Origin of the sequence: Thalassotalea sp. SU-HH00458, assembly GCF_040362795.1 — a bacterium.
GTDB lineage: Bacteria > Pseudomonadota > Gammaproteobacteria > Enterobacterales > Alteromonadaceae > Thalassotalea_H > Thalassotalea_H castellviae.
Genome location: NZ_BAABWW010000002.1, coordinates 115,343 through 230,685 on the forward strand (window position 1 = coordinate 115,343; position 115,343 = coordinate 230,685).

General features: G+C 37.6%; 107 protein-coding genes and 1 riboswitch (2 of these 108 running past the window's edge). Of the genes, 64 read left to right on the forward strand and 43 right to left on the reverse strand.

The genetic code is table 11. The features are described 5' to 3' along the window. The 3 genes from ABXH06_RS03485 to ABXH06_RS03495 all read left to right on the forward strand — a co-directional run. On the forward strand, positions 1-1,033 hold the 3' end of the coding sequence (locus ABXH06_RS03485; RefSeq protein WP_353517317.1) for an FtsX-like permease family protein. 1,391 nt of this gene lie to the left of the window's left edge; 1,033 of the gene's 2,424 nt are visible here — the last part of the coding sequence; its start codon lies off the left edge, out of view; it ends in the stop codon at positions 1,031-1,033. A 135-nt stretch (positions 1,034-1,168) separates the two neighbouring features. Beyond that, the gene (locus ABXH06_RS03490; protein WP_311584235.1) at positions 1,169-2,542 is read left to right on the forward strand and encodes a sigma-54-dependent transcriptional regulator; all 1,374 of its coding nucleotides are present in this window, start codon (positions 1,169-1,171) and stop codon (positions 2,540-2,542) included. Then, positions 2,529-3,902: a sensor histidine kinase gene (locus ABXH06_RS03495; protein ID WP_353517318.1), complete on the forward strand. Its 1,374-nt coding sequence runs from the start codon at positions 2,529-2,531 to the stop codon at positions 3,900-3,902. Before ABXH06_RS03490 ends, ABXH06_RS03495 begins: the two co-directional genes overlap by 14 nt. A 114-nt stretch (positions 3,903-4,016) precedes the next feature. On the opposite strand, the gene putA is transcribed toward ABXH06_RS03495, so the two are convergent. Continuing rightward, on the reverse strand, positions 4,017-7,844 hold the full coding sequence (putA, locus tag ABXH06_RS03500; RefSeq protein ID WP_353517319.1) for a bifunctional proline dehydrogenase/L-glutamate gamma-semialdehyde dehydrogenase PutA: 3,828 nt from the start codon (positions 7,842-7,844) through the stop codon (positions 4,017-4,019). Between the two features lie 142 nt (positions 7,845-7,986). Here putA and ABXH06_RS03505 point away from each other — a divergent pair, with 142 nt between their 5' ends. From ABXH06_RS03505 to ABXH06_RS03525, 5 genes are all read left to right on the forward strand, one after another. After that, positions 7,987-8,466, forward strand: a complete 480-nt coding sequence (locus tag ABXH06_RS03505; protein WP_311584226.1) for an Lrp/AsnC ligand binding domain-containing protein — start codon at positions 7,987-7,989, stop codon at positions 8,464-8,466. A gap of 148 nt (positions 8,467-8,614) precedes the next feature. Then, on the forward strand, positions 8,615-10,294 hold the full coding sequence (locus ABXH06_RS03510) for a M28 family metallopeptidase (protein WP_353517321.1): 1,680 nt from the start codon (positions 8,615-8,617) through the stop codon (positions 10,292-10,294). Positions 10,295-10,410: 116 nt separating this feature from the next. Continuing rightward, positions 10,411-11,256 (forward strand): HDOD domain-containing protein, encoded by an 846-nt coding sequence (locus tag ABXH06_RS03515; RefSeq protein WP_311584220.1) that lies wholly within the window; start codon positions 10,411-10,413, stop codon positions 11,254-11,256. A gap of 222 nt (positions 11,257-11,478) precedes the next feature. Further along, positions 11,479-12,903: a sodium-dependent transporter gene (locus ABXH06_RS03520; RefSeq protein WP_311584217.1), complete on the forward strand. Its 1,425-nt coding sequence runs from the start codon at positions 11,479-11,481 to the stop codon at positions 12,901-12,903. A gap of 78 nt (positions 12,904-12,981) precedes the next feature. After that, the gene (locus ABXH06_RS03525) at positions 12,982-13,890 is read left to right on the forward strand and encodes a class I SAM-dependent methyltransferase (protein WP_353517322.1); all 909 of its coding nucleotides are present in this window, start codon (positions 12,982-12,984) and stop codon (positions 13,888-13,890) included. 30 nt (positions 13,891-13,920) lie between these two features. Here ABXH06_RS03525 and ABXH06_RS03530 read toward each other — a convergent pair whose 3' ends face one another. Then, complete coding sequence (locus tag ABXH06_RS03530; RefSeq protein WP_311584212.1) at positions 13,921-14,544, reverse strand: LysE family translocator; 624 nt, start codon at positions 14,542-14,544, stop codon at positions 13,921-13,923. Positions 14,545-14,552: 8 nt separating this feature from the next. Next, entirely contained in the window at positions 14,553-15,425 is an 873-nt protein-coding gene (locus ABXH06_RS03535) for a DNA ligase (RefSeq protein WP_353517323.1), read from the reverse strand. Positions 15,426-15,546: 121 nt separating this feature from the next. Here ABXH06_RS03535 and ABXH06_RS03540 point away from each other — a divergent pair, with 121 nt between their 5' ends. Further along, positions 15,547-16,062: a hypothetical protein gene (locus tag ABXH06_RS03540; RefSeq protein ID WP_353517324.1), complete on the forward strand. Its 516-nt coding sequence runs from the start codon at positions 15,547-15,549 to the stop codon at positions 16,060-16,062. Positions 16,063-16,189: 127 nt separating this feature from the next. Then, positions 16,190-16,459 (forward strand): PGPGW domain-containing protein, encoded by a 270-nt coding sequence (locus ABXH06_RS03545; protein ID WP_353517325.1) that lies wholly within the window; start codon positions 16,190-16,192, stop codon positions 16,457-16,459. Positions 16,460-16,569: 110 nt separating this feature from the next. Here ABXH06_RS03545 and ABXH06_RS03550 read toward each other — a convergent pair whose 3' ends face one another. Together ABXH06_RS03550 and ABXH06_RS03555 are read right to left on the reverse strand one after the other, a co-directional pair. Beyond that, the gene (locus tag ABXH06_RS03550) at positions 16,570-17,277 is read right to left on the reverse strand and encodes a DUF3581 family protein (RefSeq protein ID WP_353517326.1); all 708 of its coding nucleotides are present in this window, start codon (positions 17,275-17,277) and stop codon (positions 16,570-16,572) included. A gap of 134 nt (positions 17,278-17,411) precedes the next feature. Then, entirely contained in the window at positions 17,412-17,741 is a 330-nt protein-coding gene (locus ABXH06_RS03555; RefSeq protein ID WP_353517327.1) for a GIY-YIG nuclease family protein, read from the reverse strand. 61 nt (positions 17,742-17,802) lie between these two features. Between ABXH06_RS03555 and ABXH06_RS03560 the strand changes: the two genes are divergently transcribed. From ABXH06_RS03560 to ABXH06_RS03580, 5 genes are all read left to right on the forward strand, one after another. Next, positions 17,803-18,603, forward strand: a complete 801-nt coding sequence (locus ABXH06_RS03560; protein ID WP_503012484.1) for a DUF2797 domain-containing protein — start codon at positions 17,803-17,805, stop codon at positions 18,601-18,603. Between the two features lie 133 nt (positions 18,604-18,736). Next, positions 18,737-19,582, forward strand: a complete 846-nt coding sequence (locus ABXH06_RS03565; protein ID WP_311584194.1) for an HDOD domain-containing protein — start codon at positions 18,737-18,739, stop codon at positions 19,580-19,582. Positions 19,583-19,824: 242 nt separating this feature from the next. Next, positions 19,825-20,163 (forward strand): P-II family nitrogen regulator, encoded by a 339-nt coding sequence (glnK, locus tag ABXH06_RS03570; RefSeq protein WP_311584191.1) that lies wholly within the window; start codon positions 19,825-19,827, stop codon positions 20,161-20,163. 10 nt (positions 20,164-20,173) lie between these two features. Beyond that, on the forward strand, positions 20,174-21,439 hold the full coding sequence (locus ABXH06_RS03575) for an ammonium transporter AmtB (protein ID WP_353517329.1): 1,266 nt from the start codon (positions 20,174-20,176) through the stop codon (positions 21,437-21,439). A gap of 203 nt (positions 21,440-21,642) precedes the next feature. Then, on the forward strand, positions 21,643-22,575 hold the full coding sequence (locus tag ABXH06_RS03580) for a Dyp-type peroxidase (RefSeq protein WP_353517330.1): 933 nt from the start codon (positions 21,643-21,645) through the stop codon (positions 22,573-22,575). A 51-nt stretch (positions 22,576-22,626) separates the two neighbouring features. Here ABXH06_RS03580 and ABXH06_RS03585 read toward each other — a convergent pair whose 3' ends face one another. Beyond that, the gene (locus tag ABXH06_RS03585; protein WP_353517331.1) at positions 22,627-23,580 is read right to left on the reverse strand and encodes a hypothetical protein; all 954 of its coding nucleotides are present in this window, start codon (positions 23,578-23,580) and stop codon (positions 22,627-22,629) included. A gap of 188 nt (positions 23,581-23,768) precedes the next feature. Continuing rightward, positions 23,769-24,245: a transcriptional regulator ArgR gene (gene argR, locus ABXH06_RS03590; RefSeq protein ID WP_353517332.1), complete on the reverse strand. Its 477-nt coding sequence runs from the start codon at positions 24,243-24,245 to the stop codon at positions 23,769-23,771. A gap of 191 nt (positions 24,246-24,436) precedes the next feature. On the opposite strand from argR, the gene mdh reads away from it, so the two are divergent. Beyond that, entirely contained in the window at positions 24,437-25,372 is a 936-nt protein-coding gene (mdh, locus tag ABXH06_RS03595) for a malate dehydrogenase (protein WP_311584178.1), read from the forward strand. Positions 25,373-25,436: 64 nt separating this feature from the next. Here mdh and ABXH06_RS03600 read toward each other — a convergent pair whose 3' ends face one another. Next, positions 25,437-26,054, reverse strand: a complete 618-nt coding sequence (locus tag ABXH06_RS03600; protein WP_311584176.1) for a paraquat-inducible protein A — start codon at positions 26,052-26,054, stop codon at positions 25,437-25,439. A 40-nt stretch (positions 26,055-26,094) separates the two neighbouring features. Then, on the reverse strand, positions 26,095-27,066 hold the full coding sequence (gene ispB / locus ABXH06_RS03605; RefSeq protein ID WP_353517333.1) for an octaprenyl diphosphate synthase: 972 nt from the start codon (positions 27,064-27,066) through the stop codon (positions 26,095-26,097). Positions 27,067-27,297: 231 nt separating this feature from the next. Between ispB and rplU the strand changes: the two genes are divergently transcribed. The 7 genes from rplU (at position 27,298) to ABXH06_RS03640 (ending at position 35,077) form a co-directional block, all read left to right on the forward strand. Next, complete coding sequence (gene rplU / locus ABXH06_RS03610) at positions 27,298-27,609, forward strand: 50S ribosomal protein L21 (protein ID WP_303449419.1); 312 nt, start codon at positions 27,298-27,300, stop codon at positions 27,607-27,609. Between the two features lie 16 nt (positions 27,610-27,625). After that, on the forward strand, positions 27,626-27,883 hold the full coding sequence (gene rpmA / locus ABXH06_RS03615; RefSeq protein WP_303449418.1) for a 50S ribosomal protein L27: 258 nt from the start codon (positions 27,626-27,628) through the stop codon (positions 27,881-27,883). 156 nt (positions 27,884-28,039) lie between these two features. Beyond that, the gene (gene cgtA, locus ABXH06_RS03620; protein ID WP_311584168.1) at positions 28,040-29,191 is read left to right on the forward strand and encodes an Obg family GTPase CgtA; all 1,152 of its coding nucleotides are present in this window, start codon (positions 28,040-28,042) and stop codon (positions 29,189-29,191) included. 138 nt (positions 29,192-29,329) lie between these two features. Further along, positions 29,330-30,817 (forward strand): site-specific integrase, encoded by a 1,488-nt coding sequence (locus ABXH06_RS03625; protein WP_353517334.1) that lies wholly within the window; start codon positions 29,330-29,332, stop codon positions 30,815-30,817. Between the two features lie 4 nt (positions 30,818-30,821). Beyond that, positions 30,822-32,657 carry a hypothetical protein gene (locus tag ABXH06_RS03630; protein ID WP_353517335.1) on the forward strand — a complete coding sequence of 612 codons (1,836 nt, stop codon included), beginning with the start codon at positions 30,822-30,824 and terminating at the stop codon, positions 32,655-32,657. Next, positions 32,654-34,636, forward strand: coding sequence for a site-specific integrase (locus tag ABXH06_RS03635; protein ID WP_353517336.1), 1,983 nt, complete (start codon positions 32,654-32,656; stop codon positions 34,634-34,636). The genes ABXH06_RS03630 and ABXH06_RS03635 overlap by 4 nt, the downstream gene beginning before the upstream one ends. Continuing rightward, positions 34,637-35,077, forward strand: coding sequence for a hypothetical protein (locus ABXH06_RS03640; protein ID WP_353517337.1), 441 nt, complete (start codon positions 34,637-34,639; stop codon positions 35,075-35,077). Positions 35,078-35,174: 97 nt separating this feature from the next. Here the strand turns inward: ABXH06_RS03640 and ABXH06_RS03645 are convergent, their stop codons facing one another. From ABXH06_RS03645 to ABXH06_RS03675, 6 genes are all read right to left on the reverse strand, one after another. Continuing rightward, positions 35,175-37,013: an ATP-binding protein gene (locus ABXH06_RS03645; protein ID WP_353517338.1), complete on the reverse strand. Its 1,839-nt coding sequence runs from the start codon at positions 37,011-37,013 to the stop codon at positions 35,175-35,177. Positions 37,014-37,015: 2 nt separating this feature from the next. Continuing rightward, positions 37,016-38,188: an SIR2 family protein gene (locus ABXH06_RS03650; RefSeq protein ID WP_353517339.1), complete on the reverse strand. Its 1,173-nt coding sequence runs from the start codon at positions 38,186-38,188 to the stop codon at positions 37,016-37,018. A gap of 553 nt (positions 38,189-38,741) precedes the next feature. Further along, positions 38,742-38,897 carry an antitoxin Xre/MbcA/ParS toxin-binding domain-containing protein gene (locus ABXH06_RS03655; protein WP_353517340.1) on the reverse strand — a complete coding sequence of 52 codons (156 nt, stop codon included), beginning with the start codon at positions 38,895-38,897 and terminating at the stop codon, positions 38,742-38,744. A 425-nt stretch (positions 38,898-39,322) separates the two neighbouring features. Beyond that, positions 39,323-39,634, reverse strand: coding sequence for a hypothetical protein (locus tag ABXH06_RS03660; protein WP_353517341.1), 312 nt, complete (start codon positions 39,632-39,634; stop codon positions 39,323-39,325). A gap of 1,044 nt (positions 39,635-40,678) precedes the next feature. Then, entirely contained in the window at positions 40,679-41,638 is a 960-nt protein-coding gene (locus tag ABXH06_RS03670) for a GGDEF domain-containing response regulator (protein WP_353517343.1), read from the reverse strand. Between the two features lie 36 nt (positions 41,639-41,674). Next, positions 41,675-43,780 carry a two-component system response regulator gene (locus ABXH06_RS03675; protein ID WP_353517344.1) on the reverse strand — a complete coding sequence of 702 codons (2,106 nt, stop codon included), beginning with the start codon at positions 43,778-43,780 and terminating at the stop codon, positions 41,675-41,677. A gap of 217 nt (positions 43,781-43,997) precedes the next feature. On the opposite strand from ABXH06_RS03675, the gene ABXH06_RS03680 reads away from it, so the two are divergent. Continuing rightward, positions 43,998-47,450: an ATP-binding protein gene (locus ABXH06_RS03680; protein ID WP_353517345.1), complete on the forward strand. Its 3,453-nt coding sequence runs from the start codon at positions 43,998-44,000 to the stop codon at positions 47,448-47,450. A 148-nt stretch (positions 47,451-47,598) separates the two neighbouring features. Here the strand turns inward: ABXH06_RS03680 and ABXH06_RS03685 are convergent, their stop codons facing one another. Next, complete coding sequence (locus tag ABXH06_RS03685; protein WP_353517346.1) at positions 47,599-48,756, reverse strand: PIN domain-containing protein; 1,158 nt, start codon at positions 48,754-48,756, stop codon at positions 47,599-47,601. A 245-nt stretch (positions 48,757-49,001) separates the two neighbouring features. Next, positions 49,002-49,844 carry a hypothetical protein gene (locus ABXH06_RS03690; protein WP_353517347.1) on the reverse strand — a complete coding sequence of 281 codons (843 nt, stop codon included), beginning with the start codon at positions 49,842-49,844 and terminating at the stop codon, positions 49,002-49,004. Between the two features lie 75 nt (positions 49,845-49,919). Between ABXH06_RS03690 and ABXH06_RS03695 the strand changes: the two genes are divergently transcribed. Beyond that, positions 49,920-50,222 (forward strand): hypothetical protein, encoded by a 303-nt coding sequence (locus tag ABXH06_RS03695; protein WP_353517348.1) that lies wholly within the window; start codon positions 49,920-49,922, stop codon positions 50,220-50,222. A 174-nt stretch (positions 50,223-50,396) separates the two neighbouring features. On the opposite strand, the gene ABXH06_RS03700 is transcribed toward ABXH06_RS03695, so the two are convergent. Next, positions 50,397-50,663 carry a helix-turn-helix domain-containing protein gene (locus ABXH06_RS03700; RefSeq protein ID WP_288988660.1) on the reverse strand — a complete coding sequence of 89 codons (267 nt, stop codon included), beginning with the start codon at positions 50,661-50,663 and terminating at the stop codon, positions 50,397-50,399. Positions 50,664-50,801: 138 nt separating this feature from the next. On the opposite strand from ABXH06_RS03700, the gene ABXH06_RS03705 reads away from it, so the two are divergent. The 4 genes from ABXH06_RS03705 to ABXH06_RS03720 all read left to right on the forward strand — a co-directional run bounded on the left by ABXH06_RS03705 (position 50,802) and on the right by ABXH06_RS03720 (position 54,248). Continuing rightward, a complete protein-coding gene (locus tag ABXH06_RS03705) occupies positions 50,802-51,455 on the forward strand; it encodes a hypothetical protein (protein ID WP_288988657.1) in 654 nt (217 codons plus the stop codon). 472 nt (positions 51,456-51,927) lie between these two features. Continuing rightward, positions 51,928-52,725 (forward strand): substrate-binding periplasmic protein, encoded by a 798-nt coding sequence (locus ABXH06_RS03710; protein ID WP_311579028.1) that lies wholly within the window; start codon positions 51,928-51,930, stop codon positions 52,723-52,725. Positions 52,726-52,841: 116 nt separating this feature from the next. Next, positions 52,842-53,333: a type 3 dihydrofolate reductase gene (gene folA / locus ABXH06_RS03715; RefSeq protein ID WP_353517349.1), complete on the forward strand. Its 492-nt coding sequence runs from the start codon at positions 52,842-52,844 to the stop codon at positions 53,331-53,333. A 12-nt stretch (positions 53,334-53,345) separates the two neighbouring features. Continuing rightward, positions 53,346-54,248 (forward strand): radical SAM protein, encoded by a 903-nt coding sequence (locus tag ABXH06_RS03720; RefSeq protein ID WP_311579032.1) that lies wholly within the window; start codon positions 53,346-53,348, stop codon positions 54,246-54,248. 66 nt (positions 54,249-54,314) lie between these two features. Here the strand turns inward: ABXH06_RS03720 and arcA are convergent, their stop codons facing one another. The 3 genes from arcA to ABXH06_RS03735 all read right to left on the reverse strand — a co-directional run bounded on the left by arcA (position 54,315) and on the right by ABXH06_RS03735 (position 57,970). Then, entirely contained in the window at positions 54,315-55,016 is a 702-nt protein-coding gene (gene arcA / locus ABXH06_RS03725; protein WP_311579035.1) for a two-component system response regulator ArcA, read from the reverse strand. A 185-nt stretch (positions 55,017-55,201) separates the two neighbouring features. Then, positions 55,202-56,833 carry a sensor histidine kinase gene (locus ABXH06_RS03730; protein ID WP_311579038.1) on the reverse strand — a complete coding sequence of 544 codons (1,632 nt, stop codon included), beginning with the start codon at positions 56,831-56,833 and terminating at the stop codon, positions 55,202-55,204. Positions 56,834-56,932: 99 nt separating this feature from the next. Beyond that, positions 56,933-57,970, reverse strand: a complete 1,038-nt coding sequence (locus ABXH06_RS03735) for a methyltransferase (protein ID WP_353517350.1) — start codon at positions 57,968-57,970, stop codon at positions 56,933-56,935. A gap of 191 nt (positions 57,971-58,161) precedes the next feature. On the opposite strand from ABXH06_RS03735, the gene ABXH06_RS03740 reads away from it, so the two are divergent. The 9 genes from ABXH06_RS03740 (at position 58,162) to ABXH06_RS03780 (ending at position 70,826) form a co-directional block, all read left to right on the forward strand. After that, complete coding sequence (locus tag ABXH06_RS03740) at positions 58,162-59,442, forward strand: DsbA family protein (protein WP_353517351.1); 1,281 nt, start codon at positions 58,162-58,164, stop codon at positions 59,440-59,442. A gap of 129 nt (positions 59,443-59,571) precedes the next feature. Beyond that, positions 59,572-59,793, forward strand: a riboswitch (Lysine riboswitch). Positions 59,794-59,869: 76 nt separating this feature from the next. After that, positions 59,870-60,814 (forward strand): 4-hydroxy-tetrahydrodipicolinate synthase, encoded by a 945-nt coding sequence (dapA, locus tag ABXH06_RS03745; RefSeq protein ID WP_353517352.1) that lies wholly within the window; start codon positions 59,870-59,872, stop codon positions 60,812-60,814. 31 nt (positions 60,815-60,845) lie between these two features. Continuing rightward, positions 60,846-61,595, forward strand: coding sequence for a 2,3,4,5-tetrahydropyridine-2,6-dicarboxylate N-succinyltransferase (locus ABXH06_RS03750; RefSeq protein WP_353517353.1), 750 nt, complete (start codon positions 60,846-60,848; stop codon positions 61,593-61,595). A 41-nt stretch (positions 61,596-61,636) separates the two neighbouring features. Then, positions 61,637-62,884, forward strand: a complete 1,248-nt coding sequence (locus tag ABXH06_RS03755; protein ID WP_353517354.1) for a PLP-dependent decarboxylase — start codon at positions 61,637-61,639, stop codon at positions 62,882-62,884. A gap of 56 nt (positions 62,885-62,940) precedes the next feature. After that, the gene (locus ABXH06_RS03760; RefSeq protein ID WP_311579056.1) at positions 62,941-64,089 is read left to right on the forward strand and encodes a succinylglutamate desuccinylase/aspartoacylase family protein; all 1,149 of its coding nucleotides are present in this window, start codon (positions 62,941-62,943) and stop codon (positions 64,087-64,089) included. Between the two features lie 136 nt (positions 64,090-64,225). Further along, positions 64,226-65,728, forward strand: a complete 1,503-nt coding sequence (locus tag ABXH06_RS03765; RefSeq protein ID WP_353517355.1) for a M16 family metallopeptidase — start codon at positions 64,226-64,228, stop codon at positions 65,726-65,728. A gap of 1 nt (position 65,729) precedes the next feature. Continuing rightward, positions 65,730-67,130, forward strand: coding sequence for a M16 family metallopeptidase (locus tag ABXH06_RS03770; RefSeq protein ID WP_353517356.1), 1,401 nt, complete (start codon positions 65,730-65,732; stop codon positions 67,128-67,130). Positions 67,131-67,812: 682 nt separating this feature from the next. Continuing rightward, positions 67,813-70,191, forward strand: coding sequence for a collagenase (locus tag ABXH06_RS03775; RefSeq protein ID WP_353517357.1), 2,379 nt, complete (start codon positions 67,813-67,815; stop codon positions 70,189-70,191). A gap of 77 nt (positions 70,192-70,268) precedes the next feature. Further along, on the forward strand, positions 70,269-70,826 hold the full coding sequence (locus tag ABXH06_RS03780) for a PEP-CTERM sorting domain-containing protein (RefSeq protein ID WP_353517358.1): 558 nt from the start codon (positions 70,269-70,271) through the stop codon (positions 70,824-70,826). Between the two features lie 130 nt (positions 70,827-70,956). On the opposite strand, the gene yjgA is transcribed toward ABXH06_RS03780, so the two are convergent. After that, complete coding sequence (gene yjgA / locus ABXH06_RS03785; protein ID WP_311579072.1) at positions 70,957-71,466, reverse strand: ribosome biogenesis factor YjgA; 510 nt, start codon at positions 71,464-71,466, stop codon at positions 70,957-70,959. Between the two features lie 150 nt (positions 71,467-71,616). Between yjgA and pmbA the strand changes: the two genes are divergently transcribed. Further along, positions 71,617-72,942, forward strand: a complete 1,326-nt coding sequence (gene pmbA / locus ABXH06_RS03790; protein ID WP_311580322.1) for a metalloprotease PmbA — start codon at positions 71,617-71,619, stop codon at positions 72,940-72,942. A 60-nt stretch (positions 72,943-73,002) separates the two neighbouring features. On the opposite strand, the gene mgtE is transcribed toward pmbA, so the two are convergent. The 12 genes from mgtE to ABXH06_RS03850 all read right to left on the reverse strand — a co-directional run bounded on the left by mgtE (position 73,003) and on the right by ABXH06_RS03850 (position 82,432). Next, positions 73,003-74,364: a magnesium transporter gene (mgtE, locus tag ABXH06_RS03795; RefSeq protein ID WP_311579076.1), complete on the reverse strand. Its 1,362-nt coding sequence runs from the start codon at positions 74,362-74,364 to the stop codon at positions 73,003-73,005. Between the two features lie 192 nt (positions 74,365-74,556). Continuing rightward, complete coding sequence (locus tag ABXH06_RS03800; RefSeq protein ID WP_311579080.1) at positions 74,557-74,835, reverse strand: HPr family phosphocarrier protein; 279 nt, start codon at positions 74,833-74,835, stop codon at positions 74,557-74,559. Between the two features lie 4 nt (positions 74,836-74,839). Further along, the gene (gene rapZ / locus ABXH06_RS03805) at positions 74,840-75,694 is read right to left on the reverse strand and encodes an RNase adapter RapZ (RefSeq protein ID WP_311579085.1); all 855 of its coding nucleotides are present in this window, start codon (positions 75,692-75,694) and stop codon (positions 74,840-74,842) included. A gap of 24 nt (positions 75,695-75,718) precedes the next feature. Next, on the reverse strand, positions 75,719-76,171 hold the full coding sequence (ptsN, locus tag ABXH06_RS03810; protein WP_311579088.1) for a PTS IIA-like nitrogen regulatory protein PtsN: 453 nt from the start codon (positions 76,169-76,171) through the stop codon (positions 75,719-75,721). Positions 76,172-76,198: 27 nt separating this feature from the next. Continuing rightward, positions 76,199-76,486 carry a ribosome hibernation promoting factor gene (gene hpf / locus ABXH06_RS03815; protein WP_311579092.1) on the reverse strand — a complete coding sequence of 96 codons (288 nt, stop codon included), beginning with the start codon at positions 76,484-76,486 and terminating at the stop codon, positions 76,199-76,201. A 23-nt stretch (positions 76,487-76,509) separates the two neighbouring features. Then, on the reverse strand, positions 76,510-78,018 hold the full coding sequence (locus ABXH06_RS03820) for an RNA polymerase factor sigma-54 (RefSeq protein ID WP_311579096.1): 1,509 nt from the start codon (positions 78,016-78,018) through the stop codon (positions 76,510-76,512). 67 nt (positions 78,019-78,085) lie between these two features. After that, positions 78,086-78,817, reverse strand: coding sequence for an LPS export ABC transporter ATP-binding protein (gene lptB / locus ABXH06_RS03825; RefSeq protein ID WP_353517359.1), 732 nt, complete (start codon positions 78,815-78,817; stop codon positions 78,086-78,088). Beyond that, the gene (gene lptA / locus ABXH06_RS03830) at positions 78,814-79,368 is read right to left on the reverse strand and encodes a lipopolysaccharide transport periplasmic protein LptA (RefSeq protein WP_311579102.1); all 555 of its coding nucleotides are present in this window, start codon (positions 79,366-79,368) and stop codon (positions 78,814-78,816) included. Before lptA ends, lptB begins: the two co-directional genes overlap by 4 nt. Beyond that, positions 79,334-79,900 carry an LPS export ABC transporter periplasmic protein LptC gene (gene lptC, locus ABXH06_RS03835; RefSeq protein WP_353517360.1) on the reverse strand — a complete coding sequence of 189 codons (567 nt, stop codon included), beginning with the start codon at positions 79,898-79,900 and terminating at the stop codon, positions 79,334-79,336. The genes lptA and lptC overlap by 35 nt, the downstream gene beginning before the upstream one ends. Continuing rightward, entirely contained in the window at positions 79,897-80,475 is a 579-nt protein-coding gene (gene kdsC, locus ABXH06_RS03840) for a 3-deoxy-manno-octulosonate-8-phosphatase KdsC (protein WP_503012481.1), read from the reverse strand. Before kdsC ends, lptC begins: the two co-directional genes overlap by 4 nt. After that, positions 80,475-81,440 (reverse strand): KpsF/GutQ family sugar-phosphate isomerase, encoded by a 966-nt coding sequence (locus ABXH06_RS03845; RefSeq protein WP_311579110.1) that lies wholly within the window; start codon positions 81,438-81,440, stop codon positions 80,475-80,477. Before ABXH06_RS03845 ends, kdsC begins: the two co-directional genes overlap by 1 nt. Positions 81,441-81,448: 8 nt before the next feature. Then, positions 81,449-82,432: a calcium/sodium antiporter gene (locus tag ABXH06_RS03850; protein WP_311579112.1), complete on the reverse strand. Its 984-nt coding sequence runs from the start codon at positions 82,430-82,432 to the stop codon at positions 81,449-81,451. Between the two features lie 358 nt (positions 82,433-82,790). On the opposite strand from ABXH06_RS03850, the gene mlaF reads away from it, so the two are divergent. The 7 genes from mlaF to murA all read left to right on the forward strand — a co-directional run bounded on the left by mlaF (position 82,791) and on the right by murA (position 87,556). Then, positions 82,791-83,600 carry a phospholipid ABC transporter ATP-binding protein MlaF gene (mlaF, locus tag ABXH06_RS03855; RefSeq protein WP_311579114.1) on the forward strand — a complete coding sequence of 270 codons (810 nt, stop codon included), beginning with the start codon at positions 82,791-82,793 and terminating at the stop codon, positions 83,598-83,600. Further along, positions 83,597-84,373: a lipid asymmetry maintenance ABC transporter permease subunit MlaE gene (gene mlaE / locus ABXH06_RS03860; RefSeq protein ID WP_432280222.1), complete on the forward strand. Its 777-nt coding sequence runs from the start codon at positions 83,597-83,599 to the stop codon at positions 84,371-84,373. The genes mlaF and mlaE overlap by 4 nt, the downstream gene beginning before the upstream one ends. A gap of 47 nt (positions 84,374-84,420) precedes the next feature. Then, positions 84,421-84,891 carry an outer membrane lipid asymmetry maintenance protein MlaD gene (gene mlaD / locus ABXH06_RS03865; RefSeq protein WP_353517361.1) on the forward strand — a complete coding sequence of 157 codons (471 nt, stop codon included), beginning with the start codon at positions 84,421-84,423 and terminating at the stop codon, positions 84,889-84,891. Positions 84,892-84,917: 26 nt separating this feature from the next. Continuing rightward, the gene (locus ABXH06_RS03870; protein ID WP_353517362.1) at positions 84,918-85,622 is read left to right on the forward strand and encodes an MlaC/ttg2D family ABC transporter substrate-binding protein; all 705 of its coding nucleotides are present in this window, start codon (positions 84,918-84,920) and stop codon (positions 85,620-85,622) included. Between the two features lie 13 nt (positions 85,623-85,635). Further along, a complete protein-coding gene (locus tag ABXH06_RS03875) occupies positions 85,636-85,926 on the forward strand; it encodes an STAS domain-containing protein (RefSeq protein ID WP_353517515.1) in 291 nt (96 codons plus the stop codon). Between the two features lie 82 nt (positions 85,927-86,008). Continuing rightward, a complete protein-coding gene (locus ABXH06_RS03880; RefSeq protein WP_311579125.1) occupies positions 86,009-86,266 on the forward strand; it encodes a BolA family protein in 258 nt (85 codons plus the stop codon). Between the two features lie 27 nt (positions 86,267-86,293). Next, positions 86,294-87,556 carry a UDP-N-acetylglucosamine 1-carboxyvinyltransferase gene (gene murA, locus ABXH06_RS03885; protein ID WP_353517363.1) on the forward strand — a complete coding sequence of 421 codons (1,263 nt, stop codon included), beginning with the start codon at positions 86,294-86,296 and terminating at the stop codon, positions 87,554-87,556. Positions 87,557-87,748: 192 nt separating this feature from the next. Here the strand turns inward: murA and ABXH06_RS03890 are convergent, their stop codons facing one another. From ABXH06_RS03890 to ABXH06_RS03900, 3 genes are all read right to left on the reverse strand, one after another. After that, positions 87,749-88,744 carry a trypsin-like peptidase domain-containing protein gene (locus tag ABXH06_RS03890; protein ID WP_353517516.1) on the reverse strand — a complete coding sequence of 332 codons (996 nt, stop codon included), beginning with the start codon at positions 88,742-88,744 and terminating at the stop codon, positions 87,749-87,751. 244 nt (positions 88,745-88,988) lie between these two features. Beyond that, on the reverse strand, positions 88,989-90,350 hold the full coding sequence (locus tag ABXH06_RS03895; RefSeq protein WP_311579129.1) for a Do family serine endopeptidase: 1,362 nt from the start codon (positions 90,348-90,350) through the stop codon (positions 88,989-88,991). 80 nt (positions 90,351-90,430) lie between these two features. Next, positions 90,431-90,895, reverse strand: coding sequence for a Z-ring associated ZapG family protein (locus ABXH06_RS03900; RefSeq protein WP_353517364.1), 465 nt, complete (start codon positions 90,893-90,895; stop codon positions 90,431-90,433). A gap of 183 nt (positions 90,896-91,078) precedes the next feature. On the opposite strand from ABXH06_RS03900, the gene zapE reads away from it, so the two are divergent. From zapE to ABXH06_RS03930, 6 genes are all read left to right on the forward strand, one after another. Further along, positions 91,079-92,194, forward strand: coding sequence for a cell division protein ZapE (gene zapE / locus ABXH06_RS03905; RefSeq protein WP_311580331.1), 1,116 nt, complete (start codon positions 91,079-91,081; stop codon positions 92,192-92,194). Positions 92,195-92,394: 200 nt separating this feature from the next. Next, positions 92,395-94,551 (forward strand): adenosylcobalamin-dependent ribonucleoside-diphosphate reductase, encoded by a 2,157-nt coding sequence (locus ABXH06_RS03910; RefSeq protein WP_353517365.1) that lies wholly within the window; start codon positions 92,395-92,397, stop codon positions 94,549-94,551. A 22-nt stretch (positions 94,552-94,573) separates the two neighbouring features. Next, positions 94,574-95,236, forward strand: coding sequence for a TSCPD domain-containing protein (locus ABXH06_RS03915; protein WP_353517366.1), 663 nt, complete (start codon positions 94,574-94,576; stop codon positions 95,234-95,236). A gap of 251 nt (positions 95,237-95,487) precedes the next feature. Next, the gene (gene rplM, locus ABXH06_RS03920) at positions 95,488-95,916 is read left to right on the forward strand and encodes a 50S ribosomal protein L13 (RefSeq protein WP_311579139.1); all 429 of its coding nucleotides are present in this window, start codon (positions 95,488-95,490) and stop codon (positions 95,914-95,916) included. A 3-nt stretch (positions 95,917-95,919) separates the two neighbouring features. Then, complete coding sequence (gene rpsI, locus ABXH06_RS03925; protein ID WP_303449351.1) at positions 95,920-96,312, forward strand: 30S ribosomal protein S9; 393 nt, start codon at positions 95,920-95,922, stop codon at positions 96,310-96,312. Positions 96,313-96,549: 237 nt separating this feature from the next. Then, positions 96,550-96,945, forward strand: a complete 396-nt coding sequence (locus tag ABXH06_RS03930) for a hypothetical protein (protein ID WP_353517367.1) — start codon at positions 96,550-96,552, stop codon at positions 96,943-96,945. An 81-nt stretch (positions 96,946-97,026) separates the two neighbouring features. On the opposite strand, the gene hemL is transcribed toward ABXH06_RS03930, so the two are convergent. The 4 genes from hemL to ABXH06_RS03950 all read right to left on the reverse strand — a co-directional run bounded on the left by hemL (position 97,027) and on the right by ABXH06_RS03950 (position 101,650). Further along, positions 97,027-98,307: a glutamate-1-semialdehyde 2,1-aminomutase gene (gene hemL, locus ABXH06_RS03935; RefSeq protein ID WP_353517368.1), complete on the reverse strand. Its 1,281-nt coding sequence runs from the start codon at positions 98,305-98,307 to the stop codon at positions 97,027-97,029. 61 nt (positions 98,308-98,368) lie between these two features. Further along, positions 98,369-99,382 carry an aspartate carbamoyltransferase gene (locus ABXH06_RS03940; protein ID WP_311579148.1) on the reverse strand — a complete coding sequence of 338 codons (1,014 nt, stop codon included), beginning with the start codon at positions 99,380-99,382 and terminating at the stop codon, positions 98,369-98,371. A gap of 118 nt (positions 99,383-99,500) precedes the next feature. After that, positions 99,501-99,929: a CopD family protein gene (locus ABXH06_RS03945; protein WP_353517369.1), complete on the reverse strand. Its 429-nt coding sequence runs from the start codon at positions 99,927-99,929 to the stop codon at positions 99,501-99,503. Further along, positions 99,926-101,650, reverse strand: a complete 1,725-nt coding sequence (locus ABXH06_RS03950; RefSeq protein WP_353517370.1) for a chloride channel protein — start codon at positions 101,648-101,650, stop codon at positions 99,926-99,928. Before ABXH06_RS03950 ends, ABXH06_RS03945 begins: the two co-directional genes overlap by 4 nt. Positions 101,651-101,722: 72 nt before the next feature. Here ABXH06_RS03950 and ABXH06_RS03955 point away from each other — a divergent pair, with 72 nt between their 5' ends. The 3 genes from ABXH06_RS03955 to ABXH06_RS03965 all read left to right on the forward strand — a co-directional run bounded on the left by ABXH06_RS03955 (position 101,723) and on the right by ABXH06_RS03965 (position 105,008). Continuing rightward, the gene (locus tag ABXH06_RS03955; protein ID WP_353517371.1) at positions 101,723-102,478 is read left to right on the forward strand and encodes a DUF6776 family protein; all 756 of its coding nucleotides are present in this window, start codon (positions 101,723-101,725) and stop codon (positions 102,476-102,478) included. A gap of 52 nt (positions 102,479-102,530) precedes the next feature. Then, a complete protein-coding gene (gene erpA / locus ABXH06_RS03960; RefSeq protein ID WP_311579160.1) occupies positions 102,531-102,872 on the forward strand; it encodes an iron-sulfur cluster insertion protein ErpA in 342 nt (113 codons plus the stop codon). 729 nt (positions 102,873-103,601) lie between these two features. Continuing rightward, complete coding sequence (locus tag ABXH06_RS03965; protein WP_353517372.1) at positions 103,602-105,008, forward strand: M20/M25/M40 family metallo-hydrolase; 1,407 nt, start codon at positions 103,602-103,604, stop codon at positions 105,006-105,008. A gap of 6 nt (positions 105,009-105,014) precedes the next feature. On the opposite strand, the gene ABXH06_RS03970 is transcribed toward ABXH06_RS03965, so the two are convergent. Next, on the reverse strand, positions 105,015-106,226 hold the full coding sequence (locus tag ABXH06_RS03970; protein ID WP_353517373.1) for a cyclic di-GMP phosphodiesterase: 1,212 nt from the start codon (positions 106,224-106,226) through the stop codon (positions 105,015-105,017). Positions 106,227-106,436: 210 nt separating this feature from the next. Between ABXH06_RS03970 and ABXH06_RS03975 the strand changes: the two genes are divergently transcribed. From ABXH06_RS03975 to ABXH06_RS04015, 9 genes are all read left to right on the forward strand, one after another. Continuing rightward, entirely contained in the window at positions 106,437-107,054 is a 618-nt protein-coding gene (locus ABXH06_RS03975; RefSeq protein WP_311579174.1) for a tetratricopeptide repeat protein, read from the forward strand. A gap of 57 nt (positions 107,055-107,111) precedes the next feature. Continuing rightward, entirely contained in the window at positions 107,112-109,547 is a 2,436-nt protein-coding gene (gene rnr, locus ABXH06_RS03980) for a ribonuclease R (RefSeq protein WP_353517517.1), read from the forward strand. A gap of 116 nt (positions 109,548-109,663) precedes the next feature. After that, positions 109,664-110,419 (forward strand): 23S rRNA (guanosine(2251)-2'-O)-methyltransferase RlmB, encoded by a 756-nt coding sequence (gene rlmB / locus ABXH06_RS03985; protein ID WP_311579177.1) that lies wholly within the window; start codon positions 109,664-109,666, stop codon positions 110,417-110,419. A gap of 216 nt (positions 110,420-110,635) precedes the next feature. Next, positions 110,636-111,760, forward strand: coding sequence for an ABC transporter substrate-binding protein (locus ABXH06_RS03990; protein WP_353517374.1), 1,125 nt, complete (start codon positions 110,636-110,638; stop codon positions 111,758-111,760). Positions 111,761-111,905: 145 nt separating this feature from the next. Next, on the forward strand, positions 111,906-112,328 hold the full coding sequence (rpsF, locus tag ABXH06_RS03995) for a 30S ribosomal protein S6 (RefSeq protein WP_311579186.1): 423 nt from the start codon (positions 111,906-111,908) through the stop codon (positions 112,326-112,328). A 39-nt stretch (positions 112,329-112,367) separates the two neighbouring features. Next, positions 112,368-112,688 (forward strand): primosomal replication protein N, encoded by a 321-nt coding sequence (gene priB, locus ABXH06_RS04000; RefSeq protein ID WP_303449327.1) that lies wholly within the window; start codon positions 112,368-112,370, stop codon positions 112,686-112,688. 59 nt (positions 112,689-112,747) lie between these two features. Continuing rightward, complete coding sequence (gene rpsR, locus ABXH06_RS04005; RefSeq protein ID WP_070375547.1) at positions 112,748-112,975, forward strand: 30S ribosomal protein S18; 228 nt, start codon at positions 112,748-112,750, stop codon at positions 112,973-112,975. A gap of 20 nt (positions 112,976-112,995) precedes the next feature. Further along, on the forward strand, positions 112,996-113,448 hold the full coding sequence (gene rplI / locus ABXH06_RS04010; RefSeq protein WP_303449322.1) for a 50S ribosomal protein L9: 453 nt from the start codon (positions 112,996-112,998) through the stop codon (positions 113,446-113,448). A gap of 344 nt (positions 113,449-113,792) precedes the next feature. Next, on the forward strand, positions 113,793-115,310 hold the full coding sequence (locus ABXH06_RS04015) for an EAL domain-containing protein (protein ID WP_353517375.1): 1,518 nt from the start codon (positions 113,793-113,795) through the stop codon (positions 115,308-115,310). Here the strand turns inward: ABXH06_RS04015 and ABXH06_RS04020 are convergent. Then, on the reverse strand, positions 115,264-115,343 hold the 3' end of the coding sequence (locus ABXH06_RS04020; protein WP_353517376.1) for a 1-aminocyclopropane-1-carboxylate deaminase/D-cysteine desulfhydrase. It continues 868 nt past the right edge of the window; 80 of the gene's 948 nt are visible here — the last part of the coding sequence; its start codon lies beyond the right edge, outside the window; it ends in the stop codon at positions 115,264-115,266. The genes ABXH06_RS04015 and ABXH06_RS04020 overlap by 47 nt on opposite strands.

Here is a 115,343-nt window from a genome sequence, read left to right on the forward strand (position 1 = left end):
TTTTACTATACCGGAATTAAAATATACGGATCAGCCACAACAATTAGCGCTATTAAGTGAACTAATTGAACGACTGAAATCTCACCCTCAAGTTGTGGATGTGATCACTCACAATTGGATGGGCTCTTCCGCAATTAGTCTTGATGGGCACGAATACCAATCAGAAGAAGAGAAACCAAAAGTTGATACCATCAGTGTGATTGGTGATAGTGCTACGGTTGGTATTTCACTGAAAGCGGGACGACAATTTACGCATAATGACAAACTAGGCCAGCAAAAAGTTGCCATTATTAGTCAGTCAATGGCTAACCGTTATTGGCCAGGTGAGTCGCCACTAGAGAAAAGTCTTTTGATCACAGTGAACGATAAAGATGAGAAAGTCGTGATTGTTGGTGTGGTAAGTAATCGCATGAATGCCAGTAAAATGTTTGGTAAGCGTGATAGCGCCGATGAAATCTATTTATCAGGGCTTCAGTTTTCCGATGCGTCTCAAATATTGTTTTATCGTGTTCATCCTGATACGAAAGATAGAGGTGAAATTTTTTACCAAGCCATGTTCCAAACCGATAGAAATATTGAATTAGATTATGAAGTTCAACCTTCAGATAAAAATAGAAATATGATGCGTGATTCCATGCGGTTAATGTCGAATATTACCTTTGGAACAGGCTTTTTTGCCTTATTATTGGCAATGGTAGGTATTTACGGCCTAACGGCAAATGCCGTGGCACAACGTACTCATGAAGTAGGGATCAGAAGAGCCGTTGGCGCCAGTGATAAAAGTATTATTCAAATGTTTTTAAAACAAGGTGCTAAACAATTATTAATAGGTCTCGGATTAGCAATGGTATTATTTTATCTTCTTGCCTTTGGTTTCCATAAATTTACTGAAGGAATTTTTCCAATAACTATTTATTTTATGCAGGCGGTTGTTGTGGCGGTGGGCTTATCATTAGTGGTGATGTTTGCGACCTATTTACCGACCAGAAGAGCCGTAAAGATGGAGCCGAGTTTAGCGCTCAGATATGAATAACTTAGCGCGTTAACCATGAGATTGAAACAAGCAGATAACACAGCAAGTTTATCTGCTTTTCATCTTGAACCAATGCTTGTTCCTTGAGTGAATATTACTTAAAGTGAATAAATAACTTCGGAAATGAACCTTATAGTGACTAAAAAAATCCTTATTGCAGATGATGATATCAATATCATTGCCAGTTTAAAATTTGTCCTTGCCGATGAAGGCTTCGACATTTTAGCGGTAACGACACCAGAAGCGGCTTTGGAAAGTATTAAAAATCATGTAGTAGATCTGGTGTTACTTGATATGAACTTTCAACATGATACTACCTCCGGTTCAGAGGGGATTTCGTTAGTATCGGCTATTACGGCACTAGAATTAAATATCCCTATTATTGTGATGACAGGGTGGGCAACCATAGACATTGCCGTGGAAGCAATGCAAGCGGGGGCTAAAGATTTTATTCAAAAGCCTTGGAAAAATGAACGTATGCTCAGTGCAATTGCGAATCAATTGGCATTAGCGCAATCCGATAAAAAAGCGCAACGACTTAGCCAGCAAAACCACTTACTCACTTCGCAAGCTCATCCGAGCAATCGAGAAGGTATTATCGCTCAATCGCCGGTTATGCAAAACCTGTTATCAACCCTTGATGATTTAGCACAAAGTGAAATGAGTATTTTACTGACAGGGGATAATGGTACTGGCAAAAGCATGTTAGCTTCATACGTACATCAAGTATCAAATCGTGCAAAGCATTCTTTTGTGCCGGTAAATATGGGGGCTATTCCTGAATCGTTATTTGAAAGTGAAATGTTTGGGCATGTTAAAGGGGCATTTACCGATGCCAAAGAAAACCGTGTCGGTCGTTTTGAAATGGCTGAGCAAGGAACTTTGTTTTTAGATGAGTTAGCCAATATACCTATCGCCCAGCAAGCAAAACTATTGCGGGTTTTAGAAGAGCAAAAATTTGAAGCTGTTGGCAGTAGCAAATCATTACAAGCGAATGTCAGAATTATCTCTGCAACCAATAGCGACTTATTAGCTGATATTAAAAACAATCAATTTAGAGAAGATTTATATTATCGACTCAATACCATTGAATTGCGTGTACCATCACTCAATGAACGTCTTGAAGATATTCCTGCGCTGGCTGAGCATTTCCTGATACAGTTCAGCTCTAAATATCATCGTACATTACCTCAATTAACTGACCAAGCGGTACTTGCCCTACAACAATATCATTGGCCGGGTAATATTCGCGAGTTAAGTCATTTGATGGAACGGGTATTATTTACCTGTAAAAAATCGTCTATTGATGCGGATGATTTAATGTTAAAAGTAGTGGAAAATAACCACGAATCTCTTGACGATCCTAGCTTGAGTCTTGAAGCTATTGAGCGTAAAGCGCTTATTAAACGATTAGCGTTTTTCCGTGGTAATGCTACGGAAACAGCTAAGTCACTTGGCTTAAGTCGCAGTGGATATTACCGACGTTTGAGTAAATATGAACTTGTTTAAGTCGGCTCGTCAGTGGTTATTGGGTAACGCTAAATATTACCAAGGTGATAATCAGCTCAAGTTAGTGCTCTTGGTTTGTATTCCATGTGTTGCTATGACGATAAGCGCGTTGCTATTAGCTGAAATTTCTATTTACTTAATCGCGTTTATTATCATCATTCTTACCTTGTTATGCAGCTATGTTGTGGTGGCAAGTCAACTTAATTCTGATTATCAAATTCGTACATTGTCCAATTTAATTGAGTCGATGATTGATGGCGATTACACCTTAAGAGGGCGGCTACAAACCAATCAAGCGTTTCAAGAATTGCTCAATTTAATTAATGAGTTGGCTGATACATTATCGCAACATAAAATTGAAGCGAAAGAGTCTCGATTATTGCTAGAGCGCATCATGGAGCAAATGGATGCCATTGTCTTAGCCACCGACGAAACAGGGTTGGTTGTCATGGCCAATGCTTCCGCTAAAAAATTAGTGTTAGGGAATGTGGAGAATATTGAAAAAATTCAGCTTTCCTCCACCTTAATTGGTGGAGAAATTGAACATGCTACGTCTGGCATCGTTGATTTTAGTCACACCCAATTAACCGGCGAACATTTTTTATTGAAAGAGTCTTTTTTAAGTGAAGGCAAAAAGCATCAACTTTATATGCTAACGAATGCAGAACGTTTGCTTATGGAAAAAGAGCGGAAAGCCTGGCAAAGCTTATTGCGGGTATTAAGCCATGAGCTGAATAATTCATTAACCCCTATTGTGGCCATTAGTCAAACCATGCAGTCAAAGCTGCAAAAATTAGCCGATGAACAGCAACAAACATCGTTACTTGATGGCATAGGTATTATTAATGAAAGGGCTGGATCATTAAGTGAATTTATCGCAAGTTATAGCCAGTTAGCACATTTACCTAAACCAAACGTTTCCAACATTTCTCTGAAAACTATGCTTGATAACCTCGCTGCGTTATTCCCAATGTGTGAAGTTAACACGGTTATTGATGAAAAATTAATGATTCACGTTGATAAAAATCAATTTGAGCAAGTATTGATTAATATTTTCAAAAATGCTGTTGAAGCCATGGAGCTTCAAAGTGAAAAAGTCATTCAGGTAAACTCTTATCAAGAAGGTGCTTGGCAGCATATTATTATTGAAGATCAGGGCGCTGGCATTGCCAACTTAGAGAATGTTTTTGTGCCATTTTACACGACAAAAAATAAAGGCAGTGGTATTGGACTGACGTTATGTCGGCAAATAATGTTTAATCATAACGGCTTAATAAAATTGAAAAATGTCGGAGTGAAGAACAAAGGTGTTGCTGTTACGTTATCTTTGCCCGCTATTGAATACGTTAACTTCAGTTAACTGGTGTTAAATAACTGCTTTAAATTTAATTTGTTGAAGCGGTTGTGATTTGTCACTTAGCTTTGAAAGATAAAAAAGGCTCTATGATTGATAGAGCCTTTGTTGTTCAGTTGATTATTCGTCTTCTTCAATCAAGGTCATTAAGGAAGTGTTTCCACCCGACGCCGTTGTATCAATGCTGATGGTTTTTTCGGTCGTTAAGCGCTGAATTAAATTATCTAAATATTCAGAACTGATCACCGGCAATATCGCACCTTGGCGTTCCGCTAATTTTTCACTGAAGAAATGTTTACGGTCACACGAACTGTCTACCACAATGCCGGAAAGAGCAGGGTGTTCTAACATAGTGGATAAATGACGTAATCGAGCCACTTGGAAAACATTTTTATCTTCACCAGTGGCAATAAATTTATCTCTAAACGCTAATGCTTCATCGTAAAATAAGTCCGAAACTACGGTAATAACCGTATTACCTGTTGCTAACGCCGTTACAATCGATAACACCCAAAAGTGGAAAGTTACATTTTTATCGGCAAAACAAATCAGGTTACCGCGGTTTTCCAGGTATAAAACATTAGATTCCCCTGTTGGCCCCGGCAATAACGTTGGTTTTTTCAACCGTTTTTCAATATTGATTAACTGCGAACGAGCCGACATTAAGGTTCTATCTAAATCTTCAGCTAATTCATCAACAATCCCCACATGAGCAATTTTTGCTAACAGCTGACGTACACAAGAAATACGGGTATTTAAATCGGTTAAGCGCCAATTTTTTTCAGCAGAAGCTGCTTTTTCCATCATTAATTTAGCTTCTTTAACTGATTCTTCACCACCATCTAACGCGTCTACTTGCGCTGGTAATAAGTTAAATTGCTCTGGATTTGGTGTCGCTTTTTCTTTCACTAATCGAGTTAAATAATTTGGTCCACCTGCTTTTGGTCCTGTCCCTGAAAGTCCACGTCCACCAAAAGGTTGAACCCCGACAATTGCACCAATCATATTGCGGTTAATATAAATATTACCGGCACGTGAAAGTTTAGCTAAATCAAACGCTCGCTTTTCTATACGGGTATGTATCCCCATAGTTAAACCAAAACCAGTACCATTTACTTTATCAATAACTGCTTCTATTTCATTGCCTTTAAAACGCACAACGTGTACACAAGGACCAAAGACTTCTTGTTGCAATACATCAATATCATTGATTTCATAAAGGCGAGGTGCAAAAAAGAAATGTTCGTTTTCTTTTGATTCAGTCGATACTTCACACTGATATAAAAGCTGCCCCTTTGATTGCATATAATCACTATGAGCATTGAGTGCATCAAGCGCTTTTTGATCTATCACCGGGCCGATATCTGTGCTTAATTGAGCAGGATCTCCCACATGTAATTCTGCTAATGCGCCTTTGAGCATCGTAATGACATTGTCAGCAATATCTTCTTGTAAAAATAACACTCTCAGCGCAGAACAACGTTGACCTGCTGATTGAAAACCGGATGAAATGACGTCATCAACCACTTGCTCTGGTAAGGCGGTAGAGTCAACTATCATACAGTTTTGACCGCCAGTTTCAGCAATCAATGGTACTTGATCGCCACCGCGCTCGGCTAAGGTTTGTGAAATTAACGTTCCTGTTGCGGTTGAGCCAGTAAACATCACAGTTTGAATGCGTTCATCAGGAATGATGACGCTGCCAACTTGGCTGCCTCGGGCAATGACTGCTTGTACAACACCTTCTGGTAAGCCAACTGACTTCATTAACTCTATAGTCCGTAAAGCGATTAAACTGGTTTGTTCTGCCGGTTTAGCTAACACCGTATTACCGGTTGAAATAGCGGCCGCCACTTGGCCTAAGAAAATCGCTAACGGGAAGTTCCATGGACTAATACACAACACCACACCACGCGCTTCTAAACGTTCATCGGCTTCAAGTTCAATAGCTCTTTGCGCGTAATAACGACAAAAATCAACCGCTTCGCGTACTTCATCAATACCATCTTGCGCTACTTTACCGGCTTCTTTTATACACAAAGCAATTAACTCGTCAGTATGACGTTCAAGGATATCTGCTACTCGACATAACAAAGCCGCACGTTCTGAAACAGGTGTGTTTGACCATGAATCGAAGCTTGCTTGCGCGGTATCGATCATCGCCAGCATATCTTCTTTGCTATGAATATGATGAAAACCAATGATTTCGCTGTGATCTGCCGGGTTTTTTACCGCAATCGCATCTGTTGGAATATCATCATGATTGATTAAGTTGTCTTTTAGCCACTGATCTAATGATTCTTTTAGTGGCGTGATGCTATTAATATCGGTTAAATCTAAGCCTTTCGCGTTATCACGTCCTTGACCATTTTTATCATAATATAATGCAATAGGTTTAGTGATTTGATTATTGTATTTATCTTTTAATCGTTGTGTTTTTTCTACTGGATCTTCTAATAGTGATTCAACAGGTTGTGTTTCATCGACAATGGCATTGACAAAAGAAGAGTTGGCGCCGTTTTCTAATAAACGACGAACAAGGTATGCCAGTAAGTCTTCATGCTGACCTACAGGCGCATAAATACGACATTGGATGTGTTCATTGCTAACTATTTGATCATACAACGAATCTCCCATGCCATGTAAACACTGAAATTCAAAGCCTTCTTTATCATCACCGGCAAGTTCAACTATGGTTGCCGCAGTATAAGCATTATGTGTCGCAAATTGCGGATAAATAGTATCTCTGTAGGCTAAAAGTTTGTTCGCACAGGCATGATATGAAACATCGGTAGATGATTTACGGGTGAAAACAGGAAAATGCTGCAAGCCATCTTTTTGGGCGTTTTTAATTTCGCTATCCCAATACGCCCCTTTGACTAAACGCACCATCATTTTACGGCCCGCTTTCTCAGTAAGTTCACGTAACCAATCAACCACGAAAATAGCGCGTTTTTGATAGGCTTGTAGTGCAAGACCAAAACCATTCCAGTCGGCTAAATCATTATCACAAAAAACGGCTTCAATGATATCGAGAGATATTTCTAATCGTTCAGATTCTTCTGCATCTACCGTTAAGCCAATATTGTATTGTTTGGCTTGTAAACAAAGCGCTTTTAATTTTGGCACTATTTCAGCCATGACACGTTCTTTATGGGTAAATTCGTATCTCGGATGAATCGCTGACAACTTAACAGAAATACCCGGTACTTTGCGTGGATCATTCTTACCTGAAGCAACTGCGGCATCACCGATAGTTACAATTGCATCCTGATAAGCTTTTAAATAACGTTCAGCGTCTCGCATTGTGCGGGCACCTTCACCAAGCATATCGTAAGAATAGACATAACCTTGCTGTTCTTTCGTAGCAGCGCGTTCTGTGGCGGCTTTGATGGTTTCGCCCATGACAAACTGTTTACCCATAATTTTCATGGCATAGTTCATTGATTTACGAATAACAGGTTCGCCTAAGCGGCCAATGGTTTTTTTCAATAAACTAAACCGGTCGTGGTTACGTTTGTCGGCGTAATTCACCATAGAGCCGGTGATTAATAATCCCCACGAAGAAGCATTAACAAATAATGAATCACTGCTGCCTAAGTGGCTACTCCATTGACCTTGTGAAATTTTGTCACGAATTAATTCGTCTTGTGTATGCTTATCAGGTACGCGTAATAATGCTTCAGCTAAACACATCAATACTACCCCTTCTTCACTTGAAAGCGAGTATTCTTGTAATAAAGCATCAATAGCACCATTGCCTGCTTGGTCTTGGCGAATTTTCAACACCATTTTACGTGCACGTTCCCATGCACGACTTCTGGCACTAACATTCACTTCTGCTAATGGTAAAATGTGATCTACGGCATCATTTTCATCAATGCGATAAAATTCACGAATTTTTTGACGTATGCTGTTTTGTGTATTTAATGAACCAGTGAATAGCATAATTGTACCTTATTAAAGTTTATTGGTGACAAATTTTGGTGCGAATTTTATAGCTATTGCCGCAGAATGTGTTTGCGTTTTTCGGTAAATAACAAGATAATTTACTGAATATTACGAAAATAACCATAGATAATGCTTAAATATGAGTTCTGCTAAAACACGTACCTTAGATCGGATTGATTTAACTATTTTAGACACTTTGCAAAAAGATGGGCGGATTTCGAACACTGATTTAGCGAAAAAAGTGAATTTAAGTGCGAGTCCTTGTTTAGAGCGCATGAAGCGATTAGAAAAAGAAGGCTTTATTAATCGTTACGGTGCTTTTTTAAATGCGAATAAATTAGGCTTTGGTATGAAAGCTTTTGTGCAAGTGACTCTTGATAGAACAACCGGCGACGTTTTTAACGAGTTTCGAAAAGAAGTGGTGAAAATTGAAGAAGTCGCTGAATGTCATTTAGTGGCGGGCGGTTTTGATTATTTAATTAAGGTTCTGTTTAATAACATTGAAGATTATCGAGAAATTTTATCAGAAATTGTCAATTTGCCAGCAGTTTCACATACCCATACATATATTGTCACCGAAAATGTTAAACAAGATGCTGGCGTACCTATTAATATCTAATATTGATTAACTCGACAGTGCAAATCGTTTAGTGGTGACAAATCTACGATGAGTGGTACTGGAATTCTTTCAGTGCTAACTATATAGTAAAAGCACTTCATAGTTATTGGCTATGAAATCATTTTTAATCATATCTAAAGAGATTTACATGAAATTTAAATTATTAACTTCGGCAAGCTTATTGTCACTTGCTGTATTAACAGGTTGCTCACAGCAAGCCACCACAACTGAATCAACAGTGAGTGCTCAACCAGAAAAGGTTAATGCTGAACGTATTAAAGCGCATGTTGAATTTTTAGCCGATGACATGTTAAAGGGGCGAGATACCGGTAGTGAAGGTCATCAAATTGCCGCCAATTACGTGAAATCAAATTTCAAACAATTAGGGTTATTGCCACAAGGTGATCATGGCACCTATGAACAAGAAGTGACTTTTCGTAAAGCTTATTTAGAAGACGGCAGTGCGAAAATGATCATTGAAAATGCTACTGGAACTGTTGATTTAACTTTCAAAGATGATTTTATTATGTCTGGTTCATCACTGGAACTTGAATCCATGGTGCAAGCCGAGACTGTTTTTGCCGGATACGGCGTTATCGCGCCTGAATTTGGTTACGATGATTACCATAACTTAGATGTTGAAGGTAAAATTGTTGTGGTATTAACGGGTCGTCCGGATGATTTACCTTCTGAAGAAGGTGCACATTTAGGTTCAGGTCGTGAAAAAATCCGTCATGCCGCGGAACGTGGTGCTGTAGGTTTTATTACTGTTCATACGCCAAAACGTGAAAAAGTACGTAGTTTTGAGAAGTCAGCTAAATATGCTGGTACACCACGTTTAAGTTGGGTTGGTAAAGATGGGAAACCATTTGGAAAATATGAAGAAATAAAAGGTGGTGCACATCTACACCACGAAAGTGCTGAAGCTTTATTTGCCGGTGCTGAAAAAAGCTTAGCAGATGTTTTTGCAAGTGATACAGCCAATGAAAGCATTAAAGGTTTCGATTTAGCCGCAAAAGTAACGTTAGCAAGTAAATCTCGTCATGAAGAAATTACTAGCCCTAACGTTGTTGCTACGCTTGAGGGAAGTGATCCAGTATTAAAAAATGAATACGTGGTATTTAGTGCTCATTTAGATCATATCGGTGTGAGTAAACACGGTGATGATCACGAAGAAGGTGAAGCAGTCGATACTATAAATAATGGTGCTTTAGATAACGCTTCTGGTGTGTCAATTTTATTAGAAACGGCACGTTTACTTGCTTCAATGCCAGAAAAACCGAAACGTTCAGTATTATTTGTTGTGGTAACCGGTGAAGAAAAAGGTTTATTAGGCTCAAGTTATTTTGCCAATAATCCTACGGTTCCTGTGATGCAAATGGTAGCGAATGTTAATTTAGATATGCCATTAATTTTATACCCTTTTGCTGATGTAATCGCGTTTGGTTCAACCCACTCTACTTTAGGTAGCATTGTTGAATCTGCGGCGAAGAAAATTGATATTAGTTTGAGCCCTGATCCAATGCCAGAGCAAGCTTTGTTCACCCGTAGTGATCATTACAGCTTTGTTAAAGCGGGTATTCCATCAGTATTTTTAATGACAGGTTTTAAATCGAAAGATCCTGAAATTGATGGTGGTAAAATGTTTGGTGATTTCTTAAAAAATCATTATCACCAACACAGTGATCAAATTGATTTACCGATCCGTTGGGATGCTGCAGCTAGTTTTGCTGAAGTAAACATGATGATTGGTGTTGAAATTGCGAATGGTGAAAATCGTCCAGTATGGAATGAAGGTGACTTTTTTGGGAAAACTTTTGCGCAATAACGTCTTGCTTATTGGGTAACATTTTAAAGGCGCAGCATGAAAATGTCGCGCTTTTTTGTTTTCTTCAACAGTACAACCAGTTACACTCAAATGACTTAAATTATTGGACATTATTAATGATGAATGCTCATGAATATGCGATTCAAGCAAACGGTTCTTTCGCACTGCCAGATGCTTGTTTTAAAGTAAAATCGTTAATGGAAGATGAAAGCTCTACTATTGAAGATTTTGCCAATGTGATCAGCGTAGACCCTTCAATGACCTCGCGATTACTTCAAATTGCCAATAGTGCAATTTATAGTTTTCCTGGAGAAATTAGTACCATATCACGTGCAATTACAATTATTGGTACACAAGCGATTTATAATATGATGTTAGTCGATGTTGCAGCATCAGCTTTTAAGCATTTTTCAAATCAAGCTATCGATCTAAAACGTTTTTGGCGAATGAGTGTTTTTTGCGGGTTAGCCACGAAAAACCTTGCGATAAAATCAGGAATTCGCGATATCGAACGTCTCTTTGTTGCGGGACTGTTACAAAATTTTGGTGAGCTAATTGTGGCTAAAATCAGCCCAGAAATTGCGAAAGAATGTGAAGGTTATTCTCCAGAGAACTTACCTTGGCAATTACAGCATGAACTATTGGGTTTTAGTTATACTGATGTTTCTGCAGAATTATTAAAAATTTGGCAAATTCCAGAAAAAATTATTTTACCAATTCGCCATTACAATGAAGCACATACCATTCAAATCAATAAAGATGTCAAAGTGCTATATTTAGCATCACGGTTAGCATTAGTTGATTCACACCCTGAAACTTTTAATTATGATGATACGATTGATGAGTCATTGTGTAAAAGTTTAGCGATATCTACCGATGATTTGAATGCTGCGGCAGATTTTGCCAGCCAAGAAGCTGCGAATATTTTACAAATTATGGATGCGAAATTATTTACACGCTAATCAGGTAAGAGATATTAATTCATTGGTTTTAATATCATTTTTATTCGAGTAAATGCAATGGGTGAACTTATCTGTACACAACGTTTACGTAAACGATAATGTTAGGCAAGACATTCTCACGAAACCTTGCTAGCATCGAGCATCAAAAATAAAGGCTGTCCAACATATCGAGATAGCTTAATAAAAATTATAACAAGTAAGAATTATCATAAGAAGGACATCATGACTGCATCTAGAGAACATTTTAGCTCACGCATCGGTTTTATTTTGGCGGCTGCAGGCTCCGCTGTTGGTATCGGTAATTTAGTTGGTTTTCCTGTTAACGCAGCTAAAAACGGTGGTGGTGCATTCTTAATTATGTATGCACTTTTTGTATTTTTTATCTGCTTACCGGTTATGATTGCCGAAATGGCGGTCGGTCGTAAAACGCAAAAAGAACCGGTTGGTGCATATAAATCCTTAAGTAATGACAGTAAGTTATGGGGGGCTGCTGGGTTTTTAGGGGTGCTAACACCATTTATGATCGCGGTATTTTATATGGTGCTGACAGTATGGTTATTTGGCTACATTGCGTTAACCCTTTCAGGAAATTTAGATTTTCTCGCGAGCAATGAAGGTTTTGGTACCTTTATCAATAGTCCTTATCTTTTTATCGCCATGGCGGTTGTGGCTGGCATCATTAATTTTATATTAGTGGCGGGTGTGAAAGACGGTATTGAAAAAGCGGCCAAAGTGTTAATGCCGACATTGTTTATTATGCTGATCTTAATGGTTATTTTTGTTTTAACTTTAGAAAACTCGATGGCAGGGGTGAAATTTTTTATTATTCCTGATTTTTCTAAAATCACGCCTTCTGTAATCAATGGTGCGCTTTCGCAAGCGTTTTTCTCATTATCGCTTGGTATGGGGATTTTAATCACTTACGGCTCCTATATTAACAATAAAACGGATATTGCTAATTCTGCTAAGTTAGTAGCGATAACTGATACTGCAGTGGCTTTTACTGCTGGTTTAATGATTTTACCGGCTGTTTTCTCGTTTAACCCAAATGTAAATACAGCGGAACTAAGTGATAGTTCGGTGTCATTAATTTTTACGTTTTTACCTAAAATATTTTTAGCTTTACAGGTTTCAATTGGCTATATCGGTGCGAGTTTAGTGGCGGCATTTTTCTTTATTTTAGTATTCTTTGCTGCTATCACGTCACTTGTTTCTATTTTAGAAGTACCTGTATCTTATTTAGTGACTGAAAAATGTCATAGTCGTAAAAAAGCATTAACTATTTTATTAATGACCGCAGGTACTTTAGCGGTGTTTGCAACGGTGTCATTTGGTATGGTGGCCTTTTTCACTGAGTTCACAAACTATGCCGGTGGTTCACGTTCTTTCTTTGATGTGGTTTACGATATTTTTTATGACACTATTTTGCCGTTAAATGGCTTTTTATTGTGTATTTTTGTGAGTTACCGCTGGAAGAAAAAACAGCTTACCGCTGAACTATCTGAAGGGAGTGACAGCTATGCAGGCTCTTGGGTAGAAAAATATGTCAATTTTTCATTAGGTACCTTTATTCCTGTGATTGTGTTCTTTATTTTTATTAATACCGTAGCGACGAAATTTTTCGCGATAAATCTTTTCGGTTTTTAATCAATCGTTAAACAAACTGTAAAAAAGGCCGTGTAATTTGATATAATTATTCGGCCTTTCTTTTTATATTTCTTGCAAATGATTTCTTATATTACGCAACACCTTGAAACAAGTGATTTAACTCAATGCCAACGAATTTTTCATGGTAGAGGACATGCTTATCAATCGTTTGAGCATATTAATGTTGATTGGTTTTCTCCGGTAATTGTTATCACTTTATATCAAGCTGTTGACCAGCAATGGTTGGCTGAACAAGTTGATGCGTTATCACAGTTAGCAGCTTTTCAAGCAAAATGCTTATCAATTCAGGTGCAGCATCGTTATCAAAAATATGCGCCGATAGAGGTGTTATGGGGTGAGCCTATTACGGCTACCATTGTTGAAGAGCATGGTCTGAATTATCATATTCAATTAGGAAAGTCTCAAAATCTGGGCTTGTTTTTGGACATGGCCAACGGGAGAAAATGGCTCTTAGATAATGGCAAAGATAAGAATATTTTAAATTTATTTGCTTATACCTGCGCGTTTTCAATTGTCGGTATTGCCGGTGGTGCCAAACAAGTTATTAATATTGATATGGCTAAAGCTGCGCTTGCCAAAGGACGTGAAAATCATAAGTTAAATAAACAAGACCTTAGCCGAGTAAAATTTGAAGGCGTTGATATTTTTAAGTCTTACGGTCGGCTGAAAAAACATGGTCCTTATGACATTTTAATCTGCGATCCTCCGTCCTTTCAAAAAGGTAGTGTCGATATTGAGCGAGATTACAAAAAAATCATTCGCCGTATCCCAATATTAGTTAAACCGAAAGCAGACCTTTTGCTGTGTTTAAATTCTCCTGATTTAGATGAATCATTTTTATTAGACGAAGTTGCCCGAGAATGCCCTGATTGTATTTTTCAAGAAAAAATCAGCAATCCAACGGTATTTGTTGAAGCAGAAAGAGGGAAGGGGTTGAAGGTATTACGGTTTAAATATTTACCCTAATACCTTTACATTTATGCGTTGATGAAGACTTTAATTTACGACAATTCTAGCTGCAAGTAGAATTAAAAAGCTGCCAGTAATTTTATCGATAATATAACTATTACGTTTCAGTTTTTCTAATATTGGTCCCCGAGAAAACATAAAGGCGACAATTAAATACCATAAGGTGTCGATGATACCAACGGTTGAAACCATAATGATTTTTTGTTGATAACTTGCTTGGGTATCAACGAACTGGCTAAATAATGCTAAGAAAAATATTGCTAATTTAGGATTTAAAAAAGCAATTAAAAAGCCGTCTTTCCAACCATTAATCACTTGTTGATTCACTTCTGTTGCAAGTTGATCTTCTTGAAGGTCAAAATTTTGCTTTTTACTCATCAATGCCTTAATACCCAAATAGATTAAAAAGGCTGCGCCTGCATATTGGATGATTGAAAATAGCATCGGAGATTGCACAATAACCACACCAATACCTAAAGCGGTTAATGCCGCGTATAAGGCAACACCTGCACCATGACTAATGGCTGTGGCATAACCTTGCTTAGCACCACCAAAAAGAGTGTTTTTAACTACTACAGCAAGACTAGGCCCAGGCGATAATGCGCCCATGACACAGATAAAAGCTAACGATAGCCATAAATGAAATTCCATTAATCGTCCTAATTCATATTTCTAATTCGTTTAAAACTTGCGAATCTTGGCACACCTCGTTTAGTTTTACCAATAAATTGATAGGTTATTATTGCGCCAATAGGGGGTGGATTTTTACGTTGCAGATCAGAAAAGCCGGTGCCTATTTTAAACTGCAGCCCTGATTGAGTTTCTACTAATAAAGAACCAAGCATTTGTTGGTATTTTCCTTTTCCAGGAATATGTTGAATTACCCGTGCTTCCGCGTCTTGATACTTTTTTAGTTTCATTAATTTTTTGCTGCGCCCTTGCTGATATAAAGCATCTTGATGATGTAGCATTAATCCTTCGCCATGCTGTTTTACTACTTGATCTAAACGCTGGTAAAGCTCTGCTTTGTTCGCTATTTTCATTTGTTTGATCATTTTAAGAGATGAAGAGGAAGCTTGGCGAATAAGGGTTTTCATCGCGATAATTCGTTGGGAAAATGTGCCTTTATGCCCAGGTAGATCAAAAATCATAAAGCGTAATGTTTGCCAGCAAGCATTGTTGTCTTTTTGCAAAGAGACACAAGATGCGGTGCTTTCAAAAGCGTTTCTACCACGCCATATTTCGCCATCCATGGCTGTGTTGGGCCAGCCCTTAGTGAACCAAGGAGGCAGATTTATTTCATTTCCTGAGCGACTAAAAAGTTTTGTGCCATTCCAATAACCTCTAATTCCATCTAATTTTTCACTGACCCAGTAATCTTGTATACGGATATTTTCTTGTATGACTACGCCATGTTGAATAGGAGGCTGAAAACTAGGCTTTGTTAAGCTAGCATTAGAAGGTTTTTGTGCATAACCGCTAAAGACAATGAAACTAAGTGACGTAACTAATAAATTACTGATAACTGACATGATGAACATCCTTGTTCTTGTAATTGATGACATCAGTATAGCGATAAATTTAACTTTCACCGAGTAGAGTAAAAATGTACTACACTGAAAAGCTAACAAGGATTGTTAAAAGGAAATAAACATGCGATTTATGTATGTGTTTTGCATTATATTTTATCTCACCTCTTGCTCTGTATGGGCTACTAAAAAAGCGTGTCAGCCATACTTGGATAAGCTTCGCAATATTCAATCGCAACAGCGAGCCGGTTATAGTAATAAAAAAGGACGTTCGCTTGCTGACCGTGAACAAAAAGCACGCGATAAATGGTGGCTTTGCCAACAAGGAAAATTAAAAACAGCTAAGAATAAAAACACCAAGAAAAAAACTAAAAAAACACATAAAGCAATGGCAAGTATCAAGCAACTCCCTACATTACATTCGATTTCAAAATCTGATCCTAAAGCACTAAGTTTTACAAGTTCATTAACGATTAAAGCCAAATTTAAAGGCAGAAAGCAACAAGCTTGGCTGGATTATTATCAGCAGCCTAAAAAATGTCAGCAACCAAAATCAACGAAAATTTTTGCATTTTGTCTAGAAGATGAACAACGCCAACAAGCTGAGTTTGATCGTCAATATCAAACTATGACTTATTAAAAAGCAATTTTTTGGTGTTTTTCACACCTTAAATCATTAATGAATCATACAAGCTCTTGTAATTAAAGTTAATTTTTTTTGGATTGATTGTTGCTTATCTTTATAGACAAAACCAATGTTAGTGATCATGCAACAATCAACTTTAAGGTGGAAAACGATGGGAAGAGCAATTAAAAATACTTTGATATCACTGGTGGGTTTTATCTTTGTTGCGATTGGACTGATTTTTATTCTACTACCAGGTCCGGCAATATTATTTTTGCCACTAGGACTAGCACTGCTAAGTTTACAGCATGAATGGGCGAAAGTATGGTTAAAACGATGCCAACGGCTGATGAGAAAAAGTGCGGTACAGCTTGATAAAATGTGGCTTAGGTTTAAATATCGAAAGCCATAATCGAATCTTTCAATAGTATTTCATTAATAAAGCGTACTGTTTTCGTACGCTTTATTGAAAGTGAGTGTAAGTTAACAAGTTACGTTTAACTAAGCTTTATCACGGGTTGATTACGCCACAAATTTAGCTTTTTTGTCATTGTATTCTTGGACAATCGCATCGATAACAGATTGCTCATAAGGGCGTAAGCCACTTAATAACATATGCTTTTTCCCATGGCCGATTTTTTTACCGTTAGACATTAAGTTAAAAATTAAATCAGCAACACCACGTTTCCCTTCAATCGATAGCGTTGATGTGGCGAGTTCAAGATTTACTTCATGAAAATTAAGTGTATCAAGGTGAATACTCATGCTTTCATACATGACCATAGGGCGTGTAGGGTTGATCATTACTTGCTTTTCAGCCATCAAAGCAACCAGAATATGTGGGAATGTGTGACCTGAAAATTCTACGTAAGCTTTTGTTAAAGCACTGATAGTCGTTACTTCTTTAGTATTTTCTCCGCTGACATCTATGGTTAAATATTCTTTATCATTTTCATCGATAATGGCTGCATGCGATTCAATATGATCAGGGAATATCAATTCAACACCATCGTTGACCATGCCTGAAAAGGTAAACTTCATTTCTTGGGAAAGACCTGACTTTTCTAATGTTAAAGAAAATAGTAAATCGCCGGGCACACAAAACCTTTTTGCGTCTACGTCGTGCAACGGATTAAAATCATCAGCAATTTTTTTGGCAAAATCACTTGCTTGTTGACGAGTGAAATTAATTTTACCCGCAGCGTTATTACAATAACTTTCTAAAAACATAAATACACTATACTCATTAAACACAAAACCGAACTATTCTAACAGTTGTTTCAGTAAAAATCGAAATAATATAAGGATGTCCTTACAAAGCAGACCAGTAAAATCAAGGGGTTGAGCGTACACTTGTACTGTAATTAGCCATTGAATGCAGAGACGAGATTTTCTTTTTCTTTTTTGGTAAGTTGCTTTAATTGGTATTCACGTTGACAGGCTGTTTTTCTATCTAGGGCAGTTTCTTGATAGGCGAGAGAGACAGGTCGGCGTACACGTGTATATTTAGCTCCTGTTTTGTTGCACTGATTGTGTTGAGCAAGGCGTCTGGCGATATCAGTAGTGACACCCGTGTACAGACTATTATCTGCACAACGCAGTATGTATACGTACCAATTTGAAGGTTTTGACATGGCGGAATGTGCGACGATTAAAAATTTTCGATGGAGTAGTGTGCCATTTTTCCTTAACATGTCGATATAATATTTTAGAAATGGTAAATCAATGCAAACAGAAGTAGGCGCATTAAGAAAGATGACAGCTCAATTAGATGAGCAAGGTCATGTTCACTATCAATTACCTATTGGCGAGCAATTATTGCCGCTAAATGAATTAATAGGTAAGCAACTCACCCTCATTTATCATGAGCATATCAGTTGCTCTCATTGCGGAAGGAAAACTAAAAAGAGCTTTTCTCAAGGCTATTGTTATCCATGTATGCAAAAACTTGCTCAATGCGATATGTGTATAATGAAACCGGAAACGTGTCATTTTGAACAAGGAACTTGTCGTGAACCTGAATGGGGTGAGGCGAATTGTTTTATTCCTCATTATGTTTATTTAGCAAATACTTCAGGCTTGAAAGTGGGGATCACTCGTCATACTCAAATTCCAACTCGTTGGATAGATCAAGGGGCTACTCAGGCTTTACCAGTTTTTAAAGTGAATACTCGCTTACAGTCAGGGTTAGTTGAAATAGCACTTGCGGAGTTTATTGCCGATAAAACCAATTGGCGAACTATGCTAAAAGGTAATGCAGAGCCTATGGATTTAATCGCAAAGTCTCAAGAGATAATTCCGTTAATTTCTGAGAAATTAAACGATATTCGATTAAAATTTGGTGAAGATTCAGTTGAACAATTATCCAATGACATGGTTGAACTGAACTTTCCTGTTGAAGAATTCCCAACAAAAATTGTGTCGCATAACTTTGATAAAAACCCTGAAGTGAGTGGGATCTTACAAGGTATTAAAGGGCAATATCTATTCTTTGATACAGGGGTTATCAATATTAGAAAGTTTTCTTCGTATCATATTCATGCGTTGGTCAATTAATTAAAATAACTGGTAAATTGTGTCTATAATAAAAAATATCACGCTAGTGTCGTTGAAAGGAATTAAAAGTGAGTTTTTATATATCACGTGTTAACCGTAACTTTTCAATGATTTTGTTAATAAGGTAAAGCAGATGGATGCTATGGATTATGCCGAAAAGGCGAATGAAATTTTTGTTTTATCAGACTCTTTTATCCGTATTAAAGAACTTATTGATGATGAAGCATCGACCATCGATGATATTTCTGATGTCATTTTAATTGACCCGGCTTTAGCGGCAACCATATTAAAATTGGCGAACAGCTCGTTTTTTAATTATCCCGGTAAGATAGACACCATTTCAAAAGCGGTTTTAGTGCTTGGTATCACAGAAGTTTATAATTTGGTGATAGCTTATTTTACCACTAAAGCTTTCAAGTCTATTTCGGCTTCTGCTGAATTCTTAGAATCTTTTTGGGAGCAAAGTGTCGATTGCGCACTGATGATTAAGTATTTAGGTTTTAAATTAGGAGTACCTAAGGCTGAACGTTTATTTATATTGGGTTTACTGCATAATTTAGGTGAGCTGGTTATGCAGCAATTTCAAGCCGAACAAGTGGAAATGGCCAATCAAATAGGTAGCAAAGAATTACCATGGAACAAACAACAAGAAGTGTTTGGTTTTACCTATGCCGATTGCACCGCAGAGTTATTGAAACTTTGGCAATTACCCTATAATTTAATTGAGCCTATTCGTTTTCAAAATGAAGAAGATTTCCAATACAGCACCATGGAAACGAAATTGTTATATACGGCTAAGCGAATGATGCAACTAAACCGCCAATGTAAATCACATGCGCAAGAAGACGTGTTAACGCGTGAAAAACTAACTGTCTTATCGCTTCAACAAGATGCTATATCAGAAGCAAATGATTATTGCGATATGGAGCGTTTAGGTATTTTAGCGGTATTAAACCCAAGTGCTGCAATGATTTATTAATAACCTATTAACAATTTATTCTACTTATATAAACGGCGATTATTGCTAATAATCGCCGTTTTTTCTTACTTACCGTAAACATGCACCAACTATCAACACTATTTTTAACTCCATGCACCAAAGTGGTGCTTAAGTAAGCATTCAAATCAATATTTTATTTGTAACCTCTTGTTTAGTAATGCTTTATTTCTATTGGTATAACAATTGAATATTCATTGTCAAACTATAAAAAGGGGTAATAAATGAAACTTATTAGCGCAATTATCAAACCGTTTAAATTAGATGATGTTCGAGAGGCCATCTCTGAAATCGGTGTTGAAGGGTTAACAGTAAGTGAAGTAAAAGGGTTCGGTCGACAAAAAGGTCATACCGAACTATATCGTGGTGCCGAATATCAAGTTGACTTTTTACCTAAGGTAAAACTTGAAATTGCCGTAAATGATGATGTTGTTGAACGTTTAGTTGAAACCATCACTAAATCTGCCTACACCGGAAAAATCGGTGACGGAAAGATTTTTGTTTACAACCTTGAGCAAGCCGTACGTATTCGTACTGGTGAAAATGACGTAGAAGCACTTTAAGGGGAATATCATGGAACAAAATATCTTTCATCTTCAATATGCCATGGACACGTTTTACTTTTTAGTGTGTGGCGCATTAGTCATGTGGATGGCTGCTGGCTTCTCAATGCTAGAAGCAGGTTTAGTTAGAGCTAAAAATACCACAGAAATATTAACGAAAAACGTCGCGCTTTATGCGATTTCTTGCATGATGTACTTAGCATGCGGTTATGAAATTATGTATGGCGGCGGTTTCTTTTTGTCGGGCATAGAAACAGTTGACGCAGACGCAGTATTAAAATCTTTCGCTGAACGTGAAGACGGCTTCACTGGCGGAGCAATTTATTCAGCGGCTTCTGACTTTTTCTTCCAAGTAGTCTTTGTTGCTACAGCAATGTCGATTGTTTCAGGTGCGGTTGCCGAGCGTATGAAATTATGGGCTTTCTTAGCCTTTACTGTAGTTTTAACCGCGGTTATTTATCCAGTGGAAGGTAGCTGGACATGGGGTGGTAATGCCGTATTTGGTTTATACACACTCGGTGATTTAGGATTTTCTGACTTTGCCGGTTCTGGTATTGTTCATATGGCAGGTGCTTCAGCGGCATTAGCGGGTGTATTATTGTTAGGTGCTCGTAAAGGGAAATACACAGCTGACGGTCGTGTCAATGCAATCCCAGGTTCTAACTTACCATTAGCTACGTTAGGTACATTCATTTTATGGATGGGTTGGTTTGGTTTCAACGGTGGCTCAGTATTAAAGTTAGGTGATATTGGTAATTCACATTCAGTTGCTATGGTCTTTTTAAATACTAACGCAGCGGCGGCTGGTGGTGCGGTTGCAGCATTAATCTTAGCTAAAATTTTATTTAAGAAAGCTGATTTAACGATGGCATTAAACGGTGCCTTAGCGGGTCTAGTTGCTATTACTGCAGAACCTTCTACGCCAACAGCATTGCAAGCGACATTATTTGGTGCCATTGGTGGTATTATTGTTGTCCTTTCAATTGTTAGCTTAGATAAATTAAAGATTGATGATCCAGTGGGTGCTATCTCTGTTCACGGTGTCGTTGGTTTGTTTGGTTTATTATTAGTGCCAGTAACAAATGACGGTGCATCATTTAGTGGTCAGTTAATTGGTGCTGCTACTATCTTTGCATGGGTATTTGTAACAAGCTTTGTGGTTTGGTATGTACTTAAAATAACTATGGGTATTCGTGTTACTGAAGAAGAAGAATATGAAGGTGTTGATAAAGCTGATTGTGGTATGGAAGCCTATCCAGAATTCACAAACGGTTAATTAACAACGAAAGTATTGAAAAGCAGCTTAATCGCTGCTTTTTTTGTGTGTTAAATTTGAGCCGTTATAACAGTCAGTGGTGATGACGGGATTTACCTTGTCATAAATAACGATGTTTTCTTTTCTTTATTAAAGGTTTATTATCTCTACCAAGTTTTGTGAGCAAGTTAAGCATCACAAAAATCTTATTTATTGAGGGCAGTATGGCAAGAGAACAATTTGGTATTTGCGCAGAGCCGAGCTTACATGGCTATTATTTAATGTTTAATGTATTAGATGATAAAAATGCGCATATTCGCCAAGCATTATCACGTTTACCTGCTTTATTTGATAAATATGCGGATCGCTTTTCTGAGAGTAATTTAACGGGCGTTGTTGCAATTGGTGCAACCTATTGGGATGAACTCCACCCAGAATCTCGCCCTAAATTTTTGAAGTCGTTTACTGAAATTAAGTGTGATGATCGTATTGCTCCTGCGGTAAATTATGATTTATACATTGAGGTCAGAAGCGATCGCGCTGATGTAAATCATATTGTCGCAGGTAAAGTATGTGCCTTGTTGGCTGACAGTGTTGAATTGATTGAGCAAGTGCGAGGTTTTCGCTTCCTTGATGGCCGTGATTTAACCGGTTTTGTTGATGGCACCGAAAACCCTCAAGGTAGACATCGCCGCCAGGTAGCCTTAGTAAATGACGAACAAGACGCAGACTTTGCCAGTGGTAGCTATTTACACATTCAACGCTATCGTCATAACCTAAATTTATGGAATAGAATGAAAGTGAAAGAGCAAGAAGATGTATTTGCTCGCACGAAAATTGATAACGAAGAATATACCAGTGAAAACAAGCCTGAAACGTCCCACATCAAACGTACTAGCATAAAAGATGATGAAGGCAACAGTATTGAAATTGTCCGTCAGAGTATGCCGTACGGTGATATGAAATTACAGGGCTTGTTTTTTGTCTCGTACTGCCGTTCACCAGAACCTTTTGAATTGATGCTAAAAAGCATGATTGTAGGGGACGAGCATGGCAATTTTGATCACATGCTCAAATATACCCAAGCAGAAACGGGAGCCGCGTTTTTCGCCCCCAGTTTGAATATTCTGGCTAAGCTCGGGTCTGTTGCCCCTTAATATCAGCCTCTGTTAAAGGCTAATTTTTAAGATCACAAGGTGAATAGAGTGTTATGTAGTTACTCTCGCCTTTGGTATCTCCGATAACAGCTCTTGCGTTATTCTGTGCTTTCGAGTTATGAACCATATCAAAGGAGAGCATAGAAATAACCATATTGTACTTGGTTCAGGCACTTCAACAGTTCCTGTCAGTGGTTCTGAAAATGAATAAGATATAAGTGTATTATGAGGTGTGGGATTATAAAAAGAATCTGTTGGGCTTACTGCAAAGGACTTGAAAATCAAACCATTACTTTGCAACCCTAGCGGAGAGGCACTGCCAGTACTTGTAGCAGTAATAGTATGACTTGGGTCATCTATCGTAGAATGCTGAAATCGAGCAGACTTAAATGTAGCAGATTCTACATATAATGGAGACGCTTCATCAACTATAGCTATACGGGGCTCAGCCATAAAATTACCAGTAAAACTATCTATACCAATCAGGCTGTTTAGCGTATTGATACCGTCGCAAAATGTGGCGAGGTTGACGGAAGCTGGAGTGCAATGATCTGTACCTAAGAATAATCCTCCTCCACGCAAAGCCATTTGTTCTGCATAATTTAGGAGCATAGGATTTTCTTGCCCATCATTGAAGCCAAGAGCTTGGTTACTAGAACTCGTCCAAAGCGAAGATAAAATTCTTCCGTCTGTAATAACGTTTTTATTTTGTTTTTGTTGATACCAATTTGCTATCTCTTGATAGTTAAATAAATGGTTTGCCGAGTTATCTGCAAGAGGAGAAAGGTCAAATACAAATATTTGTTCATAGTCTGAAAGGTTTGAGGCGGTATCGGTAAATAGGTTCAAAAATGTTACGTCATGTTCGATACTTAAAATATTATAGAAATTAGCCGCGTCCCTTTGATAACTGCTAGTATCGTAAGCGAACAAAATTTTACTCGCATGTGCAAAATTTGATGTAACGAAAGTAATTAATAGTAATAAGCTAAATAGTGTTCGCATTTATTATTTCCTTTGCATTCCCCTTAAAATTTTTGAATCAACATTATAAGAAAAAAGTAGCGTAATATCTACAATACCAAAGGGGCTTTATTTCCATGAAAAGTATTATAGTTTTCATGCAAAAATATAAACATTTAAAGCTATCGGTTAGCTCAACTGAAAGGTGGTATCGCACTAACTTAAAATGGCTATGATAAATTTTTAGAAAATAATAATTCTAATTTTTCAATGGTTTGTTTTATTTCACTGACGTTAGTTGGGGCAATAAAAATGGTGTCATCGCCCGCGATGGTGCCAAGTACACCATCACTTTTACTTAAACTATCTAATAAGCGTGCGATTAATTGTGCCGCGCCAGGGCTGGTACGAATGATAATCATCATTTCGTTATGTTCGATATCTAATACTAATTGTTTTAACGGGCTTTTTGCCGTTGGTACACCTAATTCAGCCGGTAAACAATACACCATATCTTGACGGGCATTTCGAGTTCTTACCGCGCCAAATTTACTGAGCATGCGAGATATTTTCGATTGGCTGATATTATCGAACCCTTGCAATTTTAACGCGTCAACGATTTCACCTTGAGAGCCAAATTGTTCTTGTTTTAATAAATCTTTGAACGCCTGAACGAGTGCTTCTTGTTTTTGTTGTAGTGTTGCCATAGTAATAGTTACGTTTCTTATGAATAAAAGCCTAAATATCGAATCGAGTAATACCTAAGTATTATTTCGTTGTCTGAATTATACGCTATCCTTATATGTCATTACACGATTAAACATTGTTTTTTGCCGGATAATACTATATCTTTTGCCGGCAAATATTTACGTAATTACTCAAATTTCGGAGACACCCAATGAAAGTAGCAGTATTAGGCGCAGCTGGCGGTATCGGTCAAGCGTTATCTTTATTATTAAAAACTCAGTTACCTGCAGGTTCAGATTTAGCTTTATACGATGTTGCGCCAGTAGTTCCTGGTGTTGCAGTAGATTTAAGCCACATCCCTACAGCGGTAAACGTTGAAGGATTCGGTGCTGACGACTTAGCTTCTGCGTTAAGTGGTGCTGATATTGTTATCATTCCAGCCGGTATGCCACGTAAGCCAGGTATGGACCGTGCAGATTTATTCGCGGTAAATGCTGGTATTATCAAAACATTAGCAGAAGGCATTGTAGCTAACTGTCCTAAGGCTTTAGTGGGTGTTATTACTAACCCAGTTAACGGTACTGTACCAATTGTTGCCGAAGTGTTTAAAAAAGCGGGAACTTACGACAAAAACCGTGTTTTCGGTGTCACAACTTTAGATGTTATTCGTAGTGAAGCTTTTGTTGCTGAACTTAAAGGCTTAAACGTTGCTGAAGTTAAAGTTCCAGTCATTGGTGGTCACTCAGGTACAACTATTTTACCTCTTCTTTCTCAAGTTGAAGGTGTTACTTTCTCAGATGAAGAAGTCGCTGCATTAACGCCACGTATCCAAAACGCGGGTACTGAAGTGGTAAATGCTAAAGCGGGTGGCGGTTCTGCTACCTTATCTATGGGCGCTGCTGCTGCTCGTTTTTGTTTATCTTTAGTGAAAGGTCTACAAGGTGAAGATGTTGTAGATTACGCTTACGTAGACGTTGCAGATGGTGATGCTGCATACTTTGCTCATCCGGTACGTTTAGGTGTAAACGGTGTTGCTGAAATCTTACCATACGGTGAGTTATCTGCTTTTGAAGAAAAAGCGAAAAACGATATGTTAGCAACATTAAACAAAGATATTCAAGAAGGTGTTGATTTTATCAACGGTTAATTTTTTATCTTTTGATAATAAAGCCAGTCTCAGACTGGCTTTTTTTATGGCGTGAATATTTAGGCTAGGTGTTTAACGAGGATTGTTGTTGATTTTCGTCGTTTAGTTTTAAGGCTGGTTTAAGTTGTTTAAGGGCACTTAAACTAAGTTGTGTGCCTATCATAGATAACAAACAGTAACTTAAAAAATAATAAAATCCTGTCCCAACATGCGATAACGTTTCACTACTTAAGATGAGATTAATTTTAAACCCAAAAACAGCTATCGTCTGCTGAGTTGCTGTTTCTGCGTGGTTAGTCGACAGCACCGCTAAAAATATCGCAATGACAAAAACATCTGCCATCGACCATTTACCAATAAAATTGACAAAAGCGACAAGTTTTTTTGCTAAGTGAATATTCTTTAAAAAATAACTGAGCGTTATTAACGCTGTTTTTAATACAGGGATTGCGATAGAAAAAAGAAAGATTAACGCGGCTACTAATATACGTTCATCTTGCCAAAGCTCATTAATGGTATTTAATAATGACAATTCTTTATTAACGATTTCAGAAGTTAAATTGCCATTCGCGATTTGGGCAGTAACCGCCATATTTAAATTAAACATGGGTAAATATATACCAGGAATAAAAAGGCCTATGGCGGCTAAGTTAAGAATAAAACCAAGATGTTTTCTAAGCATGTGTAACTCGATACCGTTAGATCAAACTGATGATTATGCTTTAAGCCGTTCTATTTGCCGCAATATGGGCTAATGAGATTAGCGCGTCTTTATAATCAGATGCTGGGATATTAGCCAGTGCGTTGATGGCTTTATCTGCTTCTTGTTCTGCAATTTTTTGTGTATACCGTAATGAACCTGTTTCTTCCATTGCTTGCAGTATTTCGTCTAAGTTGTCCATACCATTACAATGCTCTATTGCATTTTTGATCAATGTTTTTTGTTTTTCGGTGCCGTGCTGCATCGCGTATAACAATGGCAATGTTGGCTTGCCTTCTGCTAAATCATCACCGATATTTTTCCCCATTTCTTTGGCATCAGCCGTATAGTCCATAATATCGTCAACAAGCTGGAAAGCCGTTCCTAAATATTTACCGTAATCTTGCATCGCGAGAATTGTTGCTTTATTTTGATCAGCAACAACAGCAGCTAAACGAGTCGCCGCTTCAAAAAGCTTTGCTGTTTTGCAATAAATTACCTGCATATAGCTTTCTTCGGTGGTATTAGGATCATTACAATTCATTAACTGTAAAACTTCACCTTCAGCAACAATATTGGTGGCATCAGATAAAATATCCATAATGTCCATGTTATTAAGCTTGGTCATCATTTGAAAAGAACGGGTATATAAAAAATCTCCTACTAATACGCTCGCGCTATTACCAAAAAGTGCGTTGGCGGTTTCACGGCCTCGACGCATATTGGATTCATCAACAACATCATCATGTAACAGCGTAGCTGTATGGATAAATTCAATAATGGCAGCAATATCAATATGATTTGAACCTTGATAATTCAATGCTCTTGCGGCTAATACGGTTAACATTGGACGCATACGTTTGCCGCCAGCATTAACAATATAAACACCGAGTTGATTAATTAATGCGACATCAGATTGAAGTTGAGAATAAATAAGATCATTAACGGCTGTCATATCAGCTTGCGCTAATGCTTGTATATTTTTGAGATCCATAAAGCGAAAATAGTGACCTAATAGTTCAATTACCCAGAAATTTATATGTGCTCAAGTTTACACGAAATTCAATGATATAGAAGGCTCTATTGAACTGGAAAAATTATTCTTTATTAATTATCATTTATCTCTTAAATGTACTTGCGATCCCTAATATCTTCGCGTAGAATTCGCGCCCTATATTTTTAAATTTAAGCGTCAAATATAACATTGGCGCAGTACGGAGTAGCTATGTACGCTGTATTCCAAAGCGGTGGTAAACAACACCGTGTAACTGAAGGTCAAACAGTTCGTTTAGAAAAAATCGAACTAGAAGTTGGCGCATCAGTTGATTTTGATAACGTTTTAATGATCGCTGACGGCGAAAACATCAATGTAGGCGCGCCTTACATTGCTGGCGGTAAAGTAACTGCGGAAGTTGTTACTCAAGGCCGTGGTGATAAAATTAAGATTGTTAAGTTTAAACGTCGTAAGCATTCACGCAAACAAGCGGGCCATCGTCAATGGTTCACTGAAGTGAAGATTACTGGTATTAACGGCTAATTAGGAGCGATTAAAAATGGCACATAAGAAAGCAGCAGGTAGTACCAAGAATGGTCGTGATTCAGAGAGTAAACGTTTAGGTGTTAAACGTTTCGGTGGTGAATCAGTATTAGCAGGTAACATTATTGTTCGTCAACGTGGTACTCGTTTCCACGCAGGTGACAACATGGGTATCGGTAAAGACCATACTTTATTTGCATTATCTGACGGTAAAGTTCAGTTTGATGTTAAAGGTCCTAAAAACCGCAAGTTTGTAAGTATTGTTGCAGAGTAACAGTATTTAAGAATTGAAAAACCCTGCTGTTTGGCAGGGTTTTTTTTTGCAGCTATATTTGATCTAGCATTAAATAGTTAGGCTTTGTATCACTTAAGTGAATAAAATCGCTTATAATACATACAAGCAATTAGTTTTGGAGTGTTTTACAGCACCATGAAATTTGTAGATGAAGTTGAAATTCGCGTAGAAGCCGGCGACGGTGGTAATGGTTGCGTAAGTTTTCGAAAAGAAAAGTATATCGAATTCGGTGGTCCAAACGGCGGCGACGGCGGGGACGGTGGTGATGTTTATCTCATTGCTGACGAAGGATTAAATACTTTAATTGATTATCGCTTTGAACGATTTCATCGGGCAAAGCGTGGTGAAAATGGTAAAAGTCGTGATTGTACCGGTAAAGGTGCAGATGATTTATATTTGAAAGTACCCGTTGGCACACGTGCAGTTGATGTTGATACCGATGAATTGATTGGCGATTTAACCCAGCATAAGCAAAAGCTGTTAGTGGCAAAAGGTGGTTGGCACGGTTTAGGGAATACACGCTTTAAAAGTAGTACTAACCGAGCACCTCGTCAAAAAACTGATGGTACGCCGGGTGAAATTCGAAGCCTTAAATTAGAGCTATTATTATTAGCGGATGTTGGCTTGTTAGGTTTACCAAATGCGGGTAAATCGACACTCATACGTAGTGTTTCTGCAGCGAAACCCAAAGTAGCCGATTATCCGTTTACTACATTAGTGCCTAATTTAGGTGTAGTGCGCATTGATAATCAAAGTAGCTTTGTGATTGCCGATATTCCAGGGTTAATTGAAGGCGCAGCGGATGGTGCTGGATTAGGTACGCAGTTTCTGAAACATTTAGAGCGTTGTCGTATTCTATTACACGTGATTGACGTTTTACCTGCTGATGGCTCTGATCCGTTAGAAAATGCCAAAACTATTATTAGTGAACTTGAAACACATTCAGCAAAACTGGCGAGTAAACCTCGTTGGTTAGTGTTTAATAAGTTAGATTTAATACTCGAAGAAGAAGCAAAAGAGCTAACGGATCGTATTATTGAGGGGCTTGACTGGCAAGGTGAAGTGAGATCAATTTCGGCCTTCAATAAAATGGGTACTGAAGAACTTTGCCAAGGGGTAATGAAGTTTATTGACGAATTACCGGACGAAGTAGAAGAAACGCCAGAAGAAAAATCGGTTGAATTTAAATGGGACACTTATCATCAAGAAACAGTCGATGAGCTCGATGATGATCTTGATGATGAAGACTGGGATGAACACCCAAACACTTTTTACCCCAAAGAGTAACTATACACCTTGACGATGTGAGAATATCTACTATGTTGATAATAGCTAATAAGTATTATCAAGGTAGGTATTCTCATAGAAATCTTTTACGAAATAAAAACAACTGAAATTAAACCATATACATATCGCACCCCTTTAGTGATTGTAGATGACAATGGTGAACTCTCAGTTAAATACTCCAAACAAGATCCTGTTCATATTAAAAAGCTTACTTTATTGAATTTAGTAGGTAGAGATGAGTCTGGAACTATAGTCTCTTATGAGCCATTAGAGCAGGTGAACCGGTTCTTGTTAGCTCATCATGTCGATGAATCAAAACAAGAATCTGATCAATATAGCAAAGCTTTAGTACACTTCTTTTCATTTCTGCTTAAATCACAAAGCCTATGGGATGCAGAGTATGATGAAGATTTATTTGATGAATTAATTGATTTACCTCGACCTACCTGGAATACCTTTCCCTTACGTAAAAATCAACGAATTACTTATCAATATCGAGCTGCGTTAAAGCATGCTGTTCTTGAAGAACAAAACCCTCAATTGAAAATTGCTAGAACAACAGCGTCAGCGTATATGAATGGTGTCGTTAAATTTTACTCCTATTATCTTAGAAATGGTTACCAATTTAATAATCCGCCCTTTAAGCATGAAGTTGTTACGATAAGTTTTCAAGCAAGTGGTACTAGCATGAAGGCTTATATGTCTAAGCAAGTTCATACAACTGACTTACGTTTAAACTTTGGAAAATCGAAGAAAAACGAAGGAGGTGGGCTCCCCTCGTCAAGACGCGATCTAAAGCCATTATCAAATGTTGAGTGGACATCAGTAGAGAAGATACTACTAGGCTCAAGAAAGGTTATAAAAAATGTTGGTGGGGAACTAAAGAGGGCTTCATTTCCAATTGAGTATTGTTTATTTTTCCTTGTGGGTAGGTTCACAGGACTAAGAAAAGAAGAAGTTGCAAGTTTACATAAAGGGCAAGTAGTAAAACCAAATCTTGAAAAGAAAATGATGCGCTTTGGTGTCGGTAGTACATACGGCTCACTCACCAAGTCAAATGGTCATGATAATAAACCCAGACGCACAATCATTCCAACAAGTACGATGCAAATGCTCTATGAGTATACTCGTAGTGATAGGTATCAAGCGAGACTTGCTAAGTTTAAAGCCTTTTGTAGAGAAAGAAGAGCTTTGGGTGATAATGCACTCTTTGAAGTTGAAGACGGTATTGATGAAGAAAAAGACTACATTTTTATCAGTCAAACAGGTGTACCTTTTTTCACTAAATTGACAGAAGCTAATACTCGTTGGAATGAAATTAGAGCCACAGTTGAAAATGATAATGGCATTAATATAAATGGGGTTATACATAATTTACGACCAACATTTGCAGTCTCATTATTCAGAGTTTTATTGCGTAAAACTGATCCTGATACAGCTCTTGCACTAGTATCTGAGTGCCTAGGTCATGAAGATGCGGCAACCACATTATTGTACCTTAAAATTGCACAAGATGAGCCGGTAGGTGATGAGATCTATGAAGATGTTTTAGACTACCTGGGTATATTTGATGGTCTAGGCGATATCGATGATGCCTTAACTCATGATATCTCAAGTGAGGTTTAAAGTATTGAAAGGTAAACGCAAAGAATTAGCCCCAATTCGTGATAATGTTGCACCAAGAGCTACAGTTAACCCAATTCATATAATAGACATGAATATCGCTGTACCTGGACGGGGAAAGATGTACTTTAAGCGATTTAAGTATAAAGGCTGTCCAGTTTTAGACAATCAAACTGCTGACTTTAAAAAAGGTGCTTTACTTGTTGATATGAAGCGCAATGATTTAATTCGTAACCTTTATCAATTAATGAGTAAAGATACTAATCAAACAACTTACTCTCATTTTTGTGGTGTTATAAATTATATACGCTGGTTAGATGGTTTTGGACTTAAGGCTATCAAAGGTGACTGGTTTCATATGGATTTAATAAATGAATATATGAAATGGTTTAGCGAAGAATGTGCGTTAAATCGGAAACAAAAAACTAGTTGGTCAGCAGATAAAAAGGCACTCTCGTGGGTACTTAAACAGTTAAATAGAAGTTTAGACGCTAAAAGCCTTCCATCAGTTAAAGGCGCTACAGTAGGCAATAATTCTTATCAGGCTCATGATCTTGAAACTGAGCTAAAACCTTTAGCTAAATCGTTGTTTAAGGCATATAAGTCTCTATTAAAGCATTTTAAAGAAAGTACATTACCGGAGCGACATCCTTTATACGATGAAGAGTTATTAAATAAGGTTGCCATTGAGAGAGGTCTAAAAGGAAACAAACTTGCAGGACAAAAAGCAGCGTTTAAAAAAGTACTTCAAAAATCAGATGCACGGAATCATATTGTAAGAATCGCAATGATGATTACTTACATGTTTACAGGAATAAATACTAATCCATTAGCAAGGCTTAAAATATCTGATATATATTTTAAAGAGGTGCAAGGTGGCAAGTATATTTTTGATTCATCAAAAGGTAGGGCTAGAAATCAAGAGCAAGATAATTCTCTCGGCTTTAATAAACATGCTAAGGAGTTTATAGAAAGCTGGCTTTCTGTTGCTAAAACTATGGCAGAAGGAGACATTTCAGCTCCAGTATTTCCCTACTTCAAACAAGATGGAAGCGTAACTACATACGATGCAGTGATCAATTACCCGCAAACTTCTATCAACAAATTGCTTGAAAAACTAGGGCTTCCTACAATAAATCCGTCACGATTTAGAAAGTCCAAGTTGGATACATTATTTCGTGTTACACAGAGTGTCTATTTAGTCGCAATGTCTGGAAATAACAGTATAAATGTCGTGGCGAGAAACTATGTTCATGGAACGAAAACAGAGCATCAGAATAATCTAGGGGCTGCGATGGATGCTAAATATGCCATCGCTAATGGAAAAGAAATAAAAGCAGCAACGGAAGCTGCGAAATATAAATTTGCCGATGTCCTTGATAACTATGAGTATGAGCATCTTAGAGCAGGAAAAGATAGAAGTAACGAATCACGAACACCACTTGGTGTTCGTTGTAACGATAATAAAAAAGGTTCTGCAAGTATAATAAGAAAATTACTTAAAAAAGAAGGAGTTGATACAACCGTAGAAGAAAGTATCTGTACAGATTTTCTATCATGTTTTGAATGTGAACATCATGCTCTAGTTGCTGATGTTATGGATATTTGGTTAATGCTTTCATTTAAAGAAACTTTACAACAGCTTCAACAGTTACCAGCTGTTAACTCTATGCCTGAAAAGCGATATACATGGCTCTTCAATATTATTGAGAGTATTCTCAAGCGCTTTAAGGAAAAATCCAGCAGTAACTTCTTGTTAGCAGAAGAGAAGATAAAAGAAGCTGCACACCCGCTTTATAATAATGTTTACAGTTTAAATGACTTATTTGAGGTCTTCTCATGAAAATAAACGCAAAAGTTAAACTCAGAGATATACCTGAATTTAGTGCAGATACTGTAATAACAACTCGTTCTGATGGTTTGCCTCGTAGTCGAATTTATGATGAAACATGGATTTACTCGGGGCAAGAAGCACGTGCAGTGGGGCAACCTTTTAAAGTTTCTTTTAAAAATATTGATTTAGCATATCGAGAAGGAATACAAAGAGCTTTAGGGGTTATTTCTGATAGGTATGAAGTAAAACACCACCAAAAAACCACATGCAGTCAAATACAGCGCTGGAAGAATGGCCTTATTAAAATTGCAACAGCATTAAATAGCTGTAATTGGGCATCTTTGTCAGATGATAATGTATTCTCTTCATTTACAAAACAAGTGGTTAAAGGGCTTAATAAAAAGTCAGAAACTACCGTTGATGAAGTCGTTACTGCAATTAAAAAACTTCACGAGTACGGCCTATGTATGAGATTAATAGATCGAAATAGCCTAAGAAAGTTTGTTGAGTTAAGGCCAACTAAGCAGCATATTGCAATTCCTATAGGTATGTATCAACCTATTCTAGCTAGCGCTATTCAACTTTTTGAATTATATCAACCTTTCATTCATGAAATTGATCGAGTAATGAAGGAAGCTAGATTAATAAGGGAAGCTGAAAAAAATAGAAAAGAATTAAGCCAAAAAACTGCTTCAATATCACAAAGAACATTAATTAAAACAAAACTAATTCTTCATGATATTCCAGATTTTAAAATCCTCTTGGATGGTACTGTATTAAATAGAATACTAACCAATTGCAGCATTGTGGCTATAGCATTCTCTGGTATGAGGCTTGGTGAGATGCTGAGCATGTCAATTAATAGCTATAAAACAGTAATATCAGGTAAAGATAATGATATACCAGTTATTAAAGGAGAAACTTCTAAAGGGAATGACGGGGTTCCAAGGGTTACTACTTGGCAAACTCATCCTGTTGTAAAAGACGCTTTAGAGTTAGCTTATGGCATAACTGAGCATTTAAGAAATGAGTACGTTAGTAAAGTTGAACAAATGGTGATTGCTGGAGAATTATCGAATGATGACTATCAACATGCACTTAGGGAGATTAATAGCGCATTTATTAGTACTTTGCCTGATAAGATCGACACTCGCTTTATTATCTCTGGTATGGAAAGGCGTTTTAACGACTCGTTTGCTGAATCAGGAATTGTCGCCTCTCAAAATGACGTTGAGGAGTTCAATCGATTGAACCCTACCCGTGAAGGTGAACTGAAAGTTGGTGGGAAATTACCTAAACTCACACCTCATGATCTTCGTCGTACTTTTGCTGTTTTCTTCAAACGCTATGGTTTTGGTTCTTCTGCAACCATTAAGTTTCAATATAAGCATCAGAATATAAATATGTCTAACTACTACGCCAATAATGCTCAATTACAAGCCATGGAAGACATTTTAATGGATACCGAGTTATTAGAGTTGATGGAAGAAGAAGGTATCCGTATGGGGGTGGATATTTTTGATGAAATTTATAATGAATCTGACAATTTAAGTGGCGCAGGTGGTGATCGTATTGCACAAGATAAATTTGAAAAACTTGAAAATGGTCATCTTGTATATATGAATCGAGATGAAATAGAACGTTTAGTTCGAAATGGTACTCTATCGGTTGTTAAGCTCCCTACAGGAGGTTACTGCCTGAATGCATCTTGCAGCAGAGTATGTGGCATAGGTGAATTTCCTGGCGAGATAAAGCCTTGTGACCATCAAGTAGTTACAGATAAAGAGGCTAAGAAAGTTTTACGTCAGAATAAACGTTTAATATCAAGCTTTAGAGAACTTAATACAGGTGACACAATGATGAACAGCATTTTAATTGGTATGAAACATAAGATAAAACGTAATGAAATAACAATTAAAAAGCATGATTTAAATTTTGAAGAATTTAATGATGCGATAAAGGGCGTCATAGCCACATCGGAGGTTTAAGTGGGAACAAAAGATATAACTGAAGCTAGGTTAAATAATGCGCTTGTTCGATTGTTAAAAGGAGAACCTGAGCGTGTTAAAAAGCATGGAAAACTATCATTAAATAGGATTAATAATGAAGCAGGATTAGGACATAGTTATATTCATAAATTTAAAGATTTTGTGGATGATATAGCGACCCCTGCGATTGAAAAATTCAATAAGGAGTATGATCCTAACACAAATGAAAATGATGATGATCCGTCAAATGATGTTGAAAAACTCAAAAAAAAATTAAAGAAAGAAATTGCGCTTAAGAAAAAGTATAGAAAGGAAAAAGATGAAGCAATGATGATCCAAAAAGAATTGGAAACGCTCAATAGTACTTTAATGTTTAGGGTTTATGAACTTCAAGAAAAATTGCGCTCTAATAACATTATTGAGTTATCTAGTAATAAATAGGTTAAATTTTAGTAGGTCATATCTTTTATCTAGGTTATGACCTAAGCATACAGTTGATTAGGTCAGCAATTTTTAAAGCCTTGTGAATTAGCGATAGTTAGTCGACACACATTCTCTGAGATATAGTTTCAAGCTTTTCCAAGTTTAAACGTTCACTCGCCCAACCTTGAGCAAATGGGATTGTATTAGATTTAGGCAATTGATCACTTTTCAAGTCTCTTATTCTAATTCGAGAAGGTAATGCAGCTCCTTCACCGACAAAAATAGCTTCTTGTTGAGATAAAATAGGTAAGGCCCCAACCATGCCAGATAGACCATCAGGCAAAAAGCGAGCGACATGTTGTTGATCAGCTGAGTTTGTAAGTCTTAATACAACCCATGTACCACATTGAGATATGACCGTACTATCTACATCTGCTGGTCGTTGACTAACAAGCATCAGGCCTATTCCGTATTTACGACCTTCCCTTGCAATGCGTCTAATTGCGCCCTGTGCAGCAGCGTATTGTGCTTCTCCATGATCTGGAACATATCTATGGGCTTCTTCACAAACTAAGAGAATTGGATCTTTTTCTTTTTCTTCTTGAGTTTGGAATATTTTATACTGAAAGAGCAGTCTGGCGATAAGAGCTGTCAGTGGACCTGCGACTTCGTTTGGCAGGCCTGAAATATCAATAATTCTGATATCTTTACCTTCCTGACTAGGAGCCCCTATAAATTGATTCAGGACTTGATGTAGCTTGATTTCATCTTCATTATCGAGCCAACACTTCATCATAAATGAAAGCCGAGTATCTCTTCGAAGAACCTTGAGCTTATCGAGTATGGATGGTACGGGAGATTTTGCTAGATCAGTATTTGACAAGCTCACATGACCAGCATTAGTTTTTCTCCCACCCTGTATATATTTAATATGACTTTCAAATTCTTCCAAACAGAATGGTCTAGGTTTATCACGGTCGAATTCCAGAATATCTGACGTATCTTTGCCATCACAAAGGTTTGGTTCATCAAAACTTTCTAAATGATCTAATTCATTTGTCCCAAACTCTCTTGGACAAGGCTTTACAATATTAGCTGCAACCATTCTTGCATGTGCAAGTGCTTTCTGGACTGCGTTATTCTGGCTAGTAGCACTTCTTTCTGTCTTACCGATAACCAGATTAGTAAACTCATCGCTAGACATTAACCAATATGGAAGCTTGATTTCATCTTGTCCATCATCACCTGTTGCTATGTCATATGCACGATATTGGACCGCTCTAGTCTTAAAGGCTGAGCCGTACTCTCCGTGAGGATCAATGACCACTATCTGAGGTGACAACTCTTTATCGTTATTTTTATGGGAAAGTACACTATGAATAATTGCAGCAACTGTACCAGATTTACCTGATCCAGTTGAACCAAGAACAGCACAGTGCATACCAAACATTTTATTAATGTTAGTTCGACAGGCTGTAGATTCAGAAGCACTATAAACAGCAAAAGGAACTAATGGATCTACTTCATCATTTCTTGTACCTTCAGCTGAGCGATAGACAAAAGAAATTTCTTCGTTGGTTAGAAGGAATACGCCTTGTTGAGGTAAAGGGTAAGTTTTAATTCCGCGTTTAAAAGCCAAAGTTGATTTTGTATTATTCCAGCTTCCTTCAGCCAGCAGTTGGACTTCCATTACACGTTGATCAGAATCAGGAGTTACAGGCATTCCAGCTTCAATTAACTCTTCTGAACGCATTCTTAGCATTGTCACCAAGCCAAAAATTATTTTACGACCATAGTGAATTTTAACCATGCTACCTATTTGCCCAATCGGGTAAACACGGCCATTAAAAGTTCTTGTTAATTCTGATATTTTATCGGAAATCTCAACTTTTATGTTGGTTCCAGATACCTCGACAACTTGACCTATTTTTAGTTCTTCAGATGGTGTAAACATAATTAAACCTCGCATCCATTCTTTAATACTGATGTTACACCGTTGAATGTCCACCAATAATCATCTTCGCCTTTCCTTTTAAATGGGCCTTCTTTTCCAATATACAGGCCATGTATGGTGGCAATAATTACGCTTGAGCCAAAACTACCATTACGCCACTTTTCTAGACATGGAGGAATTGCATCCTTACACTCCAAGAAAGCAAGCAATACAGTTTTATTCTCTTCTTTTGATAAAGCAAACTCTATTTCGTTGTTGATGTGATCATCGCCAAAACTATAGCCGCACACAGCTAAAATATTACTATTGGAGGAATTTAGCGATTTTCTGAATAAATCAAATTGCGTAGAAAAGGGATCTTGTTGAGTCGCAATATACTTTGTAGCTTGTGGGTAAATTAAAACTCGCCGTTCTGCCTTTGGATAGAGGTCGTTATCTCTCACTCGCCATACATACCCTTTGTCACAAAGAAACCAATCTATCGAACCATGCATTTTAATTAAGTTCGCACGCTGTCCATTTGCTGGTGTGGGTTCTCCATATTTTTGTATACGATGCGCTACAGCTCCTCCAGCAAAACCATCCCAATATGGAACCCTATTAAGTGCTAGTGAATCTTCCAAAAGAGTGTCGTAGTTAGTTGTGAATATGTTTACTGCTTTTCTTCGTTCAAAAACACCAGCGGAGGCGTGGTTAAATAGAGTATCAATAAATTCTATATGTGCATTGATGTCAACGATTGGCTTAGATAAAGAACCTTCTTCAACTGTATTTCCATCCTTGTCCTCAACATACCCACACCGGATCACATTTGAGATAGATTCAAGAATTGTATTATGTGCTTCTTCTAGGGTTACTAACTCAACTTCGCTGCCATTAATTACCGTTTTTTTATCTTTGTTTCTTTCAGCTAGTGCAGCATAGTCACCAAGGTGGCTAAGGACGTGTTCTATATGGCAGTTGTTAGGCAACTCCTGAAAGAGCGGAGTGATTACTTCGTCAAATAATTTCTTGTGACTACTTTCGACATCTTTTTTAACCTTATTGGTCAAAGGGTACATTAAAGGTAACTTAGCATCGAAGCTAATCCCTGCACCTAGAAGCCAGCTTTGTTCACTACACTTTAGGTGCTCCTCAATTTGCAGGAACAACTCATTATCAATCAAATCATCCATTTCTTTTTTTCCTTTAATTGAGCTGTAAGAAAGATGGCAAATAACGCGTAATAATAGTTTGTATAGGTAATTCACGCTTAACCAAATGACCCATAATTAACTTCGGCCTTCATCGCTAACTTTATTTAATTATTTTTGTAAGTTATCAGCCGACAAAAACATATTCAATGAATTAATAATGATACTTTGATCTTGTTTGGTTTTTTCGAGAGTAAAATATTAATAGTAATTAGGTATGCCTCGAATATAGAGTAAACTGTTTTGTTTACTCACGGTAAAGCATTCCTCTGTATGCAATTACATTTACCTCAAGTAAACAATATCGTTTACCGCAATCTTTGCAGAGCGACAGCGGTTCGAAATAAACTTTATTTTTTGGTCAACCTTAAAGCCAAATGATTAATCAAGCTCGCACTGTTCTAGTAGCAATAGTGCAAGCTCTCGCTTGAAGTACTGATAGTTATTATTTGCAGCATGAAACAACTCTTCGGCTGTTTTGCTGCGTTGTATATTAGCAGTACATAGAAAGAGGATATTCATTTGCATTTACCTTTTATGAAAAATCCCCTGTCCTCATGCGAACCAGCATAGCCTTCACTGCATCAACATCAATCGCAAGTTGCTCAAACGGTGACTTACCTTTTAAAAAAGGTTTAGGCTTAGTCAGCCATTCATGGCACACCCGATCATCAAATTTAAATTGCGTCATCAATTCCTGATAAATACCAAAATGCTCAGTTTTTAAAAATTTTAGCTCAGGTGAAATAGTAAGTTTTTCTACAGAAAATTTGGAGTTTTGATTAAGCATAAATTTGAGATTTAAGTAATGATGACCTTAATCAACACTAAAGCATAAAATCTATTTGCTGTCTAACCCATACTTGAACTTACTATTTTTCAGTTTAGTTCATAGTCCGCCTAGCATTGGTAATTAACTTATAAAACGTCTGCTCTGATATGATAGCTCAGCTCACTAATTAGCTTACCCCCTCAAGATTACACCTTTTAAACCATTTTACCTTTTAAACCATTTCACCTTTAAATAGTTCGTAGCGATTGATTGTTAATATTAACGGCATACAGCTTTTTGTGTGTTGTTGATGTGACCATTTCACACTTAAATATCAATACGATTTAATTGCCTATATTTCTTTGAAAAATTCCTGATATGGTGTGGTCGATAGTTAAAATTGAACCCTTTTCATTAGAAAATTCAACATCTATATTGATGGCTTTAAATATTGCCGCAATGTCGTGTGGATATAGCCCGATTTTCTTTGGATTTTGACTAATCACATGGGCAGATGAACCATAAATAAGGTTAGAATATTTCTTGCCAATTTTTATTGCATCATCAGCAGAAAACTCATTATCGATTGCTGATTTAATATCCGAGCTTAAAATATAGTGAGGTGTGTTTGTTGTGTTTACTTTAATTTTAATCATTATGAACTCGCTTATGAAAAATCCCCAGCTTTAAATCTATAAAGTATATCTAGAACTTTCTTTTTACCATACACTGTAGCGATTAAAGATAAAGGGGTTGAACTTTTCAAAGGAGTTTTGGGGTTAATTAACCAGTTGATAGATAGCCTGTACCTCTTTTTTAAATACATTAAGAAGATCACCATGCAAATCTTGATTTTTTTAATGTATTACTTACTTGTTTGCATATTTCTCTTTCTAGTTTATCAATAGCAATGATTTTTTTTCTGTGTTGTATTTTTTCAGTTCATGACTCGACAGTGATATTCGTTGTTATGTGTTTGATTTTTAAACCCACTTCAGCACTTCCAATTTTTGATTCATTGGCCGAGCAAATCATTATTTCAATTTCATTTTCCTTTAAATCAATCATGGCTCTTCTTTTAAATTTTTTATGTGGGTAAATTTATTGTTTGTAGTATCTATTATAGTCAAAAGCAGTAAATTATAACTATGTTGGTATTAAGTAACATTCATACTTAGTGAATATAAAATGATTAAACGAGCAAGTTTAAGTTGCAGCAATAACCCTTTGGAGGATTTCGATAAATTAAGAAGTTACGCTCTCAAAGGCTCTATTTTGTTAAAAAGCAAACTCAGAACAAAGGTATTGTGCTTACAACATGTGGATCGCCACAAAGAATGATACATACGACACCCGATAAGAAAATTTATCTTATTAGTTACGTTTTAAGATCGTCCTTAATCTTTGAAATAAATCCCTCATATGATCACTTATACACCAAACCAATCATTTTTTAGTGAAATAAAAAAACCTTAGATTGGGCTGCTTAGATACGAAACCGGACATTTCACAAATTAGTTTTTATGACTTCTCTGTACCATTTGCAGTCGTTGAACAGAAGTTCTCTGACAGGCTGCTTTGAGCTTAATACAGGACAGTCGAGCGTTAACCCTGACTGTGAAGTTTGTGCCAATAGCAGCCCTGAGTAAAATAATTAATACAGACATTATTTTATTGCAAAGTTGGCAGTTACGTATAAATCAGTAGTTTTTTAAATAACCTTTCAGTTTGTTTCTACCTGATTGTTTAGCCTCGTACAGCGCTTGGTCTGCATCATTGATAATGTCTTCTAGCTTTACGTTATTATTAGGTTGTGTCACTACATAACCTGCGCTCACTGTAACCATTTTATTGGGACTACTAGAGTTAACAATATTTAACTCGTACATTGTTTTTACAATAGCTTGCCCAACCAATAGGCAGCCTTGCTGATCAGTATCTGGGAGGAACACGAGGAATTCCTCGCCACCATAACGAATAACGCAATCTTTAGGACGGCGAACACACGCTTTTAATGCTGATGCTACAGACACTAAACACTTATCGCCATCAACATGTCCGTAGGTATCGTTAAAGCCCTTGAAATAATCAATATCTATCATAATGACACCAAGAAACTGATTTTCTCTAATCGTGTTTTTCAGAATGGCTGGAACTTCTGTCACCAGATAATGGCGGTTGTTTAAGCCTGTAAGTTGATCTCGAAAGGTAAGTTCACTCAGAAGATCAAGTCGGAGTTTGCTTTGTAATAAGTTTCTTACACGATGAATCAGGGTAGAGGCTACAATTGGTTTGGCTATAAAGTCTGCGGCACCCGCTTCCCAACATATGTCTTGTGACGAAGGTTCAACACTGCCCGTTATAAATAGTATTGGAACGTCTACAGTTTGCGCAGACTGTTTTAATTCTTTGCAAATTGTTATTCCATCTTTGTCAGGCATATTTACATCAAGTATAACCAAATCTGGTTTAATATCTCTACACAAATCCGCCACGATTAAACAATCGCCCGTACTGGTGCAACGCACAAATTCCTCAAGTACTGAAGTTAAGATTAAACGACTTGCTTGCTCATCATCTACTATTAATACTTGGCAGTCGGATAGTGTTTTACCCAGAAATGTCTGCGCTTTAATTGTGCTGTATTCATTTTCTATCATCGAGTAATTCTTTATCGAAATTATTGAACATAACAGCTAACTTTTAATTTCCCAAGCTGTCGTTAACGCCTCTGCCGGCTTAGGCTTACAAAAGTAGTAACCTTGGCCTTGTTCGCATCCCATTTTTTGCAATGCCGAAAGGTGAGAAGACGTTTCAATCCCCTCGCAAACAATGCTTAGTTTTAAGGAATTAGCTAAATCTACAATAGCTCTAACAATACTTAAAGCTTGTTCGTCACGATCGATATCCATAATGAAGGAACGATCAATTTTTAATACATCAAAATTGAAGCTACGAAGATAAGACAAGCTCGAATACCCTGTACCAAAGTCATCTAAAGCAATTAAAACGCCAATCTTTTTTAATGCCAAAATAGCTTTCTTCGCAGTGTTGATATTTTGAATTAATGCTGTTTCAGTAATCTCTAACGATAACCATTGGGGAGATAAATCATATTTCGATAAAATACCTTCCAACATCTCTGTAAAACCAAATTCATTAAACTGAGAGGCGCCAATATTAACTGCAACTTGGATTGGGGTACCTGCATCTAGCCAAGCCTTGGCTTGTTTACAGCTTTTATCAAGTACCTCTTTGCCAAGGTTATTTATTAAACCCGTTACTTCGGCAATAGGAATAAAACTATCCGGAAATATTAACTCATCGTCGTAGCCTTTCATTCTGACCAAGGCTTCCATACCTGTGAGTTGGCCATTACTAAGATTATACTTAGGCTGAAAATATACCAACATAGACTCTTCATTTAAGCGTTGACGGAGTAATTTTTCGATATTTACGCGTACTTTTAGATCTTCAGATAGCTCATCTGCGTAAAACGAAACATTATTTTTCCCTTCGTTTTTGACCTTGTACACAGCGGTATCTGAATGGAGCATCAGCTCTTCCGGTGTGGATGCATCAACAGGGTAGGTGCTTACGCCCATACTAATAGATAGACGATGTTCTTCTCCTTCAATAACAAACGGTGTATTGAATGTTTCAACAATCTCTTTGGCTGTTTTTGTAATATTCTTTAGACTTCGACAATCACTCAGTAACACTACAAATTCATCACCGCCTATGCGAGAGATGGTGGTCTTCTTGTCACTGACATCTTCTAATCTCTCGGCTACTTCCTGAATAATAGTATCACCCAAGTGATGGCCTACGGCGTCGTTTAAGTAATTAAAGTTGTCTATATCTATGAGTAGTGCAGCAACCATATGGTTAGTGTGTTTAACATGATTAATCGCTTGCAGCATTCGGTCATGAAGTAACACACGATTAGGTAAACCGGTAAGCTGGTCATGATTGGTTAGATGAGTCATTTGTGTAGACATGGCAATAGATTTAGTGACATCTTGAAACACAATGACCCCACCAATAATATGATTACCTTCCATATCGAAAATAGGACTGGCGCTATCTTCTACTCGATATTTTGTTTTATCACGACTCATTAGTTCAGCATTGAGCGCCATAGCGACGGTACGTTTTTGTTCCAACGCTACGTGCAAAGGATTAATCATCCGAATACCAGTTGCGGCATCACGGAGCACCATTATGTCGTCAAGTTGTTGTCCAGCAGCCTCTTTTTGTGTCCAGCCCGTCAAGCGTTGGGCAACAGGGTTAATAAATGTCACGACTTTATTTGTGTCAATGGCAACCACACCATCACCAATTGACTGTAAAATAGTGTCTAAGTGCGTTTTTTCCTTGCGTAGCACAGAGTATGCTTTATGCAGGGAAAACGACTGTTGCTTAATGGTCATCTGGCTTTTTACACGTAATCGGCAAATATCAAGATGAATAGGTTTGGTAATGAAATCAGCCGCCCCTAGTGCCAAAGCTTCCGTTTCAAAATGTGGACTAGAGTGTGAGGTAATAAACATAAAGCTGGTACTAGCCAAACTTGGGATGGTCTGTAACGCTTTACATAGTGTAAAACCGTCCATTTCTGGCATATCAATGTCGAGTAAAATGACATCTGGCGTATGTTGCTTAGCAAGCTCTATCGCTTCTTTTGGCGAGGTAGAAGTAATGATAGTGTAGAAGTCTGATAATGCCGATTCTACGATTAATAAGTCAGCGGCTTGGTCATCAACCGCCAATACAATGCCCTTTTCAAAATCCAGTTTCATACTGCTTGATTATTCCTGTATTGCACTGACAATGCGATATTAAATAAATACTTACCCAATGTTCACAACTGTAGAAGAGGTTAGTAGAAAAATCCAGAATAATTATTGCTTTTAATTCATTTCTTGCCTAATAATTACTTGTCCTATGAGTTTGGCTGTTAATATTTTGCAGCCATATTAATTAGCCATCACCCCAAATCTGTTAGGCAACCATGTTATGAGACGTTTTTCTTTTGCATTATATGTGTTTATTTCTATTTTCGTTGCTGGCCTAGCGACTTATTTTACCAATATACAAATAGTCGAGTCATACAACCAAACGTTAGAAGAAGATTTTGACATAAATATACAAGAAGTCGATACGCATATTGCGAGAAAATACAATGCCTTTAAAGATGACATTCTGTTTTTATACTCTACTCCACCAATCAGTGGTTTAACCCGTTCGGTATCTAATAACGGCATTGACCCCCTAGACGGAACAACAACTGCACTCTGGAAGAGCTGGTTAAGCAATATATTTTCCGGCTTTATGGAGAATAACCATGAATACTTTCAACTACGTATCATAAACGCTACCGGCAAGGAGTTTCTTCGAGTTGACCGTATTAACCAGAAAGTAGTGGTACGTGCTAATAACGATTTGCAAGATAAGGGAGACCGCTATTACTTTACTGAAACCGCCTCATTACCAGAGGAACAGATGTATGTCTCTGTCATTGACTTAAACCGCGAGCGCGGACAAATTACTTTTCCTTATCAACCCACCTTGCGCCTAGCGATCCCCATTTACAATGATGACAATCAGTTTTTTGGCATCATAATCGCCAACATCGATATGACTAAAATGCTAGAAGAGCTGGATCACTTGGTGACCGATAAGTACGGCATTATTCTCGCTGATGTTGAAGGCCACTTTATTAAACACCCTAGTGAAGCGTATCAATTTAGCCGTGATCTAGCGCCCCATAGTATGTTTGACAATACCTACACCCTAGAGCCAGTTTTAGATTCTTCGCTGTCAAAATATCGCAATGGAGATAAAGTTTCACTGGGCATGTCTACACCATTCGTGGTTGCAGCCCACGAAAGGGGAGGACGTTTGCATACCAGCATTTTAATGTCAGATACAATTTACAAAAAAGAGTTAAATAACCGACGAGTTGAGTCATTTTTTGCTTTGTTGGTAGGGCTGACTGTCGCCATAGTGTTATTGTATTTAATGCATCGCAATAACCAGCGTTTAAGTCGGTTATTGAGTTTAGCTGAAGAGGCTAAAGCTGCGGTTGACGTCGCTGAAGATGCAGTCATTACAGTTGATCCTAAATGGAAAATTAATACGGTTAACCGTGCTTTTGAGCAATTATTTCTGTCACCTTTTGATGATGTAAAAGGTCAATCTGTCGCTGAGTTTTTTAGTAACAGTGGCGATAACGAATTGGCTTCACGCATTTCACAAGCAAAAGGCAAGTTTGATTATTCTGGCTATGACTGGAAATTTGAATCGATAGACGGCTCTAGCAAATGGCTTCATACCAAAGTGGCTAGAATCCCCATGAAGCAGTCTAACGCAGCTTATGCCATTGCAGTAAGCGATATAACTGGTGAAAAGCAAGCTTTGGAAAATGTTGAATCCATAAACATAGGGTTAGAACAAACCATTGCTGAACGAACACAAGAGCTAGCAAAAGCCAGAGACAAAGCAATTGAAGTCAGTGACTTAAAATCAAATTTTATTTCTACTATTAGCCATGAAATGCGCACACCGTTAAATGGTATTGTTGGCGCCACCAGTTTACTTAAAAAAGAGATGTTAAATAACAAACAAGTTAAACTGGTACAAATGGCTGAAAACTCTGTTGAAGCCCTAAGACACCTTATAAACGATGTGTTGGATTTATCCAAAATCGAAGCCGGAAAGCTTGAATTTGATTTTAGAAACTTTAATCCGGAAGCCTTAATAGAAAGTATCACCAGTACTATGTCAGTGGTTGCCAACGAAAAGAATCTTGGCTTTTATATTGATACTAACAAATTGCGCTTTGCGTCAATCAACAATGATCCTCACCGATTAGCTCAGGTATTAAATAACTTTCTAAACAATGCCATTAAGTTTACTGATAATGGTTACATTGCGGTGACTGCTTGGAGTGATATAAAAGAGACGTCTAGTTATTTGCATGTTGAAGTAAAAGATACGGGGGTTGGCATTGCCGAATCGAAGTTAGATAAATTGTTTAAGGCTTTCACTCAAGCAGATAATACAGTATCAGCGAAATATGGCGGCACTGGGCTGGGGCTGTCAATTTCTAAAGAAATTATTAACCTTATGGGGGGCAGCGTATCAGTTAGTTCTGTTGAAGGGCAAGGCTCGACGTTTTCTTTTGAAATTCCAATTGAAAGCTGGGAGGCAAAAAACAACGATGTACAAACCCGTCTTTCCGGTTTAAACATTGGAATGCTAATAAATACACCGCCCCTTATTAATACCATCACTAATCTCATAATAAACAGTGGTGGTGAAATAATGGAATTTGCTGAACCATTTACCTCTGCCGCATTAGAACCGATGCCCGTACTTCTAGTTGATATAGAGCATAGTAACTATAACCAATTTGTTGCTTTCTGGAATGACTTACCCGATAAAGTAGCCAGCCAAACAAGATTGATAGTCCTATCTAAATTGTCGCAATCGGTTGTGGATTTGCCCAAGGGAGCAGTTAATTTGGTCAAGCCCATTTATCGGTCAACATTTCTTGCTAATGTGCTTAATGATCGCCAAGCAATTGTTAACTACTCTAAAACTATTGAATTAGAGCGACGCAGTACTGATATTTCACTGGAAAATGAAGACGCATTAATAGATAACATTAATTGCAACGTACTAGTGGTTGATGACAACGAAATCAATACGGAGGTCGCACGCTTTATCCTTGAACCCCTAGGCGCTAATGTAGAGATTGCGATTAATGGTGTAAAAGCAATATCAGCTTTGCAGGACGCCTCAGAGCCATTTGATATAATTTTGATGGATTGCAATATGCCAGTGATGAACGGTTATGATGCGACTAGCGCTATTCGAAATGGTCAAGCGGGAGAAAAGTACAAATCCATACCAATTTTAGCGGCCACTGCCAATGCCATGAAAGGTGAAAGTGAGAAATGCTACGAGGCTGGCATGAACGACTATATAACCAAGCCACTCGATCCAAGTGTGCTCGTCAGTAAAATCAGTAACCTTGTTACAAAAGAGGAAATTAATGGCAGTGGGAACCTGACAGAATCAGAGTCAAATTTAACTTCTTTGCCAACTATGCCAGACAATGAAACGCTTTGGCAAAAAGAGGCTGCGTTGTTGCGTCTAGGTGGACGAGAAAAGCTACTCAAACAAATAATTCAGCTTTTCTTAGATAGTTATGAAGACAGAATCAATTCCATCTTTAACGCAATTAGTAACAAAGACCGTGAACAACTTCGCATGGCTGCACATGCATTTAAAGGAAATTGCGGTGATATTGGCGCCGCTGCACTACACAAAACACTTAACGATATTGAAAGTCTTTCTAAGAGTATGAAGTTTAGCGAATTAGAATCACTTTTGGAGCAGGTAAAAAATGAACTGGATGATACACTAGTATTAATTAACGCATATTTGGCAGACAAGGAGTAAATTAATTTTAATGTCTGCTATCTTGGGCATAGCGGCCGGTCGGCTAAGTCAGATCCTACTGCTGCTATTCGCTCTTAGGTGAAGATCGGAAAGTGCCAATAAAGGACATTTGTTATATGGTCTTATAGCCTTTTAGCTAAAGCATTATCTATTTATTTTTTGTGCTTCCTTGCATCTCCAGTGATACAGGAGGTAAATTTTCAATTAATTTAGTTTTCTTCCCATGCTCTATTACCACATAACGCATTGTATCTAATCTAACAAGGTTCTCTCTGACGCCAGACCTATTCCAGTTAATAGCTTCTGCAATTGTTCTCTCTCCCGGTAACTCATCTCCTTTCTTGAAATTTGTAGAAATATATTCTGCTAAATCATAGAAGGAAGGAGAGCGTTGAACAACTTCATAAAAAACAGGCTCGCTCTGCAAGAGCTTTATTTCTTCAATAACCTCATTACTGACATCTTCAGATAAAAAGTTGGTGGCGTTATGAAGAAAGCTTTCTGTGCGGTAAACCAGTATTTCCTGCCCGGTTTCATCATGAAACTCTTTGAGCAATTCCGGTCGTGCTGATAAGGTTCTTCCTGCTGGCTTTAACCACCAATCCTCTTTTGTATCTTCGGTTATAAGAACTACAGGAGTTTGATGTTCTTTTGCATAATCAATAATTTGTTTCCACATTATTAGGTCACCATAGCGACGCTGCTGGCCAACCAAGTCTCTCTCATTATCATTCTTTTGAGCATCTTCATAACCGGGAGGAATTTTACTTTGATACCGGGCTTTACCTTCTTCAAATAGCTCCTTCAATTTTTCCTGAGAGAAAGGCTGCCCGACTCTTTGTCCAAAAATATCAGTTATTCTCTTCTGTATCTCATCATCATTTAAACGATCTATATGTGATTTTTTGGCATGTTCGAGATGCTTGTTTAGCTTGTCAAACAACTCTTCGACCTCACTTAGCAACTCAGATTGTAAAAAGGGATGGCGATTTTTCTGGTTGAAAGAATTATATAAATCATTGATATCTTTCAATGTTACATCATAGTTTTTAGATTGTTCATTAATTACAGTGGGGCGATTTTGAAAGTATTCATGAGCGGCTTGGTGAGGTAACCAGAAACGCTCATTATGATTATTTAATAGATTCAGAAATGCATCGCGAGCGTCGTCGGAATAACGATAAAGATTTAGAAGAACATTGGCATCTGGAATAATTTTGCCGCCATTCCAGATTTCTTTAACAGTCTCATCATTAGCTCGGTAATAGCCTTTAAACAACACATCTAAATCAACTTGTTCTTCCATGCAAACTCCTAAACACTTTATTTTTTTCCCTAAAGAACTTAGGAAGCTAATATATTTTATATAAACAGGGTAACACTTATTACATCTTGATTTAAACGACCTTATTAGAATTCGTTTTTCTGTTCAAGGTCCGCAATTCGCTCACAGCTGATCTTCGCATAAGTGCCAATAGCGGACCGTGGTAACGCCTTGCTCACCGGTAAATTGCAAGCGAAGCGAGTAATTTATCCGAGTGCAGCAAATTGTTAGGGTTTATCGCCATCCAAGACCCCTAGAAGTTGCTGCATGTTGAAACTGCATGATCTGCCCACTAAAAATGTTTTTGCGTACCTATCTAACAATGCCTGGTCAGGCTTCAGTCCTTTCTTAATTTTATTGCGTACCGATCTCAAGTTACCTTCTGTCTTTTCCATGCCTTGACTGAACACTTCCGTAAGAAGCCGTTCTCTCCGTTCCTGGGCGGACTTACCTTTACACCCAGTCCTGATATACTTGGCAACAACTATGAAAAGCATCTTCTCACAATGGAAATACTTAAATTCGTCAGATAAGTATCGGCTATATGTAGCATCAAGACTTCCTGACGCAAAAAGCTCGCGATAAAAGCCCACGGCATTATCTTCTAGAAACCCAACGTAAACCTCTTCCTCTGGCGCTAAAAGAACGAAGAAGGGTGCGGGTTTATCTAGCTTTATCGGCATAATTGATCGAAGACCAAAGCACGCTGCGCCGACTACAACCAAGTTATTTCCAGTTGCCTGATTAAGACCTTGAAGGTTGCTATAAAGCTCATCCCAAGAGCAGTATTCAGAGGACTGAGCAATATGCAACCCTTCTTCCTTGTTGCCATGCATATCGAAGTGCAATAAAGGTCGCATTCCGTTCTCAGATGCGTGATACGAAAGCTCTGCCAAGAGGCTTTTGAGGTGGGCCGCGCTAGTGACCTGAATATGCTGAAACCCGATGGATTTCTCAGCTTTCAATGACTCCATGTCCTCCACCATTCTTCGAGTGGGACCGAGTTCAGAATCCGGAAGACTAGTTAACCAAATAACAGAATTACAGGAAAAGCCGGTATCAAGCTGCATAACTTTCCTTTTACCCTAACACCTTATTAGTGAGACCTTGCAAGGTATACTACCTTGTAAGGTAGGAGGTGACCTATGTATAGACAAACTAATAAAGCTTCAAAAAATTATAGTAAATCATACACTAATCGAAATAACCACACTTCACAACAAGAAGGCTTTGTTCCTCCTCAAGATATCCCAAAACTTAGAAGGGTGATTGAAATCACAGATTACGATAGTGGAAAACCTATAACGCATAAGCTGGAATTGTTAAAAACTGACCGAATTGATTGTTATGAAGTCATTGCCGATGGAAAGCTTTGGAAAGAACGTATTGGTTCGAGCAATATTTTAGCTGGTATTAGAAAGGCACTCCCCAGATTAGCAAGAGAGTGAACTTCCGCTATTCGCTCTGAGCTGCCGTTGGGAACAAAAAAGATCAATGTCCGCAATTGGCTAAGAACTGACATTTACATATTGTTTTTCTATGCCCTAAGAGTTGCTTAGCTGACTAATACGAATAACTTTATGAAATAGTGTCAATGCTCGTAGTTGGCATTAGGAGTAACTTTAAGGTTTTGATTCAGCTCTAGAAATAAAACTTAATTCTTTTAGCTTGCTTAGCCCAACAGAAGTATCAAGCTTTAAAGCTTCGCAATATTGTACGTACTCAAATACATTTAGTTTTCTTTCACAGGTTTCTATTCTTACCACAAACTGGTGAGGCTCACCCAGTAATTTACCAAGGTCACGCACAGTTAATCCCTGCTCGTTACGAGCAGCTTTTAGCCAGTCTATCAAGGCTTTATAACGAGAATCGTTTATATGCTTAATCATGGCATGAACTCTATTGTATAACCTCCTTGGCAACAAAACAGTACCAAGGTATGATGGAACTTTGGTACTGTTTTGTTGCCAATATTATATTGAAAATTATTAACTAATGTCATTAAGTATCAAGCGGCTGAGGTGTACATGAATCAAGAAAAAGAAGAGATGTTCAAAGAGTTCAAACATATGCTAGGTTCAGGAGCTCTTCGTATATTGCTTAATATTAAAATTGGGGAGCCAGCTTTGGACGGCTTAGCAGAGCAACTTCATCGTGATAATGCGCAGTTCCATAATAACAATATTAATATTGCTAAATGCTATAAGTTTTTAAAGTATCAATTAAATAAATTTGGCCTAGAAGGTATTCAACAAGTAGAAAAAGATGAAATAGATTTAACACGCCTTTTCAGGTTTAAATTTGATTTTAAAATTGAGGACTGTGAAGTAAATTTATTGATCCCTGACGCATGGGCAATATTACGTTTGCCTAATACAGAAGATCAAAGAATCATTAGATATAGAATATTTATGAATTGCACACATAAGGACGTAGATTCAGTCAGATTATCTGAAACAATAATGAGCTTGCATCATATTGCTCAAAGCCAAGATAAGTTTGCATGGGTTGCTCCATCTGGAATTAAATTCGTTCTATATAAGGAGAGAATGTTGGACTTTAGTGAATATGCAGAGGATTACCTAGAACGAAATTATGTTCAACCTTATCTTCAGTGGACAAAAGGGCAAAACACACATCCTAAAATTTTAACGTTACCTGAAATAATAAGTAGAGTATAATTATTAAAATTAGTAACTAGCGTTCTTTATCAACTTTAGTAGAACATCTAGATAGGTATTTTTGCGAAATGTGAGAATAATCATGCCTAACCTCTCAAAATTCTCATGTTTTTAATTAAAAATAATGAAAATATGATAGATTAGCTACATGTACCGTTATTTATGGTTATTCACAATTTTCACAGTGTAGGAAGTGTAACGGTGCTTAAAGATGATTACGATGTAGAAGTAGAATATCGTCGTTAATTTTCTCGTAACATAAGTATTCATATAATTAATGCCTATCACGTAAATCGATAGGCATTTTTTTTGAATAAAGATTGTTAGCGTTTTCTTTGATAGAGCAACTCTTTCTAGACAGTTTATTTTCAATGAATCAATATTGATTGTACACGCTGATTTACAGCGCATGCAAAGTTGGGATTTTAGACTATTATCAAAGTATAGTTGACTCATTATGAAAGGAATTCTAGTGCGCACTTACATTCACGTACTTATCTTACTCGTTTTCTTATCGCTAAGTTCGTTTGCTAATTCTTATAACAGAATACAAATAAACGTCGGAGCAGGTGTACGCCCTCCTTTTTTACTTGAAGATAACACTCAAGGTGTCGGTCCCGATATCCTTCATGCGTTAAATCTCATTCAAGAGCAATTTATTTTTCAACTAGTGCCTGTACCGATTAAACGGCGTACGCAATCATTATATGAAGGCTGGGTTGATATTATGATGTGGGATAACCCCAAATGGGGGTGGGAACTGGAAAGCTTGCAGCATAGTCAACCATTAATCCATGCAAAAGATGTGTTTATAGCGCGCACTGATAAATATCAATCCCAAGGCGTTTTTGATGAATTAAGCAGTCATAGCTTAGCTATGGTTCATGGCTATCATTATAAATTTGTTAATTTTGAAACTGACCCGATTAAATTAAATCAATCATTTAGCATTACTTTAGTCAGAACAGAAGAAGATTCAATTAATCTATTGTTATCTAAAAGAGTCGATGTTGCCGTTGCAAGTGATGTTGCACTTGCTTGGCACTTTAAAAAACACCCTCAAAGTCAAAGTAAAATAATGATCTCAGAAAAATATGATACAGAATTTATGCGTTACTTTTTAGTGCCTTCTTCCTCTCCCATTTCCGCAAAAGAATTAGATGAGCTGCTCATTTTGGCCGATAATAAAGGTTTACTCGCGCCCATCTATGAAAAATATGGCTTAGATATGCCAAGCTTTAAGCCTCATTCCTCAATGCTATCGCATTAGTTTTCGCATAAAAGATGCTTGATGGGGAAAATTCGATTTATTTGCATGAGTAACGCTAGTACCTCTTGCTGTTTTTTTATTAGAATAGCCACAATGTAAACGGTAAAAGAAGACTTATGACTATCCTTTCTATGATTGTAGCCCACGCGAATAACCGAATTATTGGCAAAGACAACGATATGCCTTGGCATTTACCTGCAGATTTAGCGTATTTTAAAAAAACAACCTTAGGTAAACCTGTCGTTATGGGTCGTAAAACTTATGAATCTATCGGTCGTCCATTACCAGGTAGACAAAATATTGTTATTTCTCGAGATAAGAATTATCAAGCAGAAGGAGTCACAACAGTTACCTCTGTTGAGCAAGCCTTACAGCAAGCAGGTGATGTTGAAGAAGTCATGGTGATTGGTGGCGGTGCAATTTATCAGCATTGTTTACCGGCGGCTGACCGCTTATACATCACCCATATTAATGCTGAGATAGAAGGCGATACGCAATTTCCAGAATACGATGTTGAAAACGATTGGACGTTAGTAAAAAGCGAAAAATACTCTGCCGACGATAAAAATGCTTTCCCGCTTGATTTTTGTCTTTATCAACGCAAGTAATTAGTTACGCGCATGTACCCACTTACTTATATCGAGCCCGTTTTTAGGCCACCCAGCGAATGGAAAAGCCTGATTCTGCAAGTGACCAATGGTTGCTCTTGGAATCGCTGCACTTTCTGTGAAATGTATACTGCAGAGCAGAAAAAGTTTAAACCGAAAAAACTTGAATTAATTGAGCAAGAAATCCAAACCATAGTCAATTCAGGTTTACCTGTTGGTAGAGTGTTTTTGGCTGACGGTGACGCATTAATGCTACCCTTTCAACGGCTTAAAGATATTTTATTATTGATCAAAAAATATTTACCAACCGTCACTCGTGTATCAAGTTATTGTTTACCGCGTAACTTATCCAATAAAACGGTCGAACAATTAGCCGAGCTAAGGGAGTTAGGCTTAAAACTAGTCTATGTCGGTTGTGAAAGTGGCGATGATGATGTACTTAAATTAATAGATAAAGGCGAAACATATACCAGTTCTTTGATTGCTCTGAATAAAATTAAACAAGCAGGTATTAAAAGCTCTGTCATGATCTTAAATGGTTTAGGCGGACCAGCGTTATCAAAACAGCACGCCATTAACTCTGCTCGATTAATGAATGAAGCACAGCCTGATTATTTATCGACACTTGTTGTTTCGTTTCCTTTAGGTGAAGAACGTTTCGCTAAACGTTTTGAAGAGTTTGACCTTCAAAGATTTCGAATGTTAAATCAGCATGAACTCTTCCAAGAAATGAAATGGTTATTAACTGAATTATCACTCGCTAAAACCATCTTTCGCTCTGATCATGCCTCAAATTATTTAGTGTTAAAAGGGGTGTTAGGGCAAGATAAAACTAAGTTACTACAGTTAGTGAATGAAGCCATTGAGCGACCAAGCAATGTAATGCTGCGACAAGAATGGCAACGGGGTTTGTGATTAACCAAAAATAGCGAATAAAAAAGCCACTTTACGTGGCTTTAATGGTTATATTCACGAGGACTTTTATTCTACAGTACCGACAAATCGATAACCTTCACCATGAATAGTATTGATAAGCTCTGCAGCGCCTTCTACAGATTCAAAATGCTTTCTTAAACGACGAATAGTAACATCAACGGTTCTGTCGTTAGAGCGTAAATCACGGCCTGTCATTTCTTTGATTAATTGCTGGCGAGTGACAATTTGTCCTGTATTTTCAATGAGTAATTTTAAAGCTCGATATTCGCCGCGAGGTATAGAGATGATTTCGCCGTTTGGTGAGGTCATTTTACGAGAGTTACCATCTAACACCCATTGATTAAAACGGATGATGGCACTATCAGACTCGGTTTTACCTTGTGATATACGATTAAGAATATTTCGAGCACGAATGGTTAATTCGCGAGGATTGAAAGGTTTAGTCAGATAGTCATCTGCCCCTATTTCTAATCCTAAAATTTTATCAATATCACTATCTCGTCCCGTTAGAAATATTAGCCCTAAATCACTATTGTTTGTTAGCTCACGCGCAAGCAATAAACCGTTTTTACCCGGTAAATTAATATCCATGATCACTAAGTTAATAGTATTTTTTTGTAATTGTTGCTCCATGGCTTCGCCATTGATCGCTTCTGAGACATTATACCCTTCAGCTTCGAATAAATTACGCAAATTAAATCGGGTAACATCTTCATCTTCTACAATAAGTATATGAGGTTTTTGCATGCTCAGTTTCCAGTTCAAAAATACTTTTCAAAAAATAAGGAAGTAAAATTCGTCTTGTTTAGTCATGCCTATGAAACGTATTGTTAACATAGGTTATAAAACAGTTAAATGACATGTTATATAACCTGCCATTAAAAAACAATTACTAGTTAACGAACAAAACCTTAATTTATTCATTGATATGCTTAAAGTAATTGCTCACTAATTGGGAAGTTTATTTCAAAGGTAGCACCTTTGTCAGGTTCGCTGTCTAACCTAATACTGCCACCAAGTGCTTGTGTCACTAAATTGTAAACTAAATGAAGACCAAGTCCGCTTCCTCCTTCACCACGTTTGGTGGTAGTAAACGGCTCAAAAATTTTGTCTTTAATTGTGACATCAATACCATGGCCATCATCAGCAAAGCTAATATTAAGCTGTTCGCCTAATTTCATTACCGTGATATCAATTGTGCCGTGATCTCTGTTATCAAAACCATGGATGATTGAATTAAGGATCAAGTTAATGAGTACTTGATTAATTGGACCAGGTTTACTCACCACGAGTAAATCTTCAGGACAAGTAATATTGATTTGATAAGGGGTATTTCTAATTTGCGGGGCAAGTGTTAACAACACTTCTTTGAGTAATTCATCAAAATTGAATTGTCTAAAATCTTCATTTGATTGATCGACTGCTACTTTTTTGAAACTAGAAATGAGCTCTGCGGCGCGGTTTAAGTTGCGATAAATTATACCAACATTTTCTTGGCCTTCATTTAAGAACCGTTTCAACTGACTAGATTTTAATGTTTTGTCATCAAATGATTTTTTAATATCATTGAGTCGATCAGATAACAAGGTTGATGCGGTTACGCCTAATCCTATTGGGGTATTTACTTCATGAGCCACGCCTGCCACCATATCACCTAAAGAGGCCATTTTTTCACTTTCAACTAACTGACCTTGAAATTGATGTAATTTTTCTAAAGTAGATAATAATTCTTGGTTGGAATCTTTTAATGCTTCAGTTCTTTTATTTACTTTATCTTCAAGCTCAATATTTAGGAGTAAACTTTGCTGTTCTGCGACATCAAGTTTAGTAATGTGCCGTTCAGTCCTATTTAGCAAGTTGTTAATGTTTCTCGCTAAAATATCGATTTCCTTAAACGGCATAGGCTTCACTCGAAGTGAGTAATCTTTCGTTTGCGAAATATGCAAAATATCTGCATTTAATTCCCTTAGAGGTGTGGTGATGAGGTTTTCTAATCTAAAACTGATGAAGATTACCGATGCGAGTAAGACTAAAAAAGTAACAATAAAAATAATAAAAAGTCGAGTGCTAAAAGTAAGGCCAGAATTAATATCTAATTGAATATAAACATAACCGATTTCTTCTCGATTAAACTCAATAGGTGCGACATATTTAACGATATCATCTTCAAAATAAGGGGAAGCATATAAGGTTTTTTCTTGGGAGGTAATTCGCGTGGTATTTTTAGAAATTGACCCACCCATTTTAAAGTTATAACTGGCAAATATGCCAAAATTTTCTGGATACTTTTTATAAACATCAATGTAGTGAATTGAAGATAATGATTTGAAATTATCAAGTTTGTTGTTGAGGTTATTAAGCTTATTTGTACGAATATCTTCCACACTTAATTGAGCAACATAGTTACCTAAATCAATAATATTTTGCTTGTACTGTTGTTTCGACTCTTTCAGAAAAGTACTAGAAATATAAAAGATAGCGAGTGAAATAAAAACAAAAACAAAGCCTAATACTGTGATCAAAATTGAACGACGAATTGAGCTTATTTTATGGGTTTTTGGCATATTGAGTTGTTCTAAGATTAATAACAGCTATTTAGATAATTATTGATAACTTAACAGATTTCAACTTTTCTTACAGAATTATGTTTTAAATCTGTTGAGTTAGCGTTTCAACCTCGCATGATAAATAGTAAAACCTCGTTCTACGGCCAAAATTTCAGTTTGCCCTAAAGATTGCTCAATAATCGGTTGGTATTTTAGAAAACTATTGGCAACAATGGTTAACGAGCCTTGTTTATTTAGGTGTTTTTTAACCCCAGCTAAAAAGCGCTCTGTCGCTTCATAATGGGTTTTTATCCCTTGGTGAAAAGGAGGATTGGAAATGACATGCTGATATTTCTCAGTAATGTCTGACAAGCTATTTGTTGCAATCACCTTACCTGTTAATCCATTTAGTGAAAGGGTTTTTTCTGATGAAACGAGTGCTAGCGCACTGACATCAGCTAACGTTAATTCTGATTGAGAACAACTTAAGCCTAAGTAGCAAGCAATTACTCCAGCTCCACATCCAAAATCAAGCACCTTTCCCGTGACTTCTTTAGGTAAGTTATTGAGTAAAACTTGCGTACCTGTATCTAACTTAGCTTGACTAAAAACGCCGGGTAATGCGGCAACTTTGAAAGTGAGAGAGCCAATAGCGACATTATAATAATGGAACCACTCTTCAAGATTAAATGTGCGGTGATGGTTAGATAATTGCGTTTCAACTAAGGTACAGTGGCGCGCTGAATCAATTTTGTCGCAAAAGTTTGTTTGCTCTTTGAGCAATTTGTTAATGGATTTTATGCCACTTTTATTTTCCCCGACAATCAATATTCTCGTTTCTGCTGTTGAACATTGCGCTAACATCGCAAAAGTAAATAATAGCTCTTGCTTGCTTTTAGGAAATTGAATAATAACTAAGTCATGTTTTTTTTGTGTTTGATAATGTGCAGCAAAAACACAGTGGCATTGTTGGTTTTGTTGATGCTGTTGGTGTAATTCAAAATTGTTATCAAAGTAGGTGATATCACATTCTTTATTTAAAGATGTTAGACTCTGTGACAACTCATCATTTGGCATGTTAATTAATAAAGGAGTCGTTGCCAATAATAGTGATTCGTTACGAATTAATACTTGGCTTAAGTTACTTAAATACATTGAATTACCTAATTTATAAGCTTACAAAGCAAGATAAGTAGCCTATGATTCATTTACGTTATTTGATGGCGCTATTCTACAATAAGTTATCGAATTCACCAATCATTCACCAAGACTAATATCACGGTTTGAATGTTTAATATGGACGTTAAAATAAGGGCATTACCATTACCGCTAAATTATTTTCAAAAATGAAAGCAGCATGGCTGAGAAGTAAAACCAGAGCGCATATATTAACGCTTAAGTATTTGCATTGGCCGAATATATTTGCTGATAAGCCGAGTGTTGAAGTTTATTTAGCACTTAACGACCCCCACAGTTTTATGCTGGTGCAAGTTTTACATGATTTGGAACAGCGGTTTAACATTAAATTAAAACTATTTCTTATATATGAAGCGGTACCAAGTATCTCAATTGATCCTAAGCTAAGGCGAGCATGGGCGCTACAAGATGCTAATTATATTGCTCAACAATATGGGCTTAAAGCCATTGCAGGTTATCCTTCTGCTAAAGCTTTAGTCACTGGCCAACAACTTTGGCAGTTGCAAGAAAAAAATGTCACGCAAGCCATGAAAATATTTGAACAAACTTGGTTTGACGAATTTGATTTTTACTATAATCCTTCCACTCCTTTGATTAATTTTCAAATCAAAAATCAGCAGAGACTGAATAATAAAGGTCATTATTTACCGGCAACGCTATTTTTTGCAGGAGATTGGTATTTAGGGATCGACCGATTACTTCATTTAGAAAGAAAACTGATTGCTCTGGGCTTGATTCATACAGATAAAATTAATAAATATACTGCTAATTTGTTAACCGATAACCAAGCCAGTCAGGATGAAAGCGATAATACCGATAGTGAGCGTTTATCTAATGAAAACACTTGTGAGGTTTTTGTTTCTTTACGCAGTCCTTATTCATATATCGGCTTTGAAAAAGTTAAAAAATTGGCGCAAAAATATAATACGAGACTGATAATTAAGCCGGTTTTACCTATGTTAATGCGAGGATTGGAAATGCCCATTAACAAGTCACGCTATATCTATTTTGATGCTCATCGAGAAGCTAACTTAGCGAATATCCCTTTTAAAACCTTCAATGATCCACTTGTACAAGGCATTGTTAATTGTTATGAAATTTTCAGTTATGCCGAATTTACCGGGAAAGCTGTCGCATTTATAAGCGCGGCTTTTGAAGCTATCTATGTAAATAACTATGATCTTTCACAACATCAAGTAATGAAACTGATCTGTCAATCAATAAACCTTGATTATCACAAAGCCAAAGAATACGCACAGCAACATGATTGGCAACAATGGTCAGACGTTAACCAAACTGAATTAGAAACATTGGGCTTTTGGGGCGTTCCGTGTTTTAAATATCAAGAAATAATTTGTTGGGGGCAAGATCGTCTTGTTCCTATTGAAATTGCCATGCAAAACCGAAACCCTGAGAAAATTAACGATTAACTCTGATACGAGATAAGATTTTTGATGGCTAGACGGCTATTGCTTCGCTTTAGAATAAATGTTCTAATAGTGGCGTCCCTTATTTAAGTTAACTTGTCATGTAAACATCGAAGGACAAGTTATCCCAAAAGGGCCAGAAGAGGAGCGTTAACTAGGTAGTTATCATGAAGAGATCAAACTCTAGTGATTGATAGTAATGGAGATTAACGCCGAGATAATTACATATTTTGATGATGTATTTGTCGGTTGTTTAGGTTGAATCCTAACAATTGTCACCTATTTATTATGTGTTTTAGACCTTAAGTTTTCTAAAATATTTAATGTTAATACTGGTGGAGAGCTTCTGGCCTTTGTAAGCCTCTCTTCATCACAAGTTGAGGCTATGCAAACGCCTTAAAGTTCTCCGAACAAGTTGAGTTCGAGAGAAATGAATCAAACGAATAGCGCTACTAAAAACCAATCCCAACAAATTCAAACGGTTGCACAAACGCGTCTGTGGACAGCATTAGTGACACCAATGTTGCTCAATGGAGACGTTGATTTTGTTACGTTAGAAAAACTCGCCATAGAGCAAGCTAATGCAGGAAATGGTATTGCTTTACTCGGCAGTACAGGGGAAGGCTTAGCCTTAACCCCTACAGAGCAATTATCGGTGGTTAAATGTGTAAGTGCTTTATCATTAACTGTTCCCCTAATGGTGTCAGTAGGCGGTTATAATCTACCTAATCAATTAGCGTGGATATCCCAGTGTAATGATCTCGAAATCTCTGCTTACTTATTAACTTGCCCTATTTACACAAAACCAGGAGAAGTAGGTTTAACTCATTGGTTTAGTGAGCTTTTAGAGCAATCTGAACACCCGTGCATGATTTATAACATTCCATCACGAAGTGGCATTAATATTCCGCTAGCTGTGATGAAAAATATTCAAAGCCATAAAAACTGTTGGGCCATGAAAGAAGCAAGCGGTGATATGGATACCTTTAAATCATATGCTCAACAATGTCCTGAACTTGACATATATAGCGGTGAAGATGCCATGGTTGCACACTTGCTTGAAGCTGGTGTAAAAGGTCTGGTTTCAGTAGCTGCAAATGTATGGCCACAAGCTACGCATCGTTATGTAAATATGGCATTAGCGGGTCAGCATCAAACATTATTTCCCATTTGGGATAAAGCAGTGGAGGTTTTATTTCAAGTCGCTAGTCCTATTCCGGTTAAAGTATTAATGCATCTCACGAATAGGTTGAATTACCCAACTTTACGTGCCCCTCTCACCGCGTTAGAAATCACCGATAATCCGTTTGCGTTAAAGTCTTTAATGGCAATAGATATCGAAATAAATCAATGGCTTGAGCAAAGCCAATCGTAAATTTAAAACAAATCATTGGAGTTAAGTAGTAATGAATTGGCAAGACACATTAGCTGAGTTAGAGGCAGGTACGATACGTGCCGCGAATCAAGATGAACAAGGTAATTGGCAAGCGAATATTGCTGCCAAAGAAGCGATTTTAGCGGCATTTAAAGCTGGAGAAAATACCGAATTTTCAGGAATATACCAAGGCTTTGTTGATAAAAATAATTTACCAGCCCGTGAATTTACCGTTGAAAACGGGGTGCGATTAGTACCCGGTGGTTCATCTGTTCGTCGTGGGGCTTATGTAGCTCCACGAGTCATAATTATGCCACCCGCTTATATTAACGTAGGTGCGTTTGTTGACTCTGGCACTATGGTAGATAGTCATGCATTAATTGGTTCATGTGCCCAAATCGGTAAGAATGTTCATGTATCAGCTGCCGTGCAAATCGGTGGTGTTTTAGAGCCTGTAGGCGCTAGCCCCGTGATAATTGAAGATGATGCTTTTTTAAGTGCAGGGGTTGTTATTGTTGAAGGTATTGTTGTTAAGAAAGGCGCGGTTTTAGCGCCGGGAGTTTCTTTATCAGCGTCAGTACCTGTTTATGATTGTGTCAATCAAGTGATGTTAGAAAAAGGCGCTGATATACCTGAACGAGCGATTGTTGTGCCAGGCACACGTCCTGTGAAAGGTGAGTGGGCTCAGTCTCAAGGGTTGAATATGGCATGTGCGTTAATCGTAAAATATCGCGATGAAAAGAGTAACGCATCACTAGAATTAGAATCTTTATTGCGTTAAACGCAAACAATCAATGATAAAACAATCCCTTGAGTGAAAATATGAGTGCATATACTAATCTCCCAGTGTGGCTTGAGCAATTTAAAGCCGATAAACAATTTCAACCTAGCCTACTTGCACATCAAACGAAAAATGAGCATGAGCAAGCTTACTTTGTTTATCATCTTGATGCCTTAAAAGCGCATTTAGCACATTTACAACAGCAAGATGTCATCAAACTTTGGTTTGCAGTGAAAGCGAATCCGTTATCCAGCATTATTCAAACACTCGATGGTGCGGGGTTTAATTTTGATGTAGCGAGTACTGGAGAGTTGCATCAAGTACTTAAACAGGGGATCAGTAGCGATAGAATTTTAAATACTGGTCCTGCCAAATCGAAAAAACAGTTAGCTCGTTTTATCGAACAAGGGGTTAATACTTTTGTTGTTGAAAGTGTGAATCAACTTAATTGGCTAAATGAAGTGGCCAGTGAGCAGAAAGTCAAACCGCAAGTGTTATTAAGAGTACAATTACAATGGCCTGATGGTGAAAAAAATCCATTAGGTGGTAATAGTTTAACGCCTTTCGGTTTGTCAGTTGCAGAGTGGCAAAATATTCATGTAGATGACTTTAATCAATTAGATCTCTGCGGATTACATATTTTTCAGTGGGGCAATATGCTCAGTAATGAAAAAATGTACTCATTATGGCAACAAATGGTAGAGCCTTTAGTTGACTTGGCAAACGATATTGGCATGTCACTTAATATTCTCGATTTAGGTGGCGGCTTAGGTATCGATTATCTTGAGCAAGGGCAAAAACTATCTTGGCAAAAGATATTAACAGATTTAGCGAATATCAAAGCACAAGCCAATGTAGCAGAGCTTTGGTTAGAATTAGGGCGTTTTGCTGTTGCCGAATGTGGTTATTATGTCGCGCCTGTGGTTGATCGAAAACTGAATTACCAGCAAGAGCAATTAGTCCTTTCTGCTGGCATAAATCACCTTTTACGACCTGCGATTACCGATCAACCTTTTCCGGTAAGCTTATTACGTGACTCTTCTGCGGATGTGCAATATTTTGATATTCATGGCCCGTTGTGTACCAGTATGGATAAATTAGGCCATCTACCACTGCCTAATGACGTGCAGGTGGGCGATCAGCTAATTTTTGGTTATGCCGGGGCTTATGGTTTTACTGAAAGTATGCCATTTTTTCTTTGTCATCAAATTGCTGCTGAATATACCTATAGCCAAGGGGAGCTAACCGAAGTACGAGCTGCAGAATCAGCTGATTGGTATTTAAGATAAAACGATAATAACGAACAATAAGATTTAGCATAACCAAATAATAATTGAGAAGTAAAATGACACAATTTTCTAAAGAAGTCATGCATGTTGGTGAGATGGCCAGTGGTGCCGCATTAACGGTACCGGTATATCGCTTAAAAGGTCAAAGTGATGCGCCGAGTGTATATATTCAAGCAAATATGCATGGCGCTGAAGTACAAGGCAATGCGGTAATATTTCAATTACTTGAATTACTTCGAAATACACAAATTAAAGGTGATATTACCTTAGTTCCTTATGCTAATCCTGTCGGTTGTAACCATAAAAATGGTGAATATACCTTAGGTCGGTTCGATCCTATTACTGGGGTAAATTGGAATCGTATGTATCATTTTGACGAAAGTATCATTAAACCTTTCGTGCGCGATAGTATAGGTAAAGATGACAAGACCATTGAGGCAAATTTTAAGGCATTAATGATCGATAGTATTGAACAAAAACTCGATCATAATATTTTTGGCTTAACCACCGGACAACGTATTGCTTATCAATTACAACGTTTAGCTCATCAGGCTGATTTAGTGTTAGACCTTCATACTGGGCCTATTTCAAGTAAGCATTTATATTGTCCTGAGTATGCAGTAGAAAGCGCAAAATATTTCGATATTCCACATACCTTATTGATCCCTAACGCGTTTGACGGGGCTTTAGATGAAGCGACTTTTTGTCCATGGTGGAAGTTAGAAGAAGCGTTTGCAGAATTAGGGATCAAATTTTCTATTAGCTCAAATACCTTAAACAAAGAAAGCTTTACTGTTGAATTGGGCTCTCAAGAGCAAATTGATCTTGATGTTGCGCTTGAAGATGCCAAAAGTATATTAAGTTATTTGCAATACAAAGGAGTCATCGATACAAGCGCGTATCAGCCCAAAAAAATGACCCGTTTCGCTTGTTATTTAAAAGACTATAAAGCGTTTTATTCCCCTATGGGTGGCATGGTTGATTATTTGGCGGAGTTTGGCAAGCCTCTCAAAGCGGGCGAACCACTAGCGCGGATTTTGCGAATGGATAATTATCACTTTGAAGAAAAAGGCGATGCTGATCCGCTGCATTATGTCTCTTTAGATCATGAGGTGATCCCTATCCTGCATTTTGCTTCGGCAAGCGTAAATCAAGGCACTGAATTATATAAAGTCTTTACGGAGTTTTTTATTTTAGAAGAGTAAAAACAGTCGCCAATGTAACGCTGTTAAATCTCTTTTATTTTATCTATCTTACAAAACCTTTTCAAAATATAGCTTAGTTATTGACGGTTGCTGTTATTAAGGGCAATCTGTATAAAAAAAATACAAGGGAAAGGTTATGGAACATAAAAAAGCATTGTTTTATGGTGGCTTATTTTCGTTATTACTCGCGGGATGTAGCCAACCAGAACAAGTCAAAGAAAGCGAATCAGCTGCGCCGTCACAACAAACGTTGCTTGAAAAAATAGCTGACAAATCAAACGAAAGTCCTACCGTAGCAAGTTTCAATGTCCCAATAGAATATTTCACCTTAGATAACGGCTTGAAAGTCGTATTATCTCCTGATGATACTGCTCCCACGGTGACAGTGGCCGTTTATTATAATATTGGTTTTCGAAATGAACCAAGAGACCGCACCGGTTTTGCCCATCTATTTGAACATATGATGTTTCAGGGCTCAGAAAACCTTGGCAAGATGGAATTCATTAAGTTAGTGAATGCTAATGGCGGCGTACTAAATGGCTCGACCAGATTTGACTACACTAATTACTTTGAAATAGTACCGTCTCATAAATTAGAAACCTTTTTATGGGCTGAAGCTGATCGAATGAAAGGCTTAGCCATTACGCAAGAAAATTTAACCAACCAACAAGGCGTCGTTAAAAATGAAGTAAAAGTGAATGTACTTAACCAGCCCTATGGCGGCTTTCCTTGGTTAGATATGCCTCAATATGCTTATTCTAATTGGTTCAACGCCCATAACTTTTATGGTGATTTGGAGGATTTAGATGCCGCAAGTTTAAAAGACGTTGATGATTTTTTTAACCTTTATTATGCACCTAACAATGCAGCATTAGTGGTAGTGGGTGATATCAATATAGTTGAAGCAAAAGCTATGGTTGAAAAGTATTTTGCTAAGTTGCCTGCAAGTGAATTACCACCGGCACCTGATTTAACGGAACTACGTCAAGAAAAAGAATTAAAGTTTAATAAGTTTGATAAATTAGCGCCGAAACCAGCTTATGCATTTGCTTATAAAATGCCTGAACGCAATACCCCAGAGTATTATGCGATGGGAATTATTGATCAAATTTTGGTGCAAGGTGAAGATAGCTTGCTGTATCAAGAGCTAGTAAAAAATAAGCAAATTACTGGTCAGATTGGCGGCGGTATCAATTATTTATTAGGGAATATGTTTAATTATAACGGCCCCATGTTGTGGATGAGTTCGTTTACGCATGACGAAAATGTTAGCCAAGCACAGATAAGCGCAGCGATTGATTCAGTTATTACTCGTTTAGAAGAGCAACCTTTAACGGAAGAAGAAATGTCTAGAGCGATTGTTAAAATTCGTTCGCGTTTGTTTGACTCATTAGATCAGTTTTATGGTTTTGGTAAAGCGGATTTATTAGCAAGTTTTGCGCTATTCGATAATGACCCAGCAAAAATAAATGCTTTAGAAACTTCTTTTAAAGAAGTAACACCAGAATTAATTATGAGTACTGCTAAGGAATATTTACGCAATACTAATCGGACAATATTAACGGTTACTCCGGGTGAAGATCCTGATAAAAAAGCATCCAATACTGATTCAGTCAGCCAAACAAGTGAAGGAGAATAAAATGTCTTTAATTAAAAAATCATTCAACTTGTTGGCAGTTGCCAGTATTTTATCGTTTAGTTTAATTGCTTCACTTTATGCGAAAGAACAGCCACCAGTAGGCAGTAAGCCAAGCAACTTTCAAGTGCCAAAAACGTCGACGATGCAGTTAGATAACGGTTTGAAAGTGACTTTTATTCCTTATGGCACTACCCCTAAAGCGACAATACGGCTGATCACCAACACTGGAAATATCGATGATGGCAACCAACCTTGGTTGGCTGATTTAAGCTACGAAATGTTAAGACAAGGTACTAAGACTCAATCGGCTAAAGAAATTGCAGAAAATATTGCTAGCATGGGGGGACAAATCAATTCATCAGTCGCGATGGATTCAAGTTGGCTTGGCGTTGATGTATTAAGTGAATTTTCAACTGATGCCATTGATGTACTCGCTGATATGGTATTAAACCCAGCGTTAGCAAGTAGTGATTTAACGCGTATTAAAACTGATCGTACTCGTCAACTCAAAGTACAGTTATCCCAACCTGGTAATATTGCATCGCAAGCTTTTTATAAAGCGATTTATGCCAATCATCCTTATGGTGAGCTTTACCCTTCAGAGGAAAGTTTATCAGGTATTTCAGGCGATGATATTAGCCAATATTTAGCGAAAAATTTGGTGGCAGGGCGTAGTCATTTATATATTTCTGGCGTCTTTGAACAAGCGAGCTTAAGTGAAAAAATCGCGAGCGCTTTTTCTAGCTGGCAGAAAGGTCAAGCTAAAAAATCAATGTCGGTGATTAGCCAAACAGGACCTAAATTAATTATGCTTGAGCGAGAAAATTCACCTCAATCGACCATTCGTTTAGGTTTAGCCGCGATTGCTCCAGATCACCCAGATGCCTTGGCGATGAGTATGATGAATACGCTTTTAGGTGGCGCATTTTCTAGTCGAATTACTAGTAATATTCGTGAAGATAAAGGCTATACCTATTCGCCATACTCTACTGTTGTCAATCGTGTGAATTCAGGGGTCTGGTTTCAATCTGCAGACATCACATTAGAGTCTACGGGAGCAGCATTAACTGAAGTTTTTAATGAAATTAATTTGCTTGCCAAAACACCGCCGTCTAAAGAAGAGCTTGATGGTATTAAAAATTATATGGCGGGTATTTTTGTCTTAAGAAACTCGTCTCGAGCTGCCGTAATCAATCAACTTTCATTTATTGAGCTTCACCAATTAAGTGATACTTACCTAAAGGATTACGTTGCTAATGTTTATAACGTAACACCAAAGGAGATCAGTGAAATGGCCAGTAAATACTTAACGCCTGAAAAAATGACGTTAGTGGTTGTTGGTGATAAAGCGCAATTAACACCACAACTTAAAGCGGTTAAATCACTCGAAGCTTATTGGTAAAGTATAGGGTTGAACATACGCTTGATAGTAAATTTATATATTATCAAGCGAATGTTTCGTTTGGCTTAGTACATCTTAATAAGCTGATTTTGGGTGAAGTTAGTTCAACGTTTAATGTTTCAGCCTGACGGAGACGATACTGGTTGAGCTTAGTATAAGCGCGTCAATGGCTAATCTGCGCGCGAATGTTGTGATGCTTGGATCCGTTTTTGTTAAGGCTTCTTCAATTAATGTGATTGCATTAAGCATGAATGTTTTCTGAAATTAAGTATCCACAACGTTTAATAGAAAATTAGCGCTTATCATGGTCGATATTCAATTGTCGATGAACCTTCCTTGGGATGAATAAAACCTAGAGTCTTTATTTACCTTCCCTATTGACAGTCGACAAAAAATTAATCGATTTTTGTCACAATCATGTTTAATTCTGTGTAATTCCACTTCAAGAGAGTAAAAATTTACACTTTTCTCAAGCGATGTTTTGGTTATCTTTCAATCATTATTTTCTTTTTATCAAGAACTTTTGCTGAAAAGATCGGCTTTCTTCTCGTAAAAATCACTCATTAATTATTCAAAATTGTTGTTCAAATGTTAATTTATTGTTGATTAATATACTTTATACAATATACTTTCGGTTGCTTTTTAAGCAAATTAATAATAATAAAACCCCGAGGGTAATGTCGTGAAAATAGAAAACAATCCGTTATATGCCGGCGTATTGCTTGGAATGACTCTGGTCAGTTCCATTGCAAATGCCGAGCAAATACCAACGATGCCGAGTAAAGCAACGGCTCAAGTAATCAATACTCAACATGCTCAGCATGTAAAAAATAAAAGTAACCAAAGTTTTAATCCACCAAGGCAAATGTCACCCCATCAATTCCAACAGTTTTTACAAAATAATCGCGAAATTGATGACTTATACAAGGTCAAAAAAGCCAGTCTGGTTGATGTCAAACACAAGCAATCACTCTCAGAAAAACCAAGTGAAAACGCTAATGTCATTGCAAAAAGTACATCAATGGCACCTGAAAGCTGTACTTCACCTGCACAATTGCAAGGCCTTAGTGGTAACGATTTAGTAACTGCAGTGAAAGCAGGAGAACTAACCTCTTGTCTATATGGATTATTTGATACTTCGCTTGTAGGCACGAATGTTTTTTCTGATCAAAGTGTTTTAACCATTGTAACTGCAATTAATAGTCATTTAGTGGATTACACAGGTACCAATGTCAACAGTGCCGCTGAACTTGAAAAGCTGGTGATTTATTTACGAGCAATGCATTGGGCTGAATGGGGCAATAATCGCGTAATGCCTGCTGGTTATCAATCAGCCCTTGAGCAAGTCTTTGAACAATATTTCTCGGCTGAGCATTTCGTGACCTTTAATGGTGATGTTACGCGAGATTTTATGGTGCGTTATGAATTACTTATTTTATTAAGTAGCTCTGGCACCAATAGTATGCCGTATATAGCCAGAATAACCGATGCAGTGCTTGGTTATGCTAAAACAGTCAACCGAGATGACAATTGGGGCGTGTATTATGAAGAAAATGGTTTTACGCAATTATTAACCCATTTATTTAATGCCTCGGAAAATAAAACTGCCGAACTTGAACAAGCGGTTATCAATACCCCTAGCATCTTGTCAAACCTGCAAGCATTTGTCGATGTGGAAGGAACTTGGCTCATTGGTCACACACGTGAATATCAATGGGGCGATAGTGTGAATGAGTTGGCGCGATTTTTACGATTTGGTGGCTCAATTGCAGCAACGGTTCGTCCAAGTATTCAAGCGGTATTAGCGAATTATAGTTATCAAGGAACGGGGAGTTCAGGCTGGTTAAAAGCGCAATCTGCCGTAACATTTTATGATAGTGAAAATTGCGCCTTGTATGGTGATGCATGTGACTTTGACCTTCAAGCCACTGTGTTATCAGGAAATCATGTCTGTAGTTCAACGTTAAAACTACGGTTCCAACCACCGATTGCCAATGATAATCTTGTTGATATTTGTCAAACATTAAGCGAACAAGAACAAGAGTTTCATCAATTATTTAACACGACTGCACAGACCCCTGTTGAGGACGATTATAATACCGATCTCGAAGTAGTCATATTCAGCTCATATAATGATTATGACAATTTTGCCGGCAATTTTTTCGGGATCAATACCAATAACGGCGGTATGTACTTAGAAGGTGATCCATGGGTGGAAAATAACCAAGCACGTTTTATTGCGCATCAAGCAACTTGGTTATCAGAGTTTGCCGTTTGGAATTTAGAGCATGAATATGTGCACTACCTTGATGGTCGATTTAATAAATGGGGTAACTTTAGCGAACAAGCTGCCAATTCCGTATGGTGGGGAGAAGGTTTAGCCGAGTATTTATCTCAGCCTGATAACAACCCGAATGCTTTGGCAGTAGCACCACAAGCAACTTATAACTTGAGCGAACTTTTTCAAACAACCTATGAAAACAGTGATACAACTAGAACTTACTACTGGGGGTACCTAGCTACTCGCTTTATGTTAGAACAGCAAACCTCAGAAATAGATAATGTACTACTGCCAAGCCTTCGCGCACCAAAACGAGTGATCCCAAATGGTGAATGTCAATTCGACTGGGGATGGAAACTTAAAACTGAAGCGGTTAGCAACAATTGGTCCTGGGCCTATGATGATAGTGAATGGTCTACCGGTGACTGGGTTTGGACTTGTGGTCAACCTCAACCTGAGATCAGTGAAGTGCCTGCATTTACCCCTTATCAAGAAATATTAAATACTTGGGGAACATCGTTTGATGAACAGTTTTCTCAATGGTTAGTTTGTTTGGTGGCTGGCGAAGGTGTTTGTCAAGGACAAACGACAAAACCTGCTGATCTTGATGAGAACGGGGCAGTGGATATTCGCGATATTAATTTATTTAAACTGTGGTTAAGAGAGCAAGCCAATTTGTCACTTGATTATGATTTTAATAAAGATGGCATGGTCGACCGTCGTGACGTTAGACCCATGATGGCATTATGTGATCTTGCACGTTGTGCTATAGCGCCATAAGTTACTTGGTTGCTTTTTCTTGCTTAAATTCAAACAACGAAAAAGCAACCCCTTATAAAAAGTTACAGGATATAAACATGAAAAAAATACTACTTATTATTGTGTTAATGTTTAGCGTAAACAGCCAAGCAACTATCATTGCATTAAAATTTGATCAAACAGAATATAATAACAACGACAGTATGACAGGTCAGTTGGTGGCGAGTGACTTATCTTATTCATTAGGCGGTTTCGCCGGTACTATTAATTTTGATCCTAGCCAACTTGCATTAACTGGCTGGTCATTTGGTAATGGTTTTGATGATGGATTGGGAAGTTATTTTGCTGCGGATGATAGCGTTGCAGGCACTTTATATTTAGAAGATTTTGCCGATTTTTTTGCCGATGAACTTACTTTAGTTGCGAATCAAGGTACGAGTTTTGTGCTAGCAAGCTTTACTTTTAATGCGTTATCTTCAGGTCTACAAACGGTAAGTTATTTACAAGGTTTAGAAGTGGTAAGTTTAGATAATTCACAACTTGAATCATTTGCTGGCCAGGCAGTAAGCTTTAATGTTTCACAGGTACCTGAGCCTATGTCGATAGTCTTATTGGCTGCCGCTTTAGTTTTCTTAACGCGACGACAAGAAGGTTAATTAACAATTTTGGATATTTTCTCAGGTTTAAAAAAGCAAACAATTATTAAGAGAAAATAACTAATTACGTGAATACAAACAAAGCAGTATGTTAATACTGCTTTGTTTAAATAAGGTCGGTGAGCAGAAATTAAAACGTAATATGCTCTTTTAAATAAGTAAATAAATCGCGGAAACCTTTGCCTGGTTTTTCGAGTTTTTTCTCTTTGGCGGCTTGTCTGATTAATTGGCGAAGTTTTTGACGTTCCATCGTTTCGTGCTGGTTTAATGTCTCTTCAATAAAGCTGTTATCTCCATCCATCAGCTGATCGCGTAGGCTTTCTAAATGTACAAATTTAGCGGTTTCTTGTTGATGTTTATTTGCCATAACATCTAATGCTTGGTTGATAGGCTCTAAATCCATTTCACACAATACTTTCGCCATATGACGAACATGACGGCGCAGGGCTTCATGTTTGTTTTGAATTTTATCAGCTAAAATAAGCTCTTGCTTAAATTCTTCTGTAAAAGGTATTTTGCTGCGTTGATGTTTAGAAAGCTTCACCAACTTTAGGGCAAAATCTTGCATTTGATGCATTTCACGTTTTATTTCTGATTTACTTTTTAATTCTTCATCGAATTCAGCAGCAGAGTCGGGCATAATAATAGGGCAATTTAACGATTGATGTGACTATTATACAACAAACTGTATGATGGGCTCCACACCGAAATTACCTTCAGAAATAACTGTGGGTAATTAATCAACAAAGTAATTAACGAGATAATCATTGTAATGTCAGAATCAAATAACATCATCACACAAATGGAACAAGTTGAAAGTCGAGTTGCAGATGCTTTAGCGTTAGCTAAATCTTTAGGCGCAGATGGCGCTGAAGTAGCAATGAGCCGTCAACAAGGCTTAAGTGTGAGTACTCGATTAGGTGATGTTGAAACGGTAGAATTTACCAATGATGGCGCTTTGGGAATTACAGTTTACCAACAGGGACGAAAAGGCAGTGCCTCTACTGCAGATCTTTCTGAAAATGCTTTGAAACAAGCAGTACAAGCCGCAGTCAATATCGCAAAATATACTTCTGTGGATGATTGCTCAGGCTTAGCCGATAAAGCATTGCTGGCGATGAAACCAGAAGATTTAGACTTACATCATGAAAAAGTTTTATCAACGGATGACGCGATAGCTATTGCCAAAGAATGTGAAGATACTGCTTTAGCTTTTGATAAACGTATTACTAATTCAGATGGCGCTACGCTAGCTTGTTTTGAAGGATTTAAAGTCTATGGAAATAGTCATGGACAATTAGTTGGTTACCCGAGTTCTCGACATAGTTTAAGTTGCGTGATGATCGCCACTGAAGATGATGATATGCAACGTGATTATGCCTATACGGTAAATCGTGACTTTAATTTATTAACGGCTCCTCAACAAGTGGGTCAAGAAGCATCATCAGAAGCGTTATCTCGGTTACACGCTCAAAAACTGAAAACGGGCAAAGTACCTGTTATGTTTCGTGCCGATATTGCCAATACGTTTTTTGGTCATTTTATTGCTGCGATCAGTGGTGGCAACTTATATCGTAAATCGTCATTTTTGCTTGACGCATTAGGGCAACCGATTTTTCCTGACTTTTTACATATTCAAGAGCGTCCACACCTTAAAAAGGCGTTAGCTAGTAGTGCGTTTGATAGTGAAGGAGTCGCTACTATTGATAGAGATATCATTAAAGCGGGGGCTTTAGAAACTTATTTATTAACGAGTTATTCGGCAAGAAAACTTGGTATGACAACCACGGGACATGCAGGCGGTATTCATAATTGGCAAGTGTCCGCAAACGGTGGTGACTTTAATCAAATGCTAAAAACTTTAGGAACAGGACTCTTAGTAACTGAATTAATGGGGCAGGGAGTCAATATTGTTAATGGTGATTATTCTCGTGGAGCTGCAGGCTTTTGGGTCGAGAATGGAGAAATTGCTTATCCGGTTTCAGAAGTAACAATTGCGGGTAATTTAGCTGATATGTTTAAAAACTTAGTAGCCGTCGGCACTGATTATGATGTAAAGGGTAGCATTAAAACTGGCTCAATTATTCTTGATGAAATGCAAGTTGCAGGGAATTAGCACTTACGATAATTCATGCTAACGTGGCTTTATTATGGGCCGCTGCGAGTCAGCAGCGGCTTATGTACCAAGTAATAAGGTTGCTGTTCCTAAGAAAGCAAAAATACCTACCACATCGGTAACCGTTGTTAAAATGACGCTGCCGGCTAGGGCAGGATCTATATCGAGCTTTTTAAGAAAGAGTGGAATAGTCACACCGGCAATACCCGCAGCGGTTAAATTCATTAACATGGCGAAGGCAATTACTGAGCCTAGCATAAAATCTTGTTTCCAAATTGCAACGACTGTCGCAATTAACAACGCCCAAATAATTCCGTTGAGAAAACCTACGGCGAGTTCTTTATAGAGTAAAGTGCGAGCGTTGCTTTCACCAATATGACCTAACGCCATACCACGAATAACTAAGGTTAAGGTTTGATTACCAGCAACACCACCCATGCTAGGGACTAAAGTATTTAAAATAGCTAAGATTGCTAGTTGACCCAGAATATCTTCGAACATGCTGGAAACAGCGACGGCAAATAATGCGGTAATTAGGTTAACGCCTAACCAAACAGAACGTTGTTGAGTACTTTTAAAAACGGGTGCGAATGTATCAGCTTCATCGTCTAAACCCGCCATACTCATCATGGAGTGCTCAGCTTCCTCACGAATAATATCAACAACATCATCTATGGTGATACGGCCCAACAAGCGGCCTTCATCGTCAACAACCGGTGCTGAAAACCAATCATAACGCTCAAACAATTGAGCGACTTCGCGTTCAGGCATATCGGCATTTAGCGCGGTAATTTCATCATTAATGAGTTTAGAGATCACGACTTCTGGTTTTGCTGTGACAATATGCGAAAGTGACACCGCTCCAATAAAGTGATCTTTTCTATCAACGACATAAAAAGAGTCTGTCGCTTCTGGTAATTCGCCTTTAAGACGTAAATAACGTAACACTACATCAACAGTAACATCAGGGCGTATAGTGATAGTATCGGTATTCATGATACCGCCAGCGGTATCTTCATCAAAAGAAAGCGCCGCTTCAACACGACTTCTGTCTTGTGAATCCATTGAACTTAATACTTCACGGTAAACACTATCTGGCAGTGTTCGTAATACCTCAGCAAGATCATCAACGTCCATACCCTCAGCAACTTCTGCGAGTTTTTCTGGACGCATTTTTTTCAAGATGCCTTTTCGAACTTCTTCGTTTAATTCTTCGAGCACTTCACCGTGATGGTCGTGATCGATAAGTTGCCATAACACGGTACGGCTTTTACTGGGAGAGGATTGTAAAATCAAAGCAAGATCGTAGGCAGGCATATTTTGTAATAGCTTGCGGACATAGACAAACATACCACTACCAAGTGCTTTGTTCACTTGCAGTAATCTTTGTTGGTTGTCTTCTTGTTCTGAAGTTTCCGGCATAAAGTTTTCCTGTGCCGTTAAAAAACGAAAATGGTAATTAATTACGAGTTATAGCGGGCAGAATTTGTTATACATAACATAATTATTGGTTGCCCAGTTGCTATAAGTTTATCTCAACTGACTGGTTTTAGCAGCTTTTTTCTTATTATATCCACGAAATTTTACAGCTTTGTGAAAGGGATCTTGAGGTTATTATTCGTCTTCATCGAATTTATCGGAAAAAAGCTGGCAGACATTATCAAGGGCATCTTGTGCTTCTAGCCCTTCAGTATGAATCGTCACTTCTTTCCCTTGGCCGCCGGCTAATAACATAAGCCCCATAATACTGCTGGCATCGGCTTGTTTGCTTTCAAGTTCAATTGTAACTTTGGCATTGAACTTTTGACTTAACTGCGCCAATTTAGTTGCGGCTCTTGCATGCAGCCCTAATTTATTAGTAATTAATAAGGTTTTATTTAGTTTAATAGTCATAAGGTTAAGTACTGGCTACGTCAAGATCTCGATGGCGCGCTTGCACATCTTTACGCTCTTTTCTTAAATTATTTGCGAGTAATTCCGCAATATAAACGGAACGATGTTTACCGCCGGTACAACCAATGGCTATGGTTATATAACTTCTATTATTACGTTCTAAATGTGGTAGCCAAGTCATCATAAAACTATTAATTTGCCAGATAAATTTAGTGACAATAGGTTGGCTAGCGAGAAAATCTTGTACGGGTTGATCTAGTCCCGTATATGGTTTGAGATCTTTTTCCCAAAATGGATTTGGTAAAAATCGAGCATCAAAAACATAATCAGCATCTTGAGGGACGCCATGTTTAAAGCCAAAAGATTCAAAGACCACAACCATAGTGCCAGTTGTTTTACCGAGAATTCGCTCTCTGATCAAATCCGCTAATTGATGAGGGGTAAGTTGACTGGTGTTGATGTATAAATTTGCACGGCTTGAAATAGGCTCTAACAGTTTTTTCTCAAGTGATATCGCTTGATCAAGCGCAATATTCTGTTTGATCAATGGATGCAAGCGGCGTGTTTCGCTAAAACGTTTAATTAAGTCGTTATCATCCGCATCTAAATAAACAATATTTAGATCTACCGCACTGGGTAAGTAATTGATAATTTCAGAAATATCATTAGGATCTGCCGGTAAATTACGAACATCTAAGCTAACCGCTACGGTTTCATAATCATTAATCACCGTATGTGTTAAAGCTGGTAAAAGATTGACAGGGATATTATCAACACAATAATAACCTAAATCTTCCAGCACTCTTAATGCGACACTTTTTCCTGATCCTGAACGGCCACTAACGATGATGAGTTTCATTGTCGAAATCCTTGGTACTAAGGTTTAGTTATTATTTTTCAATAAATTGAAAAGCTCTGAACTCGAGTGACATTTTCGGACCAGTTTGCAAGTTTGTTTATCACTAAAAATTTGTGCAATGCTTTGTAGCGTGGATAAATGTTGTTGACAATTTTCTTCGGGTACGAATAAAGCAATAAAAATATCGACGGGTCTATTATCTATCGCATCAAAATCAATTGGAGACTCTGTTGTGGCAATCACGACAACGACTTTACCCCCATCAGTTAATCTACCGTGTGGGATCGCGATACCATTACCTATCCCAGTTGAACCCATTTTTTCACGTGCCATTAGACTTTCAAGCAGTGAATAAGTGTTAAAATCAGTATAAGACTCGGCAGCTTTTTCACATAATAATTCTAAAATACGCTTTTTGCTAGTAGCATGAACTGCACACAAGGTGCAGTTCTCGTTAATAAGTTCAGTTAATTTCATAATGCTCGTGTTGAAATAGACGATGGATTAATGTTGGTTGATTTTGCCTTTGTACTTTAAAACTTGTTTATCGAGTTTATTAACTAAAGCATCGATTGAAGCATACATATCGGCATTTTCGGCTTTTGCGTGTATTTCTGTTCCGTTAAGATGGGCTGTTGCTTCCGCAATTTGATTCAGCTTTTCTACCGTCAATACCACATGAACATTATTTATATGATCAAAATGTCGTTCCAACTTGGCAAATTTTGTATTGACACTTTCACGTAAAGCTTCAGTAATTTCAACATGATGACCAGCAAGATTAATTTGCATAAGCTTAGATCCTTATTTAGTTGTTAAAGTAGACTTTTTCGTTGGTTAGAAGGAGGAATTGACAATGATTCTCGATACTTGGCAATGGTTCTTCTGGCGACATTAATGCCTTGTTCTGCAAGTAATTCCGCCATTTTACTATCACTTAATGGTTTGGCTGGAATTTCTGCAGCGACCAACTTTTTAATTAAAGCTCGAATTGCGGTGGATGAACATTCTCCACCATTTTCTGTACTTACGTGGCTAGAGAAGAAATATTTTAATTCAAAGATTCCTCTAGGTGTATGCATATATTTTTGGGTCGTAACACGGGAAATAGTGGACTCATGCATATCTACCGCTTCAGCAATATCATTGAGTACCATAGGGCGCATTGCTTCTGGCCCGTGTTCAAAGAAGCCTTGTTGGCGTTGTACAATGCAGTTAGAGACTTTTAACAATGTATCATTTCGGCTTTCTAAGCTTTTAATAAACCATTTAGCTTCTTGTAGGTTTGAACGTATAAACTGACTGTCTGTTGATGATTTCATGTTTCGTGCCATGGAGGCATATTGCTGATTAACCGATAATCGTGGTGCTGTATCTGGATTTAATTCAACCATCCAACGACCATTTTTCTTTTCGACCGAAACATCAGGGATGACATATTGATCATCACCTTTAATGACACTATCACCTGGTCTTGGATCCAGCGATTGAATTAGCTTGATCACTTCGCGTAGTTGATCTTCTTTTAAACGCGTTTTCCGCATGATTTGGCGATAATCTCGGTTACCTAATAAGTCGATATATTCATTAATGATCAGCTTACTTTCTTTTAACCAAGGCGTTTCTTTATCAAATTGATTTAATTGAATGGTTAAACATTCTGAGATAGAGCGAGCCCCAACGCCAACAGGATCAAACATATTAATACGTTTAAGTACGGCTTCAACTTCATCAAGTTCAACTTCTTCATTGCCCATCGCTTCAAGAATTTCTTCAACACTGACTCTTAAATAGCCAGCATCATCGATGGCATCAATAATAGCCGTCGCGATGGCAAGGTCCGTTTCTGAAAATGGCGTTAACTCCATTTGCCAGCGTAAATGGTCTTGAATGGAGTCCGTTGTTTCGCCCTGATAAGTATAATCTTCTGAAGCAGGTGCACTGGCACCGGTATTTGAAACGCCAGCACTGTAGCTTTCTTCCCAGGTAGTGTCTATGTTGAGCTCTTCAGGGATCTCAGATTTATCCATAGCTTCCGTCGTACTAATTTCATCGATAGTAGGAGCTGAATCTTCACTGCCGTCGGATGTTTTAGTGTTTTGTTCTGTTACACCAGCAGAAAATGCTTCTTCTAAGTTATCCGATTGCGCATCATTGTCACTTGGGGTTGATTCATCTACTTCTAATAATGGATTACTTTCAAGAGCTTCTTGGATCTCTTGCTGAAGATCCAACGTCGACAATTGCAAAAGCTTAATCGCTTGTTGCAATTGTGGAGTCATGGTGAGTTGTTGTCCTATTCGGAGCTGCAGACTAGGGCGCATTTATCGTATTATTTTCCTATTTTCTAGCTTCATATTGATTTTTACTTTTTATCAAAGCTTTGTGTAACTATAGCGTGAATTGCTCACCAAGGTATACATCTCTTACCTGTTGATTCGCAAGAATTTGATCTGCATTGCCTTCCGCGATTAATTCACCGTGACTAACAATATATGCATGCTCACAAACGTCTAATGTTTCACGAACATTGTGATCTGTGATTAAAATTCCAATGCCACGTTGTTTTAAGTGTAGGATAATTTTTTTTATATCACCTACTGAAATTGGATCAACACCAGCAAAAGGCTCATCAAGTAAGATAAATTTGGGCTCTGCCGCTAGTGCTCTCGCAATTTCAACTCGGCGTCGTTCGCCACCGGATAAGCTCATGCCTAAATTATCTTTGATATGACCTATATTAAATTCTTCAACGAGATGCTCAAGCTTTTCTTCTCTACTGATATCATCTAAATCTTTGCGGGTTTGCAAAATCGCCATAATATTTTGATATACCGTTAGCTTACGAAAAATGGAAGCTTCCTGTGGAAGGTATCCGATACCTTTTCGGGCTCTTTCATGCATAGGGAGTAAAGTAATATCTTCATCATTTAAGATGATTGAACCGCTATCACTATTGACTAAACCAACTATCATATAAAACGAAGTTGTTTTACCGGCACCATTTGGACCGAGCAATCCGACAACTTGGCCTTCTTGCACTTTCATACCAACGTTTTTTACGACTTTTCGGCCTTTGTAGGCTTTTGCCAAATTATTGGCAATTAAGGTGGCAGTGGTCATTTATTTTTATTATCCAACGATTTTTTATCTAACTTTTTTTTCTCAAGGTTTTTCGGTTGTAATACCGTTTGTACTCTAGCATTGTCGTCACTGCTTGCCTGTACTTGTTCGGTCAAAAAATTATAACTGATAGTGGTGCCACTGACTTTGCTGCCTTCTTGACGAAGTTCAGCATTTCCTGAAATCATCACCGTATTTTTTTCAGGTTGATATTTAATTTCATTTGCTTGTAGATAAATAGGCGTTCCGTCTTCCAATATTTGTTCGAACGTTGCTGGTTGCCCTTTGGCAATATATGTTTTTTCGTTACTCGTGGCTTCTGTCACAACTTGCACTAGGTCTGCTTTTATTGTTAAAGAGCCTTGGGTAATAATGACATTATCAATGTAACTAAATATTTTATTTTTGAGATCAGCTGCTTGTCTAGAAGCATCAATTTTGATTTCTTCATTCAAATCAACTTTTGCTGCTATAACACTATATGAAAGACTTAAGGTTACCCCTAAAGCCAAACAACTAGTTTTTAATAGGTTGAAATATGGTTTTTTCATGTTTTGTCAGCGTTACTTGTTTAGTGTTTAAGTCTACAATCAGTCCTGTACCGTACATGGTAAAATCAATTCCTTTTATTTCTATCTTTTTTTCTGAACTAATAATATTAGTGTTTAAATCTAATTCTAAATACTTTCCATGGATCTCTTGAATTAAACTTTTACTGTCGGTTGCAATTAACGCCACTTTACTTTCAAGTTTTACTCTATTGCTATTGTAGAGTGTGCCTTCATTTGCACTAATTTTCCATGGAGAATCGGTATTTTTTGGGTATAAGGTATATTTAGGAAACTCAAAGTGTGTGACTGATAATTCCGAATAATGTTCCATTCGATTCGCATCGATAATATAGGAGAGTTGGCCTATGCTGTTATACGTTTCGCTATTTAAGCTTTCAGCAATAAAATCAGGGGATATTTTGTTATCTATAGCATTGGTGATTTGGTTACTGTTTTGGTGCCATTCAATGACAATGTAACTGACCACTGAAAAAATAAAAAATAGTAACGAAGCTATATATATGCGTGTCATATACTTGCGCCACTGGCATATTGCAGGCTGTTTTGACTTTGCATAATGATATCGCATATTTCACGTACCGCGCCAAAACCTCCTTTAATCGTTGTTACATGATCAGCTAAACTTAAAATAGCCGGATGAGCGTCATTCACCGCTATGGATAAACCGACATATTCCATGCATGGATAATCAGGCATGTCATCACCTATATATGCTACTTGTTCCGCGGTTAATTGATATTTCTCAATTAAGGCTTTTAATGCCGGAAGTTTGTTTTCTTCTCCTTGGATAATGTGTTTTACATTCAGAGCTGTCATTCTTGTTTGTACGATATTTGATTGTCTTCCGGTGATCACGGCAACGTCAACACCACTGGCGCCTATAGCTTTGATGCCATAACCGTCTTTTGTATGAAAGGCTTTTAATTCTTCGCCATCGTTACCTAGATAAATTCGACCATCAGAAAATACACCATCTATATCACATACAAAAAGCTTTATATTCTTCGCTTTGTGGTAAATAGTATTGGCTATTTCACCGTATAAAGTTTTCATTGTGTCGTTAGATGACAAGTTAGGCTTTGTCATTAAAGAACTCCTGATTTAAGCAAGTCGTGCATATTCATGGCACCAACGGGATGATTGTTATTATCAACGATTATTAAGCCATTAATCTTATTGTCTTCCATAATTTTCAAGGCTTGTGCAGCTAACATTTCACCTTCGGCTACCCGAGGATTTTTTGTCATGACACTGGCTATGTCGTCCTGATGAATATCAATTTTTTCATCGAGGATGCGACGTAAATCACCGTCTGTAAAAAGCCCAATTAATTCACCACTGTCTTTAATAACGGCGGTCATGCCGAGACCTTTTAAAGACATTTCAACTAATGCCTCTTTGATCTTCGCCTTTTCATTCACTAATGGGATGCGTTCGCCACTGTGCATAATATCCTGCAGGCGTAACAATAACCGTTTACCTAAACTTCCCCCTGGATGAGAAAGTGCAAAGTCATTCGCAGTAAAGTCTTTTGCATTTAGCAGCGCTACTGCTAAGGCATCCCCCATAACTAATGTTGCTGTTGTACTTGAAGTAGGGGCTAAACCTAATGGGCAAGCTTCTTGTGAAACCTTGATACAAACATGGGTATCACTTAATTTTGCTAAGGTAGAGTCAGGGTTGCTGGTCATGGCAATAAGTTTAGCACCAATACGTTTAATAACCGGAATAATTGCCAATACTTCACCGGTTTCACCTGAATTAGATATTGTCAGTACAACATCTTGAGCAGTGATCATCCCTAAATCACCATGACTTGCTTCGCCAGGGTGAACAAAAAATGCAGGCGTGCCTGTACTAGCAAATGTTGCGGCAATTTTTCCACCAATATGACCTGATTTTCCCATGCCAATCACGATTACGCGCCCTTGACAGTTAAACATTAATTGGCAAGCCAGCTCAAAACCGTCGTCAATATATTGCTCAAGTTCAGCAATGGCTTGCTTTTCAATATCAATGACTTGCTTGGCGAGTTGTTTAAAATTCTTCATAAGTTGGATTAATTTTTCAGTTGGCTAAAGAGTAACATTTGATAAGCAATAAAGGTAAACAATAGTAAAACCCCTTTAAAACGGGTAATTCTAAAGTTGCCTGAATGTCTGCTGAAACAAAGAATAAAGAGTAATAATGTGACACCTAACATAAACGGCGCATCTCGTACCGATGCATCTTGATCGATATCACCCGGTGCAATTAAACCGGCTAATGATAATACCGCGAGAATATTAAAAATGTTTGAGCCAATAATATTGCCTAATGCTAAGTCATCCTCTTTTTTGATAATACTCATAATGCTTGCGGCAAGTTCTGGCAAGCTTGTACCGATAGCAATCACCGTTAAGCCAATTACTAAATCACTGATACCAAAAGCTTTAGCAATAAACACCGATGAATCAACTAGATAACTAGCACTTAACGGTAATAGAATAAGGCCAACGGTTAACCAAAATAGCGCTAAAGGTGTTTTAATTGCTTCAGGAACTTCTGATTCCGCTTCAAGGATCATGGCATCATTGACTTTATTGTCTTTCGCTCTTTTTAGGGTAATAAAAAGTAATGAAAAAATGTAAACAAAGAAGCCAATAATTAAGATTAATCCTTCATTAAAAGTAAATTGATTATCCGAAAGCATCCAATAAGCAAGCGCCGTAATAGCTAAAATCAGTGGAATTTCACGTTTGATCGTTGAAGAAGAAACTGATAATGGGTGAAGTAACGCTGTTATCCCCAACACTAAGGCAATATTGGTAATATTAGAGCCGATAGCGTTACCGATAGCTGTGTTGGGGTTGCCATGAAATGAAGCGGTACCTGCAATCATCATTTCAGGGGCTGAAGACCCCATCGCGACGATAGTTAAGCCGATTATCATTGGCGAAATACCAAAGTTTCTAGCAAGTGACGAAGCACCAAACACAAACTTATCAGCACTCCAAACGAGAGTGACCAGCGAAATAAGTAAAATTAAAATTTGAACAAACATTAAGGACTCCATTAAACCAAGGGTAATTGTCGCTGGTTGGTAGAGAAAAAAAAAGGATTTTTGAGTAATGAGGTTAAAAAAAACGTCGATGCGATGAAATTTGCTATTTTTTCAGCAAAACCTCCTGCATTGAAACGAGATAATTGGCTTTTTGTACGAATAGATTTTTGCCAAGGCCGCGTTATCGGGAATAAAGTTTAAAATTCAATCGGTAAATCTTACACTTTCTTACGTTTTGATACGTTTACTTACTAATTATAAACGTAATAAGTTGTTATTTTCGGGTGAAGTATCTCGTTGGATCAGGTAGAATTCTCGCTTAATAATTTATAAGGATAATCGCACTAAAAAACGCACTATGTCAGATATTTTAGTAGATATTAAAAATATGACTTTTAAAAGGGACGAACGTATCATTTATGATGATATTAGTTTGCAAATCCCGAAAGGAAAAGTCACCGCAATTATGGGACCAAGTGGGATAGGGAAAACTACTTTGTTGCGTCTTATTGGTGGGCAATTAAAACCTGAATCGGGCCATATTTACTTTGATAACTTAGATATTCCTTCACTCTCAAGAACAGAACTTTATTCCGCTCGTAAACGAATGAGTATGCTTTTTCAAAGTGGTGCGTTATTTACGGACATGTCCGTTTATGAAAACGTTGCTTTTCCTATCAGAGAACATTCACAATTATCGGAAGCGATCATTGAAAAAATGGTGTTGATGAAACTAGAAGCCGTAGGTTTACGGGGTGCACGGTTTTTGAAGCCAAGTGAACTTTCTGGTGGTATGGCTAGGCGTGCAGCCTTAGCACGAGCGATTGCCTTAGATCCCGAACTTATTTTATATGATGAACCGTTTGCCGGCCAGGACCCTATATCAATGGGGGTGATTGTTCGGTTGATTCGTGCATTAAACGATGCATTAGGCTTGACTTCAGTTGTCGTTTCACATGATGTGCCTGAAGTAATGAGTATCGCCGACTATATCTATATTATCGCCGAGCAAAAAATTATTGGTCATGGTACGCCAGAGCAAATTGCACAGCAAACTTCTCCTTTAGTGCAACAGTTCGTCAAAGGTGAGGCCGATGGTCCAGTACCTTTTCATTATCAAGCGCAACCTTATCAAGAAGAGCTATTGGGTAAGGATACGTCATCATGAATATACTGATTTTATTAGGGCGTAAAGTTCTTGGACGTATCTCGGCATTAGGACGTGCCATATTAATGCTAGGCTCTGCCTTGTTACATGTGCCAAATGTAAAAAAAGGCTTTCCATTATTGATGAAACAGCTGTATTCAGTGGGGGTTTTATCATTAGTTATCGTGTTAGTTTCTGGGTTGTTTATTGGTATGGTTTTAGCCCTGCAAGGCTATACAATTTTGGTGGGTTATGGTGCAGAAGCCAGTTTAGGCCCTATGGTTGCTCTTTCATTATTGCGAGAGTTAGGTCCCGTGGTCGCGGCATTATTATTCGCCGGGCGAGCTGGCTCAGCGTTGACCGCCGAAATAGGCTTAATGAAAGCAACAGAACAATTATCTAGTTTAGAAATGATGGCAATAGATCCACTTCGCCGGGTAATTGCTCCTAGGTTTTGGGCGGGTTTTATTTCTTTACCTTTACTTGCTGCCATTTTTTCGGCGGTTGGTATTTTAGGGGCACATTTGGTTGGGGTTGATTGGTTAGGCGTTGATGGCGGTACTTTTTGGTCAGTAATGCAAGCTCAAGTTTCCTTAGAAAAAGATATTTTAAATGGCGTGATAAAAAGCATTGTTTTTGCCTTTGTTGTTACATGGATTGCCGTTTATAAAGGTTATGATTGTGAACCTACCTCAGAAGGTATTAGCCGTGCAACCACGGCAACTGTGGTACAATCATCCTTATTAGTATTAGGTTTAGATTTTATTTTAACGGCGTTAATGTTTGCAAATTAATTGCAATATTAACCTGAGTGTTTATTTTTTAGAGTGTGGTGTCTGACATGGTGTCGAAAAAAGTTGAGTTATTCGTAGGGTTATTTGCTGCATTGGGTATAGCAGCTCTACTCATGTTATCGTTAAAGGTTGCCGATAGTGGTATATCAGGCAATGGCAAGACTTATCAACTCTATGCTAAGTTTGACAATATTGGTGGTTTAAAGGTTCGCTCTCCTATTAAAGTAGGTGGCGTAGTTGTTGGCCGCGTCAGTAAAATTAGTTTAGACGCTGAAGATTATACTCCGATAGTGACATTAGATATTTATGCGGAATATGATAACTTTTCGGAAGCAACGTCAGTGTCAATTTTAACGTCTGGTTTATTAGGTGAACAATATATTGGTTTGTTGCCTGGATTTATTGATGAATCAGTCGAAACCTTAGTTGCGGGTGATTATATTGAAGATACTAAACCTGCTTTAGTGTTAGAAGAATTAATCGGACAATTTTTATTTAGCCAAGGGAGTGGCGATTAATGTTGGTGTTAAGAAAGTCAAATACGATGAAAAAAATAGTCACTTTTGGGTTAGGGATTAGTGTTACCTTATTTGGTGTAGCAAGTGAGTTTGAACAGCCGTTGTCGAAAATTTCTCCTGAAATGGTGAATTTTGTTGCGTTAGCACCAGCAGGCGGTACTTCTATTAACGTTGATAAAAAAGACCCGTATAAAATGATCAAAACGGTGGCTGATATCACGTTTAAACGGTTTGCAAACGAACAAACTGCAATCCAAAAAAATCCAAACATTTTAAAGGATATTGTTCGTGAAGAATTGATCCCTTACATTAATTACCAATATGCCGCGTTTAAGGTTATTGGCAGTAATTTCAAAAAAACGAATAAAGCTGAACGCGCTGAATTTGTTCCTGTGTTTAGAGATTACTTGATCACTTCTTATGCACAAGTATTTACCTTATATAAAAACCAACAAGTTATTTTTGCTCCAGCAAAAGACTTTAGCAATGATAAGGTAGTCGCTGTTAATACCAGTGTGATTGAGCCTGGACGGTCTCCCATTGATATTTCATTTCGAGTTCGTAAAAGTAGCAAAACACAAGAATGGAAAGCTTATGATATGGTCGCTGAAGGGGTGAGTTTACTCGATAGTAAACAAGCTGAATTAAGCAGTTTAATTCGTCAAAAAGGCTTACCACATGTGACTGAGATGCTAAAAGAAAAAGCGCAAAAAACGATTGTCTTTAAATAAGGATGTTTCATTGATGATCGAAATCAAACAACAAGATAACCAGTTACTCATTTGCGGTGCACTAACGCGTAAAACAATTAATCCCGCCTTTGAGAAAAAAGCAAGTCAGCTGTTTACTCAGTCAGTGGATGTATTAGATTTGGCTTCCGTGTCTCATGTCGATACTGCTGGTTTAGCTTGGTTATTACAGGTATTAGCTCAGGCAAAAAAACATCACACAAACCTGCATTTTACTAACTTACCTCAAGAATTGCTTAAGATTGCAAAATTAACGGCGGTAGATACTTTTTTACCGATAAAATAATCTAACTCTCGTCACAGACAATCGTTTTACTCAAAGGTAATTGAGGTTATAATCCCTGTAATTTATTTTCTGGGAGAACTAAGTGGAAGTTTCTGAAATTGAAAAGCTAATCAACGACGCATTAACGTTGGATGAGCTTCATGTTAAATTTGATGGTTCGCAGTGTACTATAATCGCCGTTGCTGATTTTTTAGGTGAGCTTAGTCGTGTTAAAAAGCAACAAACAGTTTATGCTCCGCTTGCACAAGTGATTAATGAAGGCATTATACATGCTGTAACCATCAAAACATTTACGACTTCTGATTGGAAGCGTGAAAAAATGTTTAACTTACCCCTTTAAATCCCGTTAACAAAAAAGAAGAGCCCTTTGGACGCATTTAAAATTATTGGCGGTAAGCCAATGCAAGGTGAAGTCACCATTTCTGGCGCGAAAAATGCTGCCTTACCCATCCTGATGGCAACATTGCTTTCAGAGACACCGATACACATCACCAATGTACCTCGCCTTAATGATATTGAAACAAGCATAAAATTATTGTCTCAATTAGGTGCAACCGTAACTTGGACTGATGAAAATAGTCTATTGATTGATGCGAGTAAGGTAGATCAGCATAAAGCGTCTTATGAATTAGTCAAAACGATGCGCGCCTCTATATTGGTATTAGGGCCATTGTTAGCAAGGTTTGGTCATGCCGAAGTGTCCTTGCCTGGAGGCTGTGCAATTGGTGCTAGGCCCGTGAACTTACATATTCATGGCTTAAAATTAATGGGGGCTGACATAGAGGTAGAGAACGGTTATATCGTTGCGCGTAATAATGGTCGCTTGCAAGGGGCGAATATTTTTATGGACACTGTCAGTGTGACCGGCACCGAAAACTTAATGATGGCAGCCGCTTTAGCTGAAGGCGTTACGGTTATTGAAAATGCTGCGCGTGAGCCTGAAATTGTTGATTTAGCCAATTGTTTAAACGCTATGGGAGCCAAAGTCTCAGGAGCGGGTACAGATACATTGAGTATAGAAGGTGTGCCCCAATTAAAAGGCAGTGAATATAGTGTAATGCCGGACCGAATTGAAACGGGTACTTTTCTGGTGGCTGCGGCAGTAACTCAAGGTAAAGTAAAATGTTTAAATACAGATCCAACGGCCTTAGATGCGGTATTAAGTAAGTTACAAGAAGCCGGTGCAGAAATTACTACCGGTGAAAATTGGATAGAGTTAGCAATGAATACCAAGCCAAAAGCCGTGAATATTAGAACGGCTCCTCATCCTGCTTTCCCTACCGATATGCAAGCGCAGTTTGTGACTTTAAATGTCATTGCCGAAGGCACAGCTACCACGACAGAAACTATTTTTGAAAACCGTTTTATGCATGTGCCTGAATTACAGCGCATGGGTGCTGATATCACTTTAGAAGGGAACACTGCAATTACCACTGGCGTTAATAGTTTAAATGGAGCTCAAGTTATGGCGACAGATTTAAGAGCTTCGGCGAGTTTAGTGATTGCTGGACTGGTTGCTACAACCGAAACACAAGTTGATCGTATCTATCATATTGATCGGGGTTATCAACATATTGAAGATAAGTTACAAGCTTTAGGGGCAAATATCACCCGCATTAAAGCGAATTAAGTTTTCAAAAAAACTTATATTTAGGTACAAAAGTGTTTTAGTTTAAGTGTAAAAAATAAGCTAGGCATTTGTGATGAAATAGCTAAGCGCTACTATTTTTCGATAGTAGCGCTTTTTATTTTTATCCTGCTGTAAATTTCCCTATTTCTGTTGCTATTTTTCGCTTTCAGCTCAACAGGCATTTTTTATATTTTAATTTGGTCGTTTTTCAAGAATTGTCACTTTAATATCAACCGATTTTTTATCACGGTAAATTTTAAAATTCAGTTCTGTACCAGGGTTCGTTTCAGCAACAATATCAAGAGCTTGTGTCGTGCTTTCAATTGGAGTATCTGAAATTTGATAAACGATATCGCCAACCTTTAAGCCGGCATTATATGCTGGACTATTCGGTTCTACCGCTGTAATCGTAAAGCCTTTGGCATTTTGGTTATAATTTCTTGAAACGACCCCTAACCAGCCTCGTATCACGCGACCATGCTCGATAATTTTTTGCATCACCTTAAAAGCCAACTCATATGGCACCGCAAATGAAATCCCTTGAATGTCTTGATTAGGATTAAGCTCACTGAATTTCAATGAATTTATACCAACTAATACGCCATTCGAATTCACTAAGGCACCGCCTGAATTACCTTGGTTTATTGCTGCATCTATTTGTAAAAACTGTAAATAACTCGTATTACTCAGTCCGCTTCTCCCAGTGGCACTAATAATACCTTGAGTAATGGTTTGTCCTAAATTCAGTGGATTGCCAATAGCTAAAACCACATCACCGGCTAACGACTGCTGGTTAATATTTTGTGGGATCACGGGGAGATTACTAGCATCTACTTTTAAAACGGCTAAGTCGGTATAAAGGTCGTACCCTATCACTTCAGCGTGAAACACTTGACCATTTTGTAATAAAACATTTATCAAACTAGCATTTTGAACAACATGGTAATTCGTTAATAAATAACCATTACTGTCCATAATAACCCCTGAGCCTAACCGGGTTGTTTTACGTTGTGAATGTGCGTAATTTGGGTTTGTCTGAATTTCTTCAGAATAAATATTTACTACGGCAGGGCTTGAGGCTTGCACTGCTTTCGCAAAAGAAATAGCCGGTTGATTTTCATCACTTGACTGAAAGATATTCCACCAGTCATTGTTGCCTTGACGTAATTCAGGAATGAGTAAAAGCATCACAACTGCGATAATTACTCCGTAACTTGCTGAGTTTAAGATATATTTTAGTGCGTTTAGTATTTTCAAAATTGTAAGGTTATCGACAAAATATACTGCAGATTAACATAGATTGTTGATAACCAAAAAGTAGAAGTGAGGTTTTTTAGCTTTTTCCTCGTACAAAAGAAAAGCGACTTATTCCCTAAGTCGCTTTTGTTGATGTACCCTTAGTTATAACTAAGAATAATTACATGAATATTACTTATCTGATGCGAATAAATAAGTTGGTATTTCCACGTATAATTTTAAGTAATGAAATACCTTTATTATCTTTTAAGTAATCACGTAGCTCAGCTATGTTGGTAACTCGGTGTCTGTTTACGCCACTGATAATATCACCAGCTCTTAACCCTATCATTGCTGCTGGGGTGTCTGCTTCAACGGCTTTTATTGCTACACCAAACCCTTTACTGTTATTTTCAAGTTCAGCCCCTTCAAGCATTCTATGAATACTGGCAGGTTCAACGTTGGCCGTTTCAGCTTTTTTCAAGACAACTGTATAGGTTTCTTCATCACCATCAGCTTTAATGACACTCAGTTTTACCTCGTTGCCTGCGCCAATCGCCCCTATTTTTCCGCGTAATTCACTAAATGACTTAATGCGTTTACCATTTACTTTGGTGATCACATCACCTGCTTCTATGCCAGCGATTTGTGCAGCAGAGTCTTCCACTACTTGCTCAACGAATGCACCTTGTGCACCTTCTAGCTCCATTGCTTTAGCAAATTCACCGGTAACACTTCGACCTGATACGCCCAATACACCACGGCGAACTTCGCCAAATTCAATAATTTGGTCAACTAAGCTTTTCACCATATTACTTGGAATGGCAAATCCGATTCCGACATTTCCACCGTTCGGGCCGATAATAGCGGTATTAATACCGATTAACTCACCACGTAAATTAATTAAAGCACCACCAGAGTTACCACTGTTGATTGCTGCATCCGTTTGAATGAAATCTTCAAAATTATCAGCATTTAAACCACTGCGACCTAATGCACTGACGATACCGGATGTGACGGTTTGCCCTAGGCCAAATGGACTACCGATTGCCACCGCGAAGTCACCGACTCTTAATTTATCTGAATCGGCAATAGTGACTGCAGTTAAGTTTTTTGAATCAACTTGAAGTAGGGCAATATCACTACTTTCATCGGCGCCTATTTTTGTTGCTTCAATTTGGCGGCCATCTTTCAGCGTTATTTGTATCTCATCTGCTTCGTTGATGACATGGTTATTTGTGACGATATAACCTTTGTCAGCATCAATGATGACGCCAGAACCAAGTCCTTGAAAAGGTCTTTCTCGTGTAGGGTTTTGTTGGCGAGGATTGCCGAAGAAAAACTTAAAAGCATCGGGGATATTCCTTTGTTGTACTTCATGTGTACCTCGAACAGAAATAAGCACAACCGCCGGCGTTACTTCTTCTAGCATAGGCGCCAAACTTGGCACTTTTTGGCCACTCACAGAAAAAGGGAGATTAGCTTGAGCAGGTAAACTCGTTAAAGCTAAACTACTGGTAAGTAAAACGCTGCTGATTAAAACTGACATTTTATTCATATGTAAGGACACTCCAAAAAGACATTAATACAAAAAAATATAAATACTCAATTAAAGACGTTAACCTGTGAACTAAGTTCCTAATTTTCAATATTGCTATTTGTAACAGATTGTTTCTTATCAGCAAAAAGCCCGCTTGCTTCACCTGAATAATCGAGTGGCGCTTCCGTGACTTCATTATCGCTTTTACGTTCTTCTTTATTGTGTCGAAGCGCAACAGTTTGAGCTAATTGTTCTTGGGTTTCTTTCGAGAAAAAAGGCATTGCGTCGCTTTCTTTAGGCGTCGCTTTTTGCAATAACTGCGTACTTTTCTCCATTTGCTTCATCGCTTTTTGGCAGGTGTTATTCATTTGCTCTAACAATTCTTTTGAATGATCTAAATGTTCAGCAACATCCACTTTATATTGCGCCAAAGAGGCTTCACTTTGATTTACTTTTTCTGCAAGCTTTTGATTTTCTTGATTAGAAGCAGATAAAAATCTACTTGCAAAAAAGCCTACAGTTGAGCCAACGACAAAAATGATGATTCCAATAACGATATCCATAAGCTTTTTACCTTTTATTTTGTTGCGGAAAATTGTATTCACATTAAAAATTGGTGAAAATAGAGATTAACACACTGCTTTTGTTTTTGCTCGCAGCTAAACGTTTTATCCTATTAGCAAATATGTATGCAAATATGTTTTTTTCAAGCAAAAACAAGCTTAAATAATAGATTATATTCACAGATGATTACGCTTTCCCCACTCGAAAAATATAGAGAAGACCTAAACCGCGATGATTTTCAATATGATGCCGCTCAAGAGAATGCGGTTAAAAATTTACAACGTTTATATGAATGTTTACAAAGTAAGCCACTACCGGTAACGGGTTTTAAAAAAGTTTTCAATCGTTGGAAACGCGTTGTCGCGAAAGCTGAAATTAAGCCTGTTCAAGGCATTTATTTTTGGGGAGGTGTTGGTCGAGGCAAAACTTATTTAGTTGATACTTTTTATGACTGTTTGCCGTTTAAAAATAAAATGCGAGTACATTTTCATCGCTTTATGCACAGGGTTCACCAAGAATTAGAAGGCTTAACTGGGCAATCAGATCCGTTAAAAATTATTGCTAAACGTTTCGCACAAGAAACGTGTATTATTTGTTTCGATGAGTTTTTTGTATCAGACATCACAGATGCCATGATCTTAGGAACCTTGTTTGAAGAATTGTTTGCCCACAATGTAACCTTAGTGGCAACGTCGAATATTATACCTGATGAGCTTTATCGTAATGGCTTGCAACGAGAAAGATTTTTACCCGCCATTAAATTAATTAACCAACATTGTGATGTTATTAATGTTGATAGTGGCGTCGATTATCGATTGAGAACGTTAGAGCAAGCTGAAATTTATCATGCGCCGCTGGATGAAAAAGCCGATGAAAATTTACATCGTTATTTCGATCAACTTTCAATTGAAGTTGGTGTAAACAATAAAGCTATTGAAATAAACAACCGCGAATTAGCCACGATCAAAGCTTCTGATGGTATTGTTTATTTTGAGTTTTCTGAATTGTGCGAGTCAGCTCGAAGCCAAAATGATTATATGGAAATTAGCCGTTTATTCCATACAGTATTAGTTGCTAATGTCACTCAAATGAATGTAGACAGTGATGACGCCGCTAGGAGGTTTATTGCTATGGTTGATGAGTTTTATGAGCGTAAAGTTAAGTTAATTATTTCAGCCGAAGTCGTGATGGAAGAATTATATACGACAGGCGGTTTAGTCTTTGAATTCAAACGTTGTTTAAGTCGTTTACAGGAAATGCAATCTCATGATTATCTTGCTTCGGAGCATTTGCCTTAAACTGTAATTCAGTGATTAATTAAAATTTTGTTAAAAATAACACCGAAACAACGCGGTGTTTTTTTATGCCAATTTTTTACGGGTTACTATATCTTGTGTTTTTGTTTGATTTAGATCGCAATATATAGTGCTTTGGCTTTGCCCCTTTCTTTTTTTCAGTATGATGTTGAAAAAAATGATAACAATAAAAGGGGAGATATATGCCGCTAACTAAAGAAAAACCTACTCACCATATGCTCAATATACAAGCCGCGTCGATTGATATTTGGGATAAAAAGTATCGACTTAAAGATAAACATGGTAACCCTCAAGAAAACACCATTGAAGAAACATTTGCTCGTGTAGCGAAGGCGCTTGCCGATATTGAGACAACGAATCATCAATACTGGTATGAAAAATTTCTTTGGGCATTAAACTCTGGCGCTTATCCTGCTGGTCGGATAATTGCTAATGCCGGAGCCAGTGAATTTAAACCTGCTACCTCTACGATAAATTGTACCGTGTCTGGGACCATCGATGATTCAATGACCGGTATTTTAGGCAAAGTCCATGAATCTGGCCTTACTTTAAAAGCTGGTTGTGGTATTGGCTATGAGTTTTCAACTTTAAGACCAAATGGTGCCTATGTCGCTGGCGCAGGGGCTCGAACATCAGGGCCTATGTCGTTTATGGATATTTTCGATAAAATGTGTTTCACCGTCAGCTCGGCTGGAGGTAGACGTGGCGCGCAAATGGGGGTTTTTGACATCTCTCATCCCGATGTAAAAGACTTTATTTTGGCAAAGCGTGAGCATGGGCGTTTACGACAATTCAATTTATCATTATTGATCACTGACGACTTTATCCAGGCGGTAAAAAATGATGCTGACTGGCCGCTCGTTTTTCCTATTTCACAACAAGCACTCAATACGGAAAATATTGCCCTTTCAGATCAAAGTAAGATCCTCTTTCGTGAGAATTATTTTGAAGACGACTACCTGAAGAAACATGATTATATTCTCAATGAAAATGGTTTAATCGCTTGTAAAATATACGGCCATATTCCAGCACATCGTTTATGGGACATGATCATGAGTAATACGTTTGACTATGCCGAACCGGGATTTTTATTAATCGATCACGCCAATGAATACAATAATAATTGGTTTTGTGAAAAATTACGCGCCAGTAATCCTTGTGGTGAACAGATACTACCTCCCTATGGCGCATGTTTATTAGGATCAATCAATTTAGTTAAGTTTGTTGATAAACCTTTTACTGATGCTGCACAGTTTAATTGGCATACGTTTAAAAACGTCGTACAGGTTTTCACGCGAATGCTAGATAACGTTGTGGAAATTAATGGCCTTCCTTTAGCGCAACAACAACAAGAAATTTTAAATAAACGTCGCCATGGTATGGGGTATTTAGGATTAGGTTCGACGTTAACGCTATTAAAAATTCCTTATAATAGTCAGCAAGCCATTGCTTTTACTGAAGAGGTTTCTAAGGTTATGGCATTGACGGGGTGGCAAGAAGCGTTAAATTTAGCCGAAGAAAAAGGTCCCGCTCCTGTGTTATTACAAACATTTAGTGTTACCAAACAAATGCTGAGTAAACGGCCAGAAATGGTCAAAGATGGATTTAAAGAAGGTGATAAAGTTAAAGGCTCAGTATTACATGCAAAATATAGCCGATATATGCAACGAATCGCCGAAGAAGATCCAGAACTTGTTGAGGCGTTAGCTAAAACGGGGGCGAGGTTTACTCACCATTCATCTATCGCTCCAACAGGAACGTTAGCACTTAGTTTGGGCAATAATGTTTCAAATGGTATTGAGCCAAGTTTTGCCCATGAATATCAGCGTAATATCATCCGAGAAGGAAAAAAATCAAAAGAGTCTGTTCCTGTCTCAAGCTTTGAGCTTTTAGCATACCGACATTGCATGAATGAAAATGCTGAAGTTTATGGCCAAGAAGGTGAAAATAGATTGCCTGATTATTTTACAGCCAGTGAAAATATTACACCGAAAGAGCATGTTGATATTCAATCAGCCGCGCAATATTGGATCGACTCATCCATTTCTAAAACGATAAACGTACCTACCGATATCGATTATCAATCATTTAAAGATGTTTACCTTTATGCACACGAAAAAGGGTTAAAAGGTTGTACAACTTTTCGTTTTAACCCCGAAGTACATCAAGGTGTGTTAGTGAAAGAAACTGATTTAGCCAATGTGCAATACCAATTTACCTTAGCGGATGGCACTACTATCCATGCCAAAGGTAACGAAGAAATAATGTATGACGGCGAAGTGCATACGGCGGCGAATTTACATGATGCCTTAAAAGAAGGGTATTACGGTAAATTATAACGACTTAAAAAAGAGAAAAAACATGCAAGAAATTAATCTAGCTATTACAGCAGCTAAAGTTAACACGCCTGAGGCGCAAGCAAATAATAACGAAGTAGAAACGTCAATCAAATTAAATGAAACGGTTAAACGACCTGAAATGTTAATTGGCTCAACCTATAAAATTAAGCCGCCCATTTCCGAACACGCATTATATATTACGATTAATGATATTTTATTAAATCAACATACCGCGGCAGAAGTGCGACGACCTTTTGAAATATTCGTTAATTCAAAAAATATGGAGTTTTATTCTTGGGTCGTTGCATTAACCCGTGTCATCTCTGCGGTATTTAGAAAAGGCGGCGATTGCACGTTTTTAGTTGAAGAATTGAAAGCAGTATTTGATCCTAAAGGAGGTTACTACCAACGAGGCACAGGTATTTTTATGCCTTCGGTAGTAGCGGATATTGGTTATATCATTGAAACGCATTTAAAAACGTTAGATATGTTGCCAGCCAGTGAGATTGATACCCATCAACAGGCGTATATCCAACAAAAACAAGATGCGGCAGCTGATCAGGCGATTGAAGAACATGGTTTTCCTAGTTCGGCCAGTCAATGTCATAAATGCCATCAAAAAGCCGTTGTACTTTTAGATGGTTGCACAACATGCTTAAACTGTGGAGATTCTAAATGTGGTTAATGAAAAAGTCAGCGTTTTGCGTAATATTACTCAGCTATACAGGGAAATTCAGAAAAACTAAAAAGATTAAAAAATATACGTGATTTATTTTGTTAGCTTCTGTATAATGCGCGCTCCCTGACGTTACAAATGTCTAATATCCCCAAGATACTAGACGATGGACTCGATACTCGAAGGGGTAATGGCGTAGTCTTTTAACTGATAACCATTTTGGTTATTTTTTAGTAACATTTTAATATTGGGTTTTTTAAATGAAAACTTTTGTAGCAAAACCAGAAAGCGTGCAACGCGAATGGTTTCTAGTGGACGCTGAGAATAAAACTCTTGGTCGTATCGCTACCGAAATTGCAACCCGTTTACGCGGTAAGCATAAGCCAGAATATACACCTCACTGTGATACAGGCGATTACATCGTTGTTATCAATGCAGAGAAAGTTAAAGTTACTGGTAATAAAGCGAAAGGTAAAATTTACTACTCGCATACTGAATTCCCTGGTGGTCTTAAGCAAATTAGCTTTGAAAAGTTAATTGAAAAAGCGCCAGAGCGTGTGATTGAATTCGCAGTAAAAGGTATGTTACCTAAAGGTCCTTTAGGTCGTGAAATGTACCGCAAGCTAAAAGTGTATGCTGGTGCTGAGCACAAGCATACTGCACAACAACCACAACTTTTGGAGCTGTAAGCAATGGCTGATAATCAATATTACGGTACTGGTCGTCGCAAGAGCTCAACTGCTCGTGTGTTTATGAAAGCTGGTAACGGTGCAATTACAATTAACAAACGTGACATTTCTGAATATTTCAGTCGTCCAACGGCTCGTATGGTTGTTCGTCAACCATTAGAATTAGTTGAAATGTTAGAAAAGTTTGACTTTAACATCACAGTAGTTGGTGGTGGTATTTCTGGTCAAGCGGGTGCTATCCGTCACGGTATTACTCGTGCATTAATGGAGTTTGACGAATCATTACGTAGCGGTTTACGTGCTGCTGGTTTCGTTACTCGTGATGCTCGTAAAGTTGAACGTAAGAAAGTTGGTTTACATAAGGCTCGTAAAAAGCCACAATTTTCAAAACGTTAATCTTTATATATACGTTATTAAAAAAACCGACTTTTGTCGGTTTTTTTTTGCCTGAAATTCACTGATTTTTTATTAATACTAAGAAGGACTTAAAATAAATATTTGGGTTAAGCGCTTATACGGTTTGAGTTTTAAGATAACTAAGCTAAGGTTAGATTATGAAAATTAATCTCAGCAAACACTTAATCTCAGCAAACACTTAATCTCAAGGCAGATATTGCTATTGGGAGAACCTAAATGAAGCATCGTTTAAGTTTCGGATATTTCAAAATTCTTACGGATAATATACTTGAAGTTGTGGCTGATGAAGGGGTTGAAATGTCCTTAGAGATGATCGAAGAATGTCATCGATTTGTTGAAGCGTACTTTAAAGATGACTTTGGTATGTTAGTGAATCGCGTGAATAATTACACGTATTCTTTTGAAGCGAAATTAAGTATTGCATCTTATGAGTATTTAAAAGCGATAGCATTTGTTTATTACTCAGCTGATAGTCAGAAAATTTCGGAAGAATTGTACCAATTACGTGCGCTTGATGGATGGAATTTTCGGTCATTTTCTGGCTTAGAGCTTGGTTGGCAGCAAGCGTTTGATTGGTTACAACAAGAGCTTATCAGCGTCAAAGTGAATTAACATTTTTACATGAATTTTCTGCTTTAAAAAGAAAAGCTGCTACTTGTTAAATAGCAGCTTTTTATTTTAAAAATCAGATTATTATAGTTGAGCAAAACAACGGTCGGCAGCCGCTAACGTTTCTTCAAGTAACGCATCAGTATGCGCGGTTGATAAAAAGCTTGCTTCAAAAGCTGAAGGCGCAAGGTATACGCCTTCTTCGAGCATTAGGTGAAAAAAGCGTTTAAATTTTTCGCCATCACAGGCGGTTGCTTGAGCAAAACTGGTGATTTTTTCTTCTTCAGTGAAAAAGAACCCAAACATAGCGCCAACATAATTAATTGAAAGTGAAACGCCATTACGTTCAGCTGCGGCTTGAAAACCCATGGCTAGTTTTTCTGTTGCTTGGGCAAGTTGTTGGTGTTTATCTCCTTGGCAAAGCTCATTTAAAGAAGCTAAACCAGCCGCCATTGCTATTGGGTTACCAGATAAAGTGCCTGCTTGATAAACAGGACCAACAGGAGCAATGTAATCCATTATTTCTTGTTTACCACCAAAGGCTCCAACAGGCATACCGCCGCCAATTACTTTACCTAAGGTTGTTAAATCTGGTTTTATATTATAATGAGCTTGTGCTCCGCCTAAAGCGACCCGAAAACCCGTCATTACTTCATCAAAAATCAGTACGGATTTATACTGATCACATACTTCTCTTAAGCCTTCTAAAAACCCTTCAACCGGAGGGATACAGTTCATGTTTCCAGCCACTGGCTCGACGATAATACAAGCAATTTCATCGCCAAGCTCTGCGAAAACCTGCTTAACTTCTTCAATGTTGTTATAACTTACCGTTAAAGTGTGTTTAGCAAAATCTTCTGGGATCCCAGGTGAATTTGGTACGCCCATAGTTAACGCGCCAGAACCTGCTTTTACTAGTAAAGAATCTGCATGACCATGATAACAACCCTCAAATTTAAGGATTTTATCTCGACCTGTATAACCGCGAGCCAAACGAATAGCACTCATAGTCGCTTCAGTTCCTGAGCTCACCATGCGTAATTTTTCCATCGACGGTACGATTTCTCGCACTTTTTCAGCCATGGTAATTTCAAGCGCAGTTGGCGCACCAAAACTTAGGCCGTTTTGAGCGGTTTCAATCACAGCGGCTAAAATTGCTGGATGATTATGGCCTAATATCATCGGGCCCCATGAGCCAACATAATCTATGTATGCTTTATCATTTTCGTCATACACATAGGCGCCATTTGCACGTTTGATAAAACACGGCGTGCCACCTACGCCATTAAATGCACGAACAGGTGAGTTAACGCCACCTGGAATAATTTCTTGAGCATGGTTAAAAAGTTGTTGAGATTTATTCATTATTTTTGCCTTACTTAATTTTTATACGCGCCTAAAAAGCTCATTGTATTTTGAGGGCAGCCTAAGCGTTTTTATTACTGTGCCAAGTGATGGGTTTTTCGTACTGAGTTAATTTATCCTCAACCCCTAGCGTTAATGCAAATAATGCCATTCTAACCAATACGCCATTTTGCGCTTGCCTAAAAATAGCTAAATTATCTAAGTCGTTTAAATCGGTATCTAACTCATTTGCTTCTGGACGAGAATCGCGTGGTAAAGGATGCATGATCACCGTATGATCTTTACAATATTGGCGATATATTTCTTTGTTCAAACTAAAGTGGCCACGATACAAGTCAGCTTCATCGGGGCTGGCAAAACGTTCTTGTTGAATGCGGGTTTGATAAATAACATCACAGGCTAAATTTCCTTCAATGCTATCGGTTAAGGTAACTTTATGGCCTGCATTCTCTAAGGTTGAAATCACATTGTCGGGCATTTGTAGATCATTAGGTGCGATCATCGTGATATTAACGTCATTGTATAAACTTAACAATTTCGACAATGAATGAACGGTTCTGCCATGTTTTAAATCGCCCATAAGTGTGATGTTAATACCATCTAAAGTTTTACCGTGCGGCGACATTTCCGATTGAATGGTAAATAAGTCTAATAGTGCTTGAGTCGGGTGTTCGTTCGCGCCATCGCCGCCATTAATTACCGGGACATTACTGCCTTGTGAAAATTCACTGACAGAATGCATTTTCGGATGACGCATCGCAATAACATCAGAATATCCGCTGATCACTCTTGCGGTATCAAAAAGTGATTCACCTTTACTTAATGACGAGTTTTCTTCTCCAACGGTTTCTCGAACAAAACCACCTAACAGATTAAATGCGGCACCAAAACTTACTCTAGTACGGGTACTCGGTTCAAAAAACAAGTTATTTAAAATAGCTCCCTCTAAAACATGACAACGCTTTTGACGCATTGCATAAGGGGCCATCTGGGCTGAAACAGATAAAATTTTTGAAATGGCTTCACGATCAAATTGTGAAACAGAGAGAATATGGCTACCTTGAAAGGTCATCATGGCTTATGTACCTGTACTATATTTTTTGAATAGCGATAAAAGAATATTCATTCAGCTATTACTATTTATTTGCGCGGTAATATAGCACATTTGAAAATTTATTAGCACGCGAACTCATTTAAAAAGGTTTGAGATATACTAAAAAAATTACTGCAAATAAGATAAGTACAGGGACTTCATTGAAAATACGGTAAAACTTTCCAGAACGCGTGTTTTTATCTTCTTTAAAGGTTTTGAGTAATTTAAAGCAATAACCATGATAAATTAATAGTCCGATCACTAAGCTTATTTTTATATGTAACCATTTAGCGGCAACAAACCATTGATAACCATATTGATAAATCAGTGCGATGCCAAAAATGACCGTTAAAAATGCAAAAGGCGTTACGAAATACAATAAGCGCTTTTCCATCCCTTTTAAATGCTCAATCACTTTTGGTTCATCACATTCAGCATGGTTAACAAAAAGGCGCGGTAAATAAAAAATACCCGCAAACCATGCAACCATAAAACTTACATGCAATGCTTTGAGCCAGAGGATTGTCATAGGGCTGTTTTTCCTTCTAATAAATAACGCCTAATTTGTTCAAAAGATACAATACCTAAAATATTATCTTTACTGTTTTGATAAATATATACCCCGCCTATCCTATCATCGACAAGCGCAAGGTAAGCTTCAGCTAACGTTGATTGAAAATCTAAAGGGACAAGTTTGTGTGCGACAATATTCCCGCTTGCGACAAATTCAACGCTATCGTCATTAATATCTTGTGGGGGATTTTCTAAAGGCAGGACAAACTCATGCCAAGTAAAGACAGGCTCAGAGGAGCTATTTTTACTAATCACCAGTTTTTTACCTTTTGTTGTTTTGAACGTTTCTAAGGCGAGGTCTGGTGATGATTCAGAAATCAACGTAAAGTTTTCTTGCATCACGCCTAATACACCAATGCGCTGCAATGATTTTTCAATCGGAGGCTTACGATATAAGAGATTTTGTACTTCAAGCTGCATAATTATAATGGAACGATTTTTTAAAAACTGCCCTGAAACTACACAAGCCGATGTAATTGCGATCATCGCAGGTATTACTATTTCAATTTGATTTGACAGCTCAACCACGGCAAGTAAGGCGGCAAGTGGAGCATTGAGTGTTGCGGCTAAAAAACCCGCCATGCCCATTAATGCATAATCGGTGGCAATATGTTGACCAGGTAAATATGTCATGGCGATCGTTGAAGCACACGTACCTGCAATAGCGCCAATGCCTAAAATAGGACCAATAATACCACCTGGAATACCTAAGCCTAAGGCGGTAACTGTCATTATAATCTTGGCAATTAATAACCCGAGTAGTAGTTGAAAATGTTGCTCATATTGGAGAGAAAAATTAACAGCGCTGATATCGGTTCCCATAGCATAAGGGATAAAGAAACCTAAACCTCCGGTGATAAAGGCAGCTAATAATAATCTAGGAACGATATGGTAATTACTTGAATATTTGACTAATAAAGTTAAATACCGATTAAAAATAAACGCTAAAACCCCAAGTGCCATGCCTAAAATAATAATAAATGGGTAATGACTGATAGTTAACTCTATTTTATTGAAATAATCTAAATTGTGGGCAGGACCAAAAAAGTTTTGAGTGATCAACGACCCCACAATTGCAGCAATCATTACAGGAATAAAAATATGAACCTTATATTCGCGTAATATGACTTCCATCACGAAGATAACCGCAGCTATGGGGGTATTAAAGCTCGCAGAGATGCCGGCTGCAATACCACAAGCACACAAGGTTCGGGTGGTATTAAAAGATAATTTTAACAAACTGCCAAGATAGCTACTACAGGCTGCACCTAAATGAACCGCGGGTCCTTCACGCCCAACAGAAAATCCAGATGCTAAAGCAATCACAGTTCCAACAAACTGATGGATGGTATTTCTTAACGGAATAATACCATGAGCGACTTTTAACCGGTGTAAAACAAAGGGGATGCCGGTTCTTAAATAACGATAACCAGTAATCCTCGAAAAGATAATAATGAGTATTGCACCAATAATCGGTAAATCAAAACGACTTACCATATCTAAACTGGTATAATCATCTAATTGGTTCAGATAAAATTGTTGTAAACCTTTAATACTTAAAGTAAACAAGATAACCAGCAGTGCGGAAAATGCCCCACCAATAGCCGCAAGCAAGCATAATTGCCATGATGTTCTAGGCAAAGATAAATGTTTTCTTAACGGGGTTAATGAGATCATATTAGGCTTAATTATTTATAGTTAAAGTCAAATATCAGTTTTTTATTTTATGGATATCATAATACGTTACAAATGAGTTGGTTAGCAAAAATAAATCTGAATACTGTCGTACTCCGGTTAGGCACCTTTCGATCGGCAATTTTACTCTTGGCGTTAATCACGACATGTTTATTTTGTGGTTACCGTATGGGGAACTTTTTTCATGCCTATCAAGAGCAAACGCTAGAGCAACAAAAACAACGTTTAGATAACTTATATCGAAAACAAAGTGAACAAACGCGCCGGATAAATACGTTAGAAGTAGAATTAGAAGTTGAGCGTTTAGCAAATCAAAAATCTCAAAAACTGTTAAAAGAAATGGAAGCGCAACATTATCAAGTGAAAAAAGAGCTGGCGTTTTATGAAAAAGTTATGGCGCCAGAGAAGCAGGCAGACGGGGTTGTGATTGATAATGTAGTGATTTCCGCGACAGCTAGCCCGCATCATTATCGTTTTCAAGTGACCTTAGTACAGCAAAAAGTAAAAAAACGTTATGCGAAAGGTCATGTTGAACTTAACTTTGTTGGCAGTTTAGATAATAAACCATATAAAATTAATGTGAATAAAATGGCTGAATTATCTAAGAAGCAGTTGTCATTCAATTTTCAATATTTTCAAATGATTCAAGGGGAATTTACGTTTCCTGAGAATTTTCAGCCGGAAAAACTAACCTTATCTGCCATAATGCCTAAAAGTAGGTGGCAGAGTTATCAACGTGTTGACGAAAGTTACCCGTGGCAAACAGTTCTTGAAAATATTCCACAAACACCATCACTAATACTTGATTAAATTAGTCAAGTTTAAGATAATTACCCCCTATATTTAAAGAGATTGTTAACCCATGTCTGATACTGAATTACCGATTAAATTTTCTGATGCTGCCGCCAATAAAGTGTTGGCTTTAGTGACAGAAGAAGAGAACCCAGAGCTGAAATTACGCGTGTACGTGACAGGTGGTGGTTGCTCTGGTTTTCAATATGGCTTTACTTTTGATGAAAAAGTCAATGAGGGCGACATGACCATAGTCAAGAAGGGCGTTACTATGGTGATTGATCCTATGAGTTTACAATACTTAGTTGATGGTGAAGTTGACTATGTAGAAGGCCTAGAAGGCAGTCGATTTTTAGTTAATAACCCAAATGCTTCTACAACTTGTGGTTGCGGTGCATCATTCTCTATTTAGTTTTTATAGCACTAAATGACCCAAAGTTTAGTGCTTACCTTCCTTATTATTCCTAATAACCTCTGAACCTTACTAGAAGATACTTGCTTACATTTTGCGCTATCTACTCAGTAGACGATTCTAATGATCAACGTTCATATATCCAATAAATTTATGCTTTTAGCATGTAATAGAGTTATATACTCAAATAAATTGTACTGTAAATAGAATTAATCATTTAAACGAAGGATTCGAATGAAACTAAATAAGTATGGACGTCAATGGTTAGCGGAGCGACTTTATATTTTAGCGCTTTTTATCTCGTTGATATTAATTCTTTGGATGGCTTCAGGGATAATGTAGGCTCAAGAGTTACCGAAAAAAGTTGATAAAGAGAATACTTTAATTCCAAAAATGAAAGTTGAAACACTCCTTGCTTAATAATATTAAGGGATCGTAATAGGCACGTACGAATAAGACAAAATAAGTTAAGTTTTATCGGTAAAATAAAACGGTTGATCCCTGCAGCATAAATTTAAGGTATAGCTAAATTTATGTGTAATGGCTATCGACAATATATTTAATAGATCCAGTTAGAATATGTACTTATACTGTGTCGATAAAATCGATGTGCTTGTAGTCGATTTACTAAGATAGTTACGTATTGATTAAGAACACTTCAGCTTCAAAGGAATTTTTGTGCTGAAGGGAATAATCTAATTTGTTAAAAAAATTCAACATGGAGTTTCAATGAAATTGATTAAATTAGCCGCTATTGCTGCTTGTGTATTATCGGCATCAGTTTTTGCCAATGACCCTATTATTCCTGTTTCACCAGAAACAAAAGCCACGACAACGACTCTTCGAGATAAAGCGATCAACGATAATAGCGCCTATCAAATTTTAAAATCTTTAACCACTGAAGTTGGAGCTCGTCATCCTGGTACTCCTGGTGAAAAAGCTGGCATTGAATGGGGTATAAAAAAATTAAAAGCGTTAGGGTTTGATAAAGTTTATACCGAAGACGTAAAAATGAATGGTTGGGTTCGTGAAGTTGAAAAGGCAGAAATTTTAGTACCTTCATATCAAAAAATGGTGATCACCGCGCTCGGTCGTTCAAAATCTACTCCTAAAGGAGGCTTGGAAGCAGACATTGTTCATTTTAAAAATTATGCAGCACTTGAAAAAGCGGCAGATAATAGTTTAAAAGGAAAAATAGCTTTTATTAGTAACCGCATGGAAAGGTTAAAAAATGGTGGGGGCTATGGCCCAGCAAACATTGCTCGTAGTAAAGGGCATGAACTTGCTGCTCAAAAAGGGGCTGAAGCACTATTGATTCGCTCTATTGGAACTGACGATCATCGTAATCCACACACGGGAGCAACAAATGTAGCAATGGGATATACCGCTGTTCCAGCTGTTGCACTCTCTAACCCAGATGCTGATCAGCTAGTTCGATTAATGGAATTTGGACACACGCCTAAAATTCGTTTAAATATTCAAACCAAAGATTTAGGCCCGATAGTGACTAAAAATGTTATTGGCGAAATAACAGGTCGTGAATTACCTAATGAAGTGGTTGTTATTGGTGGTCATTTAGATAGCTGGGATTTAGGGACAGGTGCGGTTGATGATGGCGCTGGAGTCGCAATTGCTATGGCAACCGGTGCTTTTATTAAAAATAATGTCACAGTTAATCCTCGTCGTACTATTCGCGTCATCCTATGGGGAGCGGAAGAATTAGGTTTAATTGGTGCACGTGCATACGCTAAAGCCAGACAAGAAGATGGCACTATAGCAAACCATGTGATTGGTTCTGAATCAGACTTTGGTGCCGGTCCGGTATATGGCCTGCAATCATCTAAAAATGTTTCCGTTAACGCACTACATGTGGTTGATACTATGGCTGCAATCATGGGAAACCTAGGCGTCAGCCGTCGTGGTGGTGACACTAGCGGAGGTCCTGATATGATTCCTTTGGCTGCTTTAGGCGTGCCAGCGTTAAACTTGATGCAAGATGGTACAGATTATTTTGATTTGCACCACACGCCAGATGACACCTTCGATAAGGTTAATCCTGAGCATATGCGTCAAAACTTAGCTGTTTGGACCGTATTTACTTATATTGCAGCAGAATGGCCCGGCTCTTTTAAATAATTATCATTAGCCTTGCATCAATAAAAATTCGATGATTTTGTTCATATTCAGATCAAAATCATCGGCTCTTACCCCTTTAACAATAAAGTCATCATTTTTTGCCAAGTCAATATCTTCAGCCATAACATAATTATTTTTTTCAGAATTATAAAAATATCTCACTTTGGGGTTAGTCGGGTCGTCTATGTTGCGTTCTTCTACAATGGCAATTTTATTTGAATTTAACTCAACTAATGAGCCAACAGGGTAAACGCCCATGCATTTGATAAATAGATTTACAAGTCTTTGATCTAAATGGTTGTTTTCAGCAAGTTTACGTAAAATATTAAAAGCTTTTATATGATTGTAACCCTTTTTATAGCAGCGATTGGCCGTTAACGCATCGAAAATATCACATATTGAAATCATACGTCCGTATGTTGATATGTCATCTCCTACCACATTAAATGGGTAACCATTGCCGTCTAATTTTTCATGATGCAGTGCAGCAACTTCCAAACTTAACGCTGAAATACCAGGGGTCTTTTTTATAATATCGATTGAATGGTTCACATGAGTTTTCATAATGGAAAACTCTTCGGTTGTTAACTTGCCAGGTTTATTTAGAATGTTTTCAGGGACCATTATTTTACCGACATCATGTAAAAAAGCCCCAATCGATAATTCTTGGATGATAGCTTTTTCGACTTTTAAAAATCGCGCGAAAATTGTCATTAAAACTGAGACTGAAACTGAGTGCTCTAAAAGATATTCATCGGTATTCCTAATATTGATCACACAAGCTAACGCATCAGGATTTTTAAAAATTTCATTAATCGTTTCATCGGTTATTTTTTCAACTGGACTTAAATCTAAAGGTTTCCCAGATTGAGCGTCAGAAAATACTTGTTTTTGGATGGCTTTGGACTGAGTAAATAACTCTTTTGCTTTATAAACGTCCATTATAACGGGCGCGTTTTTATTTTTTCGCGGGTGATGTTCTTTTTTGGTTTTACTCGTATCAATTAAAAGGCTTATTACACCTTTTGCAGCCATATTTTTAATGACAAGATCACTTTTTATATGACCCGGTTGTGTGAGAGTGAATTGTTTGACTTGTTTCACTATTTTTACAACATAATGACCTACTTCTAATGCTGATATTTCTATTTCTTTCATCATTCTTTTATCGAGAACCTTGAGTTTTAGCGCCAATTCCACAGCTTCAGTTTTTAGCATTTCAAATACAGTCAAATTATTGTGGTATTAATTTTGCTGCTTTTTGAAAGGTAATTAGGGTAACGTTATTCTTTGAAGTAAATTATGATTATAGTCTATCTATTTACTGGTACAATTTTTCAAAGTTTTTTGAATTTTTACGAAAGTTTGCCGATAAAGAACGTATACCATTATATTTTTTATTTTTTTCGTTTTTAAAAAGGTCTTTTTATGCGCTTAATTTTCGGGTTGTTAATACTTATTTGTAGTTATTTACCTACGGTTTATGGGGCGAAATTAAGTGTTGTACAAATTTATACTGATGATGTTTTACTTGATTTAATTAAAGAAAACAAACATTTGAGCCAAATGGTTATCGATGAATGTCAACTTGTGCAAGATATTGAAGCACGTGCGGTGATTTCTAACAAACCGGCTTTTCAATTTTTATGGGGAGATATGTTAGCGTTTGGCGTGTGTGTAAAGAAAAATGTGCCGTTAGGGTTACATTATATGCGTGAATCAGCAGACCAAGGCTTACCCGAAGCATTAGAACAGTTAGGTCGTTATTATCATGTCGGCAAGTTTATGCAACCAGATATTAGACAGGCAATTATTTTCCTCAAAGAAGCGGCTAATCTGGATAATTTAAAGGCACAGATTCGCCTCGCTGAAATTTATAATGCCGGAGAAGGCAGCCCTTTAGACTTTCCTGAATTATACGCGCAATTACATCACTCAGTGACCGATGATAAAAAAACACATAAGAAAATCACACATTTATTAGCAGCTCTTGCCGAAAAAATGCCTGAACGTGTAGTTAATGCAGCGAAAGAAGGAAAATATTAATACCAAATCGTGTAACTAAGATATAATAAGAAACAAATCACATAATTAAGTATAAGTATTATTAAAGATCCTCACCAACAACGCGAAGCTAAAAAATACGATAACCCTGTGGCAAGTCGTGAATTGATTTTGTCAATTATCGAAAAATTACCAACGCCGCCGACTTTTAAAGCACTTTGTCAAACGCTTAAGTATCAAGAAGATGAGCATATCATCGGTTTAAAACGTCGTTTACGTGCCATGGAAAATGCAGGACAATTAATTTTTAATAAATTTAAACAGTATGCTATCGCACCTAAAAATCATTTACTTACTGGCACGGTAATTGGCCATCGTGATGGTTACGGATTCTTTGCTCCCGATACAAAGCCCGGAGAGAAAAAACCAAAAGATTTATTTATTTCTTCTCATGAAATGCAACGAGTTTTTCATGGTGATGTTGTTGAGGCTATTTTAGTTGATAGATCTGATCGCAAAGGCCGACAAGAAATTAAAATAACGGATATTATTAAGCCGCGTAAAGCGGGCATCGTGGGACGATTTTTTCTTGAACATAATATTTGCTTTGTGGTGCCAGATGATGCGCGCATTAAACAAGATATCTTAATTGATCCAAAAGAAAGATTAGCGGCGCGTCATGGTCAAATGGTGGTTGTTGAAGTGGTTCAACGACCGTCTAAAAGAAATAATGCGGTTGGAAAAGTGATTGAAGTATTGGGCGATCATATGGCGCCAGGTATGGAAATTGAAATTGCACTTAGAGAGCACGACTTACCCTATCAATGGTCTCCTGAGGTTGAAGCGGAAATTGCTTCTATAGCAGATGAAGTGGAAGATGACGCGAAATTATCGCGCGTTGATTTACGTGAATTACCACTTGTTACTATTGATGGCGAAGATGCCCGTGATTTTGATGATGCTGTTTATTGTCAACCGGAAAAAACAGGCGGATGGCGATTATGGGTAGCGATTGCTGATGTCAGTTATTATGTTCGCCCAGGTACTGCCCTTGATGACGAAGCGTTAGCGCGAGGAAATTCTGTGTATTTTCCCAGCCAAGTCATTCCCATGCTCCCTGAGAAATTATCTAACGGTTTATGTTCGTTAAACCCTGATGTAGACCGACTTTGTATGGTTTGTGAAATGACCATTAATGAAGCCGGTAAACTATCTGATAGTAAATTTTACCCTGCGGTGATGCGTTCTCATGCGCGATTTACTTATACAAAAGTTGCGGCAATACTAGGTGATGCAGAAACCACAGGTGATGAAGCTTTACGTAGTCAATATCAATCGTTAGTCCCTGATTTAGAAAATTTAAATGCGATGTATCACGCATTAATAGCAGCACGAAATAGCCGTGGTGCTATTGCTTTTGAAACGGAAGAGTCGCGTTTTATTTTTAATGCCGACAAAAAAATAGAGTCGATAGAGCCGCTGATCCGAAATGACGCACACAAGATTATTGAAGAATGTATGATCTTGGCAAATGTTGCGACAGCAAAATTTGTTGAACAGCATAAAATGCCGGGTTTATTTCGGGTGCATGACAAACCGAGTGAAGACAAATTTAATAATTTTGTCAGTTATTTAGCTGAACTTGGCTTGCAAATGCCACGTGTTGATAATGAGGATGGTTTACCTGCACCTCAAGATTACAGTGATATTTTGGCGCAAGTGCAAGGTCGTCCCGATCAAGAACTTATTCAAACCATGCTGCTAAGATCAATGCGTCAAGCAGTTTATCAAAGTGAAAATATTGGTCACTTTGGTTTAGCGCTTGAGTCTTATAGTCATTTTACTTCCCCGATCCGACGATACCCAGATTTAGTTATCCATCGCGTTATAAAATCTATCTTGCAAACTCAAGCAGACAGTGCTGGCAATGATGGTTGCTATAGTTATGCCGAAGAAGCTGTCGTAGAACTCGGTGAACATTGCTCGATGACTGAACGACGCGCTGATGATGCCACTCGCGATGTTTCAGACTGGCTCAAATGTGAGTTTATGCAAGATCATGTTGGGGATACTTTTACCGGCGTTATATCAACCGTGACTAATTTTGGTTTGTTTGTACGTTTAGCGGATTTGCACATAGAAGGCTTAGTTCATATTACTTCTTTAGGGCGTGATTTTTATCATTTTGATGATGTTCGCATGTGTTTATCTGGCGAGAAAACGGGTAATAAATTTCATGTCGGCGATGTGCTAGAAGTACAAGTGGCGGCGGTTAATTTAGATGAAAAGAAAATTGATTTAGCCTTGTCGGGTGATAATGCTGTTATTAGTCGCGCGAAACCTCTGCCAAAAGGTAAAGGAGGTAAGCATAGTAAGTCAGAAGGGTTTAATGGTAAGAAAAGCGGAAAAATGAAACCGGCAAGTGGCGTTAAAAATGCAAAACCGAAAAAAGATAAACCTGAAAAATCAAAATCAGCAAAGCGAAAAGCCAGAAAAAAACGGCCGGGTAAAAATGCGCGAAAAGCTAGCAAGTAGTTAGATTAGCTAAATTTATTTTGCAAATTAGTGCGATTAAGCAATGAATTTTGTCGTCAATATTCAACGATTAACGTTAAAGATATTATTGAAATAAAAGTAAGTAAGAGATAAACATGGCAAAAAATGATGAATTAGTATTTGGTATTCATGCGGTTAACGAACTGATAAAACGCTCACCTGAACGTTTTATTGAATTGTTTTTATTAAAAGGTCGTGACGATGAACGATTAATGCCAATAATTAATTTATCACGAAAATATGCTATTCCTGCTCAAATGGTCAATAGAAAGGTGTTAGACGATAAGTCAAATGGTGAGCAGCATCAAGGTGTTGTAGCGCGTGTTCAGCCAGGAAAAACCTTCACCGAAGCTGACTTAGATGACATTATTGAAACCGCTGAAAAACAAGGTGTTCCGCCTTTTCTTTTGATTTTAGATGGCGTGACTGATCCGCATAATTTAGGAGCTTGTTTGCGAAATGCCGATGCGGCAGGCGTACAAGCGATTATTGTACCCAAAGATAATGCTGCGCGACTAACGGGTACGGTTAGAAAAGTTGCAGTAGGTGCTGCTGAGACTGTGCCTTTAGTACAAGTGACAAACCTTGCAAGAACCATGAAGCAGTTACAACAGATGGGGGTATGGATAATCGGTACCGCAGGAGAAACGGATACTTGCTTGTATGATGTGAAATTATCAGGGCCTATGGCGCTCGTGATGGGAGCTGAAGGGAAAGGCATGCGTCGACTAACACGGGAAAATTGCGATCAACTCGTAAAATTGCCGATGGCAGGAAGTGTTTCTAGCTTAAATGTTTCTGTTGCAACGGGGATTTGTTTGTTTGAAATTGTTCGTCAGCGACTCAACTAAACTTGGCTGAATGGCGATTATTGTTCAATTTCTATTGTCAATTGGTCATTCCACGCTACATATAAAACGATAACCGATATATTATATTTCAATTGTCGGTATAATTGTCTATTCTAAAAAGAGTAAGTAAGCGGTAATAATATGCATAAAATACTGCTAGCTGTTATGGATATTTAACTTTCAGGGATGCCATTGAACTGATAGTGATGCCAATTCATGTTGCACAAAAACTTAATTCTGCTGTTGTTAATTGTTTGTGCATTACTTTGCATCAGCGCTAATGTTTTTGCTAACATTGAAAATCAGCCCGTCATAAAATTAGCCGTCTCTAATGCCACTTCAGGCCCAACCGCACAACTTGGGATCCGCTTAAACCAAGGAGCCAATACATATTTTGACCGAGTCAATCGAGAAGGCGGACTTGCAGGTAAACATATTCAATTAGTGCTTCTAGACGATGGTTACGAACCATATAAAACTCTGATAAATACACAGAATTTCTTAAAGAAGAAAGATATATTCGCATTTTTTAATTATGTTGGTACGCCAACGACGCATGCGGTTTTAGATAAAGTCAGCCAAAGTCATGTGCCTTTTTTAATGCCTTTTTCAGGTGCTGAATTTTTACGTAAACCGGTTATTAAGAATATTTTCCATTTACGGGCAAGTTATTATCAAGAAACTGAGCAACAAATACATTTTTTAGTTGATGAAAAAGGAATGACGAATATCGGCCTGATGATTCAAGCCGATGAATTTGGTATTTCAGTTGAAAAAGGCTATTTAATGGCTTTAAAAAAGCGTGGTATAAAGCCAACAGTGACGACACGCTATCGTCGAAATACCAATGATATAAAGTTAGCGCTTAGTATTTTGAAAGCAAAAAACGTTCAAGTTGTTGCATTTGTTGGTACTTATGAGCCATTTGCACAATTGATAAATTCAGCTTATCAGCAGGATTTCACGCCATTTTTTACTTCTGTTTCATTTATATCAAGTCGTGATTTATTTCAGCGGATTAAACAACCAAGTAATGTTTTAGTGACAGAAGTGATGTTAGATCCAGCCAACTGCAATGAAGCTATTTGTTTGCAATTTATGGACGATATGAAGGCTCAAGGCATTAAGACGGTTGATCAGATACTTTTTGAAGGTTACCTCAATGCATTTGTCTTTGTTGAAGTCGCTAAGCAATGTGGTGAATCGTTGAGCCAAAGCTGTTTTTTAGAGAAAATGACAAATTTTACCTATCAAGATAAAGGATTAACCATCGAGTTTTCTGAAAATGACCATCAGGGGCTTTCAAGTATCTTTCTTAATTTCTTTCAATTCGACAAATAAAAACTAATAAGCCGATTAAAAGCTTGCCTTTACTGGTTAATTTACCTACACTACGCGACCTTAATTCAGCCTGAACTTTTTGTTCCTTGCCTCAACTGGTGTTGGCTGAGCCAGATAATGAGGCTACAACCGTAAGGAGCTCGTAATGCGTCATTACGAAATCGTATTTATGGTTCACCCTGATCAGAGTGAACAAGTACCTGGTATGATCCAGCGCTACACAGATTTGATCAATGCTGCTGAAGGCAAGATCCACCGTCTAGAAGACTGGGGTCGTCGTCAATTAGCATACCCAATCAATAAACTTCACAAAGCACACTATGTTTTATTAAACATTGAAGCGCCTCAGTCAGTTATTGATGAGTTAGAAACTTCTTTCCGTTACAACGATGTTGTTATTCGTAACATGATCATGCGTACTAAACACGCAGTAACTGAAGCATCAGCTATGGCAAGTGCTAAAGAAGAACGTCGCGACGATCGCCGCGAAGTTAAGCAAGAAGTTGCTCCAGCTGTTTCAGAAGCACCTGCTGAAGAAACAAAAGAAGAAGCTGCGAGCGAAGAATAAGCTGGTCGTGACAATCTCTACATGTTAGAAAGTTCTGTTATGGAAAATACTAATCTAGAGAATTGCCTCGTGTTGGTAGGGGAAGTGGTTAAACCACCTAAATTATCAACTAGTCCTGCAGGTATTCAACATTGTCAGTTTTCAATGGATCATAAGTCCATACAAAATGAAGCCGGCATGAATAGACAAGCATTTGTCAGAATACAAGTAGTGGCAACCGGTGAAATGTCACAACACTTAACTCGTGATTTAATTGCGGGCAGTAAATTAAAAGTGACGGGTTTTATTAATCGTCATGAATCCAGAAACGGTAATCCGCTTTTGGTCTTACATGCTCAGCATATTGAAATGATTAATTAGGTGATTATTATTTAGCATGAATATTGTTAAAAAATAACATCGAATATTAGGAGAAATCCATGTCTCGTTTTTTTAGACGTCGTAAATTTTGCCGCTTCACAGCGGAAGGCGCTACCTCTATCGATTATAAAGATATTGCTACGCTGAAAAACTATATCACTGAAAGTGGTAAAATCGTTCCTAGCCGTATTACTGGTACAGCTGCTAAATATCAACGTCAACTTGGTCGTGCGATCAAGCGTGCTCGTTACTTAGCATTATTACCATATACTGATTTACATAAGTAACCTAATAAGGGGTTTTGAAAATGGAAGTAATTCTTCTTGATAAAATCGCCAAATTAGGCGGCCTTGGTGACAAGGTAACTGTTAAGTCTGGTTATGCTCGTAACTTTTTATTACCACAAGGTAAAGCTGTTTTTGCCTCTAAAGCAAACGTTGAGCACTTTGAAGCTCGTCGTGCTGAATTAGAGAAGAAATTAGCTGAAGTATTAAGTGCAGCAGAAGCTAAAGCAGCGAAAATCGTTGAATTAGCAGAAGTAACTATCGCTTCATCAGCGGGTGAAGAAGGTAAATTATTCGGTTCTATCGGTACAAAAGATATTGCTGATGCGATTACTGAAGCTGGCGTTGAAATTGCGAAAGCTCAAGTACGTATGCCTTTAGGTACAATTCGTGAAGTTGGTGAGTACGATATCGTTCTTCACTTACATAACGATGTTGATACAAGCATCAAAGTGATTGTTATCGCTGAAGCTTAATTTACTTTTTAAAGTTAAATTAAGTCAAAACACCGCATGGGAGTTATCCTATGCGGTGTTTTTGTTTTTACTTATAACGTTAAAGCAATGGCTTCGTTGAAAGGTTTTTATTGTGATTAATATCTCGATACAAATCATTAAACACGAAAATGCGTACTTTATTCATTTTTGACTACACTTGCAGGTAACAAGAATTTTTAATCGCTGATATGTCAAATACTGTTCAAAATACTATTAATGCTTTTCAACGGCTAGTTCGGCATGTGTCGATATGTCTGATCATCTGCGCTCTTTTATTGGTTTTTGTAAATTATTTTCTGCAAGGCCCAAGTACATGGAATAATATGGTATGTATTGTTTCTATCATGCTCTTAGCTAGTTTACATTTGGTAAGTTATTGTTTTCAAAAAATATTGCAACAAAAGCTGAAGCCTATTACTGCATTAGAAAAATGGGCCGATATATCGAGAATTTGTGGTGAAATTCAAGTCATTCCTAATAATGAGGATAATTTAAGTCAAACCATTTTGACTTTAAATCAACAATTACAAAAAGCAAAAAATAGTGATACTCATCTCGATAACGTATTAAGAAGTAACGCACTGCTTGATAAAGATACTGGCGTAGGCAATAGTGAATTTTTTAATAACCGACTTGATGCGTTATTAAAAGAAGATGACTGTCAAGGAGCCGTTTATTTTATCCAATTTAAAGATTTTGATTTAGTACATACCTTGTTTGGTGAGCAACAATCATTAGTGTTATTGGATAACTTAATTCAAACATTAAAATACCGTTTAAACGCATTACCCAATTACTTTATTGCTCGGCGAGATGACTCGGAACTTGCCATTATTGTTCCTGATATCTTTTTTAATGATGCTGAAAAGTTAGCTGAGAAACTGTTACAAGGTTTATGCACCGTTTCACTTCCTGTTGGTATGAATAAAGATGAATTTATTCACATTGGAGTCAGTTATTTTTCGCAAGCTGAAAATTCATATCAAGTGAAGTCTGAAGCCGATATGGCATTACGTTCAGCGCAATTACAAGGCCCATCACAATGGTTTATGTATGATCCTGGTGAAGTAGAACATGCCAGTGCGAAAGGTTCGCTAAAATGGCGCACTTTTTTAAATCATATTATTGATAAAAATGCGTTAGTTATCTTCTTTCAACCTGTTATTTCGGCGGATGATGAACATACCTTACATCATGAGATTTTGACTAAAATTCGGGATACTGATGGAGGATTAATTAGTGCCAGAGTCTTTTTACCTATGGCGAAAAAATGTGGCTTGATACAACAAATTGATTTGTTAGTTTTAAAACAAGTTTGCCGATTGTTAACCTATGATAATCAACAAAAGGATAAATGCAGTCTTAACTTGTCGATTGAGTCATTATTGTCAGATGATTTCTTGAAAAAGTTTTTAGCGGTTTTAAAAGATTATCCCCAAATACATGAAAAACTGGTCATTGAGATCAGTGAATATCATTTAGTGAATCATCTTGAAAAACTACAGTACCCATTAGCCATGCTTCATCAATTAGGAATTATGCTTATCGCCGACAAGGTAGGCCAATATGTGGTGAGTGCGCAATATCTCAGTGTTTGCCCAATTTTCAGTATAAAATTGCATCGAAGTATCGTATTAAACATTCATCGTAAAACAGAGAATCAAATATTCATTCAAAGTTTAAAAGCAATTTGTGATGTGCAAAAGGTCAATGTTTATGCTTTAGGCGTTGAAAATATTGATGAATGGCAAACGTTAAAACGATTAGGAGTTGACGGAGGTCAAGGGCATTACTTTACCGAACCGGTTGCTCAAGTGGCAAAGGCCATTCACTTGCCTTAAGTTTATTCTGTTCAATTAACCCTCCCAGTCCTT

Excerpts from the sequence above, each read along its gene's own strand:
- ABXH06_RS03495 (WP_353517318.1), top strand. The coding sequence starts at position 2,529 with ATGAACTTGTTTAAGTCGGCTCGTCAGTGGTTATTGGGTAACGCTAAA.
- putA (WP_353517319.1), bottom strand. The coding sequence starts at position 7,844 with ATGCTATTCACTGGTTCATTAAATACACAAAACAGCATACGTCAAAAA.
- ABXH06_RS03505 (WP_311584226.1), top strand. The coding sequence starts at position 7,987 with ATGAGTTCTGCTAAAACACGTACCTTAGATCGGATTGATTTAACTATT.
- ABXH06_RS03510 (WP_353517321.1), top strand. The coding sequence starts at position 8,615 with ATGAAATTTAAATTATTAACTTCGGCAAGCTTATTGTCACTTGCTGTA.
- ABXH06_RS03515 (WP_311584220.1), top strand. The coding sequence starts at position 10,411 with ATGATGAATGCTCATGAATATGCGATTCAAGCAAACGGTTCTTTCGCA.
- ABXH06_RS03520 (WP_311584217.1), top strand. The coding sequence starts at position 11,479 with ATGACTGCATCTAGAGAACATTTTAGCTCACGCATCGGTTTTATTTTG.
- ABXH06_RS03525 (WP_353517322.1), top strand. The coding sequence starts at position 12,982 with ATGATTTCTTATATTACGCAACACCTTGAAACAAGTGATTTAACTCAA.
- ABXH06_RS03530 (WP_311584212.1), bottom strand. The coding sequence starts at position 14,544 with ATGGAATTTCATTTATGGCTATCGTTAGCTTTTATCTGTGTCATGGGC.
- ABXH06_RS03535 (WP_353517323.1), bottom strand. The coding sequence starts at position 15,425 with ATGTCAGTTATCAGTAATTTATTAGTTACGTCACTTAGTTTCATTGTC.
- ABXH06_RS03540 (WP_353517324.1), top strand. The coding sequence starts at position 15,547 with ATGCGATTTATGTATGTGTTTTGCATTATATTTTATCTCACCTCTTGC.
- ABXH06_RS03545 (WP_353517325.1), top strand. The coding sequence starts at position 16,190 with ATGCAACAATCAACTTTAAGGTGGAAAACGATGGGAAGAGCAATTAAA.
- ABXH06_RS03550 (WP_353517326.1), bottom strand. The coding sequence starts at position 17,277 with ATGTTTTTAGAAAGTTATTGTAATAACGCTGCGGGTAAAATTAATTTC.
- ABXH06_RS03555 (WP_353517327.1), bottom strand. The coding sequence starts at position 17,741 with ATGTTAAGGAAAAATGGCACACTACTCCATCGAAAATTTTTAATCGTC.
- ABXH06_RS03560 (WP_503012484.1), top strand. The coding sequence starts at position 17,803 with ATGACAGCTCAATTAGATGAGCAAGGTCATGTTCACTATCAATTACCT.
- ABXH06_RS03565 (WP_311584194.1), top strand. The coding sequence starts at position 18,737 with ATGGATGCTATGGATTATGCCGAAAAGGCGAATGAAATTTTTGTTTTA.
- glnK (WP_311584191.1), top strand. The coding sequence starts at position 19,825 with ATGAAACTTATTAGCGCAATTATCAAACCGTTTAAATTAGATGATGTT.
- ABXH06_RS03575 (WP_353517329.1), top strand. The coding sequence starts at position 20,174 with ATGGAACAAAATATCTTTCATCTTCAATATGCCATGGACACGTTTTAC.
- ABXH06_RS03580 (WP_353517330.1), top strand. The coding sequence starts at position 21,643 with ATGGCAAGAGAACAATTTGGTATTTGCGCAGAGCCGAGCTTACATGGC.
- ABXH06_RS03585 (WP_353517331.1), bottom strand. The coding sequence starts at position 23,580 with ATGCGAACACTATTTAGCTTATTACTATTAATTACTTTCGTTACATCA.
- argR (WP_353517332.1), bottom strand. The coding sequence starts at position 24,245 with ATGGCAACACTACAACAAAAACAAGAAGCACTCGTTCAGGCGTTCAAA.
- mdh (WP_311584178.1), top strand. The coding sequence starts at position 24,437 with ATGAAAGTAGCAGTATTAGGCGCAGCTGGCGGTATCGGTCAAGCGTTA.
- ABXH06_RS03600 (WP_311584176.1), bottom strand. The coding sequence starts at position 26,054 with ATGCTTAGAAAACATCTTGGTTTTATTCTTAACTTAGCCGCCATAGGC.
- ispB (WP_353517333.1), bottom strand. The coding sequence starts at position 27,066 with ATGGATCTCAAAAATATACAAGCATTAGCGCAAGCTGATATGACAGCC.
- rplU (WP_303449419.1), top strand. The coding sequence starts at position 27,298 with ATGTACGCTGTATTCCAAAGCGGTGGTAAACAACACCGTGTAACTGAA.
- rpmA (WP_303449418.1), top strand. The coding sequence starts at position 27,626 with ATGGCACATAAGAAAGCAGCAGGTAGTACCAAGAATGGTCGTGATTCA.
- cgtA (WP_311584168.1), top strand. The coding sequence starts at position 28,040 with ATGAAATTTGTAGATGAAGTTGAAATTCGCGTAGAAGCCGGCGACGGT.
- ABXH06_RS03635 (WP_353517336.1), top strand. The coding sequence starts at position 32,654 with ATGAAAATAAACGCAAAAGTTAAACTCAGAGATATACCTGAATTTAGT.
- ABXH06_RS03645 (WP_353517338.1), bottom strand. The coding sequence starts at position 37,013 with ATGTTTACACCATCTGAAGAACTAAAAATAGGTCAAGTTGTCGAGGTA.
- ABXH06_RS03650 (WP_353517339.1), bottom strand. The coding sequence starts at position 38,188 with ATGGATGATTTGATTGATAATGAGTTGTTCCTGCAAATTGAGGAGCAC.
- ABXH06_RS03655 (WP_353517340.1), bottom strand. The coding sequence starts at position 38,897 with ATGACGCAATTTAAATTTGATGATCGGGTGTGCCATGAATGGCTGACT.
- ABXH06_RS03660 (WP_353517341.1), bottom strand. The coding sequence starts at position 39,634 with ATGATTAAAATTAAAGTAAACACAACAAACACACCTCACTATATTTTA.
- ABXH06_RS03670 (WP_353517343.1), bottom strand. The coding sequence starts at position 41,638 with ATGATAGAAAATGAATACAGCACAATTAAAGCGCAGACATTTCTGGGT.
- ABXH06_RS03675 (WP_353517344.1), bottom strand. The coding sequence starts at position 43,780 with ATGAAACTGGATTTTGAAAAGGGCATTGTATTGGCGGTTGATGACCAA.
- ABXH06_RS03680 (WP_353517345.1), top strand. The coding sequence starts at position 43,998 with ATGAGACGTTTTTCTTTTGCATTATATGTGTTTATTTCTATTTTCGTT.
- ABXH06_RS03685 (WP_353517346.1), bottom strand. The coding sequence starts at position 48,756 with ATGGAAGAACAAGTTGATTTAGATGTGTTGTTTAAAGGCTATTACCGA.
- ABXH06_RS03690 (WP_353517347.1), bottom strand. The coding sequence starts at position 49,844 with ATGCAGCTTGATACCGGCTTTTCCTGTAATTCTGTTATTTGGTTAACT.
- ABXH06_RS03695 (WP_353517348.1), top strand. The coding sequence starts at position 49,920 with ATGTATAGACAAACTAATAAAGCTTCAAAAAATTATAGTAAATCATAC.
- ABXH06_RS03700 (WP_288988660.1), bottom strand. The coding sequence starts at position 50,663 with ATGATTAAGCATATAAACGATTCTCGTTATAAAGCCTTGATAGACTGG.
- ABXH06_RS03705 (WP_288988657.1), top strand. The coding sequence starts at position 50,802 with ATGAATCAAGAAAAAGAAGAGATGTTCAAAGAGTTCAAACATATGCTA.
- folA (WP_353517349.1), top strand. The coding sequence starts at position 52,842 with ATGACTATCCTTTCTATGATTGTAGCCCACGCGAATAACCGAATTATT.
- ABXH06_RS03720 (WP_311579032.1), top strand. The coding sequence starts at position 53,346 with ATGTACCCACTTACTTATATCGAGCCCGTTTTTAGGCCACCCAGCGAA.
- arcA (WP_311579035.1), bottom strand. The coding sequence starts at position 55,016 with ATGCAAAAACCTCATATACTTATTGTAGAAGATGAAGATGTTACCCGA.
- ABXH06_RS03730 (WP_311579038.1), bottom strand. The coding sequence starts at position 56,833 with ATGCCAAAAACCCATAAAATAAGCTCAATTCGTCGTTCAATTTTGATC.
- ABXH06_RS03735 (WP_353517350.1), bottom strand. The coding sequence starts at position 57,970 with ATGTATTTAAGTAACTTAAGCCAAGTATTAATTCGTAACGAATCACTA.
- ABXH06_RS03740 (WP_353517351.1), top strand. The coding sequence starts at position 58,162 with ATGAAAGCAGCATGGCTGAGAAGTAAAACCAGAGCGCATATATTAACG.
- dapA (WP_353517352.1), top strand. The coding sequence starts at position 59,870 with ATGAATCAAACGAATAGCGCTACTAAAAACCAATCCCAACAAATTCAA.
- ABXH06_RS03750 (WP_353517353.1), top strand. The coding sequence starts at position 60,846 with ATGAATTGGCAAGACACATTAGCTGAGTTAGAGGCAGGTACGATACGT.
- ABXH06_RS03755 (WP_353517354.1), top strand. The coding sequence starts at position 61,637 with ATGAGTGCATATACTAATCTCCCAGTGTGGCTTGAGCAATTTAAAGCC.
- ABXH06_RS03760 (WP_311579056.1), top strand. The coding sequence starts at position 62,941 with ATGACACAATTTTCTAAAGAAGTCATGCATGTTGGTGAGATGGCCAGT.
- ABXH06_RS03765 (WP_353517355.1), top strand. The coding sequence starts at position 64,226 with ATGGAACATAAAAAAGCATTGTTTTATGGTGGCTTATTTTCGTTATTA.
- ABXH06_RS03770 (WP_353517356.1), top strand. The coding sequence starts at position 65,730 with ATGTCTTTAATTAAAAAATCATTCAACTTGTTGGCAGTTGCCAGTATT.
- ABXH06_RS03780 (WP_353517358.1), top strand. The coding sequence starts at position 70,269 with ATGAAAAAAATACTACTTATTATTGTGTTAATGTTTAGCGTAAACAGC.
- yjgA (WP_311579072.1), bottom strand. The coding sequence starts at position 71,466 with ATGCCCGACTCTGCTGCTGAATTCGATGAAGAATTAAAAAGTAAATCA.
- mgtE (WP_311579076.1), bottom strand. The coding sequence starts at position 74,364 with ATGCCGGAAACTTCAGAACAAGAAGACAACCAACAAAGATTACTGCAA.
- ABXH06_RS03800 (WP_311579080.1), bottom strand. The coding sequence starts at position 74,835 with ATGACTATTAAACTAAATAAAACCTTATTAATTACTAATAAATTAGGG.
- rapZ (WP_311579085.1), bottom strand. The coding sequence starts at position 75,694 with ATGAAACTCATCATCGTTAGTGGCCGTTCAGGATCAGGAAAAAGTGTC.
- ptsN (WP_311579088.1), bottom strand. The coding sequence starts at position 76,171 with ATGAAATTAACTGAACTTATTAACGAGAACTGCACCTTGTGTGCAGTT.
- hpf (WP_311579092.1), bottom strand. The coding sequence starts at position 76,486 with ATGCAAATTAATCTTGCTGGTCATCATGTTGAAATTACTGAAGCTTTA.
- ABXH06_RS03820 (WP_311579096.1), bottom strand. The coding sequence starts at position 78,018 with ATGCGCCCTAGTCTGCAGCTCCGAATAGGACAACAACTCACCATGACT.
- lptB (WP_353517359.1), bottom strand. The coding sequence starts at position 78,817 with ATGACCACTGCCACCTTAATTGCCAATAATTTGGCAAAAGCCTACAAA.
- lptA (WP_311579102.1), bottom strand. The coding sequence starts at position 79,368 with ATGAAAAAACCATATTTCAACCTATTAAAAACTAGTTGTTTGGCTTTA.
- lptC (WP_353517360.1), bottom strand. The coding sequence starts at position 79,900 with ATGACACGCATATATATAGCTTCGTTACTATTTTTTATTTTTTCAGTG.
- kdsC (WP_503012481.1), bottom strand. The coding sequence starts at position 80,475 with ATGACAAAGCCTAACTTGTCATCTAACGACACAATGAAAACTTTATAC.
- ABXH06_RS03845 (WP_311579110.1), bottom strand. The coding sequence starts at position 81,440 with ATGAAGAATTTTAAACAACTCGCCAAGCAAGTCATTGATATTGAAAAG.
- ABXH06_RS03850 (WP_311579112.1), bottom strand. The coding sequence starts at position 82,432 with ATGTTTGTTCAAATTTTAATTTTACTTATTTCGCTGGTCACTCTCGTT.
- mlaF (WP_311579114.1), top strand. The coding sequence starts at position 82,791 with ATGTCAGATATTTTAGTAGATATTAAAAATATGACTTTTAAAAGGGAC.
- mlaE (WP_432280222.1), top strand. The coding sequence starts at position 83,597 with ATGAATATACTGATTTTATTAGGGCGTAAAGTTCTTGGACGTATCTCG.
- mlaD (WP_353517361.1), top strand. The coding sequence starts at position 84,421 with ATGGTGTCGAAAAAAGTTGAGTTATTCGTAGGGTTATTTGCTGCATTG.
- ABXH06_RS03870 (WP_353517362.1), top strand. The coding sequence starts at position 84,918 with ATGAAAAAAATAGTCACTTTTGGGTTAGGGATTAGTGTTACCTTATTT.
- ABXH06_RS03875 (WP_353517515.1), top strand. The coding sequence starts at position 85,636 with ATGATCGAAATCAAACAACAAGATAACCAGTTACTCATTTGCGGTGCA.
- ABXH06_RS03890 (WP_353517516.1), bottom strand. The coding sequence starts at position 88,744 with ATGCTTTTACTCATTCCTGAATTACGTCAAGGCAACAATGACTGGTGG.
- ABXH06_RS03895 (WP_311579129.1), bottom strand. The coding sequence starts at position 90,350 with ATGAATAAAATGTCAGTTTTAATCAGCAGCGTTTTACTTACCAGTAGT.
- ABXH06_RS03900 (WP_353517364.1), bottom strand. The coding sequence starts at position 90,895 with ATGGATATCGTTATTGGAATCATCATTTTTGTCGTTGGCTCAACTGTA.
- zapE (WP_311580331.1), top strand. The coding sequence starts at position 91,079 with ATGATTACGCTTTCCCCACTCGAAAAATATAGAGAAGACCTAAACCGC.
- ABXH06_RS03910 (WP_353517365.1), top strand. The coding sequence starts at position 92,395 with ATGCCGCTAACTAAAGAAAAACCTACTCACCATATGCTCAATATACAA.
- ABXH06_RS03915 (WP_353517366.1), top strand. The coding sequence starts at position 94,574 with ATGCAAGAAATTAATCTAGCTATTACAGCAGCTAAAGTTAACACGCCT.
- rplM (WP_311579139.1), top strand. The coding sequence starts at position 95,488 with ATGAAAACTTTTGTAGCAAAACCAGAAAGCGTGCAACGCGAATGGTTT.
- rpsI (WP_303449351.1), top strand. The coding sequence starts at position 95,920 with ATGGCTGATAATCAATATTACGGTACTGGTCGTCGCAAGAGCTCAACT.
- ABXH06_RS03930 (WP_353517367.1), top strand. The coding sequence starts at position 96,550 with ATGAAGCATCGTTTAAGTTTCGGATATTTCAAAATTCTTACGGATAAT.
- hemL (WP_353517368.1), bottom strand. The coding sequence starts at position 98,307 with ATGAATAAATCTCAACAACTTTTTAACCATGCTCAAGAAATTATTCCA.
- ABXH06_RS03940 (WP_311579148.1), bottom strand. The coding sequence starts at position 99,382 with ATGATGACCTTTCAAGGTAGCCATATTCTCTCTGTTTCACAATTTGAT.
- ABXH06_RS03945 (WP_353517369.1), bottom strand. The coding sequence starts at position 99,929 with ATGACAATCCTCTGGCTCAAAGCATTGCATGTAAGTTTTATGGTTGCA.
- ABXH06_RS03950 (WP_353517370.1), bottom strand. The coding sequence starts at position 101,650 with ATGATCTCATTAACCCCGTTAAGAAAACATTTATCTTTGCCTAGAACA.
- ABXH06_RS03955 (WP_353517371.1), top strand. The coding sequence starts at position 101,723 with ATGAGTTGGTTAGCAAAAATAAATCTGAATACTGTCGTACTCCGGTTA.
- erpA (WP_311579160.1), top strand. The coding sequence starts at position 102,531 with ATGTCTGATACTGAATTACCGATTAAATTTTCTGATGCTGCCGCCAAT.
- ABXH06_RS03965 (WP_353517372.1), top strand. The coding sequence starts at position 103,602 with ATGAAATTGATTAAATTAGCCGCTATTGCTGCTTGTGTATTATCGGCA.
- ABXH06_RS03970 (WP_353517373.1), bottom strand. The coding sequence starts at position 106,226 with ATGCTAAAAACTGAAGCTGTGGAATTGGCGCTAAAACTCAAGGTTCTC.
- ABXH06_RS03975 (WP_311579174.1), top strand. The coding sequence starts at position 106,437 with ATGCGCTTAATTTTCGGGTTGTTAATACTTATTTGTAGTTATTTACCT.
- rlmB (WP_311579177.1), top strand. The coding sequence starts at position 109,664 with ATGGCAAAAAATGATGAATTAGTATTTGGTATTCATGCGGTTAACGAA.
- ABXH06_RS03990 (WP_353517374.1), top strand. The coding sequence starts at position 110,636 with ATGTTGCACAAAAACTTAATTCTGCTGTTGTTAATTGTTTGTGCATTA.
- rpsF (WP_311579186.1), top strand. The coding sequence starts at position 111,906 with ATGCGTCATTACGAAATCGTATTTATGGTTCACCCTGATCAGAGTGAA.
- priB (WP_303449327.1), top strand. The coding sequence starts at position 112,368 with ATGGAAAATACTAATCTAGAGAATTGCCTCGTGTTGGTAGGGGAAGTG.
- rpsR (WP_070375547.1), top strand. The coding sequence starts at position 112,748 with ATGTCTCGTTTTTTTAGACGTCGTAAATTTTGCCGCTTCACAGCGGAA.
- rplI (WP_303449322.1), top strand. The coding sequence starts at position 112,996 with ATGGAAGTAATTCTTCTTGATAAAATCGCCAAATTAGGCGGCCTTGGT.
- ABXH06_RS04015 (WP_353517375.1), top strand. The coding sequence starts at position 113,793 with ATGGTATGTATTGTTTCTATCATGCTCTTAGCTAGTTTACATTTGGTA.